Origin of the sequence: Fructilactobacillus hinvesii, assembly GCF_024029435.1 — a bacterium.
GTDB classification, from domain to species: Bacteria; Bacillota; Bacilli; order Lactobacillales; family Lactobacillaceae; genus Fructilactobacillus; species Fructilactobacillus hinvesii.
Window position 1 is genome coordinate 171,802 of record NZ_CP097118.1, and the last position, 115,343, is coordinate 287,144.

103 protein-coding genes, 3 tRNA genes, 3 rRNA genes and 1 riboswitch (1 of these 110 running past the window's edge) are annotated in these 115,343 nt (G+C 44.9%); of the genes, 43 read left to right on the forward strand and 66 right to left on the reverse strand.

Translation table 11 applies throughout. From position 1 onward, the window contains the following. Positions 1 to 143 precede the first annotated feature (143 nt). From M3M39_RS00815 to M3M39_RS00835, 5 genes are all read left to right on the forward strand, one after another. Positions 144 to 842, forward strand: coding sequence for a WxL domain-containing protein (locus tag M3M39_RS00815; protein WP_252797349.1), 699 nt, complete (start codon positions 144 to 146; stop codon positions 840 to 842). Between the two features lie 93 nt (positions 843 to 935). Then, entirely contained in the window at positions 936 to 1,964 is a 1,029-nt protein-coding gene (locus M3M39_RS00820) for a DUF916 domain-containing protein (RefSeq protein WP_252797350.1), read from the forward strand. Positions 1,965 to 1,976: 12 nt separating this feature from the next. Beyond that, entirely contained in the window at positions 1,977 to 2,378 is a 402-nt protein-coding gene (locus tag M3M39_RS00825; protein WP_252797351.1) for a hypothetical protein, read from the forward strand. Further along, complete coding sequence (locus M3M39_RS00830; protein WP_252797352.1) at positions 2,368 to 3,225, forward strand: WxL protein peptidoglycan domain-containing protein; 858 nt, start codon at positions 2,368 to 2,370, stop codon at positions 3,223 to 3,225. Before M3M39_RS00825 ends, M3M39_RS00830 begins: the two co-directional genes overlap by 11 nt. Before the next feature lie 50 nt (positions 3,226 to 3,275). Further along, positions 3,276 to 5,993, forward strand: coding sequence for a lectin-like domain-containing protein (locus M3M39_RS00835; RefSeq protein WP_252797353.1), 2,718 nt, complete (start codon positions 3,276 to 3,278; stop codon positions 5,991 to 5,993). Positions 5,994 to 6,060: 67 nt separating this feature from the next. Here M3M39_RS00835 and M3M39_RS00840 read toward each other — a convergent pair whose 3' ends face one another. Both M3M39_RS00840 and M3M39_RS00845 read right to left on the reverse strand, forming a co-directional pair. Then, positions 6,061 to 6,876 (reverse strand): methylenetetrahydrofolate reductase, encoded by an 816-nt coding sequence (locus tag M3M39_RS00840; protein ID WP_252797354.1) that lies wholly within the window; start codon positions 6,874 to 6,876, stop codon positions 6,061 to 6,063. Between the two features lie 69 nt (positions 6,877 to 6,945). Further along, positions 6,946 to 7,845: a phosphatase PAP2 family protein gene (locus M3M39_RS00845; RefSeq protein ID WP_252797355.1), complete on the reverse strand. Its 900-nt coding sequence runs from the start codon at positions 7,843 to 7,845 to the stop codon at positions 6,946 to 6,948. A gap of 88 nt (positions 7,846 to 7,933) precedes the next feature. Here M3M39_RS00845 and M3M39_RS00850 point away from each other — a divergent pair, with 88 nt between their 5' ends. Continuing rightward, the gene (locus M3M39_RS00850; protein ID WP_252797356.1) at positions 7,934 to 8,767 is read left to right on the forward strand and encodes a glycosyltransferase family 8 protein; all 834 of its coding nucleotides are present in this window, start codon (positions 7,934 to 7,936) and stop codon (positions 8,765 to 8,767) included. Between the two features lie 128 nt (positions 8,768 to 8,895). Then, positions 8,896 to 9,159, forward strand: coding sequence for a hypothetical protein (locus tag M3M39_RS00855; RefSeq protein WP_252797357.1), 264 nt, complete (start codon positions 8,896 to 8,898; stop codon positions 9,157 to 9,159). A 66-nt stretch (positions 9,160 to 9,225) separates the two neighbouring features. Here M3M39_RS00855 and M3M39_RS00860 read toward each other — a convergent pair whose 3' ends face one another. The 5 genes from M3M39_RS00860 to M3M39_RS00880 all read right to left on the reverse strand — a co-directional run bounded on the left by M3M39_RS00860 (position 9,226) and on the right by M3M39_RS00880 (position 15,104). After that, positions 9,226 to 10,641, reverse strand: coding sequence for a glycoside hydrolase family 32 protein (locus M3M39_RS00860; protein ID WP_252797358.1), 1,416 nt, complete (start codon positions 10,639 to 10,641; stop codon positions 9,226 to 9,228). Positions 10,642 to 10,772: 131 nt separating this feature from the next. After that, positions 10,773 to 11,363 carry an N-acetyltransferase gene (locus M3M39_RS00865; protein ID WP_252797359.1) on the reverse strand — a complete coding sequence of 197 codons (591 nt, stop codon included), beginning with the start codon at positions 11,361 to 11,363 and terminating at the stop codon, positions 10,773 to 10,775. Positions 11,364 to 11,365: 2 nt separating this feature from the next. Beyond that, a complete protein-coding gene (locus tag M3M39_RS00870; protein ID WP_252797360.1) occupies positions 11,366 to 11,536 on the reverse strand; it encodes a hypothetical protein in 171 nt (56 codons plus the stop codon). Between the two features lie 74 nt (positions 11,537 to 11,610). After that, entirely contained in the window at positions 11,611 to 13,887 is a 2,277-nt protein-coding gene (locus tag M3M39_RS00875) for an excinuclease ABC subunit UvrA (protein ID WP_252797361.1), read from the reverse strand. Next, positions 13,884 to 15,104, reverse strand: coding sequence for an MDR family MFS transporter (locus M3M39_RS00880; RefSeq protein ID WP_252797362.1), 1,221 nt, complete (start codon positions 15,102 to 15,104; stop codon positions 13,884 to 13,886). Before M3M39_RS00880 ends, M3M39_RS00875 begins: the two co-directional genes overlap by 4 nt. A gap of 134 nt (positions 15,105 to 15,238) precedes the next feature. Here M3M39_RS00880 and M3M39_RS00885 point away from each other — a divergent pair, with 134 nt between their 5' ends. Together M3M39_RS00885 and M3M39_RS00890 are read left to right on the forward strand one after the other, a co-directional pair. Beyond that, on the forward strand, positions 15,239 to 16,078 hold the full coding sequence (locus M3M39_RS00885; protein WP_252797363.1) for a DegV family protein: 840 nt from the start codon (positions 15,239 to 15,241) through the stop codon (positions 16,076 to 16,078). 358 nt (positions 16,079 to 16,436) lie between these two features. After that, a complete protein-coding gene (locus M3M39_RS00890; protein WP_252797364.1) occupies positions 16,437 to 16,967 on the forward strand; it encodes a hypothetical protein in 531 nt (176 codons plus the stop codon). Here M3M39_RS00890 and M3M39_RS00895 read toward each other — a convergent pair. Then, complete coding sequence (locus tag M3M39_RS00895) at positions 16,962 to 19,121, reverse strand: glycoside hydrolase domain-containing protein (protein ID WP_252797365.1); 2,160 nt, start codon at positions 19,119 to 19,121, stop codon at positions 16,962 to 16,964. The two genes, M3M39_RS00890 and M3M39_RS00895, sit on opposite strands and share 6 nt — an antisense overlap. Positions 19,122 to 19,371: 250 nt before the next feature. On the opposite strand from M3M39_RS00895, the gene M3M39_RS00900 reads away from it, so the two are divergent. After that, the gene (locus M3M39_RS00900) at positions 19,372 to 19,689 is read left to right on the forward strand and encodes a helix-turn-helix domain-containing protein (protein WP_252797366.1); all 318 of its coding nucleotides are present in this window, start codon (positions 19,372 to 19,374) and stop codon (positions 19,687 to 19,689) included. Next, positions 19,670 to 20,080 (forward strand): ImmA/IrrE family metallo-endopeptidase, encoded by a 411-nt coding sequence (locus M3M39_RS00905; RefSeq protein ID WP_252797367.1) that lies wholly within the window; start codon positions 19,670 to 19,672, stop codon positions 20,078 to 20,080. Before M3M39_RS00900 ends, M3M39_RS00905 begins: the two co-directional genes overlap by 20 nt. Positions 20,081 to 20,171: 91 nt before the next feature. Here M3M39_RS00905 and M3M39_RS00910 read toward each other — a convergent pair whose 3' ends face one another. Next, the gene (locus M3M39_RS00910; RefSeq protein ID WP_252797368.1) at positions 20,172 to 20,438 is read right to left on the reverse strand and encodes a hypothetical protein; all 267 of its coding nucleotides are present in this window, start codon (positions 20,436 to 20,438) and stop codon (positions 20,172 to 20,174) included. 104 nt (positions 20,439 to 20,542) lie between these two features. Here M3M39_RS00910 and M3M39_RS00915 point away from each other — a divergent pair, with 104 nt between their 5' ends. Further along, positions 20,543 to 21,760, forward strand: a complete 1,218-nt coding sequence (locus tag M3M39_RS00915) for an MFS transporter (RefSeq protein ID WP_252797369.1) — start codon at positions 20,543 to 20,545, stop codon at positions 21,758 to 21,760. Between the two features lie 243 nt (positions 21,761 to 22,003). On the opposite strand, the gene M3M39_RS00920 is transcribed toward M3M39_RS00915, so the two are convergent. From M3M39_RS00920 to M3M39_RS00935, 4 genes are all read right to left on the reverse strand, one after another. After that, on the reverse strand, positions 22,004 to 22,357 hold the full coding sequence (locus M3M39_RS00920; protein ID WP_252797370.1) for a type II toxin-antitoxin system YafQ family toxin: 354 nt from the start codon (positions 22,355 to 22,357) through the stop codon (positions 22,004 to 22,006). 2 nt (positions 22,358 to 22,359) lie between these two features. Further along, positions 22,360 to 22,635, reverse strand: a complete 276-nt coding sequence (locus tag M3M39_RS00925) for a type II toxin-antitoxin system Phd/YefM family antitoxin (RefSeq protein WP_252797371.1) — start codon at positions 22,633 to 22,635, stop codon at positions 22,360 to 22,362. Positions 22,636 to 22,874: 239 nt separating this feature from the next. Continuing rightward, the gene (locus M3M39_RS00930) at positions 22,875 to 23,636 is read right to left on the reverse strand and encodes a LysM peptidoglycan-binding domain-containing protein (protein ID WP_252797372.1); all 762 of its coding nucleotides are present in this window, start codon (positions 23,634 to 23,636) and stop codon (positions 22,875 to 22,877) included. A gap of 271 nt (positions 23,637 to 23,907) precedes the next feature. Continuing rightward, positions 23,908 to 25,602: an alpha-glucosidase gene (locus M3M39_RS00935; protein ID WP_252797373.1), complete on the reverse strand. Its 1,695-nt coding sequence runs from the start codon at positions 25,600 to 25,602 to the stop codon at positions 23,908 to 23,910. Positions 25,603 to 25,839: 237 nt separating this feature from the next. Between M3M39_RS00935 and zwf the strand changes: the two genes are divergently transcribed. Next, positions 25,840 to 27,330 carry a glucose-6-phosphate dehydrogenase gene (gene zwf / locus M3M39_RS00940; protein ID WP_252797374.1) on the forward strand — a complete coding sequence of 497 codons (1,491 nt, stop codon included), beginning with the start codon at positions 25,840 to 25,842 and terminating at the stop codon, positions 27,328 to 27,330. Positions 27,331 to 27,439: 109 nt separating this feature from the next. Then, the gene (gndA, locus tag M3M39_RS00945; protein WP_252797375.1) at positions 27,440 to 28,870 is read left to right on the forward strand and encodes an NADP-dependent phosphogluconate dehydrogenase; all 1,431 of its coding nucleotides are present in this window, start codon (positions 27,440 to 27,442) and stop codon (positions 28,868 to 28,870) included. 63 nt (positions 28,871 to 28,933) lie between these two features. Here the strand turns inward: gndA and M3M39_RS00950 are convergent, their stop codons facing one another. Next, positions 28,934 to 29,212, reverse strand: a complete 279-nt coding sequence (locus tag M3M39_RS00950; RefSeq protein ID WP_252797376.1) for a type II toxin-antitoxin system RelE/ParE family toxin — start codon at positions 29,210 to 29,212, stop codon at positions 28,934 to 28,936. Then, complete coding sequence (locus M3M39_RS00955; RefSeq protein WP_252797377.1) at positions 29,212 to 29,475, reverse strand: type II toxin-antitoxin system RelB/DinJ family antitoxin; 264 nt, start codon at positions 29,473 to 29,475, stop codon at positions 29,212 to 29,214. Before M3M39_RS00955 ends, M3M39_RS00950 begins: the two co-directional genes overlap by 1 nt. A 218-nt stretch (positions 29,476 to 29,693) precedes the next feature. Between M3M39_RS00955 and M3M39_RS00960 the strand changes: the two genes are divergently transcribed. Continuing rightward, on the forward strand, positions 29,694 to 31,067 hold the full coding sequence (locus M3M39_RS00960) for an amino acid permease (RefSeq protein ID WP_252797378.1): 1,374 nt from the start codon (positions 29,694 to 29,696) through the stop codon (positions 31,065 to 31,067). Positions 31,068 to 31,108: 41 nt separating this feature from the next. On the opposite strand, the gene M3M39_RS00965 is transcribed toward M3M39_RS00960, so the two are convergent. From M3M39_RS00965 to lysA, 9 genes are all read right to left on the reverse strand, one after another. After that, positions 31,109 to 31,978, reverse strand: coding sequence for an amino acid ABC transporter substrate-binding protein (locus M3M39_RS00965; protein ID WP_252797379.1), 870 nt, complete (start codon positions 31,976 to 31,978; stop codon positions 31,109 to 31,111). A 13-nt stretch (positions 31,979 to 31,991) separates the two neighbouring features. Further along, positions 31,992 to 32,630, reverse strand: a complete 639-nt coding sequence (locus M3M39_RS00970) for an ATP-binding cassette domain-containing protein (protein WP_252797380.1) — start codon at positions 32,628 to 32,630, stop codon at positions 31,992 to 31,994. Between the two features lie 11 nt (positions 32,631 to 32,641). Beyond that, complete coding sequence (locus M3M39_RS00975; RefSeq protein WP_252797381.1) at positions 32,642 to 33,286, reverse strand: amino acid ABC transporter permease; 645 nt, start codon at positions 33,284 to 33,286, stop codon at positions 32,642 to 32,644. Between the two features lie 391 nt (positions 33,287 to 33,677). Next, positions 33,678 to 34,760, reverse strand: a complete 1,083-nt coding sequence (locus tag M3M39_RS00980) for an aspartate-semialdehyde dehydrogenase (RefSeq protein WP_252797921.1) — start codon at positions 34,758 to 34,760, stop codon at positions 33,678 to 33,680. Between the two features lie 19 nt (positions 34,761 to 34,779). Beyond that, positions 34,780 to 35,562 carry a 4-hydroxy-tetrahydrodipicolinate reductase gene (dapB, locus tag M3M39_RS00985; RefSeq protein ID WP_252797382.1) on the reverse strand — a complete coding sequence of 261 codons (783 nt, stop codon included), beginning with the start codon at positions 35,560 to 35,562 and terminating at the stop codon, positions 34,780 to 34,782. A 3-nt stretch (positions 35,563 to 35,565) separates the two neighbouring features. Beyond that, complete coding sequence (gene dapA / locus M3M39_RS00990) at positions 35,566 to 36,444, reverse strand: 4-hydroxy-tetrahydrodipicolinate synthase (protein ID WP_252797383.1); 879 nt, start codon at positions 36,442 to 36,444, stop codon at positions 35,566 to 35,568. Positions 36,445 to 36,447: 3 nt separating this feature from the next. Further along, entirely contained in the window at positions 36,448 to 37,602 is a 1,155-nt protein-coding gene (locus M3M39_RS00995; RefSeq protein WP_252797384.1) for an N-acetyldiaminopimelate deacetylase, read from the reverse strand. A gap of 3 nt (positions 37,603 to 37,605) precedes the next feature. Next, positions 37,606 to 38,313 (reverse strand): 2,3,4,5-tetrahydropyridine-2,6-dicarboxylate N-acetyltransferase, encoded by a 708-nt coding sequence (gene dapD / locus M3M39_RS01000; protein ID WP_252797385.1) that lies wholly within the window; start codon positions 38,311 to 38,313, stop codon positions 37,606 to 37,608. A gap of 22 nt (positions 38,314 to 38,335) precedes the next feature. Beyond that, positions 38,336 to 39,634 carry a diaminopimelate decarboxylase gene (gene lysA, locus M3M39_RS01005; RefSeq protein WP_252797386.1) on the reverse strand — a complete coding sequence of 433 codons (1,299 nt, stop codon included), beginning with the start codon at positions 39,632 to 39,634 and terminating at the stop codon, positions 38,336 to 38,338. Positions 39,635 to 39,731: 97 nt separating this feature from the next. Continuing rightward, positions 39,732 to 39,908, reverse strand: a riboswitch (Lysine riboswitch). A 179-nt stretch (positions 39,909 to 40,087) separates the two neighbouring features. On the opposite strand from lysA, the gene M3M39_RS01010 reads away from it, so the two are divergent. The 7 genes from M3M39_RS01010 to M3M39_RS01040 all read left to right on the forward strand — a co-directional run bounded on the left by M3M39_RS01010 (position 40,088) and on the right by M3M39_RS01040 (position 45,510). After that, positions 40,088 to 41,461: an aspartate kinase gene (locus M3M39_RS01010; RefSeq protein WP_252797387.1), complete on the forward strand. Its 1,374-nt coding sequence runs from the start codon at positions 40,088 to 40,090 to the stop codon at positions 41,459 to 41,461. 18 nt (positions 41,462 to 41,479) lie between these two features. Next, the gene (gene dapF, locus M3M39_RS01015) at positions 41,480 to 42,460 is read left to right on the forward strand and encodes a diaminopimelate epimerase (protein ID WP_252797388.1); all 981 of its coding nucleotides are present in this window, start codon (positions 41,480 to 41,482) and stop codon (positions 42,458 to 42,460) included. 112 nt (positions 42,461 to 42,572) lie between these two features. Next, a complete protein-coding gene (locus M3M39_RS01020) occupies positions 42,573 to 43,166 on the forward strand; it encodes an NADPH-dependent FMN reductase (protein WP_252797389.1) in 594 nt (197 codons plus the stop codon). Between the two features lie 101 nt (positions 43,167 to 43,267). After that, positions 43,268 to 43,594 carry a PadR family transcriptional regulator gene (locus tag M3M39_RS01025; protein WP_252797923.1) on the forward strand — a complete coding sequence of 109 codons (327 nt, stop codon included), beginning with the start codon at positions 43,268 to 43,270 and terminating at the stop codon, positions 43,592 to 43,594. Next, positions 43,594 to 44,196 (forward strand): DUF1700 domain-containing protein, encoded by a 603-nt coding sequence (locus tag M3M39_RS01030; RefSeq protein ID WP_252797390.1) that lies wholly within the window; start codon positions 43,594 to 43,596, stop codon positions 44,194 to 44,196. The genes M3M39_RS01025 and M3M39_RS01030 overlap by 1 nt, the downstream gene beginning before the upstream one ends. Then, on the forward strand, positions 44,189 to 44,386 hold the full coding sequence (locus M3M39_RS01035; protein ID WP_252797391.1) for a hypothetical protein: 198 nt from the start codon (positions 44,189 to 44,191) through the stop codon (positions 44,384 to 44,386). Before M3M39_RS01030 ends, M3M39_RS01035 begins: the two co-directional genes overlap by 8 nt. Positions 44,387 to 44,553: 167 nt before the next feature. Continuing rightward, a complete protein-coding gene (locus M3M39_RS01040; RefSeq protein WP_252797392.1) occupies positions 44,554 to 45,510 on the forward strand; it encodes a DUF4097 family beta strand repeat-containing protein in 957 nt (318 codons plus the stop codon). A gap of 96 nt (positions 45,511 to 45,606) precedes the next feature. Here the strand turns inward: M3M39_RS01040 and M3M39_RS01045 are convergent, their stop codons facing one another. The 3 genes from M3M39_RS01045 to M3M39_RS01055 form a co-directional block, all read right to left on the reverse strand. Then, complete coding sequence (locus M3M39_RS01045) at positions 45,607 to 46,485, reverse strand: ketose-bisphosphate aldolase (protein WP_252797393.1); 879 nt, start codon at positions 46,483 to 46,485, stop codon at positions 45,607 to 45,609. Between the two features lie 15 nt (positions 46,486 to 46,500). Beyond that, on the reverse strand, positions 46,501 to 47,103 hold the full coding sequence (locus M3M39_RS01050; protein WP_252797394.1) for a 5' nucleotidase, NT5C type: 603 nt from the start codon (positions 47,101 to 47,103) through the stop codon (positions 46,501 to 46,503). Between the two features lie 198 nt (positions 47,104 to 47,301). Further along, positions 47,302 to 48,747 carry a catalase gene (locus M3M39_RS01055; protein WP_252797395.1) on the reverse strand — a complete coding sequence of 482 codons (1,446 nt, stop codon included), beginning with the start codon at positions 48,745 to 48,747 and terminating at the stop codon, positions 47,302 to 47,304. Between the two features lie 146 nt (positions 48,748 to 48,893). Here M3M39_RS01055 and M3M39_RS01060 point away from each other — a divergent pair, with 146 nt between their 5' ends. Continuing rightward, positions 48,894 to 49,493 carry an NADPH-dependent FMN reductase gene (locus tag M3M39_RS01060; protein WP_252797396.1) on the forward strand — a complete coding sequence of 200 codons (600 nt, stop codon included), beginning with the start codon at positions 48,894 to 48,896 and terminating at the stop codon, positions 49,491 to 49,493. 65 nt (positions 49,494 to 49,558) lie between these two features. Here M3M39_RS01060 and M3M39_RS01065 read toward each other — a convergent pair whose 3' ends face one another. The 3 genes from M3M39_RS01065 to M3M39_RS01075 all read right to left on the reverse strand — a co-directional run bounded on the left by M3M39_RS01065 (position 49,559) and on the right by M3M39_RS01075 (position 52,146). Next, on the reverse strand, positions 49,559 to 50,704 hold the full coding sequence (locus M3M39_RS01065; protein ID WP_252797397.1) for a TcaA second domain-containing protein: 1,146 nt from the start codon (positions 50,702 to 50,704) through the stop codon (positions 49,559 to 49,561). Between the two features lie 5 nt (positions 50,705 to 50,709). Beyond that, the gene (locus M3M39_RS01070) at positions 50,710 to 51,444 is read right to left on the reverse strand and encodes a zinc ribbon domain-containing protein (protein ID WP_252797398.1); all 735 of its coding nucleotides are present in this window, start codon (positions 51,442 to 51,444) and stop codon (positions 50,710 to 50,712) included. A 111-nt stretch (positions 51,445 to 51,555) separates the two neighbouring features. Next, positions 51,556 to 52,146 carry a cadmium resistance transporter gene (locus tag M3M39_RS01075; RefSeq protein ID WP_252797399.1) on the reverse strand — a complete coding sequence of 197 codons (591 nt, stop codon included), beginning with the start codon at positions 52,144 to 52,146 and terminating at the stop codon, positions 51,556 to 51,558. A gap of 230 nt (positions 52,147 to 52,376) precedes the next feature. Between M3M39_RS01075 and M3M39_RS01080 the strand changes: the two genes are divergently transcribed. From M3M39_RS01080 to M3M39_RS01090, 3 genes are read left to right on the forward strand one after another with little or no spacing between them, the layout of a single operon-like run. Then, on the forward strand, positions 52,377 to 53,609 hold the full coding sequence (locus M3M39_RS01080) for an MFS transporter (protein WP_252797400.1): 1,233 nt from the start codon (positions 52,377 to 52,379) through the stop codon (positions 53,607 to 53,609). Continuing rightward, complete coding sequence (locus tag M3M39_RS01085) at positions 53,593 to 55,167, forward strand: bifunctional metallophosphatase/5'-nucleotidase (protein ID WP_252797401.1); 1,575 nt, start codon at positions 53,593 to 53,595, stop codon at positions 55,165 to 55,167. The genes M3M39_RS01080 and M3M39_RS01085 overlap by 17 nt, the downstream gene beginning before the upstream one ends. A 13-nt stretch (positions 55,168 to 55,180) precedes the next feature. Next, complete coding sequence (locus tag M3M39_RS01090) at positions 55,181 to 55,780, forward strand: hypothetical protein (protein WP_252797402.1); 600 nt, start codon at positions 55,181 to 55,183, stop codon at positions 55,778 to 55,780. 127 nt (positions 55,781 to 55,907) lie between these two features. Here M3M39_RS01090 and M3M39_RS01095 read toward each other — a convergent pair whose 3' ends face one another. The 10 genes from M3M39_RS01095 to M3M39_RS01140 form a co-directional block, all read right to left on the reverse strand. Continuing rightward, positions 55,908 to 56,528 (reverse strand): hypothetical protein, encoded by a 621-nt coding sequence (locus M3M39_RS01095; protein ID WP_252797403.1) that lies wholly within the window; start codon positions 56,526 to 56,528, stop codon positions 55,908 to 55,910. Between the two features lie 166 nt (positions 56,529 to 56,694). After that, positions 56,695 to 59,868: a carbamoyl-phosphate synthase large subunit gene (carB, locus tag M3M39_RS01100; protein WP_252797404.1), complete on the reverse strand. Its 3,174-nt coding sequence runs from the start codon at positions 59,866 to 59,868 to the stop codon at positions 56,695 to 56,697. A 16-nt stretch (positions 59,869 to 59,884) separates the two neighbouring features. Next, on the reverse strand, positions 59,885 to 60,964 hold the full coding sequence (locus tag M3M39_RS01105; RefSeq protein ID WP_252797405.1) for a carbamoyl phosphate synthase small subunit: 1,080 nt from the start codon (positions 60,962 to 60,964) through the stop codon (positions 59,885 to 59,887). Between the two features lie 261 nt (positions 60,965 to 61,225). After that, positions 61,226 to 62,515 (reverse strand): cation:dicarboxylate symporter family transporter, encoded by a 1,290-nt coding sequence (locus M3M39_RS01110; RefSeq protein WP_252797406.1) that lies wholly within the window; start codon positions 62,513 to 62,515, stop codon positions 61,226 to 61,228. A gap of 114 nt (positions 62,516 to 62,629) precedes the next feature. Continuing rightward, positions 62,630 to 62,746, reverse strand: a 5S ribosomal RNA gene (rrf, locus tag M3M39_RS01115). 70 nt (positions 62,747 to 62,816) lie between these two features. Further along, a 23S ribosomal RNA gene (locus M3M39_RS01120) occupies positions 62,817 to 65,732 on the reverse strand. A 169-nt stretch (positions 65,733 to 65,901) separates the two neighbouring features. Continuing rightward, positions 65,902 to 65,974, reverse strand: a tRNA-Ala gene (locus M3M39_RS01125). A 32-nt stretch (positions 65,975 to 66,006) separates the two neighbouring features. Then, a tRNA-Ile gene (locus M3M39_RS01130) sits at positions 66,007 to 66,081 on the reverse strand. An 87-nt stretch (positions 66,082 to 66,168) separates the two neighbouring features. Next, positions 66,169 to 67,744, reverse strand: a 16S ribosomal RNA gene (locus tag M3M39_RS01135). The 16S, 23S and 5S rRNA genes sit together here with 2 tRNA genes alongside, the layout of an rRNA operon. 364 nt (positions 67,745 to 68,108) lie before the next feature. After that, the gene (locus M3M39_RS01140; protein WP_252797407.1) at positions 68,109 to 70,643 is read right to left on the reverse strand and encodes a M1 family metallopeptidase; all 2,535 of its coding nucleotides are present in this window, start codon (positions 70,641 to 70,643) and stop codon (positions 68,109 to 68,111) included. A gap of 149 nt (positions 70,644 to 70,792) precedes the next feature. On the opposite strand from M3M39_RS01140, the gene M3M39_RS01145 reads away from it, so the two are divergent. Next, positions 70,793 to 71,986 carry an MFS transporter gene (locus M3M39_RS01145; protein WP_252797408.1) on the forward strand — a complete coding sequence of 398 codons (1,194 nt, stop codon included), beginning with the start codon at positions 70,793 to 70,795 and terminating at the stop codon, positions 71,984 to 71,986. A 57-nt stretch (positions 71,987 to 72,043) separates the two neighbouring features. Here the strand turns inward: M3M39_RS01145 and M3M39_RS01150 are convergent, their stop codons facing one another. The 12 genes from M3M39_RS01150 to yycF all read right to left on the reverse strand — a co-directional run bounded on the left by M3M39_RS01150 (position 72,044) and on the right by yycF (position 84,104). Continuing rightward, positions 72,044 to 72,202: a hypothetical protein gene (locus M3M39_RS01150; protein ID WP_252797409.1), complete on the reverse strand. Its 159-nt coding sequence runs from the start codon at positions 72,200 to 72,202 to the stop codon at positions 72,044 to 72,046. Positions 72,203 to 72,250: 48 nt separating this feature from the next. Further along, positions 72,251 to 73,033 (reverse strand): sulfite exporter TauE/SafE family protein, encoded by a 783-nt coding sequence (locus M3M39_RS01155; protein WP_252797410.1) that lies wholly within the window; start codon positions 73,031 to 73,033, stop codon positions 72,251 to 72,253. A 120-nt stretch (positions 73,034 to 73,153) separates the two neighbouring features. Continuing rightward, positions 73,154 to 73,318: a hypothetical protein gene (locus M3M39_RS01160; protein WP_252797411.1), complete on the reverse strand. Its 165-nt coding sequence runs from the start codon at positions 73,316 to 73,318 to the stop codon at positions 73,154 to 73,156. A 393-nt stretch (positions 73,319 to 73,711) separates the two neighbouring features. Further along, on the reverse strand, positions 73,712 to 75,532 hold the full coding sequence (gene spxB, locus M3M39_RS01165; RefSeq protein ID WP_252797412.1) for a pyruvate oxidase: 1,821 nt from the start codon (positions 75,530 to 75,532) through the stop codon (positions 73,712 to 73,714). A 131-nt stretch (positions 75,533 to 75,663) separates the two neighbouring features. Continuing rightward, on the reverse strand, positions 75,664 to 76,425 hold the full coding sequence (locus M3M39_RS01170; protein ID WP_252797413.1) for a YibE/F family protein: 762 nt from the start codon (positions 76,423 to 76,425) through the stop codon (positions 75,664 to 75,666). Next, positions 76,422 to 77,537 (reverse strand): YibE/F family protein, encoded by a 1,116-nt coding sequence (locus M3M39_RS01175; RefSeq protein ID WP_252797414.1) that lies wholly within the window; start codon positions 77,535 to 77,537, stop codon positions 76,422 to 76,424. Before M3M39_RS01175 ends, M3M39_RS01170 begins: the two co-directional genes overlap by 4 nt. A 16-nt stretch (positions 77,538 to 77,553) precedes the next feature. Beyond that, positions 77,554 to 78,033 carry a 23S rRNA (pseudouridine(1915)-N(3))-methyltransferase RlmH gene (gene rlmH, locus M3M39_RS01180; RefSeq protein ID WP_252797415.1) on the reverse strand — a complete coding sequence of 160 codons (480 nt, stop codon included), beginning with the start codon at positions 78,031 to 78,033 and terminating at the stop codon, positions 77,554 to 77,556. Between the two features lie 531 nt (positions 78,034 to 78,564). Beyond that, the gene (locus tag M3M39_RS01185) at positions 78,565 to 79,368 is read right to left on the reverse strand and encodes an MBL fold metallo-hydrolase (protein ID WP_252797416.1); all 804 of its coding nucleotides are present in this window, start codon (positions 79,366 to 79,368) and stop codon (positions 78,565 to 78,567) included. Then, positions 79,368 to 80,207, reverse strand: coding sequence for a two-component system regulatory protein YycI (locus tag M3M39_RS01190; protein WP_252797417.1), 840 nt, complete (start codon positions 80,205 to 80,207; stop codon positions 79,368 to 79,370). Before M3M39_RS01190 ends, M3M39_RS01185 begins: the two co-directional genes overlap by 1 nt. Beyond that, on the reverse strand, positions 80,207 to 81,532 hold the full coding sequence (locus M3M39_RS01195; RefSeq protein ID WP_252797418.1) for a YycH family regulatory protein: 1,326 nt from the start codon (positions 81,530 to 81,532) through the stop codon (positions 80,207 to 80,209). The genes M3M39_RS01190 and M3M39_RS01195 overlap by 1 nt, the downstream gene beginning before the upstream one ends. After that, entirely contained in the window at positions 81,516 to 83,360 is a 1,845-nt protein-coding gene (gene walK, locus M3M39_RS01200; RefSeq protein WP_252797419.1) for a cell wall metabolism sensor histidine kinase WalK, read from the reverse strand. Before walK ends, M3M39_RS01195 begins: the two co-directional genes overlap by 17 nt. 30 nt (positions 83,361 to 83,390) lie before the next feature. Beyond that, entirely contained in the window at positions 83,391 to 84,104 is a 714-nt protein-coding gene (gene yycF, locus M3M39_RS01205; protein ID WP_252797420.1) for a response regulator YycF, read from the reverse strand. A gap of 210 nt (positions 84,105 to 84,314) precedes the next feature. Between yycF and M3M39_RS01210 the strand changes: the two genes are divergently transcribed. Further along, positions 84,315 to 84,387 (forward strand) — tRNA-Lys (locus M3M39_RS01210). Positions 84,388 to 84,508: 121 nt separating this feature from the next. Continuing rightward, positions 84,509 to 85,423: a prenyltransferase gene (locus M3M39_RS01215; protein WP_252797421.1), complete on the forward strand. Its 915-nt coding sequence runs from the start codon at positions 84,509 to 84,511 to the stop codon at positions 85,421 to 85,423. 44 nt (positions 85,424 to 85,467) lie between these two features. On the opposite strand, the gene M3M39_RS01220 is transcribed toward M3M39_RS01215, so the two are convergent. From M3M39_RS01220 to dnaA, 14 genes are all read right to left on the reverse strand, one after another. Further along, entirely contained in the window at positions 85,468 to 86,412 is a 945-nt protein-coding gene (locus M3M39_RS01220; RefSeq protein WP_252797422.1) for a DMT family transporter, read from the reverse strand. A 124-nt stretch (positions 86,413 to 86,536) separates the two neighbouring features. Then, entirely contained in the window at positions 86,537 to 87,508 is a 972-nt protein-coding gene (locus tag M3M39_RS01225) for a GMP reductase (protein WP_252797423.1), read from the reverse strand. 134 nt (positions 87,509 to 87,642) lie between these two features. Further along, entirely contained in the window at positions 87,643 to 89,049 is a 1,407-nt protein-coding gene (dnaB, locus tag M3M39_RS01230; protein WP_252797424.1) for a replicative DNA helicase, read from the reverse strand. A gap of 33 nt (positions 89,050 to 89,082) precedes the next feature. Next, positions 89,083 to 89,535 carry a 50S ribosomal protein L9 gene (gene rplI, locus M3M39_RS01235; protein WP_252797425.1) on the reverse strand — a complete coding sequence of 151 codons (453 nt, stop codon included), beginning with the start codon at positions 89,533 to 89,535 and terminating at the stop codon, positions 89,083 to 89,085. A 48-nt stretch (positions 89,536 to 89,583) separates the two neighbouring features. After that, complete coding sequence (locus tag M3M39_RS01240) at positions 89,584 to 91,608, reverse strand: DHH family phosphoesterase (protein WP_252797426.1); 2,025 nt, start codon at positions 91,606 to 91,608, stop codon at positions 89,584 to 89,586. 151 nt (positions 91,609 to 91,759) lie between these two features. Next, on the reverse strand, positions 91,760 to 92,011 hold the full coding sequence (rpsR, locus tag M3M39_RS01245; RefSeq protein ID WP_252766546.1) for a 30S ribosomal protein S18: 252 nt from the start codon (positions 92,009 to 92,011) through the stop codon (positions 91,760 to 91,762). 41 nt (positions 92,012 to 92,052) lie between these two features. Continuing rightward, positions 92,053 to 92,571 (reverse strand): single-stranded DNA-binding protein, encoded by a 519-nt coding sequence (gene ssb / locus M3M39_RS01250; protein ID WP_252797427.1) that lies wholly within the window; start codon positions 92,569 to 92,571, stop codon positions 92,053 to 92,055. Between the two features lie 29 nt (positions 92,572 to 92,600). Further along, positions 92,601 to 92,894 (reverse strand): 30S ribosomal protein S6, encoded by a 294-nt coding sequence (gene rpsF / locus M3M39_RS01255; RefSeq protein ID WP_252797428.1) that lies wholly within the window; start codon positions 92,892 to 92,894, stop codon positions 92,601 to 92,603. Positions 92,895 to 93,085: 191 nt separating this feature from the next. After that, entirely contained in the window at positions 93,086 to 95,581 is a 2,496-nt protein-coding gene (gyrA, locus tag M3M39_RS01260; protein WP_252797925.1) for a DNA gyrase subunit A, read from the reverse strand. Positions 95,582 to 95,654: 73 nt separating this feature from the next. After that, a complete protein-coding gene (gene gyrB, locus M3M39_RS01265) occupies positions 95,655 to 97,604 on the reverse strand; it encodes a DNA topoisomerase (ATP-hydrolyzing) subunit B (protein ID WP_252797429.1) in 1,950 nt (649 codons plus the stop codon). A gap of 14 nt (positions 97,605 to 97,618) precedes the next feature. Continuing rightward, the gene (recF, locus tag M3M39_RS01270) at positions 97,619 to 98,728 is read right to left on the reverse strand and encodes a DNA replication/repair protein RecF (protein ID WP_252797430.1); all 1,110 of its coding nucleotides are present in this window, start codon (positions 98,726 to 98,728) and stop codon (positions 97,619 to 97,621) included. A 9-nt stretch (positions 98,729 to 98,737) separates the two neighbouring features. After that, the gene (yaaA, locus tag M3M39_RS01275) at positions 98,738 to 98,956 is read right to left on the reverse strand and encodes a S4 domain-containing protein YaaA (RefSeq protein WP_252797431.1); all 219 of its coding nucleotides are present in this window, start codon (positions 98,954 to 98,956) and stop codon (positions 98,738 to 98,740) included. A 169-nt stretch (positions 98,957 to 99,125) separates the two neighbouring features. Continuing rightward, the gene (dnaN, locus tag M3M39_RS01280) at positions 99,126 to 100,265 is read right to left on the reverse strand and encodes a DNA polymerase III subunit beta (RefSeq protein ID WP_252797432.1); all 1,140 of its coding nucleotides are present in this window, start codon (positions 100,263 to 100,265) and stop codon (positions 99,126 to 99,128) included. 218 nt (positions 100,266 to 100,483) lie between these two features. Then, positions 100,484 to 101,827, reverse strand: coding sequence for a chromosomal replication initiator protein DnaA (gene dnaA / locus M3M39_RS01285; RefSeq protein ID WP_252797433.1), 1,344 nt, complete (start codon positions 101,825 to 101,827; stop codon positions 100,484 to 100,486). 487 nt (positions 101,828 to 102,314) lie between these two features. Between dnaA and rpmH the strand changes: the two genes are divergently transcribed. The 14 genes from rpmH to citG all read left to right on the forward strand — a co-directional run. After that, positions 102,315 to 102,449, forward strand: coding sequence for a 50S ribosomal protein L34 (rpmH, locus tag M3M39_RS01290; RefSeq protein WP_252766554.1), 135 nt, complete (start codon positions 102,315 to 102,317; stop codon positions 102,447 to 102,449). A gap of 64 nt (positions 102,450 to 102,513) precedes the next feature. Continuing rightward, complete coding sequence (rnpA, locus tag M3M39_RS01295) at positions 102,514 to 102,876, forward strand: ribonuclease P protein component (RefSeq protein WP_252797434.1); 363 nt, start codon at positions 102,514 to 102,516, stop codon at positions 102,874 to 102,876. Then, positions 102,873 to 103,709, forward strand: coding sequence for a membrane protein insertase YidC (gene yidC, locus M3M39_RS01300; RefSeq protein WP_252797435.1), 837 nt, complete (start codon positions 102,873 to 102,875; stop codon positions 103,707 to 103,709). The genes rnpA and yidC overlap by 4 nt, the downstream gene beginning before the upstream one ends. 184 nt (positions 103,710 to 103,893) lie before the next feature. Further along, positions 103,894 to 104,601, forward strand: a complete 708-nt coding sequence (gene jag, locus M3M39_RS01305) for an RNA-binding cell elongation regulator Jag/EloR (RefSeq protein WP_252797436.1) — start codon at positions 103,894 to 103,896, stop codon at positions 104,599 to 104,601. Positions 104,602 to 104,768: 167 nt separating this feature from the next. After that, on the forward strand, positions 104,769 to 106,163 hold the full coding sequence (mnmE, locus tag M3M39_RS01310; protein ID WP_252797437.1) for a tRNA uridine-5-carboxymethylaminomethyl(34) synthesis GTPase MnmE: 1,395 nt from the start codon (positions 104,769 to 104,771) through the stop codon (positions 106,161 to 106,163). A 47-nt stretch (positions 106,164 to 106,210) separates the two neighbouring features. Next, entirely contained in the window at positions 106,211 to 108,148 is a 1,938-nt protein-coding gene (gene mnmG / locus M3M39_RS01315) for a tRNA uridine-5-carboxymethylaminomethyl(34) synthesis enzyme MnmG (protein ID WP_252797438.1), read from the forward strand. A gap of 81 nt (positions 108,149 to 108,229) precedes the next feature. Then, positions 108,230 to 109,021, forward strand: coding sequence for an alpha/beta fold hydrolase (locus M3M39_RS01320; protein WP_252797439.1), 792 nt, complete (start codon positions 108,230 to 108,232; stop codon positions 109,019 to 109,021). Between the two features lie 86 nt (positions 109,022 to 109,107). Next, positions 109,108 to 110,244 (forward strand): NAD(P)-dependent malic enzyme, encoded by a 1,137-nt coding sequence (locus M3M39_RS01325; RefSeq protein ID WP_252797440.1) that lies wholly within the window; start codon positions 109,108 to 109,110, stop codon positions 110,242 to 110,244. Positions 110,245 to 110,253: 9 nt separating this feature from the next. Further along, complete coding sequence (gene citC, locus M3M39_RS01330) at positions 110,254 to 111,297, forward strand: [citrate (pro-3S)-lyase] ligase (RefSeq protein WP_252797441.1); 1,044 nt, start codon at positions 110,254 to 110,256, stop codon at positions 111,295 to 111,297. Continuing rightward, positions 111,287 to 111,580, forward strand: coding sequence for a citrate lyase acyl carrier protein (gene citD, locus M3M39_RS01335; protein WP_252797442.1), 294 nt, complete (start codon positions 111,287 to 111,289; stop codon positions 111,578 to 111,580). Before citC ends, citD begins: the two co-directional genes overlap by 11 nt. Beyond that, a complete protein-coding gene (gene citE / locus M3M39_RS01340; RefSeq protein ID WP_252766564.1) occupies positions 111,580 to 112,494 on the forward strand; it encodes a citrate (pro-3S)-lyase subunit beta in 915 nt (304 codons plus the stop codon). Before citD ends, citE begins: the two co-directional genes overlap by 1 nt. Further along, positions 112,484 to 114,022, forward strand: coding sequence for a citrate lyase subunit alpha (gene citF / locus M3M39_RS01345; RefSeq protein ID WP_252797443.1), 1,539 nt, complete (start codon positions 112,484 to 112,486; stop codon positions 114,020 to 114,022). The genes citE and citF overlap by 11 nt, the downstream gene beginning before the upstream one ends. 73 nt (positions 114,023 to 114,095) lie before the next feature. Next, positions 114,096 to 114,635: a citrate lyase holo-[acyl-carrier protein] synthase gene (citX, locus tag M3M39_RS01350; RefSeq protein WP_252797444.1), complete on the forward strand. Its 540-nt coding sequence runs from the start codon at positions 114,096 to 114,098 to the stop codon at positions 114,633 to 114,635. Continuing rightward, positions 114,628 to 115,343: the 5' portion of a triphosphoribosyl-dephospho-CoA synthase CitG gene (gene citG, locus M3M39_RS01355; RefSeq protein ID WP_252797445.1), read on the forward strand. It continues 172 nt past the right edge of the window; the window shows 716 of its 888 coding nt (coding positions 1–716); its start codon is at positions 114,628 to 114,630; its stop codon lies beyond the right edge, outside the window. Before citX ends, citG begins: the two co-directional genes overlap by 8 nt.

Sequence of the window (115,343 nt, forward strand, 5' to 3'; positions counted from 1 at the left end):
TAAATTGAAACAAATTATAATTTTTGCTGTACTTTTATTCCCAATGAGTTATAATAATAGTGTACTTTTAAAGTGCGTTATTTCTTGTGTGTCCTAATTTTGGGATATACCAATATTTAAATATTTTAGGAGGTCTTCATATTATGAAGAAAAACAAGCTTGTTCTTGGTGGAATCGCTTCTTTTGCCGCTGTACTTGGCTTAGCTGCTGCAGCACCTGCTGTTAACGCTGACCCAATCAGCAATGCCGATTTGCCAGCTAATACTAGCACTACTATGAACTCTAAGACTGGTAGTGTTGCTGCAACTTCAAACGCCCACGTGGCTGTTCAAACTGGTTACTTGACTTTAAACCAAGTTCCTGACTTGAACTTTACCCCAACTAGTCAATCAACCAAGAACCAAACTCAAGGTTTGATGGACAACAACACTGGTAACCGTAAGAGCCAACTTTCCGTTACTGACAGTCGGAACACTACTGACGCTCAAAACGGTTGGACTCTAAACGCTCAATTAGGTAACTTCACCAACGAAAATGGTGGTGCTGCTACTACTTCACCTTGGGCAGTTAACTTAAAGAACACTGGTTACAAGAACAGTGAAAACACTCGTGTTTCCGTTAACCCTAACGCTAAGATTGTTTCTGGTGGTGACGGTGCTAACGTTATTACCGCTACTGCTAACCAAGGTCTTGGTACTACTGACATTGACTACAGCCAACAAGGTGACCGGGTTGCCAGCTTAGACGTTCCTGCTAACACACCAGCCGGTGCATACGATGCTCCTATCACTTGGACATTAACTGCTGGAACCACTGCTAACCCAACTCCAGATAACAAATAAGCTCGAGTTGCAATAGTTTCAAAAAAAGGGAACCACTTATCAATTATGAGTGTTTCCCTTTTTTACTAATCAATATTAAAGTAGAGGAAGATTATGATTTCTAAACACCATAAGTTAAGTTTACTCCTTGGAGTAGCCAGTTTTGCTTTCCTGCTTGCTTGGTTGGTTCCAACTGCCAATGCCACACCTGGTCCGGGAGTGGCAGTCAAACCCAACTACCCGGCAACTCAAATTGACAAAGGTGGTTCATTCTTCTTCAAAACCAAACCTGGAGAACCACAAACCATTACAATTGATTTGGCTAACCTGGCTAACTATTCTCAAACTTTGACAATCGAACCAACCACCGCTTACACGTCTAAGGAAGGATCAATTACCTACAAACCTGGTAAAGTTCCTTACGATAAAACGTTAAAATATAAAATGCGGGATCTAATTACAGAAAAAAAGCAGAAGGTCACGATTCCTGCTGACCGAACCAAAACGGTTAGTTTTACGGTTAACCCTCCCAAAAAGGATTATAAGGGGGTTATTCTCGGGGCACTGTACGTTAAGACAGAAAATCGGAATGACAATGTCAATGCCAACAACATCAACATCAATAACAAAATGGCTTTGGTAATGCCTGTCATGATCAAGTCCCAGGATAAAAAAGTTAATCCTAAACTGACTGTCCCAAGTATCAAACCGGACAAGAGCGGATCGCAAACAATCATTAATACCAAGTTAGCAAACGAACGTCCAACGACGATTAAAGGACTTGAGATTAAGGACCGCATTTACCGGAAGGGAAATCCCAAGAAAACACTTTCCAAGAATCAGCTATATCAGCTGAGCATGGCTCCTAACTCAAACTTTCAAACCCAAAATGATTTTGGAAAAAATGCTTTGCTACCAGGGACTTATCATTTGAGTCTCCGTGCCCACGATCAAAATGGGAATCACTGGAAAATTGAAAAAGACTTCACGGTTTCAATCAAAGATTCAGTAATTTACAACAATAACAACTGGTGGTGGATTGCTCTTCTGATTGCCCTTCTATTAATCATCTTGCTCTTGTTATACTTGATTTACAGACAGAAAAAGAAACAAAAGGAACTCCTTAAAGACCAAGCTAAATAGGTAGGTGATTAGATGAAGTTTGATAAACAAAAAGCATTCTTATTTGCTGTTTTAGGGCTCGCTTTAATTGCCATTGTCTTTGGAACTAGCAGCATTTATGCTGATAACCAAGCTAGCAATGATTCAGCTAAAAGCACGGCAGCGGTAAGCGTGAGCAAGAAAAATGATCACGAAAAGCCCAAACCCAAGCAAAAGACTGATTCAAAAAAGCCCAAGCAACAACCACAAGATACTTCTGCCCCAATGGCTAGTGTAAAGCCAGCTCCAGTGGCTGAACTTCCCCAAACAGGTCAATTCTTACACATTGGAGTTACGACGACTGGGATTTTAGTCCTTTTCTTAGTTAGTTTAATTGTGCTTAATCGACAATTTCAAACTAAACTTAAGAAATTATCCAATCGTCATGCGGAATAGTCGATTTTTTCGATGGGGATTCTCCCTCGTCGTGGCACTCATGATTGTGAGTCTCCCAACCTTGATTAAAGCGCAGACTGTGCCAAGTAGCTTTTCTGTTACCCCTCAACTAGGCAGACTACCATTGCAAAAAGGAGCTGGCTACTTTGCCATCCGTTCCAAAGCGTATACTAACTATCAGTTACCGTTACTAATCACCAATGATAGTGATCGTGAACTGAAAGTAACCACCCATTTTAACAACGCAGTAACTGCCGCAAACGGGACAATTAATTACGCAAATTCAATGGCTCAACCACGTGGGAAGCAAAGTCTGACTAATAAAGTGATTGGTAGCCGGACTAAACACATCACCCTTGCTCCGCATACGAATCAAATTGTGACCTATCAAATTAATACAGGGCGACAGCATCAAGGAATCACACTTGGTGGTATTACAGCCACCGCCCCTGTTACCAAAGCGAACGGCATTCAAAATGATGTAACCTTCGTAACGGGTGTGTCTTTAAATGGTCAGAAAAATCGCCCTAATCTAAAAAAACTCCGTTTCGATAAAGCAAACGTAGCTTCCGAAGCAACTGCTGCAACAATTATCGCCAGCGTTAATAATGATTATCCCCAATTGTTACAACATCTTCGAGGAAAAGTATTTCTAAAAAAAGGCAAACAGATAATTAGTTCCAAATCATTAACTAACGTTAACATTGCTCCTAATTCTAAGGTTCGCTTTGATTTACCTCCGAAAAAAATTTCTAAGGGGAATTACCAGGTCATTATTAAACTGCAGGGTTATCATCAAAAGTTGAATATTTCACGTCATCTTTCAATTAATCAAACATTAAATTAATTACAAATTTTCCAAGAAAGGAGGTAATTAAGATCAAAAAATTAAAACAATTGTTGGTTAGCGGTGCACTTGCTTTTCTGGCAACTGGTACATTATTATCAGGAGCTTCTTCAATTGCACAAGCCAGTAATGAGCTCAACATTCCAGCTCCACCTGAATCAGGGCCAAGTATGAGCAATTTCACCTATAAAAATAATCCGCCGGCAGCGGTTGATTATCCTAACGTACAAGTTGTTACAGATGATTCCAAAAGTCAATCTCGTGGTTTGTGGTGGAAAAATAAAGTTGATTTGACTAGACCATTTACCTTAAAATTTTACATTTACATTGCTTCCGATAATCCTGCTGAAGCTGCTGATGGTCTTACTTTCACCTTGCAAAATGATCAAGATCAATTGGATACCACCAAGAAGGGGTCGGTGGCCACTGGAACGATTGGTGAATCGCTTGGTGCTTATGGTGATTTTCGACAGTCTATTCCACAATTTGCATTGGATCGGGTTAAATTAAGTCGGGCTAAGGATGCCTATAATGCTTCCCATCACATTAAAAATGCAATGTCATTAGAATTTGACCCGTACTTTAATGGAGACTATACCGATGCTTACCAGATTCCTAGTAATGCTCAAGTGAAATCGCATTTAGCGTTTACAATTCCCGATGCCGATCATATCAACGTGCATAAATATGATGGGGCCTACTACATGGGAATTAATCACTATGGTAGTACAGACTGGGACTGGTTTAAAAACATTCCAGAGGGTGCAGATTCTCTTAATCCGGTCCCTGGAATGACTAAAAATTATGGGGCCGTTCCTGCCCCTAGTTTAGTAGGAAAAACTGATAGTTCTGGACCAGATAAGCCACGCTGGGAACCAGTTATTTATAAGTGGACCCCTTCAGCTGATGGCGAAACTGGAAGTGCCACGGCAACCTTTGGATATTCCGACTCCAGTAAAAACACCAATGGTTTTCAACAAGTTAAATTGAATTCCCCAGAAATTAACATTGCTGATAAATTTGGCCCAGAAAAAACGGCATACTGGGGAATGACGGGTTCCACTGGGAATAATTATATGGTTAGTGCCATTTCTGCCTCTGATATCCCAGGAACTCCTGGAGTTAGTAAAACGGCAGCTGACTTAACTAAACTGGGACAACAAGGCCTTCGGATTAGTAAAGCAGACGGAGGAAAGGTTGTCTCTAAAAATGATCCAGATGCGCTTCTTCCGGATGATCATTCATTAACCACGGAAGAATTAATGCACGCCTTACCATTTGATGCTCAATTTACTGCTGATGATGGCAATAAATATCCGATCTTTAGAAATAAAATTTATGATGCTGATGTGGGAGATATCTTCTTATACAGATCAGATATCTATAATTACTACGATAGTATTTATAATGAAAAAGATCCTAACATTGGAAATCATTGGTACGATGTTCATGTTACTGACGATTTACCAAGCCAACTTCGGTTGTTGAACGGAAGTAAAGACGTAGATTTATTCTATCCAGATATTCCTCCAATCGAAAAAGATACCGAGAGTCCGACGCCACAATCACATGGATTCAAAGCTGCCTTGGTTTCGGATCAACTTAACGATAACCAACAAGCGGTTATCAATACGGTGAAAGCGTCTGGTTCAAACTTTGCCGATAAAACTCCGATTGAATCTAGTGCTGTCCAAGTCATTCCTAGTCATCGTCCCCCTGGTCGTCCTGCATTCTACATTAATAACCAAATGCAGAATGTGACCCAGCAGATGCAAGATTGGTCTGACACCCTGAATAATGTCAGAGATTACGACAACATTAACTATCGGATCCCACTGTACAACTTCAGTCAAGTCCCACTAGTCAATGGACAGTATACCTTCTACTTACCAAGTATAAAGGGAAATAATCCAGCTAATCTAAAATTACAGTTTGAGGGGCAAGATATCCCCTATGATGCTACTGACAAGTCTAGTGGCCTGCACTACACCATAAGTGATGATAACCTCACCCAGAACGACGGTTCTACTTACAAAAACTGTAAAAAAATTGTGATTAAAGGACTCCCCACGTTAGATGCCTACTCAACGAAGAACATCACAGCTAACGTTAATTTGGGTGAAAACGAAGGAAAAAGCTTTGCAAGTACACCAAAATTAACCGGTCAGTCACAAGGAAGCACAATTACTTCTACGTATTATGGACAAACAGAAGTTTATAACCTAAATGCAGGAAGTTTAAAAATTGCGCCAATGAGTTTTGAGTACGGAACACATGCGTTCTTTGCCCCTAACTCATACATGTTACCAATGGATACGTATACCTTTGACGAAGCCGGTAATCCGGTTAAAACAACGCCAACCATTGATCCTCAACGTGGTTATCAAGCCCTTTCCATTAAGGATACACGAAAGGGTAGCGACCGGAAGGAATATTCAATTAGTCTCTCCCAGGCTCAAGACAACAGTGAAAGCGTGGCAGGGCAACTAATTAATTCCGATGTCATTGGAGCCAAGGAATCACCATTCCAGTTAGTTTACTTTGACGGGAAAGGTGATAAACATCCTTTAACGCCAGGCAATAATGACAACGTTAATGTCTACTCCTCTGGAGATGATCTTCCTAACCTCAAGAGTGTAGATTGGAACAATAAATATGGATTAAAATTAAACGTTCGTAAGACCCCTGATGCTCCAAGAACCAAAAATGGAATTCAGGATTACGGCGCAACGCTTAATTGGACCGTTAACTCGACAGAAACTCCTTAGGTTTTCAGGTTACAACGTCAAAAGCGGCTTCAGCGATTAATTCGCTGGGGCCGCTTTTGAGTTTACTTTAATTTAAGGACTGCAAGATGGTTTGGATCAATTCCAAGTCATTAAAGGAATAGAGTTGCACACCTAGTCCAAATTGTTGCAATTTGTGAATTTGTGCTAATGCCAGGTTAATTCCCACCTGCCGGAATTCAGCAGCCGTTTGCGTGGCCTGCAGTTGCTTTTGAATCGCATCCGGGAGAGAATGCCCTAACATTGCCTCTGCCTGGTGGACGCGGGTGGTACTTGTCAACGGTAAGACCCCCACCACTACCGGAACCTGAATCTCAACATCCCGAAGTCGCTCTACTAAGCTGAAGATCTTGTCTAAATCAAAACAAAACTGCGTCATGAAAAATTGGGCGCCAGCTTGAACCTTGGCCCGTAGGTAAAAGAGCTCCGTTCCCCAATCAGAGGATTCAGGATGTCGTTCTGGATAAGCAGCCGCCCCAACTTTCAGCTGACTATGCTGATCGATAAACTGGATGAGATTGGTAGCATGGGGAAAATAGCCCGTCGGCGTTTGCCAATCATTTTGATCCCCTCGTAGTGCCAACACTTTCGTTATCCCGATTCGTTCTAATTCCTGTAGCTCTTGTCGTACGGCCATCGGCGTCTTGTAAAGACCGGTTAGATGGGGAATCACTGATATTTGCTCTCTGACTAACGCTTGAAGTAAGTCCAATGATGCACTGGAGTTTGTTTGTCCTCCAACTCCCCAGGTAACGGAGACAAAGTCAGGGCGCAGCTCCGTTCCTAATCCACTAGCTTCCAAGAAATTTTGGTTGGCAATTGGCGTTGCTAATGGAGACACTTCAATTCCAAACGGTGGTGTCATTACAGCTCCTCCTTTTTCAAATCATCCTTATTTTACGCTGAAATGACCCACGAAAAAAGAGCCTTGGCATTAACCAAAGGCTCCGTTAGAACGTAGACAGTTAATTAAACAGCGCTTCATTACGTAAATAATGGTTGCCGTTAAAAAGAACGAAAAGGTAACGTCAGATAAAAAATGAGCCCCAATGACCAGCCGACTCACAGCAATTAAAATACTATAGCCCAATCCTAACCACCACGCTGTCCGCTGCCATTTGGCGGTAACAAACCACCCTAGTACTAGCGCTAAAGTGGATGCCATCGTATGTCCTGATGGAAAAGAGTAGTGCCCATTAATCCCATTGATCTGATACCAGTTGGTAAAGTGGCTGAGCTGTCCCTGAACTTGATACGGCCGATAACGTCCCCATATGGTCTTAAGGAACCCGTTAGCTCCCAACGCTAACAAAGCCGTTAAACTGGCAAAAATCGCGATAATGAGGAGCTGTTGCAGTCTCTGTGGGGACTGCTGTTTAAGCCACCACTGACTTAAGAGCGTTATTACGAGGTACAAAAATAACCACAAAATGAGTAACAACCAGCCCCAGGCGGATCCTCGTTGCTCTGGAACTGGATTAGGACTACCAACTGGTAAACCATGTTGCAAATTAGCCATGGCTTTTCCAAAATAGTTACTGCTTTCGCGTAAGAAATGCAACAACTGCAAGCTAGATAACGTAACCCCGACAACCAATCCTAGCCCAGCCAACCAAGCATTAGATTGCCGAAAAGCACTCGCAATCATAATTTCTCCACTCAATATAAACACTAAGTATAACGGAAATGATCCTACTGTTTGTCCAATCGTGGCCCAGTTACTGTGATAATTAAGCACTCGCTGACTAAGCGTTAGATCCAGCTTAGTAGCAATTCCCATTAAGACGACAAATAAAACTAGACTGCCAAGCAGCCACTTTCGTTGCTGATTCACGTTTACCCTCCCGATTTTTAGTTAAAGTACATGGTAAAGAACCACAGAAATTAATATAATTAAGTTAATCTAACTAAAGGAGCTCCTCATGACGACCGAACCAATTGAAATTCTAGTAACTAGTAACCAAAACTACCTCCAGCCCTTACAAGTAATGCTGTACTCACTGCGCCTTAACAATCCAACTGTTCCTTTTCGCATCTGGCTGTTACAGTCTGACATTGCCGACGCAACGAAGCAGTCCTTGTTAAAATATGCTGGTCGCCTCAATCTTGATTTGAACGTAATTAAAATGGACGAGCGTTTAAACCTACCGCCGTCCTTTCTCAGTGCCTACGACTACCCACAAGAAATGTATTTCCGCCTGCTCTGCGCCGATGCACTCCCAACGGACCTCCACAAAATTCTCTACCTGGATCCAGATTTAATGGTGGTGAACGACATTACGCCCCTATGGAACACTACTTTAGACGGTAAAATGTTTGCGGCAGCTGTCCATAAAGGATTAACCGACATCATGCAGTCCGTTAACAATTTACGCCTGGGAACCGACGGCGGATACTTTAATTCCGGGGTGATGTTGATGGACTTAGATCAGATGCGCCAAAAGGTTCGGGTCAAAGACCTTGTAGATACCATTGAAAAGTACCACGATTACCTAATTTTACCCGACCAAGACATCCTAAACTATCTTTATAGTGACAATACCAAGGAGATTTCTGAAGACCTATGGAACTTTGACGCACGGAAGTCCCTGCTCTACCTGACTCGGAGTGGCGGAAAGGAAAACATGGCCTGGGTCATGAAGCACACCAGCATCATTCATTTCTGCGGAAAACCAAAACCCTGGCAAGCAGGTAGCAGTTCCCCTTACACATCGCTGTGGTTAAACTACCAACAAATTGTCACCACCCAATTCTAATCAGTAACCGAAACGATCGTCTTAATTTTGACGGTCGTTTTTAGTTCGTTTCATGCTATAATGAGAGCGCCAGAACAAGTGCTTCTGGCCCGTTGTTTGAAAACTGAATCAGAAAGGAGGCTGGCTTGATGCGCAACAATGAACCAGTTTATCGTAGCGTGAGCGTCGGAATGGTGAAAATCGCCATTAAGGACGATGGCAATCAGATTATTGCTAATGTAATTGGTAATAATGTAATTGCGATCGACAATCGGATTAGTCGGGCGACCGTTACGGGTCCAGACCGAGCTGGGTACTACGGCATTGGTGACTACGTTTACTTCACCACTGACAAACGCAAGCACCATACGGCGATTCCCATGGAAATAGTGTCCAACCAGTTAGCCAACTAAAATCCTTCCGGGTGAAAAATCCTTCCGGGTGAAAAACGGCTTAGGCATAATGCCTAAGCCGTTTTTTTAGTAAAGATTATAACCAGTAATTTGCATGGCGAGCGGAAGATCAGTTTGTAAGGTAACTTGAGGTGAAGTGGTAGGATAAAAACGTTCACTAAAAACCGCTTCTCCCTGGTTGGCAAAGATTTCCACCGAGCTGGTATCAGTCCAAATTTGCAGGTCCAATTCCTCCTGCGGTCGTAACTGAGCAAAACGTTGTGCATCACGTCCTGCTCGGGTTACCACCATTTCGTGATCGTCTTTGTGATAGGTAACTTGGAGTTGTTGCTCTCCGGCTTGAAACCGCAGGGTTAGTTGCTGTCCCTGCCAATCCGTCAAGTTCGCGTGCAGTCGTAGTTCTAGGTGTTGTGGATCAGGTACTTGGAGTTCCCGGTTCGTTCCCTGCCAGTTCTCGTTTAAAACCTGTTTGGTTCGTAACTGACGGACTTCTGCGACAGGAAACATGTACAGCTGTTCATGGCGCCAGGTTAACTCACGGGGCAACGTCATGGCACCTGCCCAGCCATCGGCTTGTTCTGGAAACTCAGCTTCCCACATATCCATCCAACCAATTAAAATGCGGCGACCATCGGGAGCTAGCATCGTTTGCGCCGCGTAAAAATCATGCCCGTGGTCTAATTCCTGTAGCTCATCGTGGCGGTAATTAAGCGTTTGAAAATCAAACTGGCCGGCCACATAACTCGTTTGATAGAGGTTCAAGTTCTGCTTGGCCGTAGCTTCAATTCCCTGCGGAGACAGGACCAACAGATCCTGACCGTTCAAGCGGAAGAAATCCGGACACTCCCACATGAAACCCGCGGTGGAACGTTCCGTAGCTTCGGTAATAACCCCTTGATATTCCCAGTCAATTAGGTTTGCAGAACGGTATAAAAGGGCCCGACCCGTTTTCGTAGCTGCCGTTTGACTCCCTAAGGTTAGGTAATACTGCCCGTCGCGTTCAAAAACCTTCGGATCACGAAAGTGTTGACTGTTATCAGTCGGTGGCGTGGAGATCACTGGATTAGTAGCTAATTTATAAAAATGAAGGCCATCGTCACTCACCGCCACGTTTTGCGTCTGCCAAAAATCATCAGGATGAGTTTCATCAGGCACGTGGTGACCCGTATAGATCAAAAAGAGACGATCATCTTTCACGATGGCACTGCCAGAAAAGCATCCCGATTCATCCGCTTCACTATCTGGCGCTAACGCCGGTGGTAGAGTTTCCCAGTGAACGAGATCCCGGCTGCGAGCGTGTCCCCAGTGCATTGGTCCCCATTCCACGCCGTACGGGTGATATTGATAAAACAAGTGATAATAGCCCTGAAAGTAGGTAAAGCCGTTGGGATCGTTCATCCATCCTTGCGGTGGCATCAAGTGATAGTGTAGACGAAACCGCGGGTTGGTAACCTTGGGCATCCGGTGCTGATCAAGTTCCATGTGCGTTTCCTCCATGTTGAATGATTTAAATTATTTTAACAGCCCATCGTTAAATTTCCTATTAAAACAATTAGTTCATTTGTATCATATTCTAAAATAAAAAAGGCTGATTGAATCAAATCAATGAGCCTCTATTTATACTGACTACTAATTATTGAAATAGCTTGTTTTATCATTGGATATGTTTTTCTTGGAATTGAAAAATCATTATCACTGCCACTTAGATAAAAGAAGCGAAATTTATCATAAAATTCGATTGCATCAGGAAAAGCATCAACTTTTATCCCTGCCAAACCAGTTTTATCATTTAAATAAGCATCAGAAAATTTATCAAATAAATAATTAATAATTGCGGTCCCAACGTGTAAATGTTGATATTTTAAGTCAACTCCTAAAAATAATAAATGTAATACTGGTACATTCAAATTTTCACTTAAACCATTTTGTACCGATTCAATATAATCAGAAACAAAGTACTTAATATCATTCATATAGGTAATACTTAAAATATCAATAACTGTACTACAAAAGCCAATCACTTCACCAGTGTCCTTTTCAAAAAACACTTGAGTTACTGATTGAAATTGTTTATCAGATTCAGAAGCATCATTAATTAAAAACTGGTTTATTGCTTGATTACCACAATTAAAATTTTTGAGATCATTCGGTCCATACAAAAAAGAATTTATTTCTGCAACGTCAATATTATCAAATTTATTCAAATTTAAATCCTAAAAGCCGCTTTATTAAGCGCACGTTGAGTAGCTTTAACATCATCTAAAAATTGGGGTGATTGACTATCAAACTTTTGTTCCAATAATTTCTTCTTCAAGTTATCAAAATCTTGTTTAGACTTCATTGATATCACTTTTTCATTTTTATTTGAAACAGCCATTTTAATCCCTCCATTTCAGCATTAATAATTTAACTCCTATCAATTAATTATGAGTAATTAATTTTTAAAGTCAATTAATTTCTTTGCTCGTCACCATTTAAATACTCCCGTAATGCCTGGCCCGTCAACGAAGTTTCCTGCTTCATTGCTCCCTCTGGAACCCCACTGTAGAGCACCTGACCACCGTAAATTCCGGCCCCTGGACCGATATCAATCAACCAGTCTGCCTGGCTAATCACATCCAGATTATGTTCCACCAGAATCAAGCTATTTCCAGCTGCCACGAGCCGATGGAACAGTTGCACCAACTGAGCAGTATCCTTTAGATGCAGTCCCGCCGTCGGTTCGTCTAGGAAGTAAGTTTGACCGTTTTCACCCAGCGTTTGCGCCAACCGCAGTCGCTGGAGTTCTCCACCAGAAACCGTCGTAAGCGATTGATCCAACCCTAGGTATCCTAACCCCACTTCTTGGAGTCGTTGTAAGGGCATTGCTAGATCAGGCTGATCCGCAAAGAAGGTGACTGCTTCATCTACGGACATGGCTAATACCGCTGCGATGTCCTTGCCATTGTATTGATACTGGAGCGCTTCTTGACTATAACGTTTCCCACCACACAGTTCACATACTTGTTTCACGGGATCCATGAACGCCATGTCGGTAATCGTGATTCCCTTTCCCTTACACCGGGGGCAGGCTCCTTTCCCGTTATAACTGAACAACTGGGTGGAAACTCCATTGGTTTTCCCAAAGAGACGCCGAATCGGGTTCAACAAGTTTAAATACGTTACCGGCGTTGAACGAATGCTAACCCCCGCGGCTTGTTGGGTTAAATCGACGTAATTACCGTTCAGCTTTCGTTTTAACGCCAAGGCTAACGAGCTCTTGCCAGAACCAGCCACTCCAGATAGAACGGTCATAATTCCCATTGGCACCCGAACACTCACGTCCTGCAGGTTATGCAACGAAACGTGTTCCAAACTCACAAAATCACGCGGAGCTTGGGGCGTAGCCAACTGATGTGGTTTACGCAGCCATTCTCCGGTAAGCGTCTCTGATGATCGTAACTCCGGATAGGTTCCCGCAAAGGTAATTTCTCCTCCAGCTGCTCCTGCTTGTGGTCCCACTTCGACCACATGATCGGCAATGTCAAAGAGGGCCGGATTGTGATCCACCACAAAAATCGTATTACCCTTCGCTTTCAGCTTTAACAAGGCCTTTTTAATCAGTTGAATGTCGTGCGGATGTAGACCCACGCTTGGTTCGTCAAACACGTACAGTAAGTCTGACAATGAATTCGTCAGGTGCTTAGCAATTTTAATTCGTTGGACTTCTCCTCCGGACAAAGTGCTAGTGGTCCGATCCAACGTAAGATAGCCCAAGCCAATCTCAATCAAGGGTTTAATTTTAGTCGTTAAACTACGAATGATTTCATCACCCAGTTTTGCCTTAATGCCCTGCAAGAACTCTAAAAATTGCACCAGGTTCATCTTAGTGGCAGCGGCAATGTTAACGTCATTAATGGTAACGCTCAGTGCCTGTTGGTTTAACCGGGCTCCCTGACACACCGGGCACTCGCGTTGGGTCACCACCTCGTTAATGGCGGCTTGATGGTGTTTCCCTTCCGAACTGTGCAGAATAGAACGAACAATCCGCGGAACGACTCCTTCGTAATCCGCGCTCTTAAAGGCAGCTGGTGAGTTTGGAAACGGTTGTTTCGGTGCATGCATCAACAATTCGTATTCCGCAGGGGTGTAATCCTTAATCGGTTTATCGTTATCAAATAAGCCAGAATCACCATAACGACGCCAGCGCCAACTACCCGGTCGAAAACTGACGAAGGTAATCGCACCCTCGTTTAGTGATTTTTCTGGATCAATGAGCTTACTTTCGTCCACATCATCGACGTATCCCAATCCCTGACAGTTCGGACACATCCCCTGCGGGAGGTTAAACGAAAAAACTTCCGAATAACCAACAAAGTGATCGCCAATTCGCGAGTAGAGCAGTCGCAATAGGGAATAAATTCCAGTGTAAGTAGCAAGAGTGGAACGGGCGTTTCCCGTTAGTTGCTTTTGTTCAATTGCGATGGCAACGGGCAAGTTTTCAATCTCGCCCACTTCTGGTTGTCCATATTTCGGCAGGTATTGTTGGGTAAAACTAGGAAAGGTTTCATTGAGTTCTCGCCGGGATTGTGCCGCCACGGTGTCAAAGACTAACGACGATTTTCCAGAACCGGATTCTCCCAAAAAAACGGTAATTTCGTGCTTAGGAAGGTTCAAACTAATGTGCTTTAAGTTGTTTTGATGAGCATCTTTGACAACAATTTCAGTTGCCACCTGTTGTTTTTTCATGCTTTCCTCCGTGATGATGTAGAAGCGCGATTCATAATTAAAACCGCGGCTAGGGAGCCCAAAATTGATAGGCCGGCCAGTGTAAAGAGAATGGGATAGTTAAACCATTCCACCATTAGACCACCGAATAAAGGCCCGACGGCACGACCAAACGACATGAAGACGTTAAACATTCCTTGATATTGTCCTTTGGAACGCGGATCGGCAAGGCTATCAATCCAAGCCGGAATGGCTGGGAGCCCGTTCATTTCTCCGAGCGTCAAGATAATCATGATAATGATGAACCAGTGGTATTGCCGGGCCCAAATTAACATGAAAAAGGTCGACGCAAACAAAGTCACGCCAAAGGAAATTTGGGGGACCATCCGAAAATGCATCCCCAGTCGGTTCACAATTGGCTGTCCAACTACAATTAACAACCCGTTAATGGGCCAAATTAAACTGTACTGTTCAAAGGAGATGTGCAGGTCCTGCATGTGAACTGGCATGACACTTTCCCAGAGGGTGTAACTTAAATAAATAAAAAAGACCATGCCACAAATGAGCCAGATTAGCCGTGGATTAGGCTTGGGAGTAAGACCCATGTCAACTCCATCCTCCGAGTGCTGGTGTGCATGAGCTTGCACTGGGGGAAACTTCACGTTAAACTCAAGAATCGTCATAATCAATAAAATGATGTAGAAAAATGAGGCAACTGTAAATACCACCCCAACTCCATATTTCATCAGGTACCCAACGGCAGCCGTTCCGATTACAACTCCGAGGTTCACACCGATGTAAACCGAATTGAAGACCTGGCGGGTACTTTTACTGCGAACCTTAGCTGCATAGGCATTGAGCAGGGTTAAACTCGATCCCTCTCCGAGTCCATACACAAATAACATGATGGCAAACATGGGCCAACCATGGGAGAAGATCAGCACTACCACCGCTGCCAGTGCAATGGAAATACTGATGATGGCAGTTTTATACGGGGACCAGCGGTCAAAAAGCCGGCCACCAAGATAATTCCCTAACACCATGAAACAAGACATGATAAACAGTACCACTCCCGCGACCGTTAAGGACTCGTGGAGTGTGTTATGCATGTAAACGGTGGTTAACGGCCACATTAATGCCGCTCCAGAATTAAGCAGTAATGAATAGATTAAAACTGAAGTTAGCCGAATTTCTGAACGAGGCGTGTCATGCACAATCCCTCCTAAATAATTAGTCATTACTTCTATTCTCGCACAAATTCACGGGTTTCAAAAGAAACGAACCCAACCAAAAGAATGGTAAAATATGGATACTTGAGTTACTGACTAATCTTTACTTTAACTAAAAATTATCTCACGAAAGGAAGCTTACTATGATTCATATCGTCACAGATTCAACCGCGCAACTAACTCCCGAAGAAATTAAGGATAATGACATCCATGTCATCCCGCTTCAAGTTAGCTTTGAAGGTAAAACTTATCAGGATAACGTGGACATTACCCGGCAGCAATTCTCCGAAATGCTACAAGATGACGAAACGGAATTTCCCAAAACTAGCCAGCCATCTTTGGGTCAATTCGTAGAAACCTACGAAAAAATCTTAAAGGATGATCCAAAGGGTAGCATCATTTCAATTCATCTTACCCATGTTATCAGTGGAACGGTTGAAACTGCTCGCTCCGCGGCTCAACAAGTAGAAGGTGACATCCACGTCATTGACAGTCAATCTACTGACCGGGGCATGGCATTTGAAGTACTAAAGGCCGTTGAATTAGCTAAGCAAGGAAACACCGCTGATGAAATTGAAAAAGCTGTCTTGGCAATGATTCCAGAAATCAGTCTGCACGTGTTCGTGAACAGCTTTGATTACCTAGTTAAAGGTGGCCGAGCTAGTCGTGCCGTTGGTTTCATCTCTTCGCTGATTCAACTCAAACCAGTCTTAGAACTAAAGGACGACCAACTAGTAATGGTAGCCAAATGTCGGGGTGCTAAGAAAATGCACAAGGTCCGCGATGAAATCACCGAAACCTTAATTAACGATCCGAAGGTGAAGGAAGTCGGCTTATCCTACGTGGACTCTACGGAAGACGTTGACGCCGTGGCCGCTCGCATTAAGGAAGAACGCCCAGACATTCACGTGTTGGTCCGCCTTACCTGCCCTGTCATTATGACCCACGTCGGTCCTGGTGGATTTGCCATTATTTACAACTAAATTTACGCATAAGAACCAAGCGCTCTCACAAAATTAGATCTATTTCTAATTCCATGAGAGTGCTTTTTCGTTAATTAGCAACCATTTTTAACTATTTACATAAAGGTTAAAATTGTTGGTTATCTAATCCCCACTTAAATTACCCCAAAAAATATTGAACTTTCAGTTGGAATAAACGGACCTGTACCAAGGTTTCTATGTTCAAAGAAAAAAGTGTACCTACATGGGTAATTTAGGTACACTCAAAAGACACAAGTCTCTTATTTTAAAACACTCAAGAACTATACTATAGTTAATGATGAATAGTTAGTTAATTGATAAAAGATCCAGAATCCACTAATAATAACAGGAGAATCTCATGCTTAAAATTTTTAAAGATAATCCACTTAATCTTAAAACCTTAACAAAAATGGTAATCTTCTTTTTAGCCATTTTATCATTATTTATGTCATTAATTTTTATTACTGATTTTGATACAACTAAGGTTGCATTAATATACTTACACCCCAATGAATCCATCATTACTGCTCTTATCCATGACGTAGTATTGGCAGCTATAATCTTGTTTTTGGCACTAATTCCAATTCCCAAATTTTTTATGATTATCCCTTTTCTTGATGCGCTGATTTACGGATTCATATTTCCAATCTTGGTAATAAATCCCAGTACAGCGATTGCAAAGTCATTAATGACCAAAATACCAAATGCAATTTTTGTTCTATTGTCATTTTTAATAGCATGTACTATTGCAAATTTCGTGAATGTATCTGTTTGTAAAAAAATATATAAACACCAATCTATAAAATTAAAAGGAGTAATTAAGCAAGCAGTTAAATTATATTTTCTTTATGCATTTCCAGTGCTGATTATGTCTTTATTATTTCTATAGAAAGTCTGGAAGTGTCTTTAAAAGAAATTCTATAAATTGGGGAGATGTTAGAAAAGCGAGTAGAGCAGCTAAAGCAGCGAGAGCAACTTTTCCTGAACTAACAGACTTAGTAGCAATAAATTGGATAACTACATTAGCAAACGATTCTACATCATAAGCAACGACTCCGTATAATCTACTTACGTCTTTTACTGCTTCAGTACCATACTTCTCAATTTTCTCGATATTAGGGAGTTTCTCTTCCTTGATTTTCATTGTAATCGTGTAAGATAATTCCCCGGATAATTCTTTATTGCCTACTTTAAAAACGTTAACAGTAGTTGAGATCTCGGCTTCTCCAAACTGAATACTGGCTCCAATGGATAAATTACCTAGGTCAACGTTCGCAGTGAACTTGAAGTTATTTACATAATCATCCAACATATTGTATAGATTTTGAGAATCTTTAAATCCATTTTCTGTTAAATATCTAAACAAGCCATCTTTAGTAAATTTACCATTTTGAATATCAATGTAGCCATGTCCTTCTTGTACAGTATATTTTTGATCTACCTTTACAGAAAGTTCGACTGCACCGATATTAATAATGTCATATGTTTTGCCGTAGTCTAATGAAAAGTCACCAAAAATTTTTTTCATGGCTTCGGTTGGACTAATGGTATTTCTAGGAGCTGGCTTAAACTTGTTAGTCCCCTTATCTTTACCAGATGAAGCATCTTGATCAATTGCGATATCTGCAAAGTTATATTCGGTAAATTGATCAATAGACCAACCATCTGGCATTTTGTAGCCTAAGTTACCACTGTATCCAGTAGACATATCGGAAACAAAAGCATTTACTGCATAACCCCGTTTTAGTGTTTTGCTGCATACATTTCTGGTTCCATAAATACCTACTTTAAAACGTTTACTAATAGCATAATTAACAGCTTCCATATATGGAATAACCGTTCCGGCAATATCTCCATCTTGAATGTCAGTATCCACAGCAAAATAAATAGTGGTTCCTTGAGGGAAGCCCAATTCAATTGCTTTAGAAGTTGCAATTCGTGCATCAGAGAATCCTTGAGCTGCGGTGAAGTATGATTGATCGCCATCATTATCCTGGTAAATGGGAAAAATATGCAAACCGGCGTTCACCAAATCTTCAATCTCACTCGGGATTAAATTTTTTTGCCGCCGATTTGAACCAGTACCCACCGTTCCGGTTAAATAACGCCCAATCAAATTAAACCCATAACTTTTGAGTTTTTTAGCTGTTGAACTGGAGACTTGGAATGAGGTATCACAAGCGTCAGAGTCACGGTTAATATCACCATTGGAGGTTAATAATCCTTTAATTACAGCTAAGTTAGCGGAGCCATTGTAAGGCGGAAGCTTCATGAAATTCCGAAAGTTGAATACCGCATTAGCAACATTACTTCCATAAATCCCGTCAAAGGGTCCATCGTAAAATCCGTTTACCATTAAACCATATTGAATCACTTTAACAATCGGACCACTGGTCCCTTGATAAATCGTTGGCGTTAATCTCACTGTACCAGGACCATAAACTCCATTTGCCTGACTAGTTGACATACCTTCGGCTGCTTGTAGAGCATAAATTAAGGCGGTATTGGTGTTTCGTTGATAAAGGCCATCGGTAGGAACTAAGCCTAAATCATCACCAAAGTAACTAAGATAGTTATGATTTAGGTATTGTTGCATTTTTCGGATAGCATTAGTACCCCCACCTAATAATTTAAAGGCACTCATATCAAACAAAGCGGCCATTAAAGGAACCGTTAAATTACCACTGGGTAGCCCTGCATCTTGACGCAATTCGTCTACTGCAGTTTGCGTTCCTTTAGAAAATTTGGTGTTAAAGGCGGCTGGACTATAACCTTTACACCAAAATGCCCCTTGAATTAATTTAGCGATGTTGCCTTTATAACCCACCCGATATTTAGCAACTTGGCCTGCTAAGGCTGACTTAGTATGGTCCCCAAAGCCACTGGACACAGGATTAATGCCTAATTCGTGCTGTAATCCTTCCCGTAAAGCATAAATGGTCTTCCAACCAGTTTGGCCATTTTCATTAACCTTGGTGTAGCCACTTACCTTTCCGTATTCTGAATTTAACCATTTTTGTACTTTTAAAACTTGTTGATCCATGTTAATTTCCTCCATTTATAGAATTGAATTGTGAGTAATTAGTACTAATTAAGCCATATAATCTATAATTACGTTGCTTATTGTAGATGAATAGTCTACAATGGTGACAAATAAAAAGCCAACACGTCTGTTGGAGTTATTTGTTATTCGTAATCAATTAGATTACAAGGAACACTATATATACTCATTTTCTAAATGTCAACCAATAAATAGAAAAATATTCTATACAACTGAAGGGAAAGTGCTGTAAATGTCGATCTATCAACGGATTAAGGAATTAGCCAAAAACAAAAATATTTCCATTCGCGAATTAGAACATCAACTTGGTTTTCCTAATGGAACCTTACAGAAGTGGGTTGATAACGCTAATTCTCAAAAATTAAAGAAAGTAGCCAATTACTTTAACGTTTCCACTGATTATCTCTTGGGGAACGGAGAACGACCTACCGCTGATTTAGACGATTTAGAAACCATTATGATGTTTGGAGGAAAGCCAGTTCCAGAAGAAGATAAGCAAACGGTTCTGGAAATTTTAAGGAGGCTCAGAGATGCAAGAGATCATAAATAGCCTGTTTAACTACGCGTTAAATCATGATATTGGGGTGGTTTACACTGATAAGTTGATGCCAGAAACAAAGTCATTCGCTGACATTCCCACACGATCGATTGTGATTAATGCAAATGAGCCTAATCAGCGGCAATTACCCCTCATTATTGCCCATGAAATTAGTCATGTAGTTCAATGCGATACGAATGACGCTCAGTTAAACTTTTCAACGGTACTTAAACCGCATTATGAGCAAAAAGCTAACATTGGGGCCATTGACTTATTAATCCCATTTTATGTAGAAGATAAAGAACTGGATCAAATTAACGTGGACGAGTTTATGCAGCTATTTGCAATTCCCAGTTCTTTACGAGATATTTGTATTACAGAAATGAAAAAGAACATTAATTAGATAAAAGAAGCCAGCCTTAATAATTATTTTAGTAGGGCTGGCTTCTTTAAATTTTATAAGTAATTAAAAAAATTGACTATCTATTTTACTATCAAGCAATCATTGCTTCAATTTCCGCTACCAATCGCTCATTTTCCAGCAATTTAGCAACTTGAATCACATTCAACAATTCTTGTTTTCCTTCTGCTTGATCAACATACAGAAAATCTAGTTTCGCTTGATAATATTTTTCGGCTGATAATATCCGCTCCCCTTTTTCGAATTTAATCGCATTCGTCTTAGAGCACACGTCAGAGTATACCGATTTTAATGAAAATCCCTTATCTAATCTAATCTTTTTAATGGTTTCTCCATACATAAGTATCATCTCCAATTGCGCTCTACATCATAGTCAACTATAGTTTACCACTAAATCATAAGCCACTCTGATCCTTTTATGATGGTGATAAAGGAGGAAAAGTGATGAACTTTTATCAAAAATACCCTTTATTCACTAAGATAGCCGGCACGGATTTACTTTCTAAAGTGGGCGATCGCTTGTTTTATACCGCATTATTAACCACGGCAACTTCGTTACCACAGGCCAATCTCGCAGTTACGATTGTGTCCATCTCTGAAACTTTGCCAGTTTTATTTAGCTTCTTTTTAGGAAGTCTGGCTGATCAGAAGCAACATAAGAGCAATCTGTTAATTAAGAACTCAATTACCCGGGCCCTTTTGTATCTTGGGATTGGTTTTATTTTTAACTACCCACAAACTTTATTATTACTCATGATTGCGTCAGTTTTAAACTTTCTTTCTGGTTTATCAGGGAACTATTCATCAGCCTTACTGACGCCATTTACAAAAACAATGGTCAATGAATCTGATATGACGCAAGCCCAAGGCCTCATTAGTACGGCCAACCAACTAATGAATGTTTTAGCAACTCTAGCCGGCTCATTATTATTGGCATTTTTTCTCAAAAGCACAGTCGCCTATCTTAACGCTTTGCTTTTCATTCTAATTGGCAGTATCTATTATTTAATCAGACCTCAGTTAACTCACGTTGAAACTAATTTTGTGACAAATAGAGAAGAGAACCTTTTTATAACGACGAAAAATAATTTCAAAAACATTTTTCATAATAAAACTGTCCTAAGTGACCTTTGGCAGTTGGCGTTACTGAACGGCTTTTTTGGTGGTTTAACCCCCATTTTTGCTTTGTTCATAAAAAATAATCATTCCCTAGATTACATTTCAAATCCCGTCAAAATCGCTCTACTTTCGGCAATAATAACACTTGGAATGGTTATCGGAAGTTCCCTCAGCGGCACATTATTAAAAAATTACACTGAAAACCAACTAAACCAAGTTAGTAATCTCTTCATCAGTTTCGTGGGTTTGAGCTTTATAGTAAACAATTTATACCTTATTTTGCTTAATTCTGGGATTATTGCAATTTTACTCGGCATCGTTTCCCCCAGATTTTCTGCTAAAATCATTACTAAATATCCAACTGCAAACTTGGGTGGGATTATCACTACCGTTAATTCTTTATTGGTTCTAGCTCCACCAATCACTAGTGTCATTTTTCCTTTATTACCAAGTATTCACCCTTTAGCTGCTTATATTGGGTTCTTCATTTATAGCATCATTTTAGTTTTGGTTACTTTAAAAATTAAAAGCAGAAATTCATAAAGATTAATCCATTAAAATTTGTTAGATAGAAAATTGTACTATTTCAAACAAAAAATGCTTCCATTTTTAGTAAGTCTTAAACTATCAACTGACTTAAATAGAAGCATTTTATGAACTAAATTTTATTTTTTTAAGAGTGGAATGAGTCATTTAAACCAGTACTAGTCTTTGTCAGAAGTAAGGTAATTGTTACCTCAGTTTTCAAAGTAAATTACTAATACTTTTTCGTGGTCATTTGTTTTTTTAATGCTTTTTACGATATTTTTTTAACTTATTTTCACCAGGAAATAAACGGTTATGTGATCCAACTCGAATACCAATCAATACTAATTCATCTTGATCGATTGTATATACAACTAAAATATCGTTAATTTCAGTTGGCTCTTTTCCATGAGGTGTATCTCGAAGATGAAATTCACGATAACCGGCCATGTGACGATGCAAATTATGGTCATTAAATTCAGCAGGTAATTCATGTTGTTCAAGTAGCATATCAATGGCTGATCTTACCTCATCTACAATTGTTCGATCTTTATTAGCTAATCTTTTTAAATCCGCATTAAAAGTTACTCTGGGTTTGAATCTTAATTTGGCCATAGCTAAAATTGATTCCAGTAATCGTCATCTGATTCAACAATATCATCATCAGGTAAAACATTTCGCTTAATTAATTGATCTCTAGCAACGGCATATTCCAAGGATCCTTCTTTAGCTTTTAAAGCTCTTTCTAACCAATCAAGTTTTTCTTGAGATACGATTGCGACTGATCTACTATTCGAACGAGCAATGTAGACAGTTTCATCATCATCGTTTACTTGGTCTAAGTATTTCTTTAAATGATTGCGGAAATCACTTTGAGTTAATGCTTTGGTCATATTACCATCTCCTTGTACGCTATATTGTACGTTATTTAGTACATTTAGTCCATTTTTAAATAAGCTATTTCATTAAAAATTGAAGACTCTAGCAATATATATAAACATAATCAATCGAGTATATTTTAGATTAGCATTAATACTTCTATTGATTGAGGCATTGGTTGCAAATATTTTAATAATGGACAACAAAAAAACGCCACCGAAGTAGCGTTTTTTTTAGTAATCTAATTTACATTTTACCAGTAGTTGTGTGAGTTCCGGAATGCAACGGCGTTCGCAACTGAACCGTACCGGCTGATAGCGTATTGACGAGCAACCCGTTCTTGATTAGCTGGAGAGTAGTCACCGTTCAAGTATGAAGCAGATAATTGGTATTTACCAATGTATTGACCGTTCCGAGCAGTGTATGAACCACCTGATTCAACGGCAGCGATTGAGTCTAAGGAACCATCGTTGTCAGCAGAAGCGTTGTCGTTTGAAGTAGTTGCAGCTTGCGTGCTAGCTGCTTGGCTAGTTTGTTGTGGTTGTGCTTGAGCTGCTGGTTGGGATGGAGTTTCAGCTTGAGCAGTTGCTTGTGGTTGAGCTTGGGCAGCTGGTTGGGCTGGGGTTTCAGTTTGAGTAGCTTGGCTAGTTTGTTGTGCTTGGGTAGCTGGTTGAGCTGGAGTTTCAGCTTGGGCAGCTGCTTGTTTTACTTCATAGTGTGGTTGAGCTGGAGTAGCAGTTTGAGCTGCTTGACTATTAGCAGTAGTTACTTGCACGTTACCGTCATCACCAACTACGAAAACTTCACCAACATAAATTTTGTTAATGTCTTGAATGTGGTTAGCTTTTTGTAAGCTGTCAACTGAAACTCCGTAAGTTTGAGCTAATTGTGAAAGGGTATCACCAGATTTAACGGTGATCTTAGTAGAAGCGTTAGCACTGTTGGCACCGGCGAATAATACCCCAGCAGATACAGCAGTAATAGCGGCTACAGTTTTAATTCCTTTAAGTTTCATGAAATAATCTCTCCTTTAATAATAGATGGGAAGTTGTTTTCAGTTTCGAATTCTTGAGTTCCGCTAAGTGATTAACTAAATCATTTAACGGTCTCTATACTAAAGGCTGATTGTTACAGCAGGATTACAGCGACTTTAAAAAAAGCGGTTCGCTCTGTAACTATGTAACACTCCTAACATATTTCGTAATTCAAGGAACAGCAAAATAGAGCTAATGCTTACTAGGGCAAGGCTTTTCGAAGATTGCAATTTAATTCGTTCAGACCCACTTTCAGATTGTTTCTTCTATTATAAGGGATTGTTGGGGGGTTAAAGTGGTTATCTGCAAGCTTTCTGCCCCTGAATCGTTGTTTAAATTATCTAAAATCAATCGGCCTTGAACTGCCTTTTGTAACTGAACTGCTTGATTACTTAGGTTCACTAGGATCACAATGCTTCGCTCCGTTGAACGTCGCCGGTAACCAATTATTGTCGCTCCAGTTTGCGTTAGCGGCTCAAACTGACTGGTCCTAAGGAACGCTCGGCTCTCCGAACTGTGGTGCCAGCGTAATAATCGTTGGTAATAGCATAGAACGGAAGCTAAATCTACTTGCTCTGTCTGAACGTCAACTCCGGTTTGCCCCGTAGCCGGCTTTAACCAGGGTGTCCCCGTCGAAAAGCCTCTAAACGGACTTCCATCCCACGGAAATGGGACCCGAGCATTATCCCGCGAGCGCCAGTTCACGATTTCTAAAGCCGTGGTTGGAGTCTCACCATCCTGTAACAATTGCTGATAGTTATTTAAGGAAGAAACATCGTTAAAGTCCGCAATTCGGTCACGCTGAAAATTTTGCATTCCTAGCTCCTGTCCCTGATAGAGAACGGGAACCCCTGGCAAACAGACGGAGAGCGTGGCCAACGCTTTGGCAGCAGCGGGGGTTCGCTCCGCTGGATTTGCAATAAACTTGGTCAAGGCCCGGTTTTGGTCGTGGTTTTCTAAAACATTCGCAAACACCCCCTGTGCTGCTTGGATGGATTGTTGGCTTGCAAAGATGGTGTTCGCTAATTCTGCAATGGACCAGTTTCGTGGTCGCGTCCATCGATTGGCATCTGCCACGTCAATATTAAGGTAGCTAAAGTCAAAAATCATGGAAAAATAACCGTCTGGACCAACGAATTCAGCCAATTGTTCAGGACGGACTCCTGCCGCTTCTCCGATGGTAACCGCATCGTAATGCGCAAAGGTAGCTTCCTTGAGTTCCTGCAAAAAAGCTCCTAGTCCAGGGCGATTCAACCCCTTTTTCGTCACACTAGCTAGTCCATCGCTTCCATCGGCCGGCAGATTCGCCCAATCTTGATCCTTCTTTAAATGGGTAATTGCATCAAGGCGAAACCCGCTAATCCCCTTTTCAAGCCACCAGTTAATGATCCGATACAGTTCCTGGCGCAAAGCTGGATTTTCCCAATTTAAGTCAGGTTGAGCCGATGTAAAGGTATGAAAGTAATCTAGTCCCGGTTCATTGGGAACGTTCGTCCAGGTGGACCCGCCAAAAATGCTCCGCCAGTTCGTGGGTGCCTGTCCTGCTTGCTCGGGCTTAAAGATGTAATAATCGCGGTAAGGACTGCTTGGATTACGTAATGCTTCTTGAAACCACGGGTGCTGGTCTGACGTATGATTCAACACGAGATCCATGATAACCTTTAACCCCCGGTCATGAGCCGCTTGCAGCAACTCTTCCATGTCTTCCATGGTGCCAAAGACCGGATCAATTGCTTGGTAATCAGCAATGTCATAACCCATATCTACCATTGGAGACCGATAAATGGGTGCCAGCCACACCATTGTGATCCCTAGGTCTTTTAAGTAATCCAACTTCTCTGTGATTCCAGGCAAGTCCCCAATTCCGTCCCCGTTACTATCATTAAAAGAGCGTGGATAAATTTCGTAGATAATTTCATCTTGCCACCAGGTTGCTGCTCGTTGCATCGCAAACTCCTTTCGCTCCTGTGATTCATTCCATCGTTGCGTTCTATTTTAGCAAATTCAGCTTCCAATTCTAACCATCAGTGAGTCCCTTATGATCTAACCAACCTTCGGTAATCACACAATTTAAGATAGCGTTTTCATTCCAGCCGTGCCGGGCAAACAAACCTCTTTCATTCTTAGCAAATATGGTTTATCCTTGATGATGTATCTAACCATTTTTTTGAAGGAGTGAATGTTATGGCAACTGAAACACCAACACGAGCATTATTCATGCTTTTCGGTGGAGTTGGTGACTTAGCATTGCGGAAGTTATACCCTGCTATTTTTAACTTATACAAAAAAGGTAGCCTCGATAACGATCATTTCGCTTTGATAGGTCTCTCCCGAAAATCACTAACAGATGAAGAGTTTCGTGCTAAAATCATGGACTCAATTGCCAGTGAAGCTGACAGCCAAGAGCAAGCACAAACCTTTGCTAGTCACTTTTACTGGAAATCACACGACGTAACTAACAAGGATCACTACTCTGACTTAAAGGAGCTTGCTGATCAACTAGAACAAAAATACGAGACAGAAGGCAACCGGGTCTTTTACGTTTCAATGGCCCCACGGTTCTTTGGCATGGTGGCTCAAAGTCTCCACGATCAAGATGTTTTATCAACCAACGGTGGCTTCAACCGGTTGGTAATTGAAAAACCATTTGGTCGTGATTACGAATCCGCTAAGGAACTGAATGACGCTTTAACTAGTGCCTTTCATGAAAATCAAATTTACCGGATTGATCACTACCTTGGCAAGGAAACTACGGAAGCAATTCCAGTGCTCCGATTTGGAAACCCCTTATTAGAATCCGTTTGGAACCATGAATACATTAAAGACGTCCAAATTACTCTAGCTGAAAAGCTCGGAGTTGAAGACCGGGCTGGTTACTATGATACAGCTGGTGCCCTGCGGGATATGATTCAAAACCATACCCTCCAAATCGTGAGCTACTTGGCCATGGATCAACCAAATTCCTTCGTTGATACGGAAATTCGGCGCGAAAAGGTCAAGGCTTTGCAAAGCATGGAAGTTTACGATGCTGAAGGCGTCAAACAAAACTTTGTCCGCGGTCAATACGGATCAGGTCCTGATTCAGTGCCATACCGCGAAGAACCTGGTGTTCCAAGCGATTCCAATAACGACACTTACGCCGCTGGTAAGATTGTCTTTAACAACCACCGGTGGGGAGACACTCCTTTCTACATTCGTTCCGGAAAGAAATTAGCGGACAAACAAGGTCGCATTGACATTGAGTTCAAGAAACCCCTGGTTGATATCTTCGCCAAGGGAACCAAGCAACCACAAGAACTCCAAGGAAACGTGCTATCATTCTACATTGATCCAAAGATTGGGATTACCCTGACCGTTAACACCAAGGATTCCGAACAAGGAATGCACACGGAAACGATTGATCTCGGTTACCTGCAATCTGACCAACGGGCTGCAAAGGTTCCATTGCCATACGAACGGCTTTTCCACGACATCTTAACTGGAGACGGAACGTACTTCGCCAGCTGGCCAGAAGTAGCGGCCGCTTGGAAGTTCGTCGACCCCGTTCAAAAACTATGGGACAGCGAACCCGGTGACTTCCCGAACTACGAATCTGGTTCAATGGGACCAAAAGCGGCCGACGAACTACTCGCTCGCGATGGCAACCAGTGGTACTGGCCTGATAACGTTCGGTAATAAAGCGTTTTCAATTTACAATGAAAACCATTTCACAAATGTAAATTCTAATGATAAACTATGATTGTAGGATTTTACAAAAATAATATCCAAAAAAGGAAGGTATATTATGGCTGACAAGAAAGCAAACATCGGAGTTGTTGGAATGGCCGTTATGGGTAAGAACCTTGCCCTTAACATTGAAAGCCGCGGTTACACCGTTGCAATTTACAACCGTTCCGCTTCTAAGACAGAAAAAGTAATGGAAGATCACGGTGACAAAAACCTGATTCCTTCATACAACGTCGAAGACTTCGTTAAGTCAATTGAAGCTCCTCGGACCATCTTATTAATGGTTAAAGCTGGTGCTGCAACTGACGCTGTCATTAACGAAATTCTCCCATTGTTAGACAAGGGTGACACGTTAATCGATGGTGGTAACACGAACTTCCACGACACGATTGCCCGGAACCAAGAATTAGCTAAATCAGGAATTAACTTCATCGGAATGGGAGTTTCTGGTGGTGAATTAGGTGCCCTCCAAGGTCCTTCTTTGATGCCTGGTGGTCAAAAAGAAGCTTATGACCGGGTTGCTCCAATCTTAGAAAAGATTGCTGCTAAAGCCAAAGATGGCAAACCATGTGTTGCTTACATCGGCCCTGATGGTGCTGGTCACTACGTTAAAATGGTCCACAACGGAATCGAATACGGTGACGAAGAGTTAATTGACGAATCATTTAACATCTTACGGAACGCCGCTGGTTACTCCGTTGACGACTTAGCTAATATTTTCGCCGACTGGAACAAGGGTGAATTGAACAGTTACTTGATTGAAATCACTGCTGACATCTTAACTCGTAAAGATGACTTAGGTGACGACAAGAGCAAGCCAATCGTAGACATGATCTTAGACCGTGGTGCTAACAAAGGTACTGGTAAGTGGTCTTCAGAAGATGCCTTAGATGAAGGTGCTCCTCAATCAGTAATCACGGAAGCTGTTTATGCTCGATTCGTTTCCATGTTGAAGGACGAACGGATGGAAGCAGCCAAGGTCTTAAACGGCCCATCCAAGAAGCCAACTTACAACGGTGATGACATCGTTGAAGACATGCGTCAAGCTCTTTACTTCGGTAAGATCATGAGTTACGCTCAAGGTTTCGAACAAATGCGGATGGCTTCTACCAGCCACAACTGGAACTTGAAGTACGGTGAATTAGCCCAAATTTGGCGTGAAGGTTGTATCATCCGGGCTCAATTCTTAGACGAAATTACAAAAGCCTTTGAAAAGACCCCTGACTTGAACAACTTGTTAATGGATCCATTCTTCGGTGACATCGCTAACAAGTACCAAGATGCCGCTCGTCGGATCTTAGCCTTTGCTACTGAATACGGAATTCCAGTTCCATCATTAGCTGGTGCTGTTTCTTACTTTGACTCATACCGGGCTGAAGTTCTCCCTGCTAACCTGTTACAAGCACAACGTGACTACTTCGGTGCTCACACGTACGAACGGGTTGACCGTCCAGGAAGCTTCCACTACCCATGGTACAAAGAACAATAAAAGGCATTTAATTGCTGAAAAAGAACCGACAATTGTCGGTTCTTTTTTTATTTGTTTATTAAATTAAATACCTAATGTTTCTTTATGAGTCCCTGTTCTAGTTAATACTAAAATAACTCTGTCATTACTTATCCGATAAATGAGCAACCAATTAGATTCAATATGAAGTTCGTAAAGTCCCTGCCAATCACCTTTTAAAGAATGATTTTTTAATTTTTTTAGTTCTCTTTCATCATTTTCAACTATTGATCTAACTGCTTTTTCTAATTTTTCAATGTTCCAATGTTTTTTCTTACATCTCTTCACATCTTTTAAAAACTTTTTAGTCCGATCAATTTCCATCAAACGTTTTCCAACCATTTATCAAAATCATTAATATTACCAATTTTCACTGTATTCCCAGTATATGCATCATTGATAGCGTTAATTGTTTCTTGATCTTTTATTTTAGGTTGAAATGGAATTGATTTAGTTTGAACAGTTTCTGCAAGAAATAATTTAATTGCAGAACTCATAGTTAATCCCAATTCTTCATATATTTTGGTTGCTGCTTCTTTAGTTTTTTCATCAACTTTTACAGTAACTCTAGTATCTGTTTTAGTCATAATCAATCACTCCCTTAAATAAAATAGTAACACATTAATATCACAAAATGTTAACGATGAACACACCATTTAAAATTTATTGCTGGTAAGTTATTAATTGTCAATAATTAACTTCTCTTTTGTGTCACGAAATCTCACATGAAACCTAGCGAAATGATAGAATTAGCACTATAATGTGCATCTGCGCCAAATTATACTAATTCTAAAGGAGTATCACCATGGCAGAACAAAATGATCGTAAACTGAAGCGGGGGCTAAAAAACCGCCACATTCAGCTCATTGCCTTAGGGGGAACGATTGGAACCGGACTCTTTCTGGGTTCTGGGGAATCCATCACACTAACTGGACCCTCCATCCTCTTGGCCTATGCCATTACGGGAGTCATCTGTTTCTTCATCATGAGAGCTCTCGGAACGCTGTTATTGTCCAATTTGGAAGCTAATTCCTTCATCGAACCGATTACCCATTTTCTGGGGGAAACCACCGGTTTTGTAGCCGGCTGGACCTATTGGATGTGTTGGATTATCGGGGCCATTGCGGAAGTCACCGCGGCCGGAATCTACATTAACTTCTGGTTTCCTGGAATTCCCGCGTGGCTAACCGGGCTCGTTATTTTAGGAATTATTTACGCCCTCAATACCATTAACGTGGCTGCGTACGGGGAAACCGAGTTCTGGTTCGCCCTCATTAAGGTAATTGCCATCGTCGCCATCATCGTGGTGGGAATTGTCTTAGTCCTCATTAACTACAAGACGCCCGCTGGTCACGCTTCCTTAACCAATTTGTACTCACATAAATTCTTTGGTCACGGGTGGCAAGGTTTCGCCCTGTCCTTTCAAATGGTCGTCTTTTCTCTAACAGGAGTTGAAATGGTAGGGATGACCGCCGGCGAAACGAAGGATCCCGTCCACGTGATTCCCAAGGCGATCGACGCCGTCCCGTTTCGGATCATCCTCTTTTACATCGGAGCATTAGCTGCCATCATGTGTGTCATTCCATGGCAGACGATTTCCCCAAACCAAAGTCCCTTCGTGGAAGTCTTTAAGAACATTGGGATCAACGGAGCCGCCGGAATTGTCAACTTTGTGGTTCTAACTGCCGCTACGTCCGCCTGCAACTCCTCGATTTACACCACTGGGCGGATGATGTTTAGTTTGACCCACGGAAGTAACGGCAAGGTCGCCCAAAAGCTCGGAACCTTATCTAAACGCCAGATTCCCCAACATGCCATTACCTTCTCGACCCTAATCGTTGCCGCAGCAGTCTTGCTCAACGTCTTCATCCCCAAGGGAGTCTTCGTTTTCATTGCCAGCATCTCAACGACCCTCTTTCTCTTCATGTGGTCGTTAATTATTTTGGCCCAAATGAAATACCGCAAGGAAGTGGATGCAGCCGGTAAGGAAGATCAGTTAATTTTCAAAATGCCCTGGTATCCATTTTCTAGCTACATCGTGTTAATCTTTTTGGCTTTTGTTGCCATCGTGCTGCTCTTCCGGATTAGTTCCCTCCTCGCGCTCATTGGTTCCTTAATTTGGATTGGCGCGTTATATGCGGTCAAAATCCGCCGCAATCGACACATCCCTAAACCCTAACTGAACCACTAAAAAAGACGTCATCTAATTGACGTCTTTCTTTATGGTTTTTTTTGCATTGGTTGTGATTGTGGTTGCTGCGGTTGTTGGGGCGGTTGCTGGGTCCCAAAGTACTTCTGGGCCAGCCGTTGTTCCGTTCCATCGCGGTGCAGCTCCTGAATGGCCCAGTTCAACCGGTGGCGCAACGTCTTATCTTCCTTGCGTACTCCCACTGCCATCTCATCAGGGGGAAAGCTCGTAGGCACAATCTTCAGAGGAATCTTGGGGTGGCTGTGAGCCAGGTAGTAACGTGCATAATCTTCATCAATTAAAACGGCGCCGAGGCGACCCACCTGTACGTCATTAATCGCCTTATCAAAGGTATCATACTGAACGGGGGCGCTCGTTAGATACTGTTTCAGATCCTTCGGATTAGTTTGAAACAACGTAAATCCCGATGATCCAGATTGCACACCCAGTTGCTTGCCGCGCATATCCTGAGGTTGGTTCACTCCCGAATCAGCCCGGGTTAATAAGACCTGCCCCGTCCGGTGGTAGTTATTCGTAAAGGCCACGTGTTGCTTTCGTTCGGGCGTAACCGTGTACCCATTCCAAATCGCATCGATGTGGTGGGTGTTTAGTTCCGTTTCCTTCATGGACCAATCAATCACTTGAAAGTCCGGTTTTAACCCCAGTTTCTTACAAGCAGCCTTGGCCATCTCCACGTCATAACCCACCAGGTGGTTATTTTTATCCCGAAAGCCCATTGGAACAAAGGTATCATCAATTCCAATTTTGAGCGTTTTTTCATTTTGAAGACTCTTCCAACTATCGGTCCGGTGGTTAAAGCGGTAGTACACGGTCCCAAGGACTAATCCTAGTAAGGCCAGGACCACTAAATTGCCGATGAGCAACTTTTGCTTTCTTTTCATCGTGAACTCCTTTCTAACGGTCAACGTCCGTTCCGAAGTCCAAAACCTGACCGTTGAGGCTCTGTGCAAACGGCAAATCGTGAGTAACAACGATCTGAGTTACATCACGCTGTTGCAATTTTTGGATTACTTCCGTCACCCGTTTAGTGGATTCTTCATCTAGTCCAGAAGTAGGTTCATCGTACGCCAACACCCCAGGATTCATGGCTAGGGCCCGGGCAATGGCCACCCGTTGCTTCTGCCCTCCTGACAATTGGAACGGGTAAGCGTCCTGTTTACTACTAAGATCCAGTTCGGACAACAGTTCTTGGCATTGTTGTTGGTACTGTTGCTTCTTTTCTTTTTTCACCACTTTGGGTGCTAACGTGACGTTTTCACTTACTGTATATTGCGGGAATAGGTTAAAGTCTTGAAAAATCACGCCAACGTCGGTCCCTCGGCGGTTGGGACTTAGTTCTAACTGTTTTCCGTTCAACTCAATCGTTCCAGTATCCGCCGCAATTAAGCCCGCTAAAATATTGAGAAAGGTTGTTTTCCCAATTCCGGAGGGTCCGACCACGGTCAGAATTCCACCGTCCGGAACCGTGATGTTTAAGTTCTGAAAGACAACCTGCTCACTATATGATTTCTTTAAATTCTGAATCTTTAGCATGTGCTTTCCTCCTAACGGTAGTAGTTGAGCCGTTTTTCAATGTAACGCATCGCAATGGTTAAGATGATGGTTAAGGCAAGGTACATCGCTCCCACTAAGAGGTATGGCACTAACGTTACATCCCGCGAAACAGCGATATTACCGGCCCGCATTAAGTCCCCTAATCCGATTACGTAAACTAACGACGTGTCCTTAATCAAATTAATCACTTCATTTCCTACCGACGGCATGACTGTTTTGACCACCTGCGGTAAGGTAATGTACCACATGGTTTGCAGGCGGCTAAAGCCAAGTACTTTTGCACCTGCATATTGCCCGGCCGGCACGGCTTGCATTCCCCCGCGAAAGATTTCAGCAAAGTAAGCAGCGTAGTTCAAAATAAAAGTGAAGACCGCGGCTTCAAACCGGGGTAGCGTGATTAGGTTGGCAAGACTTAACCCGTAGTAAACGAACACAATTTGCAGCAATAACGGTGTCCCCCGCATGATCGTAATGTAAGTATCGATAATCCAGCGTAAGACCTTTAATGGGGACTTTTGCAGAATGGCCACGATCACGCCTAACGGTAATGAACCCACTAACGTCAAGACGAAAACGCCCAACGTCATTTTTAACCCTTCCAGTAAACTGGGTAAAACTTGATTGATGTAACTCATAATTCCCTCCTTGACCGTTTTGGTGCGTTCCACCAGTCGAATTTGGCCAAAAAAAAGTCCCCCAAGCTATCAAAAAATTGATAACTTGGAGGACGATTCCGACTCGTGTTCCCACCTCTATTTTGACTAACATTACTGCTAGCCACTCAGGCACCTCACCTAGAATGGTAAGGCACAGCTCGTAACGGAGCAACCCGAGTATTTTCTAGAAAGTACCTGATGATCACGAGTGTGGTTCGCCTAGTTCCAATTGTCGCTTCTCAACTCCAGCGCGATTCTCTGTAAATTGAAAGTTAGGTTACTCTTTCGTTCATATCTTTGTCAGTATCTTAACCCCTGGTTAATCTTCGTGTCAACCATTAACTTTAAGTTTTTTTAAAGTTAACGTTCGTTATTTCTTGCCGTAGTAATCGGCCGGAACGCGAACCAGGTCATGTTCAACTAATTTTTCCGCAATTTCCACGGTGTTCGCAGCGGCACCCTTCAAAAGGTTATCGGCTACGACCCACAGGTTGTAAGCTCCTGGATTTTCGGGATCAGCGCGCACCCGACCAACGTACGTGTCGGTGTGCCCTTCGGCGTTAATTGGTTGCGGGTAAAGTTGTTCAGCAGGATTATCCTCTAGCACTAACCCTTTCCCGTTCTTAATCAATTGTTGGATCTTGTGCGCGTCTAAATTGGAGTTATCTTCCACTTCAAAGTAGACGGATTCTCCGTGCCCAATCACAACGGGAACCCGCACACAGGTAGCGTTGACCTTGATCTTTGGATCATTCATATCCCCGAGCATGATCTTTTTGGTTTCGTGAACCATCTTCCACTCTTCATGCGTTGAGCCATCTGGTTCAAAGACGTCAATTTGGGGCAAAAGGTTGAAAGCCAACGGGTAGTGGTGGGCTTCACTCTTCACTGGGAAAATATCCGCCGTCATTTCTTCCCCGTTTAGGTGTTGTTGGGCTTCGTGGTCCAACTCCTTAATGGCCATTTGTCCGGCCCCAGAACCAGCTTGATAGGTCGACACAATGATTTGTTTTAAGCCGGCCGCATCTAAAATTGGTTTTAAAGCCACCACCATTTGAATCGTCGAACAGTTCGGGTTAGCAATAATCCCCTTGTGCTGTTCAATTGCGGATTCGTTGACTTCTGGAACCACTAGGGGTACCTCTGGATCCATCCGAAAGGCACTGGTGTTGTCAACGGCTACTGCGCCACGCTTAACGGCCTCTGGGAGGAATTGCTTTGAAGCAGCTCCCCCGGCAGAAGCTAACACGATGTCAACGTCGTCGAAGGATTCCGGCGTGGTTGCTTCCACCGTAACGTCCTGTCCCTTAAACTGCAAAACCGTCCCTGCTGAACGGGGAGAGGCCAGTAACTTTACCTGCTTCACTGGAATCGAAGATTGTTCCAATTGTTGAATTAACCGAGTTCCCACGGCCCCGGTGGCCCCTAAAATTGCAACGTTATATTCCTTCATAAGTGTCAAAAATCCTTTCCTATAACACGTTTTCTAATCCCACGGCAAAACCAGTCAGGCGGTGAGCCTGTTTAATCGCAATGTTTAAGCCGTGCATAAATGATTCCCGGTCAAAGGAATCCTGCCGAATCGTCAGTGCTTCACCAGGACCACCAAAGAGGACCTGTTCGTGCGCCACGTACCCTGGTAACCGAACGGCGTGAATCGGAACATCTTCGTAATTAGCTCCTCGCGCTCCCGGAATTGTTTCCACGGGATTTTCCACCGTTTCTGGTTTTTGGTTCCGACCAGCGGCAATCATCTTCGCCGTGTTAATCGCGGTTCCAGATGGTGAATCTTTCTTATCGCCGTGGTGCATTTCAATGATTTCAGCATCCGGGAAGTACTGGGCGGCCTGCTTAGCAAACTGCATTAGTAACACCGCAGATAACCCAAAGTTTGGAACTAATAAGCCAGCTTGTTGTTGTTCATCCGCCAGTTTGGTTAACTGCGCCACCTGGTCGTCACTCAGACCACTGGTTCCAATGATCGGTGTCATCCCGTGTTCTAATGCAAACTGGGCGTTGGCAAAGGCGCCTGCCGGAGTCGAAAAGTCGACCCAAATTTGCGCCGTCGTTGAAATGGCGTCTAACTGGTTGAAGACCTGCGTCGTTTCCGGCAAATCGTAAGCAGCTGGATCCAAAGTCGTCACGTGGGGACTGTACACCGCCGCTAACTCTAACTCCGGATCTCGGTTAATCATTGCAGTGGCCTTTTGGCCCATTGAGCCCCGAAAGCCCGCTACTAAAACTGTAATTGGCATAAACTACTCCTTTTCTCCCAATGCTTGTAAGACGTAGGATTGCTCAACCGCCGTTAAATCGGTGATGGGTAAGCGGCATCCACCGACATCAAGGCCGTTTTTAGTCAACATGAACTTCACCGCAGATGGCGATGGGTACAAGAATAAGCCCTGCATCTTCGGCGTAAGCTCACGTTGTAACTTCCCAGCTTGCGCTAAATCAGAATTCAACAAATCATACATTTGCCGCATTTTTGGCAGGTAGAGATGGGAAGCCACAGAAACCACACCGTTGCCCCCAACGCTCTTAGCAAACAAACTCTGAGGGTCCTCGCCGGTGTAGACCAAGAAGTCATCGGGGGTTTGGTCCACAATTGCCTCAAATTCTTCCATCGAACCACACTGTTTAATCCCAATGATATTTGGTTCGTGGCTTAGTTCAACGATCGTATCAACATCCATCTTAACACCGGTTCGACCGGGAATGTTATAGATGATGATTGGGAAGTTGGTGGCTTGGGCAACGGCTCGGAAGTGCGCTTTCATTCCGACCTGGTTGGGTTTGTTGTAGTACGGTACCACTACCAAGGCAGCATCAATCCCAGGAATCTGGCTAACCTCCGTTGTAAAGTCAATCGTGGCCTGGGTGTTGTTACTCCCGGTTCCAGCAATCACTGGCACCCGGCCGTCAATAAATTGTGCAAAATTCGTGTACAAACTAATTTTTTCGTCGTGAGTTAACGTCGGGGTTTCTCCCGTCGTGCCCCCAATTAAGAAGCCGTTGCCACCTTCATTAAGGAGACGATCCGTCAGGGTTTCTAACGCTGGATAGTTAATTTCTTGGTCTGCAGTAAAGGGCGTAATCAGCGCCGTAATAATATCAGTTTTTGTAAAATCAGCCATTGTTTACTCCTTTTCTGTCATTCGTTGTTGTAACCAACCGGTAATCGCACTAATCCCGGGTTCAATTGCCGCTTCGTTGGGAACTAGTTCGCTGGAGTGCAGTTGGTGCTTTGGGTCTCCAATCCCCAACCAAAACATGGTTCCGGGAAACTTGGAAAGCAAGTACCCAAAGTCTTCCCCGGTCATTGCCGGTTCTGTTTCAATGTAGTTCACGTCCGGATTTTGTTGCATGTACTGAATGAAACGCTCCGTCAGATGCGGATTATTTTCCACTGGCAGATAGCCCCCCTGGTTCAAATGGAGGTCTACCTGGCAGTTATAGCTGGCAGCAATTCCGTTCGCCACCGCCTGCAGCCGCTCATCAATGTGTTCAATCATCTTCTGGGTTAGTCCCCGAATCGTTCCGTGGAGCTCGGCCTCTCCGGCAATCACGTTCCGGATGGTTCCCGCGTTAAATTGACCAAAGGTAATCACGCCCCCTTCGATCGGATCAACGCTCCGCGATACAATCGTCTGAACTTGACCGATAAACTGACTCGCTGCGACCACCATATCGTTCGCAAACTGCGGATAAGCCGCGTGTCCCTGGGTTCCCGTAAAGTGGACGTCTACTTCCGTAGTTCCCGCAAACAGAGTCCCCATCCGGCACCCAATTGCTCCTGCCGGTAGTTGCGGATTATCGTGGAGTCCGTAGAATTCATCGGGGCGCCATTGGCCGGTAAAGACATCATCTTCATAGGCCAACTTCCCACCGTTTTCACTTTCTTCGGCTGGTTGAAAGAAAAAAAGCAGGTTATCCGTTGGTTGTGCTTTAATGAACTTCGCCAACACCCCCATGGCAACGGTCATGTGAATGTCGTGCCCACAGGCATGCATCCGCCCCTGGTGCTGCGAGGCAAACGGTAACCCGGTATCTTCTGTAACCGGTAATGCATCAATATCAGTCCGGTATCCAATTGTCCGACGCGGCTTTGTTCCATGTAAAAGTACCAAAATCGCGGTTGGTAATTGGTCCGGAACCTTAATTTCAACAAAATCTACGTCACTAGCAAGGGCGTTGATTTGTTTCATTAAAAGAGCGTGCGTTTTAAATTCATGCAGCGCTAGTTCGGGAATCTGGTGTAACTGACGGTACAGTTCGTGTAAATCAAGTGTCATGGATTAACCCCGCAAATCGTCTTCCAACTTGGTTTTGTCCAACGTTTGTTGGTTGACGTCTTTTACCTTTTGGGCCGGCATTCCAGCTACCACCGTGTATGGAGCAACGTCTTCGGTAACGACCGCACCGGCAGCCACGACGGCGCCCTTGCCGACGTGTACCCCCTCAATCACAACGGCATTAGCTCCCACTAATACGTCATCGTCAATTTGCACGGGTTTGGCGCTCGCTGGTTCAATCACTCCCGCTAACACGGCCCCAGCCCCAATGTGGGAGTGCTTTCCAACGATGGCCCGGCCCCCGAGCACGGCGCCCATGTCGATCATGGAATCTTCCCCGACTTCGGCCCCAATGTTAATCAAGGCGCCCATCATAATTACAGCATCTTTACCAATCTTAACTTGATCCCGAATGATGGCACCTGGTTCAATCCGGGCGTCAATGTTTTTCGTGTCTAACAATGGTACCGCAGAGTTACGCCCGTCGTTTTCAATTTCGTAATCAGTTAACTTAGCTTGGTTAGCAGTTAAGAACGGTTGCACGTCCTTCCAGTCTCCAAAGATTACGCCAGTTTGCTCATTTACAAACGGACGAATGGTAGCTGGAAAGTCAATCGAACTTAAGTCTCCCTTCAGGTAAACCTTCACGTTTGTCTTCTTTTCGGCATTGCCGATGAATTGAATAATTTCTTGTGCGTTCATTTCAGCCATGGTAATTCTCCTTTATTTACGTTTAATCGCTTAATTTGACGTCTAAATGGGTTAAATCGGCGAGGCTTTCGCGCTTAATGACAACCTGCGCGTGTCCGTTCTCAACGAACACCACCGCCGGTCGGGGATTACGGTTGTAATTTGAAGCCATCGAGTACCCATAAGCTCCGGTTGCTAAGACCGCAATGACATCCCCAGCGTGAACTTCCGGTAACTGAGCATCTTTCACCAAGATGTCTCCCGATTCACAGTATTTCCCGGCCACCGTGACCGTTTCCGTTGTGTCCGGGTGCACGTTATTAGCAGAAATAGCCTCGTACTCAGCTCCATACAGGGCCGGGCGAATGTTATCACCCATTCCCCCGTCAACCGCCACGTACTTACGAACAGCCGGAATCGTCTTTTGCGAACCCACCCGGTACAGACTAACCCCGGCGGGTCCAGCAATCGAGCGCCCTGGTTCAATCCAAACCGCCGGCACTGGTAAGTCGTTCGCTTTCGTTTCTTCCTTCAAAGTGGTCAAAATTTGTTCCACGAATTCTTCCGGACGAAGCGGGTGATCAGCATCCGTATACTGAATCCCAAAACCACCACCGACGTTCACAACCTGCGGCGTGTAGTTAAACTCATCCCGCCAGCGGCGCATCAAGCGCACTAACTTCTGGGTTTCAATTTTAAACCCATCGGTAGCAAAAATTTGGGAACCAATGTGGGAGTGAACCCCACGTAACCGCATCCGGGGTTGATCCAATACTAATTGCAAGGCCTGGTCTGCTTGCCCCGTCAACATGTCAAAGCCAAACTTACTGTCCTGTTGTCCGGTTTGAATGAATTCGTGGGTGTGAGCGGAAACGGCTGGAGAAACCCGGAGCATCACGTCGATTTTGGCATCTTCTTCCTCAAGAACCTGAGCTAACAGGTCAATTTCGTAGAAGTTATCGAGGATGATGGTCCCCACGTGGTGGCGCACTGCCATTTGCAATTCCTCATAAGATTTATTGTTTCCATGAAAGCTTACCCGCTCCATTGGAAAATCGGCTTGAATGGCCGTAGCTAGTTCACCGGCAGAAACCACGTCGATATGAGCGTGTTCCTGGTTAACCACCTGGTACATCGCTACGCAAGCAAAGGCCTTGCTGGCATAACTAACTGCGTAGTCTACGTGTTGTTCTTCAAACACGCGGGCAAAGGCCCGAATCTGATTCCGAATCTTAGCTACATCGTAGACCTGTAATGGCGTCCCAAACTCATCAGCCAGTTCGGTGGCAGGAATGCCCCCAATCAAAAGCTGATTATCCTGAATTTCATCACTACTTAACATTATTTTCCTCCTCAATCGCTTTCAAACCAAAGAAAAAGGGCCTTTCGGTACGGAAGCTCCGTCCAAAAGACCCTACTGTGGTAAATTAGAATCGATTTTTATGAATAGCTCCCCGAGAATGAACGTCCCGACAGTCCGTAGCCTCTTAAGCTACGTCCCAGTTATCTAAGGCCCATCTCCCCTTAGCACTTCGGCAAACAATCCTTTCTCGTGGTTCCTAGCTGGATGGCAGCTCCCCGCGGTACTCTTATTCCTTGCGACCTCTATTTGATTTGCTTTAAGCATAACGAAAAAGCCCCGGGTCGTCAACCAATTGCCGTGGTTATCAACTAATTTTCTTTATTTCTATATAGAGTTTGCCAAACGGGTTCAGATTTGCGCATAATGAAGTTGCGTAATTAAACAAATGATGATAGTTTCACTATTAATCAAACCAACGAGGTCAGACAATTTATGAAAGTAGTTAAATTTGGGGGCAGTTCGCTTGCAGATGCCACCCAGTTCGAAAAAATCATCAAGATTATTAAACAGGATCCAGAGCGGCGGGCCATTGTCGTTTCCGCTCCAGGGACCCGCTTTAAAGGTGATATCAAGGTCACAGACCTTCTAATTCAGTACGCTTACGCCACCAGAGATCACAATGCGGTCGCTGACTTACAAACAGAAATCATTGCTCGGTATCAAAACATTGCCGAGCATTTTAACGTGCCGGATGCCGTCATGGAGCACATCAGCACGCTGATCAAGGACTTAGCAAAGCAGTCCTATCACGATTTTGCCCACCAACTGGCCACCTTTAAGGCTCACGGTGAATACTTAAACGCTTATCTTTTGAGTCAAATTCTTACGAAAATGGGACTCTCAACCACCTTTATGGACCCCCACCAGGTTGGCTTCGATTTGGCTGGTCCCGTTAACGATGCCCACGTCACCCAAGCTACTTATGATCACCTGGCTCATTACCGGGACTGTAAGGACTACCTAGTTTTTCCGGGCTTCTTTGGAATTAACGAGGCCGATGGAACGATTGCCACCTTCTCACGGGGCGGTTCAGACATCACTGGTTCCATCGTCGCCAAGGGACTCAACGCTGAGGTCTACGAAAACTTTACGGACGTTAATGCCATTTACTCGGTAGACCCGCACATTGTTTCCAAACCCAAGAGCATTCAAACAATGACTTATCGGGAAATGCGGGAACTTTCCTATGCTGGTTTTTCGGTCTTTCACGATGAGGCCCTCTTACCCGCCATCGAGGCGCAGATTCCAATTAACGTTAAAAACACTAACCACCCCGAACTGCCGGGCACGTTGATCGTTCCCGAAAAGGGATTTCAACCGAAAGGCTTCATCACCGGAGTGGCTAGTTCCAAGGGCTTTTCGGCCCTCTACTTGCACCGTTACCTCCTCAACAAGGAAGTCGGCTTTACTCTGAAACTGCTCCAAATTTTGTATAAATATGGCATTTCTTACGAACACATGCCATCTGGGATTGATGATCTGACCATCATTTTTGATAACCAGCAACTAACCCCGCAAAAGGTCAAGGCGATGTGTCAAGACATTCGCAACGAGCTCCATCCAGACCAGTTGGAATGGATTGACCACTATGCCATCATCATGATTGTGGGGGAAGGAATGCAACTTAGTCCCAATACGATTGAAAAGATCATTCGTCCTTTAGCAGACCATGACATCAACATCCACATGATTAACCAAGGGGCCTCTAAAATCTCAATCATGCTTGGAACTGACGAAGCTGATGCAGAAAAATCGGTCCGGTTAATTTATCAGCACTTCTTTGATAACAATCGGATTTTTAATTAATAACAGGAGATCTTAATTATGCCAACTTTACGTAAAGTGCACGGCTCTGAAAACCGTTTTTTCATTCTGGATCGCACCCAGTTTGATCCGCAACCCAGCTTAGACCAAATCTCACAATTAGCCGTTCAACTGAAACAGAGTGACGACGAACGGTTTAACGATATCGATGGAATCCTCGTGGTCGACCAGTCTACCCATCCTGACTGTGCTGGTAAAATGACGGTGGTCAACGCTGACGGAAGCATTGCTTCAATGTGTGGAAACGGGCTAAGAACGGTGGCTCGCTACCTCGCCGAACAAACCGGCCAAACCAAGTTTTTGGTGGAAACGCAGGATGCTGATTTACACGTAGAACAAGCCGCAACGCTCGCTCCAGCAGTTCCCGCCTTTGGAGTCGAAATTGCACCGGTCCGGTTTCACGCGGCTGATTTTCCATTCGCTGAGCTGGGCGGTGACACGGTTCTCAACCGTCCACTCCCACAGCTCGCTCCCGATCTTGATTTTACGGCGATTGCAGTACCAAACCCCCATTTGATCAGTTTCATGGATCACACCACCTTAACCGGGGAATTACAGGCCAAATTAGGACCCTACCTGAACGGGGAAAACCCCTACTTTCCTGATGGGGTGAACCTTAACTTCGCCGAAATCTTGGGCCCTGATCAACTTTTCGTCAAGACCTATGAACGCGGGGTCGGATTTACCAACGCCTGTGGAACCGGAATGACAGCCACCAGCCTGGCCTACGTCTTAAATCATGACCAAGGTGACTTTGACCACGTCGTGACCGTTTACAATCCCGGTGGAATGGTAAAAGTTCACGTCGCCCGGACCGGGCAGGACTACTCGTTGCGTTTAATTGCCAACGCCACGACTTTGGGGAATTGGACCATTCACGACACAGACCTCTTAGAAGGTCATTTTGACCAGGGCAACTATCAAGCCACCACGGAAGAGGCTGCTTACCAAGCGTGGGTCAAATCGTTACAAACTAAATAATCAATAACTCGTCTTTTTGCTAAAGGCGAGTTTTTTGCTGGAGTCGTTTCATTTTACTTACTAAAAATAAGTAGTTATAATAGGTTTACTAAAACTAAAGGAGATTAATATTATGACTACTGTAAACGTAATTTTAGGAAGTGTCCGCGAACCGTCCATGGGGAAACGTCTCTTTCAATACCTCAAACGCAACCAAGCTGAATTGGAACAAGCTGCAAACGTCAACCTGAAATTTCTCAAGGTAAGTGACTATCAGCTAGCACCATACACAGAGGCATTACCACCAATGGGAACCCCGGACTATCCAAATGGCTTAAAAGAAAACGCCCAACGCTGGGTTAAAGACGTTGCCGCGGGAGACGGAATCCTCCTGTTAACCCCCGAATACGACTACTCCGTTCCGGGTGCCTTAAAGAATGCCTTTGACTACTTAGGAACGGGGGTCAGTGATACGCCAATTCAAACAATTAGCTATTCAATGGGGTCGTTTGGAGGAATTCTCGCTTCCATGGCTTGGTTACCCGTTTTCCAAGTTCTCAGCTTAGTTAGTGTTCCGCGCAACCTGAACCTCCGTTTCATTCAAAACATCTTTACAGAAGATGGGGAACTAAACCCCGACTTAGAGGCGAGCGAACGGCAATATTACGCCGAAAAAATTACGGCAACCGTTAAAAATATCGCTCACTACGCTACTAAACTTAAATAAAATTCCACTCAAAGACCATGAAAAAATCATGGTCTTTTTTTGTGCTTGCCTTTTATATTATACGATGTATAATATTACTGAAAGTAAAGGAGCTGATGACCATCGCCATTCAAATTAGTTCAGAAGTGTTGGAAGGAATCGTGCTGGCCCTCCTCGCTCAGGAGGATTACTACGGTTACGCCCTGACGCAAGGAGTGAAAAAATTCATCCCGATTTCAAACTCTACGCTCTACCCAATTTTACGCCGGCTTAAAAAGGAAGAATGGGTAACGACGTATGATCAGCCGTTTGACGGCCGTAACCGCCGTTACTACCAAATTACTGCTGCTGGTCTCACCCAACTCGAAAAAGTTAAACGCGATTGGAACCACCATAAAAAAATTGTCGATCAGGTCTTTAATAATCAAATGCCAAGGGAGGATGAATAATGCCAACGGACCAAGAACAATACATTACAGAACTTAAATACTACTTAAAAACCATGCCCACTAAGGAACGTGATGACGCCATTTCGTACTACACGGAGTATCTCAAGGATGGCGACTTAGAGGACTATAAAGACATCGTGGAAAATCTGGGAACCCCCCGGCAGTTAGCCCGTCAAATCACTGCCAACTACACAATTACTGAAGACGAAAAACAACCGAAAAAGGGTAGCGTAAACCATAACGTGAAGTTGATTGTGACGATTCTAGCAGCCATCGCGTCCCCGGTATTGCTAGGAATTGCCGGCTTTATCCTATTAATGCTGTTTATCTTCGTCTTTACCGTCGGAGCCCTGCTCTTTGCAGCCCTCTTTGTGGCAGGATTATTCATCTGGTTGGGAATTACAACAATCTTCAGTAAGGGTGTGGTTGCCTTGAGTATCCTAGGAGCAGGATTGTTAATCCTAGGCGTCTTACTCATGATCCCGCCCATTGTCTACTTCGTGGTCCGCTTTATCATTCAAATTGGTGCTGACTGGACCAAGAAGATTTATCGTTACTCGCAGGCAAAACTAAGTCCGAGAAAGGATGATTCTCATGGTTAAATTTATGAAACGAACCCTCATGGCTGGGATCATTTTAGCCGTTACCGGTTTAATTCTAGGGGTCATCGGCTTTTATGCCGGTGGCAAGGTCCACGGTTTTGAAAAAGCCTACTCCCACCATAGCAAGCACATTGAACTCAACGTCGGTAATGATTCCGACGATGATGATGATTTTGACGATGATTTCTAAAGGAGTTTTACTAAATGAAAGTCGCAATTATCGGGATTCCCGTTTGCCTTAGCCTGTTATTAGCCCTCGGAATTGTTAGTCTGGTGTTAATGCTCGCATTCGGCTAAAAATAGAATGAAAAAGACTCAAATTAAAATTTAAAGCAAACAGAAGAAAGGTTATTTAACATGAACAAAAAATTCATTGGATTAAACATACTTGGACTGGCATTGGCAATCGTTCCCACCGTGCTGTTACCCAAATCATCACAGGCAGCAACAAGCACCCAAACCATCAAAAATACCGCTCAACTGAATACCTTAAAAATAAACGTTCCCGCCGTGCTGACCGTGAAGTCTGGTAATGAATTTACCGTTCAATCAAACTTTTCAAGCCAACAAAAACCCCACGTAGACAAAAAAGGAAATCAGATTGAGGTAACCGTGAAAGACCAAAAACTCTGGGATGAAGTCAACCACAGTCACCATGGCAAACTCAAGCACAAGGTCGTCATTACCCTGCCACAGGTTGCCAATCCGCAGACCGTCAAAATTAATTCCGGTACCTTAAACTTCAAAACTCCCACCACCGTTCAGAACTTCCAGGCTACCAGTAACATATGGGACATAACGCTAACCCAGGCTAACTTCAAGCAAACCACCCTAAAAAGCGATGGTGGAGATGTAAATAGTAATAACAGTCACATCGGGAAGACCACTATCAACTCTGCCAGTGGAGATGTTCATTTGAAAAACACCAAGACCCAGGCGGCCCAAATTGAATCAGAGGGTGGAGACGTTTTGTTGAAAAACGTCAATTCTGCTCAACCGGTTAAAATCAACAGTGGCTCAGGAGACATCTTGCTAGAAAATAACACCTTCACCAAGACCGACCTTAAATCAGATGGTGGTGATATTAAAATCCGTGATCTGATTGCCAAGGATCTCACTTTTAACAGTGGTTCAGGGGATGTAATGATGGTAAACCAAAAAATCGCCAACTATGACCGCCTGAAGATTGACAGTGAAAGTGGCGACGTCCAAATTAAAAATGCTAAGATTAACTCCAGTAAAATTAACACTGATGACGGTGATTTAAAGCTCAAGAACGTTAAAATCAAGCATAAGGATAATCAAGAGGATTAATTGTGCTCCCTAAATTTTTTTAGTGATTAACCTTTAAAAATACAAAAATAGCTGGACTCTGAATTAAATTTAGAGTCCAGCTATTTTTATTTCTAATTAAGCTTTGTTTTCTGAACCAAAGACCCGAATCCGGTCTAAGCACATATCAACCAGTTTATCGGTCCCAGCGGTCAAAAGAATCCGGGGATCATAGTTCTTGCCCTTTAAGTCTTCATCACTCAGGATGTAATCCCGCAATCCTTGGTGGAAGGCCAGTTGTCCTTCGGTGTTGACGTTTACTTTGGCAATCCCTAATTGAATGGCCTTGCGAATTTGGTCATCCGGAATTCCGGAACCACCGTGTAACACAAGTGGAATCCGCTTGCCAAGTGCCGCAAAGATTGCATCGTCAATCTTTTGCAAGTGCTCAAAGTTTAAGCCCTTCCAGTCCTTCGGATATTTACCGTGGATGTTTCCAATTCCCACGGCCAACATGTCAACTCCGGCTTTGGCCATTGCAACTGCTGAATCAACTGGGGCAATTTCACCATCAGCGATCACACCGTCTTCTTCGCCTCCGATGGTTCCTACTTCCGTTTCTAAACTAACGGATTGCGCGGTTGTTAAGTCCCGTAAGGTAGCGGTTTTGGCTAAGTTATCGTCTAAGGACAGGCTGGAGCCATCAAACATAACAGAAGTGTAGCTAATTCCCAACGTTTTTAAAGCATCAAAGTAGGTTCCGTGATCCAAGTGAATTGAAATTGGAACGGTAATGTGTAAAGCGTTGTACATGTCAACAATCAAATCATAAGCTAACCGAAAACTGCCCATGTACTTAGCAGCACCACTTGTAACCTGTAAAATCAACGGAGATTGGGCCTTTTCTCCAGCCAGTAAGATGGCTTTGGCCCATTCCAAGTTATTCACGTTAAATGCTGGAACCGCATAGTGTTCTGCCCGTGCTTTTTGTAACATTGCTGTACTGTTTGTAATCATTAGTTTTCTCCTTTGCTATTCCCAATTGGCTGCTTCAAAGTTTTGTAAATCACCATGAACTAAGTAGGGATTCTGACCCGCATTAGCAGCGGCAATCGCTGCCGGCAAATCTTTCCCTTGTTCCTGTTCAGTGGCAATCGCCAGTAAGAAACTGGTTAACTCATCCTTCCACTGCAACCGTTCGTCCGCACCGTATTGAATCCAGGCACTTGGAACCGCCGGATCCACCCAGGCACTGGCCCCGTGGTAAGGGCGATCGTCAACGAGTAAGCCTCCGTTTTGATGAACAAGTCCCTTGTCATGGGTAATAATTACCCGTTTATAGAAGGGATTATCGGCTCCCGTGCCAAAGTACTGTTGTAACCAGGCCAGCTTATCCTGCCAGGCGCTGGGATTATCCCAAGGGGCCGTCGAAAGCACATACATTTCGTAGTGCTTAGCCAACTCAGGGACGCTTGCTAAAATCCCGGGAATCGGCGCTAAGTCGCGAAAAATTCCGGTGAGCTGATCTGGCTTGGGTTTGGTAAACGGTAACTTGGCAAGTTCGTTCAGAACCGGCAGGGTGTTCACCATCACGTTATCCATGTCTAAAAATAATTTTGGTTTAGTGCTTGTCATCCTTGGACCTCACTTTGACCGGGCCTCTGATTGATTTAGATGACCCTCCACTACTGATGATAAAAGAAGCGGGTGTAAATGCAACCGAAATGCCCTTGAATTAGTTTTCCTTCCCTTATTTTACCATCAATTCCGTTCATTTCGCGAGTAGACCAAAAAAGAGCGTCATCAAGTTCTGATGACACTCTTAAAGGTCCGTTAATCTTTGATTTCTGCTAAATCAAGCCCAAGGGCTTCTGCAACCCGGGTTCCGTATTCTGGGTCAGCCTTGTAAAACTGCTTGGTTTCTAAGACTTGAATTTCGTGATTGTCAAAGGAACCTAACCCATTTTTAATCGTTTCAATTAAACGATCCTTTTCAGCGGGACTCATCAAGCGGTACAAAGCGCCCGCCTGTGAGTAATAATCCTGGTCGTACGGCCGATAAGCGCCCGTTGCTCCTGATAGTTGTTCTGGTGTAATCGAAGCGTGCGGATCTTCCACCGGCCCGTTCTTACTGTTTGGTTCGTAGTTGACGTCACTACCTTGATTATCAGCCATGAAGCCATCTCGTTCGTAGTTGTGGACCTCGTTAACCGGCCGGTTAATCTTTAATTGTTCATAGTTAGCTCCTAAGCGGTACCGTTCGGCATCCTTGTAAGCAAAGAGCCGCCCTTGCAGTAACTTGTCTGGTGAAGCTTCGATTCCAGGAACCAAGTTGGCTGGTGAAAAGGCTAATTCTTCCACATCATCAAAGTAGTTCGTAGGATTTTCGTTTAACGTGAATTCTCCCACTTCTTGTAATGGATAGTCATGGTGCGAAACGACTTTAGTCACGTCAAAGATGTCAGCTGGATAGTCGATTCCTTCCTGGTAAGGCAGGATTTGCACGTAGACCTTCCAAGATGGGTAATCCTTTTGTTCAATGGCATCATAAAGATCATGCATCAAGTAGTCCGTATCCTCAGAAGCAGCCTTTGCGGCCGTTTCATCGGTCATGTTTTGAACTCCTTGCTGGCTAATAAAGTGGTATTTAACCCAGTAAACTTCTCCGTCCTTATTAACCCACTTATAAGTGTGACTACCATACCCGTTCATGGTCCGGTAACTTGCCGGGTTGCCCCGGTCTCCCATCAGATATGTTACCTGGTGGACTGATTCAGGAGAATGCGACCAGAAGTCCCACTGCATTTCGTTGCTACGCAAGTGGGTTTTAGGATCTCGTTTTTGAGAATGAATGAAATCTGGAAACTTCAACGGGTCGTTGACAAAGAAAATCGGGGTATTGTTCCCCACAATGTCGTAGTTCCCGTCCTGGGTGTAGAACTTAATTGCAAAGCCCCGCACGTCCCGAATCGTGTCTGGATAACCGGATTCACCGGCTACTTGGGAGAACCGAATTGCTAACGGGGTTTCTTTTCCTTCCCCATTGAACAAATCAGCCTTGGTGTACTTACTCATGTCGTGAGTCAGTTTAAAAACGCCCTTGGCCCCAGCACCCTTAGCATGGACCACTCGTTCCGGAATTCGTTCCCGGTTAAAGTGAGCCAACTTTTCCAAAAGTTGGTAATCCTGCATTAAAACGGGTCCCCGAACGCCCGCTGTTTGTGAGTGTTCGTTATTGGCCCACGGTTGACCGGCTTCGGTCGTTAATTTATCTGCCATAATATGAATCTCCTTTGAAACTAAAATATGTATGTAATGTGGATTAAATACCATCCAACCATTAGTACATACTAAAACTGTGCCATTGTCAATTTAAAAGCCTTATAATAAAGTTGGTTTATGTGGACGCAAAAAAGGAGAAAATCATGACCACCATCGACATTATTCTCGGGAGCTCCCGCACCAACGCGGAGGGTCGCAAACTATTTCAATATCTCCAAAAACATGCTTCAGACTGGATTGACCCCACCAAAGTCATCCTTCACTTCATGGACATTGCTGCTTACCAGTTACCCCTATTTGATGAGGACGAAGCCCCGATGGACAACCCTCACCGACAACTAACGGAAAATGAGCAACGCTGGATTGCTGATTTACAACAGGCAGACGGCTACGTGCTGTTAACGCCTGAATACAATCATTCTCTCCCGGCTGCTTTAAAAAACGGTCTCGACTACGTCGCTTACGAAATGCAGGGTAAGCCGGTCCGAATCTTAACGTATGCACCTAGTGCGCGAGGCGGCCAGTTTGCTTTCCTAGCGTTGTTACCTACGTTAAATCAACTAGGTTGCTTCGTGTTGCCCAAGCCAACCATCATTGGCCGGATTACGCAGAATTTCACCCGCAACGGTGAGATGCCGGCTGACGCTCCGGCAATAGCTCGCTATCCGGATCGCTTGCAACGGATGGTGCGAGAGATTGCGTTTTATGGACAGTTGTTTGTGAAAAATCCGTTTGAAGGATAAAATTCAACCCCAATTAAAATAGACCCGCTCCGAGTAAAATGGGAACGGGTCTGTTTAGTTTAATTCTAGTTACCAGCAATCAGCTTGCTTGGTACAAATTCATCTTTAATCAAATAATTTTTAAAATACCGACTAGATTGATCTGGGAGCACATCAAAAAAGTATCTCATCGTTTGCGTTTTGCTAGTGCCATCTTTTTGTTGAAGTCGATATTGAACATCAAAGACGACCTTAGTCAAATTATCTTTACCGGGTTTAGTAGAAAGGACATTAATTTTATCTGCTGAAAATGACGCAATGTTAGGATCATTACTCCAAGAATCATCCATTCGCACAATTTCCTTATAAACTGGATTCTGTTCTTCGCCAACAAAACCAGAGCTACTGTCCTTAATCGTTCCGGTCCCGACCGCTACAAACGTGAGGTGTAGGGCATCTCGTGCGTCGGTCTTTGAAGCAACTTTACTCTCAAGCTCAACCGGCAGGTAATTATCTTCTCCGCTAAGCCAATCAAGGTTTTTCTCTGCATTACTTTCTTTCCCATCAACTATTCCGGTAACATTCAGCACGTGATTTCCTGGTGTTAAAGGTCCAATGCGGTCTCTGGTCCGCTTGGTGCTTTCCGAAGTCTGCACCGGAGACAATTTTTCTTTTTGTCCATCGACTAGGACCTGTAATTTTTCCCCATTGCTGGTAAGTTGCCCGTAGACGGGGGTAATCTCCAGTTGATACCGGGGGAAAACCAAGAAAGCTCTTCCGGTTTGTTGCAACCTAAAACTCCCTAATATCTTTTGACCGTTATTTTTTGGTAGTTCTTTTTGAAAGATTGTAAATTGCTGATGATTGGCTTTAAAATGCTTAATTAATCCAGTTAAATTTAGGGGAGTAATTTTATAACTAGGGTCAGAGGTGGTGGATTCCTGATCTAATTGTTCCCGATTATCATTGGCAATGCTTTGCACAATTCGATTCGCCGTAGCTGACTTGGAATAGTAGTGGCTTCCAAACGCATATCCACAAACTAAAAGCACAATTACAATCGCTAAAATTGTGTAGCTAAGTCTCTTACTGGGTCTCTTTTTTGTTTGAGAAATTTCCTGATGCTGTTGTGGTACAGTCTCACCTAATTGCTGACCGCAATTGGGGCAAAAAAGCATGGCTGAAGTTACTGGATGTCCGCAATTCGAACAAAATTGTTGGTCTTTTGGCATTTTAATTATCCTTGTATAAATTGAGCTAAATTAGTTAGGTTAGAAATGATATGCCCCACAACGGCTCGAATGGTAAATAATCCGATGATTAATACCAATACATATACCAGAATCAGAATGTAAAATGAATCTAAACTTCCCTGATTATCAGCTGTTAAAATAACATCCGCCAGGGCAAAGGTACTCACAACGCAAGCAATGCTAAACGTAGCCAGACCGATGTACATAACGTTTAAGGGACAGATAAACGTTAGGATAATGCTGAGCAGGAATAAACAACTGCCTACGTTTAAAAACCGACCATACTGAATAGTGTAAGCACCCAATTTAACCCGATGATTCATCATCACGTTAATGGCTGCCCACCCTAAGAGCCAATCGGAAATTAAGATTACCAACACGAAAATGGAAATCCCAATTATAAATTGACCGATGAGGGGACTCATAGTTGCAGTCGTACCAAAAGCACTTTTAAAGTTTTCAAAGACATACGTTATTTTTTTTCCAAATGATGCAACGGTAAGACTGGCCATCACGAGATAGATTAGTAAAGAAACGTAACCAAATTTTGGCTGCGTGGGTAATTTCATTGCTATTGGGTGTAACAAGGCCTGTTTAAAAAAACCGACAAAGGCTTCTGCTTCAGAAACAGAAGCATTTTTAAGGGGTAATTTAGTGCCACATTTAATGCAAAACTTGTTACCAGATTGATTTTTAAAATGACAGTGGGGACATTCCATGTGAACTACTCCTTTACTTCCCAAAATGACTAATGAACGGATTATAACATCATCGACCTACCTTTTAAAAGCAGTGCCCCGGTAATTAGTTTTGCTGAAGCACTATCTGTTTTATTTCCAAAAATGTTGAATCGTTCCACTTCCAATCAGCACCGAAAGCCCCAGGTAAATGTAAATAATTCCCGACAGAAACCGACCATAACGATTCAAGATGGCTTCCAAGTGCCGATCCTTACTGATGACCAACGCAATGAAGAAAAACAGAATCGCCATTAAAATCATCACCACGTAGATGGTGATTAAGTGACTTACCGATTGGTGGACAAACAACGGAATGTAAACCGCAATGTTATCGGCACCACAGGCAGTCACGGTGATGACAGCCGTATGCAGTGCCGACTTCCACTTAGAATCATGATCAGACTCGTTCATCTGGTTTCCTGAACTCGGAAAGAAGAGCGCCTGCAGTCCAAAGTACAACGGAAATAACCCCAACAGTCCAATTATCCAAGTTTGTGTAATGGCTCCCACCAGCATCGCTAGCAGCATTGGGATCAAAATTAACACGTTGGTTCCCATGATATCGCCAGCAAGGACCGGACCATCCTCGTGGTTTGCGTGAATCAAAAGTACTAACACCAGAATATAGTCCATGTTAGTCGAAACGTAGTAAGCAATCGCGTTTAAAATCGTAGCAAGCATTAGCTAACCCCTTTAATTGTTTTAAATTTAATTATACCCGTTTTTTCTGTTCCATTTGCGCAATTTCCTAAAAGTGCTATCCTTAGAAAAAAGACATGGGCTTTAAGTTGGTTCAGAGAAACCACAAGCACGGTTATTTAACTGAAGACGAATTCCATAACCAAGGTGATTTTGTGTGCTCTGAACCCTCAGACCCTGCCAAAATCACTTTTTTATTTGGAGGAAGTTTTATGCACTTTAAGCAATTTACGAAGTACCAGAAACGGGTCTCTTTATCCACGGGAATTGGATTCGTCTTAGAACGAATGGATGCCGCCTTTATTGGCTTAGCACTGGCATCCATCATTGCCACCCTACATATTACCAAGGCCGAAGGGGGATTAATTCCATCCATTACCGCCATTGGATCCCTCTTTGGTGGCATTGGCTTTGGCATTCTGGCCGATAAATTTGGCCGGGTTAAAACGTTAAGTTGGTCGATTTTCATCTATGCCCTCGGAACCGCCGGCATGGGATTAACTAACTCCTTCTTCATGCTGTGCTTGTTTCGGATCATCATCGGAATTGGAACCAGTGGTGAATATGGAATCGCCCTGACCATGCTCAGTGAAGCCTTTGAAAAGAAGTACATGGGTCGGATTTCCTCCGCAGCTGGAGTGGCCGGGCAACTTGGAGCAGTCCTGGCTTCGTTGCTTGCCGCCTTCATCATTCCAAACTACGGTTGGCACTTACTCTTCTTCATTGGAATTTTACCCGTCATCTTAGCGTGGTTCATTCGCTTCCATCTGCCAGAAAGTGATGCTTTCAACCACAATCAAGCATTAGCCAAAAAGAGTGAAAAGATTCACCTCGGTGACGTCTGGTCCCTCTTTTCGACCCCCACGGAAGCCTTGCTCTCCCTTCGAATTATCATCATGTTCTTAATTCACATTGCCGGTTACACGACCGTCATGAATTGGTTACCCACGATTGCCCAGGAACGAATGCACGTTAACGTGGCTAGTTCATCGTTATGGATGGTCTTTACCATTATCGGGATGGCCGCCGGCATTGGAGTCTTTGGCTACATGCAAGACCGTTTTGGCAGTCGGCTGGCCTTTGGAATCTACCTCTTAGGCTCCGCTGCTTCCGTTTACCTCCTGATTATGGCGCAAACTAAAGTCGAATTTGTGGCCGCCGGAACCATCGTTGGTTTTCTGACCGACGGGATGTATAGTGGTTATGGAGCCGTGGTTAGCAGCCTCTACCCCAGCAAAAATCGTGCCAAAGCCAACAACACCATCATGTCGATTGCCAAGACAATTGGGACGTTTACACCGGTATTAATCGGCTTCATCATGGACGTTTCTACCATCACGATGGTCGTGATCTTCATGAGCTGTTGCTACGTAGTCAGTTTCATTGTCATGATGTCAATCAAACAACTAAAGAAGGGTCATCCACGTTATGCCAAAAACAATTAAACTTCTTTCCACCAGTGACGTGCATGGGTACGTCTACCCCACGAACTACAGCACCAAGGATAACTATACAGGCATCGGCCTCTTAAAAGCCGGAACCATCATCAAGCAAGCCCGAAAACAAGCGCAACCAGACGAAATCGTGTTGGCCGTTGAAAATGGGGACCTGATTCAGGGATCCCCGCTCACTAGTTACCTAGCCGAGCAACCAAACACGCCCAAAGACTATCTAACCGACATCACTAGTCAGATTGGTTATGATGCCGGAGTGCTCGGGAACCACGAATTTAACTACGGGTTAGACTACATTCGCGCTGCGGAAGCCAAGCGCAACTATCCGATTATAAGTGCCAATATTACCGGTGCTGAATCCGAACACATCGCAGATGCCCCCTACCAAATAATTGAAAAACAAGGCGTTAAAATTGCCGTGCTGGGACTCACTACGGCTTTTGTGCCTAACTGGGAAATGGCTAAAAACATTCAAGGACTAACCTTTAACTCCATTTTAAAGACCGCGCAAGAGTTAGTGCCTAAACTCCGCAAACAGGCGGACGTCGTTATCGTGGCCTACCACGGTGGGTTAGAAGCTGATCCAGAAACTGGAGCACCAACCGAAAAATTAACGGTCGAAAACGAAGGCTACCGGCTCCTCACGACCGTCCCCGGCATTGATGCGTTGATTACGGGACACCAACACCGAGAATTAGCCGGCACAATTAACCACGTTCCGTTCACCCAACCAGGGGTACGTGGGAGCAACGTGGGACAGATTACTCTGATCCTGGATGATGATAATCACGTGGTTAACGGCATCAGTGAACTATTGTCCACCAAAGACGTTACCATTGATCAATCATTACTCCCCGATTCCCAACTCGAAAATCAGGTGCAGGCGTGGTTGGAAGAACCGGTTGGTCACGTTACCGGAGCAGATCTGCAGGTTCACGATCACCTGCAAGCACGGTTCCACGGTCATCCGTACCTAGATTTAATTAATCAAGTCCAAATGAAAGCCCTGGGTACTGACATCTCCGGGACGGCCCTCTTCAATGACGAAATTACCGGCCTCAGCCCAACCGTTTCCATGCGGGAAATCATCAGTAACTATTCCTACCCGAACACCGCCTTTTCCGAACGAATTACCGGCAAAGAACTGCGGGAAGCTTTGGAACAAAACGCCAAATTCTTTACCGTAAAAGACGGTCAGATTGTGATTAGCGCTGAATTTGTCAAACCCAAGTTACAACTGTACAACTATGACGTTTACAGTGGGATTGACTACGAGTTCGACATCTCCCAACCCGTGGGCTATCGGGTCACCAAGCTGACGTATCACGATCAACCGGTCACCGATGACCAGGAATTAACGGTGGCCATGAACAATTACCGGGCCATCGGGGGTGGAGACTACCAGATGTTTTCCATTGATAAGGTGGTGAACCAAACCAGTGAAACCATTCCAAACTTGATGATTAAATATCTCCAAGAGCATGATCCTTACCACGCGACGGAACCGAATAATTTCCGGGTCCGGGCGAGCGAATTAGAAAAGAACTAAGGAGAACTTTTACATGAAAAAAGGCTTAATAACCGTGGGAGCTTGCCTAACGTTAGCACTTACATTGGCCGCCTGTGGCTCACAATCCTCTGAGTCAAAGTCTGACCAAAACACCAAGAGTAGCAAGCAAGAGAAGCAGAAAAAAGCTGAAAATAAAAAGTACAAGCAAGCAAAGAACGCTCAGCAAAAAGGACAAAAAGACCAACCTACTGACAAAAGTAAGAATGATACCAGCGCTGAGCAAAATCAGTCGGAGCAACCAACAGCAGGTAACAACCAAACGAACGAGCAAAATGACTCCACTGCTGGTCAACAATCAACGAAGCAAACCCAATCTAATGACTCAGCTAGTCAAGCGAACGTCTATTATGAGGGCAGTAAGGAAACTAATTTGCCCACCACAAACGGGGTTGATAATGTAACTAGATACTGGCCCTCTACCATCACCATCAACGGAACGAAGCAACCGGTTATTGCTAGTTACACTCGGATGGGCTATTTCCAAATCTATACGAAACAGCCAACTGATCAAGATTACAGCTTTACTTATGATGGAATGGATTATATGAAATACATTGGAGCTAGTGATTTAGACTCCATTCGAAATAACTAAGCAACTTAAAAAGGACTGCAACGTAGCTGTTGCAGTCCTTTTTGCTAACTAAATATCTTGGGCATTCACAATTCGCTTAATTACGTGAAATTCTATATCAAGCCCATTTGTCTGCAGATTGTTGTCCTTATTGCTTCAATTGCGTTTGGGTTTTGGAAACTAAGCGATCAGCGCTAAAAACAAAGGTTTGGGCTTTCCCGTTTTTATCAGCCAGGTAACTAATCGTTTTGCTGGTCGCAGCTCCCAGCGTGGAAATTGATTCTGCGTCTGGTTCTCGCCCGATGCGCTGGATCACTTCGTCATACGAAGCTCCAGAATTAATTTCAGCATAGGTGGCTTGGCTCACTGGTTGGGGCTTCTTGCTAGCTAAGTTTAAATAACCCTTCCCGTCCACCTTTCCATCAACAAACGTAACGGTAATTGCTCCAGCTTTAAAATTTCGATCTAGCTTACTCCACGTCCAAACAACTGCTTTTTGTCCGTTCACGTCTGTTTCAGAGGTAGCATCTGCTTTCCCCAGTGCTTTTTTAACAGTGGCCTGGTCTTGCCCCATCGCAATCTGGTTGTATTGAGCACGCGTAATTCCAGTGGCGCTTTCATGCATTTTTGGGGTTCTTGCTGGCATCCCAACAGTTTGTGGGGTTCCTTCCTGGTGGTAATTGGCCATAATTCCGATAAATACTAAAAAGACGATGAGCCAGAACCACCACCGTCGGTAAAAGGGATGCTGTGTCCTCGTCTGTGCCATAAAAATTCCTCCCGCCATTAACAAACAATTGATAGTTTAATTATACCTAACTTTACGGCGTCATAATTATGCCGGTTGCCATTCACGCTCAACTAAAATTAGGCACCTAGCCCAATATGCTAGGTGCCTAATTAATGATTGTCTTTTTGTTTCACATGAAACATGATTACAGACTCTGAGTCGTAAACGATTGATCTTCCAGCATTTGTAAGATAGCCGAAACGGTATCCAACGAAGTGAACAACGGTACTCCATCCGCAATGGCGGCACTTCGAATCATGGCTCCATCCCGTTCGCTTCCCTGCGTGTTCGAAACCGTATTTACTACCATCTGGATTTGTTTATCCAAGAGCATTTCTAGCAGGTCATGGTCTTCTCCAACTTTTCCCACTTCTTGAACCGGAATCTGGTGTTCCGCAAATGATTTTGCAGTTCCAGGCGTTGCCAGGATTTGGTAACCAAGGTCCGCAAACCGTTTTGCCAGTTGCGCCGTTTCTTCCTTGTCGTCATCCTTGACGGTCAATAACACCCGACCGTGATTGGGAACGTGGAGTTTGGCAGCTTCAAAGGCTTTGTAGAGCGCCTTTGGAAAGGTTCGGTCAGAGCCCATTACCTCTCCGGTTGACTTCATTTCGGGTCCAAGCAACGTATCTACGTCGTTAAGCTTCGAAAAGGAGAAGACCGGGGCCTTAACGTGCACCAGCTGTCCTTCAGGAGCCAATCCAGACTGATACCCTTGGCTTGCTAAACTCTCGCCGAGAATAGCTCTGGTGGCCACCTGGGCCATCGGAATTCCCGTTACCTTGCTCAAGAACGGAACCGTCCGACTGGCCCGGGGGTTCACTTCAATTACATAGGCCTGGTCGTTGTGAACCACAAACTGGATGTTCATGAGTCCAACACAGTTTAACTCCAGCGCTAACTGTTCTGTGTACTGAACAATTTGATTTTTAACATGCGCCGATAGGGTTTGCGACGGATAAACGGCCATTGAATCCCCAGAGTGAACCCCAGCCCGTTCAATGTGTTCCATGATGCCTGGAATTAGTACCGTTTCCCCATCACTGATGGCATCCACTTCACATTCTTTTCCAGTTAAGTATTGGTCAATTAATACGGGATGGTCATGTGACACTCGAACCGCATTCTTCATGTAATTTTCGAGGTCTTCACGGCGACGAACAATTTCCATGGCTCGTCCACCCAGCACGTAGCTCGGCCGCACTAACACGGGATACCCGATTTGATCAGCAATTTGGAGGGCTGCTTCTGGATCAGTAGCAGTGCCCCCCACGGGTTGTGGAATCCCAAGCTTTTTAATGACTTGATCAAATTCATCCCGATCTTCGGCTCGGTTAACATCGGAGACACTCGTTCCCAAGACCTTAACCCCGTGTTCTGCCAGCGGTTCTGCGAGATTAATGGCCGTTTGGCCTCCGAATTGAACCACCACTCCAAGGGGTTGTTCCAAGTCAATCACGTTTAGCACTTCTTCCACCGTCAGCGGTTCAAAGTACAACTTGTCAGAAATGGAAGCATCCGTCGAAACGGTCTCCGGATTGTTATTCATAATAATGGCTTCATAGCCCGCCTTCTTGATGGCTTCAACGGAATGCACCGTGGCATAGTCAAATTCAACCCCCTGACCAATCCGAATGGGACCAGAACCAAGCACGAGTACGGATGGCTTAGCACTAACCTGGCTTTCATTTTCCCATTCATAGGTACTGTAAAAGTACGGGGTTTGCGATTCAAACTCACCGGCACAGGTATCGACCATCTTGTAAACCGGAACCAAGCCGTTTTCTAAGCGTTGAGCACGAATCGAATCCGCATCACTCTTCCACAGCTTAGCAATCGTTTCGTCGGAAAAACCGTAACGTTTAGCCATCTTTAACGTCGCCACGTCGCCAGAATGTGCAGCCAGTTCCTGACTAATTTCAAAGATGTGCAGTAATTTATCTAGGAAGAAGATGTGAATCTTCGTTAAGTCAGCCAGTTGCTCAATCGTGTAACCCCGGCGGAATGCTTCGTAAAGGTAGAAAAGGCGATCGTCATGGGCGTTCACTAACCCTTCCTCTAATTCTACCTGGCTTAACTGTTCTAACTCTGGATTAGCTAAATCCTTTTGATCAATGTCTAAGGAGCGCACGGCCTTCAAAATCGAACCCTCCACCGTCCGGTCAATTGCCATCACTTCTCCAGTGGCTTTCATCTGGGTCCCAAGGTGGCGATCAGCCTGGGTGAACTTATCAAACGGCCAACGAGGAATCTTGCAAACCACGTAGTCTAAGGCTGGTTCAAACTCGGCATAGGTGGTCCCCGTAACTGGGTTCATGATTTCGTCGAGATTCAATCCAACCGCAATCTTAGCGGCGATTCGGGCGATTGGGTAACCAGTTGCTTTGGAGGCCAAGGCACTGGACCGGCTCACCCGGGGATTCACTTCAATCACGTAGTAGTGCATGCTATTGGGATCCAAAGCCAACTGAACGTTACAACCCCCTTCAATTTTTAGGGCGCGAATGATTCGTAAAGCGGCATCCCGTAGCATTTGCACTTCATCATCAGACAGAGTTTGGGTCGGGGCAAAAACAATTGAGTCTCCCGTATGAATCCCCACGGGGTCAAAGTTTTCCATGTTGCAGACCACCATCGCATTATCGGCATGGTCCCGCATCACTTCAAATTCAATTTCCTTGTAACCGGCGATGCTTTGTTCAATCAAAACCTGGGTAACCGGGGAGAGATCTAGTCCGTTAGCAGCAATTTCTTGAAGTTGCTCCTCATTGTGGGCAATTCCACCCCCAGTTCCCCCCATCGTAAAGGCGGGACGAACAATTACCGGATAACCGTGTTGGTCAGCAAAGGCTAAGGCTTGTTCCGTGGTCGTGGCAATTGTTGATTCTGGAACGGGTTCTCCTAATTGCTGCATTAAATCACGAAATTGTTCCCGGTCTTCGGCTTCGTTAATCGCCGCTAAATCCGTTCCCAACAGTTGAACTTGGAGTTCATCCAGAATGCCAGCATCAGAGAGTTCCTTGGCCATGTTTAACCCTTGTTGCCCCCCTAAGGTTGGTAAAATGGCGTCAGGTCGTTCCTTCCGCAGCACCCGAGCCACAAATTCGAGGGTTAATGGTTCAATGTAAACTTCATCAGCAACTTCCCGGTCAGTCATGATGGTTGCCGGGTTGGAGTTCACCAGCACCACTTCATAGCCAAGTTCTTTTAAAGCTAAACAAGCCTGCGTCCCGGAGTAGTCAAATTCAGCGGCCTGTCCAATGATAATTGGGCCAGAGCCAATTACCATGATTTTTTTTACGTCAGTTCTTTGTGGCATGTTGTTCAACCTTTCTCTATTTTTGCACCTGATTTTGATCAATTAGGTTCATAAATTCATCAAACAAGTAGTCAGCATCGTGAGGACCAGGCGCAGCATCCGGGTGAAATTGAGCGGAAAAGGCTGGTAACGTCTTGTGCCGCAAGCCTTCCACACAATGATCATTAATTTCTTCTAAGAGCACCTGCAAATCCGTTTGCGCAACTGAATCCCGTTCTACCATGTATCCATGATTTTGCGATGTGAAGTCAATCCGACCAGTTTCTAGGTTTTTCACGGGATGATTGAAACCTCGGTGACCAAATTTCATTTTCGTAGTGGTAGCTCCGTTTGCTAGGGCAAACAGTTGGTGGCCCATGCAAATTCCTAATAAAGGATACTTTTGTTCCACGGTTCTAATCATTGCCAGGGTTTCTTCGGGCAATGCCGTTGGATCCCCTGGTCCGTTCGTTAGTAAAACTCCATCTGGATAAACGTCTTCCACGTCTTGCACCGTTGCCGTCGGTGGTAAGACAACCACGTCACAGTCTCGTTTGGACAGTTCTCGTAAAATGGAATACTTCAAACCAAAGTCAATCACCGCAATCCGCCGTCCTGTAGCTGGAGCAGAGTAAGCGTTGTGTGTTGCACTTTCTTCAATCGCATGAGGATTTCTCGACCATTGCTGGAGCTTAGCCATCGTTTGTTCGGTAACTTCGTTTACCAAGGCCACTTTCATTGCCCCTTGTTCCCGAATGTGTCGGGTCACAGCCCGCGTGTCAATGTCGCTAATTCCGGGAATGTCGTGCTGTGCTAAATAATCAGATAGAGACATCGTCATGCGCCAGTTAGTCGTCCGACGGGCAATTTCTCGCACCACGACACCTTTACAGGTCGGGACCTGCGATTCTAAGTTATCCCGGTTAACCCCGTAGTTACCGATTAACGGGTTCGTAAACATCAAAATTTCATCATTATAAGACTGGTCTGTAATGGATTGCTGATAACCAGACATTCCGGTACTAAAGACCAATTCCCCAACGCTATCACGACTGCCCCCAAAAGCCGTCCCGGTGTAAATCGTGCCGTCTTCTAAAACTAAATACCGTGCTGTCACAAGAAGTCCTCCCTTGTCATTTTGCAATAAAAAAAGCCACTCACCGTTCACCGGGAGTAGCTAAATTGAAGTCAAAATGATGTTAAACGTCAATTGGTTTCTCTCCGGAAACGATTAATTGATTGGAACCGTTCGCTAGTACTCGTTGCCTGATTAGTTTCACGGAACTAACTTACAAACAACTAATTACGTACTAGCTTATTTGATTATTTAATTTCTCTAAGCATATCATCACAGCTTAAAATGTCAAACATTGTTTTACTAAGAGGCCTGTTTGGTTTTGATCTTTTGGTAGTAGGTGGCCGCTTTGTGGGCATCAAATTCGTGTTCCGAACTGCCAATCACAACCGTTGCTAACGAATTGCCGACCACGTTCACGGCCGTCCGCCCCATGTCCACAAAACGGTCGATTCCAGCAATAAAGGTTAACCCTGACATGGGCACCCCAATGGTTGAAACGGTGGCTAATAATACCACGAATGATGCTCCGGGAACTCCAGCCATTCCCTTTGATGTAATCATCAACACAATCATCAGGGTAATTTGTTGCCCTAACGACAGGTGAATGTTGTAAGCCTGGGCTAAGAAAAGCGCCGCAATTGATTGGTAAATTGCAGAACCATCCAAGTTAAACGTGTACCCCGTGGGAATTACAAACGAGACAATCGAAGGACTCACCCCAAAGTGATCCATTTTTTCAATCATCTTGGGCATAACGGCTTCGGAACTAGCGGTAGAAAAGGCCAAGACAATCTCATTTTTAATGACAACCAATAATTCGTGCAGCTTAAAGTGACACAGGCGCGCCACAATTCCCATCACGATTAAGACAAAGAAAATCATGGTAAGGTATACCAATAACACAAAGTACCCCAACGGGAGTAAGGCTCCAATTCCAAGTTCTGCTAACGTAACTCCAATTAAGGCACAAACTCCAATGGGCGCTAAATGCATAACCCAGTTTGTAATTTTAAACATAACTTGGGAAACGGCGTTCATAAAGTCAACGATGACCTGCCCCCGTTCTCCAATGGCTGCCGTTCCTAATCCAAAGAAGACCGAGAAGACAATCACCGGCATCATGTCTCCCTTACTCAACGAGCCAAAGATATTAGTCGGAATTAAGCCAATTAACATTGACCAAAGGCCTTCGTTTTTAGAATGTTGGGCAGTAGATACATACTTACTAATGTCTACGGAAGAGTGCATAGCGTGAACGTTAATAAAAGAGCCCGGATGCGCTAGATTAGCCACCACTAATCCAATGATAATGGCAACGGTGGTCATTAATTCAAAGTAAATTAGAGTTTTGCCCCCAATTCGCCCCACCTTCTTAATGTCACCCATACTAGCAATCCCGACGGTTAAACACGAGACCACAATTGGCATAACAATCATTTGAATCAGGCTGATAAACATGGTTCCGATGCTCTGCATTGCGGTAATGGCCGTTTGGTTCTTATAAAACACGACCCCTAGGACAATCCCGAGCAATAGGCCTAACATAATTTGCCAGCCTAATGTAATCCGAAAAAAACGTTTCTCTTTCATCATTTGAGCTCCTTTATTCTGAACAATCATTTCGATTATACAACAGTTAGTTAGCTTTTCCAAAAGAGCATAAAAAAAGCACTTTCGAATTGCTTCGAAAGTGCCTTCCGGTTTGCGTGGCAACGTCCTATCCTCGCAGGGGGCGATCCCCCAACTACTTTTGGCGTGCTAAAGCTTAACTACTGTGTTCGGCATGGGAACAGGTGTATCCTTTAGGCTATCGCCACCACACTCTGAGTGAACTTCGTTCCCTCAAAACTAGCTAATATTATTTTCTTCCGATTTTACCACTGCTCTTTACTTGGTTAAGTCCTCGACTGATTAGTATTAGTCCGCTTCACGTATCGCTACGCTTCCACTTCTAACCTATCGACCTGATCATCTTTCAGGAGTCTTACTTCCATAAAGGAATGGGAAATCTCATCTTGAGGCGAGTTTCACACTTAGATGCTTTCAGCGTTTATCTCATCCATACATAGCTACTCAGCAGTGCGCCTGGCGGCGCAACTGATACACCAGCGGTATGTCCATCCCGGTCCTCTCGTACTAGGGACAGCTCCTCTCAAATTTCCTGCGCCCGCGACGGATAGGGACCGAACTGTCTCACGACGTTCTGAACCCAGCTCGCGTACCGCTTTAATGGGCGAACAGCCCAACCCTTGGGACCAACTACAGCCCCAGGATGCGATGAGCCGACATCGAGGTGCCAAACCTCCCCGTCGATGTGAACTCTTGGGGGAGATAAGCCTGTTATCCCCAGGGTAGCTTTTATCCGTTGAGCGATGGCCCTTCCATACGGTACCACCGGATCACTAAGTCCGACTTTCGTCCCTGCTCGACTAGTCAGTCTCGCAGTCAAGCTTGCTTCTGCCTTTACACTTACAGAATGATTTCCAACCATTCTAAGCAAACCTTTGAGCGCCTCCGTTACTATTTAGGAGGCGACCGCCCCAGTCAAACTGCCAACCAGACACTGTCTCCGAGCACGATTAGTGCTCAGGGTTAGAGTGTTCACATAGCAAGGGTAGTATCCCACGGGTGCCTCCACCGAGACTAGCGTCCCGGTTTCAATGGCTCCTACCTATCCTGTACAAGCTATGTAAACACCCAATATCAAGCTACAGTAAAGCTCCATGGGGTCTTTCCGTCCTGTCGCGGGTAACCTGCTTCTTCACAGGTATCTTAATTTCACCGAGTCTCTCGTTGAGACAGTACTCAAATCGTTACGCCTTTCGTGCGGGTCGGAACTTACCCGACAAGGAATTTCGCTACCTTAGGACCGTTATAGTTACGGCCGCCGTTTACTGGGGCTTCATTTCGAGGCGTCGCCGAAGCTAACCTTTCCACTTAACCTTCCAGCACCGGGCAGGCGTCAGCCCATATACTTCATCTTACGATTTTGCATAAACCTGTGTTTTTGATAAACAGTCGTTTGAGTCTCTTCACTGCGGCTGACCTGACGGTCAGCACCCCTTCTTCCGAAGTTACGGGGTCATTTTGCCGAGTTCCTTAACGAGAGTTCTCTCGCTCACCTGAGGATCCTCTCCTCGACTACCTGTGTCGGTTTGCGGTACGGGTAGTTAATTACTAACTAGAAGCTTTTCTCGGCAGCGTGACATCAGTTGCTTCTCTACTTTAATTTCGATCCTCATCAGCGCTTGTCAACCCGGTCAGAAGCATTTCACTCCTGACCTGACTTACGCTTTAAACATCCCTTTCCAACCGGATGCTCAACTTAGCCTTCTGCGTCCCTCCATCGTTCAAACATAATTAACTAGTACAGGAATCTCAACCTGTTATCCATCGCCTACGCTTCTCAGCCTCGGCTTAGGTCCCGACTAACCCTGGGTGGACGAGCCTTCCCCAGGAAACCTTAGTCATTCGGTGGACCAGATTCTCACTGGCCTTTCGCTACTCATACCGGCATTCTCACTTCTAAGCGCTCCAACAGTCCTTGCGGTCTGCCTTCATTGCCCTTAGAACGCTCTCCTATCACGCAACGTAGTTGCGTCCGCAGTCTCGGTAATATGCTTAGCCCCGGTAAATTTTCGGCGCAGAATCACTCGACTAGTGAGCTATTACGCACTCTTTAAATGGTGGCTGCTTCTGAGCCAACATCCTAGTTGTCTAAGCAACTCCACTTCCTTTTCCACTTAGCATATATTTAGGGACCTTAACTGGCGGTCTGGGCTGTTCCCCTTTCGACGATGGATCTTATCACTCATCGTCTGACTCCCGGACATAAATCAATGGTATTCGGAGTTTATCTGAACTCAGTAATCCAAGACGGACCCCTTGCTCAAACAGTGGCTCTACCTCCATGATTCTAATTCCGAGGCTAGCCCTAAAGCTATTTCGGAGAGAACCAGCTATCTCCAAGTTCGTTTGGAATTTCACCGCTATCCACACCTCATCCCAGCACTTTTCAACGTACACGGGTTCGGACCTCCGGTGCGTATTACCGCACTTTCATCCTGGACATGGATAGATCACCTGGTTTCGGGTCTACGGCAACATACTAATTCGCCCTCTTAAGACTCGCTTTCGCTGCGGCTCCGCTTTTTCGGCTTAACCTTGCATGCAACTGTAACTCGCCGGTTCATTCTACAAGAGGCACGCCATCACCCCTTAACGGGCTCTGACTGCTTGTAGGCACATGGTTGCAGGAACTATTTCACTCCCCTTCCGGGGTGCTTTTCACCTTTCCCTCACGGTACTGGTTCACTATCGGTCACTAGGGAGTATTTAGCCTTGGGAGATGGTCCTCCCGGATTCCGACGCCGTTTCACGTGTGGCGCCGTACTCAGGATCCTGAACTGAGGGAATTCAATTTCGCTTACGAGACTATCACTCTCTTTGGTGCAGCTTCCCAACTGCTTCAGCTATCGAATTCTTTTGTAACTCAAATGTTCAGTCCTACAACCCCGAACCACGAAGGTTCGGTTTGGGCTATTCCCAGTTCGCTCGCCGCTACTTTGGGAATCGAAATTTCTTTATCTTCCTGTGGGTACTTAGATGTTTCAGTTCCCCACGTTTACCTCTACGTAGCTATGAATTCACTACGCAGTGATTAGTCATCACACTAATCGAGTTTCCTCATTCGGAAATCTCCGGATCACAGCTTACTTACAGCTCCCCGAAGCATATCGGTGTTAGTTCCGTCCTTCATCGGCTCCTAGTACCAAGGCATTCACCATGCGCCCTTTCTAACTTAACCTATAATCCTACGGATTATAAATTATTGAGTTTAGCGATTAAACACATTAAAAAACTCAAATTACACAATGGTTTTCTCGGTTAAAATTATATCAATCAATATAATTCTTACAGAAAATAATATTATCTAGTTTTCAAAGAACCAAGTGGTACTAACTAATTAGTACCAATGGAGAATAGCGGGATCGAACCGCTGACCTCCTGCTTGCAAAGCAGGTGCTCTCCCAGCTGAGCTAATTCCCCAAAATTCAATTATCATGCCGAAACGTCGGCGATGGGCCTAAGTGGACTCGAACCACCGACCTCACGCTTATCAGGCGTGCGCTCTAAACCAGCTGAGCTATAGGCCCAAAAAGCGCAGATAGTAACTTATGAGAGCAGTTCTCTCAAAACTAAACAAGACTTTGATCGGTGTAAGGTTCCGTATTATTCCTTAGAAAGGAGGTGATCCAGCCGCAGGTTCTCCTACGGCTACCTTGTTACGACTTCACCCTAATCATCTGTCCCACCTTAGGCGGCGGACTCCAAAAGGTTATCCAACCGACTTTGGGTGTTACAAACTCTCATGGTGTGACGGGCGGTGTGTACAAGACCCGGGAACGTATTCACCGTGGCATGCTGATCCACGATTACTAGCGATTCCAACTTCATGCAGGCGAGTTGCAGCCTGCAATCCGAACTGAGAACGGCTTTAAGAGATTAGCTTGACCTCGCGGTTTCGCAACTCGTTGTACCGTCCATTGTAGCACGTGTGTAGCCCAGGTCATAAGGGGCATGATGATTTGACGTCATCCCCACCTTCCTCCGGTTTATCACCGGCAGTCTCTCTAGAGTGCCCAACTGAATGCTGGCAACTAAAGACAAGGGTTGCGCTCGTTGCGGGACTTAACCCAACATCTCACGACACGAGCTGACGACAACCATGCACCACCTGTCATTCTGCCCCCGAAGGGGACACCTAATCTCTTAGGCTAACAGAAGATGTCAAGACCTGGTAAGGTTCTTCGCGTAGCATCGAATTAAACCACATGCTCCACCGCTTGTGCGGGTCCCCGTCAATTCCTTTGAGTTTCAACCTTGCGGTCGTACTCCCCAGGCGGAATGCTTAATGCGTTAGCTTCGGCACTGGGAGGCGGAAACCTCTCAACACCTAGCATTCATCGTTTACGGCATGGACTACCAGGGTATCTAATCCTGTTTGCTACCCATGCTTTCGAGCCTCAGCGTCAGATACAGACTAGACAGCCGCCTTCGCCACTGGTGTTCCTTCATATATCTACGCATTTCACCGCTACACATGAAGTTCCACTGTCCTCTCCTGCACTCAAGTTTCCCAGTTTCCGATGCACTTCTTCGGTTAAGCCGAAGGCTTTCACATCAGACTTAAAAAACCGCCTGCGCTCGCTTTACGCCCAATAAATCCGGACAACGTTTGCCACCTACGTATTACCGCGGCTGCTGGCACGTAGTTAGCCGTGACTTTCTGGTTAGATACCGTCACGCCGTGAGCAGTTACTCTCACAGTCGTTCTTCTCTAACAACAGAGTTTTACGAGCCGAAACCCTTCTTCACTCACGCGGCGTTGCTCCATCAGACTTGCGTCCATTGTGGAAGATTCCCTACTGCTGCCTCCCGTAGGAGTATGGGCCGTGTCTCAGTCCCATTGTGGCAGATTACCCTCTCAGGTCTGCTACGTATCATCGCCTTGGTGAGCTATTATCTCACCAACTAGCTAATACGCCGCGGGTCCATCCAAAAGCACTAGCACCAAGGCCAGCTTTCAAACTAAAACCAGGCGGTTTTAGTTGTTATACGGTATTAGCATCTGTTTCCAGGTGTTATCCCCTACTTCTGGGCAGGTTACCCACGTGTTACTCACCAGTTCGCCACTCGGTCCGATCTAAAGTCAACTCAGTGCAAGCACGTCATATCATTTAGGAGACCTCGTTCGACTTGCATGTATTAGGCACGCCGCCAACGTTCGTCCTGAGCCAGGATCAAACTCTCATTTTAAATGAGAACTTTACTAGCTCTACTTTATTTGTTAATTAAGCGAATTGACTTCGCAAATGTTTAATTTTTAAACACTAGTTTAAAAATTCCTTACACTTTTTGTAATCAAAATCTTGTTCAGTTTTCAAAGAACTACTTCAGCACTCTTCAGCGCACAAATAATAATATCTCGTTTGAGCAATCATGTCAAGCACTTATTTAAATTTAAATCAAATAAATGAAACTCAAATTGCATCGCTCGTAACGAACATGTTTAACTATACTGTCTCTATTTATGAATGTCAATACTTTTAGTCAAAAAAAGTCAAAAAAAGAGCGACCGAATCCAATTCCAGGTTTGGTCGCTCTTACAATGATTTAATTTTTAAACGTTGGCACTTAATGCTTGTAAGACATCAGCTTGTTCTGACATCACTAAGTCTACTTTACCGGCAATGGTCCGCACGTCCATCTTAATTTCTCGTGCTAATCCAGGCGTCCCTAATTTTGGTTCAAAGAACGCTTTAAATTCTGCTAATCGTTCCGGAGTATGGAAGATGTTAGCAGTAACCGTAATAAAGGTAGCAAATTCCATGTCACCACCAACGGTTGCTTCCAACCAATCCCATTCCTTGCGAATCCAATCCCAAGCAACTTGTTGGTTTAACTCATTAGCTAATAATCCCCGGTACCAAGCACGCAGGTCCTGTGGCTTAATCACATCAGCATTTTCAAATTGACCGACTAACCGTTCTGCTAACTGTGGATCCGTTACCTGTGGAAGGGCAACCGCTAAGTCGTCTCGGTAGTTAACTTCACTAGTCGTAGCATAATCGTGTAACAACTGGTCAAAGAGTTCTGAGCTGCCATAATTTTGTACTTCATTTTTCAAAATCAAAGCCCGTACATCAGCCGGCAGTTTTACTAAGCGATCTTGGTACTCAGTAAATAATGCATGCGCTTTTTCAATCACAGCTGGAGTTTGTGCATACAGAGCAGCATTAAAGACGATTGGACGAATCTTTTGGTCGTCGTTCGTTTCTCCAGCTCGTGGAACTAATCCCAAGCGTTCAATGTTGGCGCTCACGAGTTCCCCAAAGAATTCACGCAGTTCTTGCTCTGCTGGCGTTCCCGGCGTCACAAACATCTTCAGTGAGTTCGCAATCGTGTATAGTTCCGCATTGACAATGGAAGACTGGCTTGCAGCAAATTGCCGTAACAATGGCAGTAAGCGCGCATAAGAAACTCGTTGTGCACTGGCCAATAACCGTAAGTCTTGTAACAATTGGCGTTGATCAATGACCGATAAAGCGGAAACATGATCTAAAATATCATCTAATAAGGCTTGATCATATTGAACTACCACGTGGGAGTTGTTCCCCACGTTAACTCGGAACGGTTCTCCGGCTTCCTTGCGTAATGTTTGATAATCACCCAGCTTAATTTCCTTGTCCGCCATAATTTGTGGAGCAGCTTGGTAGTTTGCATCTAACGGAATCTGCCATTCGCGTCCTTGATCTTCACCGCCACCGATAAAGAATTGTTGTTGCTTCAAAGTCAATTGACCATCGTCAGCAACGGAAACAGAAATAACTGGGTACCCAGGTTGATCCAACCAGGAACTCATAATCTTGCCGATGTCTAAACCAGAGACATCACCAAGGGCCTTCCAGAGGTCTTTTCCTTCGGCGTTCCCATACTGGTGGTCAATAAAGTACTGCCGTAATCCCTGCCGCAGGGCATCGTCTCCTAAGAGAGCCCGTACCATCACAAGCATCCGCGCTCCCTTGGCGTAAACGATGGCACCATCAAAGAGAGCGTCAATTTCAGCCGGATCGTGAACTTCCACGTGGACTGATTGCACCCCATCCGTTGCATCACGCGAGAGCGCCATTGGAACTTCTGAAGTTTGGAACATTTCCCAAACCTTCCAGTCTGGTTGTAACGCGTCGATCGCCACGTATTCCATCATGTTAGCGAAACTCTCGTTTAACCACAAATCGTCCCACCACTTCATTGTTACTAAGTCACCGAACCATTGGTGAGCTAGTTCGTGGGCAATCACTGTAGCCACTAGTTCCTTCGTTTCCAGCGGAGTGTTATCGGGATCTAGCAGTAAATAAGCTTCCCGATAAGTAATCAGACCCCAGTTTTCCATGGCTCCCGCAGAAAAATCAGGTAAGGCTAACTGCCAGGAATGCGGAAGTGGGTAGGGAGTTTGGTAGAAGTCTTCGTAAAATTCAATGGAGCGTTTGGCAATGTCTAAAGCAAAGTCCAATTCCTTTGGTTGATGCGCTTTCGTTGCAAAAACCCCCACTTGAACCCCACTCTTAGTCGTCGTTAACTTGCTTTGCAAGTCACCAAAGGCAAAGGCCACTAGATACGTTGACATCTTCACCGTGGGTTTAAAGTAGTGCACTCCGTCTTCTACGTGATCCTCTGGCATGTTGGCCAAAACCGTTTCTCCAGCGTGTTCGTCAAACTTCAGTGCCAGAGTAAAAGTGGCCTTGGCTTCTGGTTCATCAATACCAGGAAAGGCCTGGCGGGCAAAGGTCGTTTCGAACTGAGTTCCCACCACCTGCTTCTTTTCGCCGTCAACTTCGTAATAAGATGGATAAATGCCCATCATGGTGTCTGTCAAAGGAGCTCTGTACTTAATTTCTAAGTCAACGTCTCCCGCTTCTGGCAAATCAATCCGAATTGCTTCGGCCTCGTTATCAGTGGTAAACGGAACTGCTGCTCCATTTGCCAACACTTGACTGACCTGTAAATCCTTTTGATTTACAGCCATGTGGGCTTGGCTGGCATGTCCATGAATTTTCGTTGTTCCTGTAATAGTCTTTTGTTCCCGGTTAACATCAATGAATAAATCATAGTGTTCTGGTTGGAACAAAGAATAAAACCGTTCAATTCCTGCCATTTCTTTTTCTCCTTTAAGATTTTAGTAAAATCATCTCCCTTAATTGTACACAATTTTCGGATTATTCGTAACCATTTTGTTTCTCAACACGACAAAAGTGCCGTATAATGATACTTTAGTAACTATTTTTATGTAAGTGAGGATTCATCATGAGCAAAGAAACCAGACGAGCCATCTATATTATCATTGCTGCCAACTTCATCATCTGTTTAGGCTGGAGCCTCGTCATTCCCGTCGAACCATTCATCAAGACAGAGTATCATCTAACGGCTGGGGAAATGGGAATGATGACCTCTCTGTTCGCCTTTACCCAGTTTCTTTTTTCGCCTGTGATTGGTCGAGTTTCCGATCGAATCGGTCGGGTTCCCATTTTAACCGCCGGACTATTACTGTATGCCCTCTCTGAGTTCATCTTCGCCCTTGCCGGCTCACTTTTGTGGTTTGATCTCTCCCGGCTCATTGGAGGAATTTCGGCTGCCATGGTGGGAACCACTTCAATGGCACTGGCAGCCGATCTCTCTAGTGAGCGCGAACGGGCCCGAGTCATCGGCTGGATTTCTGCAGCCTTTAGTGGGGGGCTCATCATCGGACCCGGAATTGGTGGAGTTCTTGCGAACCTTAGCTACAAAACCCCGTTCTGGTTCGCCGGTGTTTCTGGAATCATAGCCGCGCTAGTCTTTGTCCTCGGGATGCCTAGTCATGTCAAAGAGCGCAGTCACGGAAACGTTGTCGATGGCGTTTCTTTAACGGACAAGGGGCTCAAACGACTATTAAATAAATCCATCTTAACCCTCTTTTTCATGATTCTCGTCTCATCCTTTGGTCTCGCTGGATTTGAAAGCATCTACACCCTGTACGTCCACCAGGTCTTCCGCTTCTCCCTTAATCAAATCGCACTCGTACTAATTTTGAACGGCATTGGATCCCTCTTCTTACAGGTGGTGCTCTTCGACCGCTTGGTCAGTTGGGTCGGAGAAATTGGACTAACTCGGATCTGCTTTTTAATTAGTATGGCAGGAATCCTCTGGATGCTCTTTGCCCACACGGCCGTGGAAGTCATCGTGGCTACTTTATTAATCTTTTGCGCCTTCGACGTGCTCCGACCAGCGATTACCACCTTGTTAACCCGATTTGGCAAAAACAACCAAGGACTCATCAACGGAGTTAACATGTCGCTCACTAGCATTGGTAACATTGCTGGCCCCATTTTTGCCGGAACTTTAATGGATAAAAATCCCAGTCTGCCGTACTTAATCGTTGCCATTATCATGTTCTGCTCTGCCCTCATTACTTGGGTCGTCAGCCACGAAATGAAAACGGATAAAAACGTGCGCAGTAATTAATTTCAACTAAAAAAGCTTTTCTATGTAGAATAGAAAAGCTTTTTTAGTTACTCTCATTTATTTCCGATGCTCTAACGCACAAGCAATGCTGTGAGCTAACATCCCAAAGATCATCATGTACATGGATACCATCATACCCATGCCTTCTGGCATCATCACAAAAACAAAGAATGTAATGACCCAGTACAGGGATAATAACCAGTAAAATAACTTCATCAAGAATCCTCCTCGCGCAGATTATTTATATTCTAACATAGGTGCATTTTAAAAGTAAGCCTTGACAAATAAATCTGCAGCGAGTAAGAAAGCCGCAATCGCAATTAAAATCCGTAGCAACTTGATGTTAACGTGACGGACAATCTTTGGACCACAGTAACCCCCAATTAACAAACCAATGCCCAGCGGCAGCACTGCATGCCAGGCCACGGTCGTCGTCATGATAAAGTAAGCTGACGAACAAATGTTACATGCAAAGGTCATCACGTTTTTAACGGCGTTGTACTTAGCAAAACTTTCCCGGGTAATCACCGCTAAAATCGCTAAGAGTACCACTCCACCGGCGGCCCCAAAGTACCCAAGGTAACCACCCACTAATACAATTCCAAGGTAACTAGCCAAGGTTAGAACCTTGTGCCGCGTGGGATGCATTTCCGCACGCCGTAAGCGTTCTTCCTCTTTAAGCTCCTTCCCTCGTCCTGAAAGCAGGAGCATTACTCCAGCTACTAAGATAAAGAATGGCACGATCTTTTCAAAGGTCGAAGCAGGTGCCACTAATAAGAGGGCACTCCCGCTCACACTCCCAATGACAGCCAAAATGGTGTAACCTAAAGCCCGATGCCATTGACCGTGCAGTTCCTTCAGTGAAGCTGGAATGGCTCCTAAACCCGTGAAGATCAAGGAAACCGTGTTCGTGACGTTTGCAATTACCGGTGGAATCCCCACCATGAGGAGCGCTGGGTAGGAGGCAATTGATGCCAATCCGGCAATCGTCGCCATTAACCCCGCCACGATTCCAGCTGCTAGTAAAAAAATAAACTGTAAAACCATCTCAATTTCGACCCTTCTGTCCGATGTTCATGAACGTTTTCTAACTGCCATTATAGTATAAGTTCGTCCCCAGCCAAAGTGCCGTAAAAAAAGACCTCCCAGAATGGAGGTCTTTTTCCCTTAATTGCTCTCTGCATTAATCTCAATCACGTTGGTCAGCTGTTCCCTAATCTTTTGTTGCAAGTGGTGGGTCACCATCAATAATGTGATTGCTGGTTGGTGCACAAGTGTCGTTTCAATTTCTGTGGCCGTCTGCTCGTCTAAGGCCGCCGTACTTTCATCCATTAAAAAGATCTCTTTGCCAGTAATCAATCAAGCTAATCAAAATTGTAATATCCTTTGAAATTTATTATTTTAAAGATATTTATAAGTCACTCAAATAATGAAACAATGAAAATTATTTAAATTTATAAATGATATATAATGCAATAATTTTTTTAAATCTTCATTGTTGCTTTTAATTATTATAAACGAAATTAGCGATGTAATAATAAAACTAATTATAAACAACATAAAAAATTTTATTTCCTTTCTGAGATATTTGTATAATTTCTTATACAAATATTTTCTAATGCAAAAATAAAATTTTTATATTAATTATTTTTTATACAACCAACAAAAAACGCTCCCCAAATAATTTGGGGAGCGTTTTTATGGTTTTAGGAGGTCACTAGTTAATTAAAGTTGAACTCCGAATTCGTCAAAGTAGTGTTGTAACGGTAAGAGTTCTTCTCCATCGTAGATGGCAAATAATTCTTCAATCGTCTTTGCTTGTTGATCTGCTTTATCAATCCGGTAGTTTGGACTAACCGTTTCCGAAACCTTGCCGTCTTCAATCTTAACAACTAAGTCTTCTACTGGTAAGGCCCGTTTGTCGTTAATGATAATGTCGATCAAGAACGGACGACCTGCTTTAACGGCTTCGTTAGCTTGATCAAAGGCAGCTGGTAATTCAGCGTAGTTTGAAACCCGAACGGCGTCTAAGCCCATTGCTTTTGCAATTCCAGCAAAGTCTTGGGTCTGCAAGTCTAAGCCAAAGTATTGCATGGCGATGTCTTCTTGTTCACCCTTAATGAAGCTTAGGTCGCCATTTTGAGTCACGATGTTAATGATTGGTAACTTGTACTTAACTTCCGTAACTAAGTCCTGCATTACCATTGATAAAGCACCGTCACCAGCGATGTTAAAGACTTGCTTGTCAGGTTCGTCTAATTTAGCAGCAATTGCACCTGGAACTCCAGAGCCCATCGTTGCAAATAAGGCGGAAATAACCCACTTCATTTGGTCATTGAAGTTCAAGTATCTAAAGGTACTGATGATGTTGTCACCAACGTCAACTGAGTACACAGCATCTGGTTCAGAAATCCGGTTAATTTGTTTGTAAACTTGAGCCGGACTCAAGCTGTCAGCTTCACTGTCCATAATCTTCTTGATGTATTCTTTCCAGTTTTGCATGTCAGCGACAGCAGCTTTGAAGAATGGGCTTTCTGGAGCTGGTTCTGATTGATCCAAAGCCTTTTCCACAAACTTAGTGGCATCTGACCAGATGGCCAAGTCAGGAGCGTGGTGCCGACCTAATTGAATCGTGTTGTTATCAACTTGAATGTACTTAAAGTCATGGCTAGCGTAAACGCTGTTAGCAAAGGCAAAGTCTCCACCAATGGCAATTACTAAGTCAGAAGTAGCCAAAATTTCATCTGCCGGTTTAGAAGCAGCCCGGTTGGCAGTGCCAATGTTTCCTTCGTAACCTTTGTCAACGTAACCCTGAGCCAATCCATCCATGATTAACGGAATTTGGAGTTTCTTTGATAATTCGATTAACTTATCACCACCAGCTTTAATTCCACGACCAACGTGGATAACTGGACGTTTAGCATCCTTAACCATTGCTAAGAATTCGTTAACTTCTTCGTCAGTAGCAACTGGTTCTGGAGCTGGTTTAGCGTAAGTTGGAGCAGCTGAATCGTAACGAACGTCTGGAATTTCTGCAAATCCAAAGTCGTTTGGAATCACAACCACAGCCACACCCTTGTTAGCATATGCAGCGTGGATGGCTTGATCAACTACGTGTGGCAAGCTTTCCGGAGTCATTACTACTCGATCGTAAACAGAAACGTCTTCAAACATTGGTACTTCTGGGAATTCCTGGAAGTAGTCATAGTTCATGTTATTGTGGGCAACTTGACCAACTAATGCCAAAACGGGAACTTTATCTTCCTTAGCATCGTATAAACCGTTTAACAGGTTCACGGCACCAGGACCAGCAGACCCAAAGGCCACTCCAATGTGTCCGGTCAATTTAGCGTGCGCAGCGGCAGCTAAAGCACCAACTTGTTCGTGGCGAATTTGAATGTAGTTAATGTTGTCCTTTTCAACGTCCAAAGCGTGCAGAGTTGAGTTAATGGAACCACCTGGGTAACCAAAAACATCCTTAACTCCGTAGGCTTCGAGAACTTTCACCATGGCAACTGCAGCAGGAATCTTGTTTACATCTTTCATAATCCTTACCTCCATTTCATAACTTAAGTTTAGCACCGCTTGAAACCGCTTTCAAGGCTTAAACTCATTCTTTTACTTTTAATCAGTTCTAATGTAATCCCTTACTCAGTTTAATTGCAAAGAATTCGCTTTTAATTTTCTGCCACTTTTTTGTGCTTGCGGCGTAGCACCAGTCCAATGGTAACCGGAATCGTGAGAATCACGCCGATTGCCGAGATAATCGTCATTATGAACTCTGCTACAAAAATTTTATCGTTCAAAACCATCCCCAAGGTATAGTGCAAGCGAGCAAACCAGATGAAAAGCCCTAACAATCCGCCGTAAAATCCAAAGAATAACGTGTTAAAGGCCGTCCCCACAATTTCTTGTCCGACCCGCATTCCAGTGCTTTTTAATTGTTGATCACTAATCTTTTCATCATGATCTTCTAGTTCCACTAATCCGGTCGCAACGGCAACAGCCGCCTCAGCGATTGCCCCCAGACAGCTTAAAATGGTCATCGCGCAGGAAACGTCTAAAAAACGCACCCCCAACTGAAGCGACATCCCCTCTAAATCTTCCGTATTTTCCGGACCAAAGCCTTGAACCTGAGCCCAGTGTTCAACGGGAATAATTAATAAAATGACTAATCCGACTACAATCAGGGAGGTCACAAAGGCAATGTCAGCGTTACGACCCTGTTGATTCCCAAAGTAAATCGAAACCACCAGAATAATGACTGCGTTACACAACGTGACCACTAAGTATGGTATTCCCCACGAAATTAAGACTACGGAGAGAAACACCACGGCAAAGTTAAATAAAAGTCCTAGAAACGAAACAAACCCCTGTCGCCCACCAGCAAGCAGCATGGCAGCTAACAACACCAGCACTAAGGCACTAATCGTACTCATTTAATCACCTTCATTTCACAAATTCCGCCGGCTAACAATCCGGTAATGGGAACCGTTAACGCAATGCCAATCCCACTAATCAAACTCTGCACAATTCCCAACGACATAATCATAGAGTAAGAATAACCCCAGCTATTACCGTTCTTTAAGAACAACACCATCATTGGGAAGGTACTGGCCACAAAGATTAAAAACAACACGTTAATTAACGGACCCATAATGGAACGACCGATTTTACGGGCGTTGCCAAATAATTCTCCAAAGCGCATCATAGGCTTTTCTCGGTAAACGGCAAAGACACTCGAGGTAATGTCAGCAGAAAGATCCATAATCGCTCCTAGTGAACCGATCATGCTTCCCGCAAAGAACAACGGAAGGCGTTGTTGGGTCACATAATCCATCATTTCAAATTTCATTCCCCGTTGGTGGGTCAAATTAAGCACTATCCAAGCAATCAAAATAGCTGCCGCGGTTCCTAGAATCGTGGCAATAATTGCCACAACCGTTTCTTTCGAGCGACCAAAGATCAAGAGGGCCGTAACCACCGTGAAGACCACGGCTAAGCCAGAAAAGAGCAGGAACGGATTCCAGTTGGTCCGTACGTCTAATTCCACCACCACAAAAAAGAGTAAGGCATTCACGACCAAACTAAGTAACGCCATTGATCCGCGCACCTTCAAAATCAATAACAGCAAGCTGATGGTCAACCACAGCAAAAAGACCACCACGGTATCCCGCTTAAAACCATTAATGAGGCTAGCACTATGCTGTTTGGTCTTTCCACTTAGATGTAAAAAGACCTGTTGGCCTGGATGGTATTCCTGATCCGTGGCGTTCGATTCCGAAAACTGATTTTGGATTCGCAGGGTTTGCCCCCGTTTTCGCCCGTTTAAGATTTTGAGGGTCACCGTTTGATTTTGCTGGTAGTCCTCGTTTTTAAATTCATCGGTCGTTTTACTCCGCGGACCATTTTTCACTTGCTGCACCTCAGCCACCGTCTGACTATACAAAGGGGCATCATAGTGGGTTAGTAAAACGGCTACCATCCCGACGACTAAAACTACCAAGAGCCACCACCATTTAATCGTAATTTGGGGCTTAATTCTGCGCATGTTCCTTCCTTCTTTCTTACTTATGGTATGGACTGTTGCTATTAATCATAAAGGCGCGGTAAATCTGCTCACAAAGAACCACCCGCATTAATTGATGAGGCAACGTAAATTTTCCAAAGGATAACGAAAAGTCAGCTCGCTGCAAAACGGCTGGGGCTAACCCGAGTGACCCACCGATAATAAACGTGAGATCCGAATGACCATAAGTCGTTAAATCTTTGATTTGGGCCGCAAATGCTTCGGAAGTTAATTCCTTTCCTTTAATCGCGAGTGCAAACACAAACTCCCGATCACTAACCTTGGCCAGAATTCGGTCCCCCTCCTTCTCCATCACTTGTTCCATTTCAGCGGAACTTAAAGATTCCGGCGCTTTTTCGTCCCGAACCTCCACCAGCGAAAATTTACAAAAGCGCGAGAGGCGTTTTTCGTATTCTTTAATTGCAGCTGTAAAGTATTTTTCCTTGATTTTACCTACAACCACTACTTTGATGTTCATAACTCTCATCCTTTCAACAGGTTATCCCCAAAGTTATCCACAGAAAACCACAAATATTTTCCTTTCCTCACTTTTTTATCCATCTGTGATTAACTCCAATTTGTCAATAGCCTTTTTAGTTATCCACAATTCACACAGCAACATCTGTTCGTTAACCCAAGAAAAAAGGCTGTGAAACGTTGATATAGCAACCTTTTTAAAAAAGTAAAAAATGTTACCCAAACTTATCAACAACACCTGTGGATAACTGCAAACAATTTATCAACCAGCTTTCTCCCCCATCATTCTGGGATTTTCTCATCAGGCTTAACTTTATCCACAAAGTTATCCACCGAAAAATTTCCTTTGTAGTTTCTCTTAGGATTTTTCCCAAACTTTTCGGTCGTGAAACTTTTTTTGTTCGTAATTATTGCCAGTAACCGCTACGAGAAACTCCCTTCTACCATATCATTTTTAACAGTTTGGCCGTGCTTTAATGGCATCACGAAAAAAAGACGGAGCAACCACGTGCTCCGTTTTTTTTCTAACTGACTATAAGGTAATTAAGGGAGATGGTTTTTCGACGTCAGTATCAAACAACTGAAAGTCCCGACCAACCCCTAGCCCATTATTTTGCATGATTGAAGCCACCGTTAAACGAGCTAGTGCCTTCGTGTTATTGTGATGACTTCGGTGGGCCAAAAAGATCCGTTTGGTGTTTAGCCCCATTACGTCCATTAAAATTTCCGTACTGTCCTGGTTCGAAAGGTGTCCGGTGGAGCTATTAATCCGCAGTTTCGTCGAATACGAATAGTCCCCATTCATCAACATTTCTGGGTCATAATTACACTCAAATAAGTACGCATCGGCATTCCGAATTAGCCCGGCTACATGATCAGAAACTGAGCCAGTATCCGTAATAATCACAAAACTTTTACCGTTGTGGTGATAATTATAAAACTGAGCGTGCGCCGCATCGTGGGCCACCGTGAAACTTTCAACATCCAAATCACCCCAGAGTTCTGTTGTATCCGGATCAAAAATGTATTTTTGCTCCACTGGGATGGGACCGATTTTACCGTCCATGGCCCGCCACGTTTCTTCATTGGCGTAAACATTCATCCCGTACTTACGAGCGAGAATCCCGACTCCCTTGGCGTGATCTGTATGTTCGTGAGTCACGAGCATCGTATCAACATCGTTCAGATCCTTTCCGATTCCTTCCATCAAGCGCTTGATCCGAATCCCAGATAAACCAGCGTCTTGAATCACTTTATGTTGTGGCGTTTCGATATAGGTACAGTTTCCACCACTACCACTTGACAACACGCTAATTTTAAAATCGTCCGCACTCATTAATTCCCCACGCTTTCTACTTTTGCTTTTCCATTTTGTTGCTCCTGGACCTTTTCCGTGCTAACTGAGGCTCCGTTAAAGGCATTGATTCGTTTAATCTGGACCTGCGAGTTGGTCTTATTGTTGATTGCAATTACCCAGGTTGGAATATAAACTTCCTTCCCACTAAGCTCCAAAAAGCGCGTATACGCCAGTTTTTTCCATAAAATTTTAGTGTTGTTTGGCAATTCATTGTATTGGTACAGACTAATTACCGCCCGTTCCTCCGTGATCAAATCGTTCTTTTCGTGCAAAATCTTAACGTCTGCTAATTTTCGCTGGTTATAACCCACCACGTGTTGATCTGAGACGCTAAAGGTGATGCGCGCATTCGGCGAGAAAAAGGGGCCTTCCTTGCCTTGCTGGGCATACACCACCTTAGTTGCACTCGAAAGGTCCGGATCGTAACGGTACTCGTCGGCATCCAGAACAAAGCCCTGCTGTTTCATCAAGCGATTTAACGTCCGTTCTGGATGCCGAGTATCCACCTTCACTGGATTTTTAAAATCACTGATGATGGCTCCGTCTTCATTGCGCGCACTTTGATTTTTCAACGTATTTAACCGGTCACCAAACTGAGTTTGCGGTTCTGCGGACAAATAGTAGCCGGTTTGCTTGGTTGTACTCAAGCGTCCAACCTTAATGTTATCACGCTTCATGTCCCGGACAATCGCACTGTTAACGCTCCCTGCATTTTCGCTGTCATCTTGAACCTTGCTGTTCTTGGTCATCATGAACAAGAACACGTCAATCACGATAAAAGCAATCAAGAAGATTCCCTGAATTCGTTTAAAATTCATTAGAAGTTCTCCTTTCGGACTTTCTCAAAGTTGCCCTGCTCCAAATCCAAGTAATTAATCCACTGGTTGTCATACTTCACAAACCAGCTTGGTCGCAAGAGAATCAGTAGTTTATGATCATCGTTTGGAACAATTTGATACCCCAGCTGAACGTTACTAATCCGCTTGATATCAACGTTAGCGTTCATTAACTGACTCAAAAGCTCCTTACTACTTGGCAGGGTCGTTTGTTGTTCTTCAGTCGGAACTGGAATTTGAAAATCGCGGAGGGAGAATTGGTACCGTTCGGTTGTGCCGTTCACAAATTGATACGAGTAGTTGCCCAGTTGTTCGTTTCCAAAAATCGGGAATCCATCAATAAAGGACCGGTAAACCACCGTTTTATCCTTGTTTTGGTAGGTATCAAATTGAGAAGACGCTAAAGGAACTCCCAGTTGGACCGCATTGTGATAAGCAACTTGAAGAGCATCCGCTTCCGTCTTGACGGATTTTTGCGGCCGAAAGTTGTTATAAATCACATCATCATTAGCAGTAAAAGTCAGATCCTGGTTCGCTGACGAATAAATCGTGTCCCCCTGGTGGTGCTTAACGGTTGTATCCGTGCTGTTCCCGATGATTCGGCTTAGATACGTTGACTGCGACTGTTCTTGTAACATATAACCGTAATCTTTAAGTTTAATTTCGTGTGGAAAGTAGAGAAACGGCTTGTTGTTCAAAGCACGAATCTCCACGCGATTGCTCACCACATCATGGGTAATGGTGCGCTGCAGTTGCTTGAGATTCAAGTCCCGAATGTTCGCTGCGTACACCTGGTAATGATTATCGTTAAAAAAGTAAATCTTGCCCTGCTCATGCAATGAAATCACAATTCGTTCAAACCGCTGTTGCTTAGAGAAGAGGCCTGCTTGGTTTAACACCCGTCCCAGTACTGGGCCGGCCAAAACATCGTTATAGTTCAACATCAACGAATCTGGCTGGTTTAACAGGTCAAAGTACCGTTGCTTCTTATGATTACTAACCCGCTTGAGGTTGCTCATCTCGGAACCTCGCAACTGTTTAACCAACGCTGCCACAATGTTGGTAGTGGGAGACGTCAGCATCCGTTGGTGCTCATGATCATCCGTCTTCACCACCCGTAACGGGGAATAAACGTCCTGAAACGGCCGGGAATTCATGTCGTTGTGTAGCGCAACCGAACGGTTCTGGTGCGTCTTACTGCTAAACCGGGCGGGATTCGTCAGCAACGAAACCGATAAAACCACGCTGATTAGGACGGCCAGCGTAAGCGACAGTGGTAATAAATAGCGTTTAAGCTTCTCCATCATCCCAAAGGTCCTCCTCAATTGATTCGTACGGAAGTGAGATATAGAAGGTCGAACCGCGGCCTTCCGTACTTTCTACCCGAATGGAACCACCAAATGATTCAATGATTTCCTTCGAAATGGCAAGCCCGAGCCCACTTCCTCCTTGCGCCCGTGACCGTGCCTTATCAACCCGATAGAACCGGTCAAAGATGTGTTTTAAGGCACTCTGTGGCATTCCCAGTCCTTGATCACTAATGCTCAGGATAATCCGGTTATGGTCTTCATACAGGCGACAGGTAATTACCCCGCCATCGGGTGAGTACTTCACGGCATTGTTCATAATGTTATCAATCACCTGGGTAAAGCGATCGGGATCGATTTCTGCCCATAAGTCCTGCTTAGTAAATTCCCGCTTAATCTGATAATGCTTTTTATCATCGTTTTTTACGATCATGTCAAACCGATCAAGAATGTAGTTAAAAATTTTATTGATATTAACCAGTTCGCTATCGTACTTCTGGGTTCCAGAATCCATCCGCGACAGGGTCAAGAGGTCGTTAATCATCCGAATCATCCGATCAGTTTCGTCCTGGGTCACTTGCAAGAATTTCGGTGCTAATTCCGGATCCTTCCAAGCACCGTCAGCAAGCGCTTCTAGGTAAGAATGCACACTGGTCAACGGGGTTCTTAGTTCGTGTGAAACATTTGAAACAAACTGCCGCCGATCCTCATCAATCTTTTGTTGCGCAGTAACGTCATGAAAGACACACACCAGTCCGTTGATAAAGCCGGACTTGCGTTGAATCAACGAAAAATGGGCAGACAAAATCAACCGCCGATCCGCCGTCGAAAAGTCCAAGTAAACCTGACCCGGGTCTTCAATTAAATCCCGCAGATTATACTGATCCTCTAACTTTAAGACCTGCAAAATGGGTTGCCCGACCACGGCCTGTTTCGTGGTGTTTAGCAGTTCAATTGCTTCGTCATTTACGATTGTGACCAGCCCCCGCCGGTCGGTAGCCACCACGCCGTCCGTCATGTTATCCAACACCGAATCGAGTCGGCGTCGCTCGGATTCCGTTGATTCCTGGGATTCTTCCACCTGCACGGAGAGGTTATTAACGGCGTGCGCTAGTTGACCCAGCTCATCATTTCCATAAACCTGCACGTGCCCAGAGTAATCCCCCCGGGCAATTTGTTCGGTTTGCCGCTTTAGTTCATCAATTGGTTTGGTAATTGCACGCGAAATAATCAACGTTAGCAGGAGTCCCAAGATGATCGACAGCACCGCCGCAAACAGGTAAATGATCGTAATGTTATTAATATTTCTGTAAACCTGGCTTAAATTAGCCCGGATGTACACGACCCCTTCGATGTTATTTTGGTTCTTAGAGCTGTTAATCAGCGGGTTTACCTGAATGTAGTACCGATTATTGTTACTAGAGGTCGTTTTTTCAATCGTTTTACTACTATAGAGGGCAGTTTTGATGTCCCCGTCGGTATTCTTTTGTCCGACTAACGACTGTTCGTTATTTTGATTGGTCCCCCGGATGTTACCGCGGGCATCGACAACCGTCACTTCAGCATTGTTACTAACATCAGCATCCTGTAGAATCGTTTGAATCTGCTTGTTAGCTTTAATCTGATTTCGGCTGGCCAATTGTTTTTTAAGTGACGTATTAATGTACGGCTTCAGTTGAATTGATTCCTTAAACGTGTTGAGGTTTTGGTATTCAAGTTGGCGCACAAAGACCGCTCCCACGGTTTCCAGCGTGAGCAGCATCATTAACACGAAGACCAGCGCAATTTTAAAGTGAATGGATTTAAAGAACTTCCATTTTTGGGCCATCATGTTACTCCTTTAGCATCATTCACCCGGTTACTTTCCTTCCGGTGTGTCTCTGACGTAGTAACCCACGCCCCGTCTCGTCACTAACCACTGCGGGTGACTCGGATCATCTTCAATCTTTTCGCGTAACCGACGCACCGTAACGTCCACGGTTCGCACGTCTCCGAAGTAGTCGTAACCCCACACCGTCTGCAACAAATGTTCCCGCGTCATCACTTGCCCACTGTGTTGGGCCAGGTAATGAATTAACTCAAATTCCCGGTGGGTCAAGTCAACGGGAGCTCCGTCTTTTGTGACCGAGTAGGAATCAGGATGAATGGTTAGGTTCCCAATCGTAATGTCATGTTGTTCGTTATCGTCTGGTCCCGTAGCCTCATTAGCAACGGATTGTCGCCGTAAATTAGCTTTCACCCGGGCCACTAACTCCCGGTTCGAAAACGGTTTGGTGACGTAGTCATCCGCCCCAATTTCCAGACCGAGTACCTTATCAAGTTCAGAATCCTTAGCGGTGACCATGATAATCGGCATGTCATGGGTTTTGCGAATTTCCTTAGCGACCTCTAATCCGTCCATCTTGGGTAACATCAGGTCCAAGATCACTAGGTCGGGATGATCGTCTTCCACCTTGGCGAGGGCTTCTTCTCCGTCATAGGCAACGATCACGTCGTAACCTTCTTTTTCTAAACTAAATTTTTCAATATCTGTAATGGGTTTTTCGTCATCAACGACTAGTATTTTTGCCATTTTGTTAATGCTCCTATCGTTAATTTTGCGATTTTAAAACAGGAATTGATTAAGACTTACACAATTGCTCAATCATGATTAGTATATCACATCTGCTGGAGGGTCCCGGATTCGCTCCCCTGCCTCGCAGGGAAAATGGGGTAATTTTTTCGAAAAAAAGGTTGCACGTTTAAAGAGTCCATGCTAATATAATACATGTACTTTTGATTCGGGCAGTTAGCTCAGCTGGCAGAGCAACGGACTCTTAATCCGTGGGTCCAGGGTTCGATCCCCTGACTGCCCATCTTACAGAACGACTATCATAGTCGTTCTTTTTTTATGCTCATTTTTCGTAGCACTAGTGATGGGTTACAATGAAAGAAACCAGTGATTATTAACTTAGTTTTTCAAAGGAGATTTTACTAATGAAAAAGTGGCAGCAAATTGCCAAAATCACACGCTTGCACTCGCTAATTGCGTCCGTTCTACCGTTTTGCTTGGGGCTGTTATTCGCCCTCTTTCGCTATCAGGAACTGAACGTCTTAAATAGTGTGATTTTCTTTTTAATTACCTGCCTGATGCAGATCATCGTAAACCTGTTTGACACCTATAAGGACTACAAAAAGGCAGTCAAGTATCACCTCAACCAAAAGGCGGATGGAATCTTCACGAAGGTTCAGGATGAAAACGCTGCCCGGCACTTAAAATGGGCAATCTATGTATTGACTGCCCTGGGCGCCCTGTTAGCTCTGTGGTTGGTGCTACGGACGAGTCCCGTCATTTTAATCCTTGGCTTAACCGGAGCTGCCGTCGGCTACCTGTACAGCGGAGGTCCGCATCCGATTCAAAACGGTCCGCTGGGCGACGTTGCCTCTGGCATTATCATGGGCTACATCATCTCGCTGGCAGCCGTCTTAATCAACATCTCCTCTGGCCAGTACAGCTGGAGCATCGCCGGGGAAATGATCCTCGTGGCTGGAATTGCAGTCTGTGCCATTACCAATATCAGTCTCGCAAACAACCTCTGTGACTACGACGAGGACATGAAGTTTCATCGCTTCACGAGCGTCAGTTACCTTGGTAAAGAAGGAACGTTACGCTTCTACGCTCTTAACTACCTCATTGGTTACATTTGTGTAGTAGCCTCCATTTGCCTCAACTGGCTGCCGTTTTCTACAATCTTAGTCGTAGTTACGATCCCACTAGTGATTAAAAACACCCGGCGTTTCTTCGAAGTTCAGAGTAAAGAGAAAACCTTTGTCCTCACCATCCGCAATGACATTGCCATCACCTTGATGGTCGTACTTGCAGCCATCATCTATTTCTTTTTCCAAGTCTAAACTAAAAAAGTGGAGCTCCAGGGTTAACCTGGAACTCCACTTTTTTATTGATTAGCTTTAGCATCAAGGCGATACCCGTACAACGTGATTAACGAACTAATGATGATAATGGTAACCCCAATGATTGTAGGTAAATTAATGTTTTCCCCGATCAGGAAGAAGGCAAAGATGGGTGACAAAACCGGTTTAAAGAAAAAGACCAATGAGGCCATCGTAACTCCACCTTCCTGGAGGGCCAGGAAGTAAAAGGCAAAGCCACCTCCGGTCACGGCCACCCCGACGAATAAAATAATCCAGAGGTTCGGGAGGTTAACGTTCGTGAAAATCGGAATATCAGCAAACGACTTTAACCAGCTGACGGATCGCATGCCCGCTGCAATCGGAGGAATCTTCGTAATCAAAATTAACACTAACAATTCCAAAGCCCCAGCAATAAAGGTAAAACTCGTCATTACCACTCCGTCTAGTTGCACGCGCAGAGACGAAGCCTGGGACATGATACTGTAAAAACCAAACGTGGCGGCTGCCAGAATGGCAAAGAAAATTCCCAGTGGATCCGTCAGTTTAAAGGGATCAACGATGACCAGTAATCCAATCACCGATAGAATCAGTGAGATGATGTCTGATCGTGAGAAATTTTCATGCAAAATCAGATAAGCAAAGATCAATGCAAACACTGGATTACAGCTAAACAGGACGGCCACAATTGCCGGTTCTCCGTACTCAATCGCCAGCTGATAGAGCGTCATTGAGATGACCACGCATAAGAAGCCGGTTAGAGAGAACACCTTCCAATCCGACCAATGAATCTGGCGGTGTTGCTTTTTTAAATGCGAAAGCGCAAACGGGAGAATTACCAGTCCCCCGAGGGTAAACCGAATCAAATTTAACTGAATCGGATTAAACTGATTCCCGGCGGACTTTAACGCAATTTCCATTAAACTAAATAGAACGGTTGAAAATAAAACATAAATTAATGATTTTTTCATTTGTCTGAATTCCCCTCTTCCTTTCCAAAATACAAAAAAAGCGGAGAAATTGCAAATTCAGCTCAAAAAAGCAGGATTACCGTATTGGTAATCCTGCTTTTTGTTTCATGTGAAACAAGGACAATTAGTCCCCGTTATAAATGGTATCCTTAACAATCACGTAATCAACCGTGCGCAGGGCTTTTAAATCACGGCCTCCTGCGTAGGAAATCGACGACTGTAAGTCTTCTTTCATTTCTTGTAACGTATCGTAGATGCTGCCCTTGTAAGGCACCAGCAACTTCTTACCTTCCACGTTGTGGTAAGCACCCTTTTGGTATTCAGAGGCCGAACCAAAGTATTCTTTGTACTTATGACCGTCTTCTTCTACTTCTTTTCCAGGTGATTCTAAGTGCCCGGCAAACATCGAACCAATCATGCACATCGTAGCGCCAAACCGAATGGACTTAGCGATATCACCGTCCGTCCGAATCCCACCGTCGGCAACAATTGGTTTTTGGGCTGCTTTAGCGCAGTACCGAATGGCAGCTAATTGCCAACCACCCGTTCCAAATCCGGTCTTCACCTTCGTAATGCAGGCTTTTCCGGGACCAACCCCTACTTTAGTGGCATCCGCTCCGGCATTTTCTAACGCCCGCACCCCTTCAGGAGTTCCTACGTTTCCGGCAATTACAAAGGAATTGGGTAATTGTTCCTTGATGTACTTAATCATTTTAATCACTGAATCCGAGTAACCATGGGCAATATCAATTGTAATGTACTCTGGTTCCAGCTGGTCGGCAGCCAAACTAGCGATAAAGTCATATTCACCCGGTTTTACTCCCACACTAATGGAGGCAAATAAATCCTGGTCATGCATTCGTTTGACAAAGTCATGCCTGGCTTCCGGTTGAAAGCGGTGCATAACGTAGAAATACCCGTTTTGTGCTAACGAAACGGCAAGATCTTCGTTAATGACGGTTTGCATGTTAGCGGGGACCACTGGCAATTTAAACTGCCGGCCTCCAAATTCAACCGTCGTATCGCATTCACTCCGAGAGTTCACGATACACTTGTTAGGAATCAATTGAATGTCATTATAATCAAATACTTCCATGGTTCACTCTCCTAATCACGAACATTAATGATTTTAAATTTTCTTTCATTCGCGGACCTTTAATATCATACCGAAGCCACTCCTAATAGTCAATGAAACGAGCCCACAAAAAAACGAAGCCCCACTAGGCTTCGTTATTCTTGTGCGTTTGAAAGCGACGCAAACTTATTAAATGATTTAATGAACATTAATTTAACCGTTCCTCGAGGACCAGACCGGTTCTTTTCAATAATTACTTCAACTTCTCCGTAATTATCGTTATCAGCTTCTCGTGGATCCTGGTTTTCGTCATCTTCATTACCACCATCCTCACGATCATAGTAATCATCCCGATACAAGAAAGCCACGATGTCTGCATCCTGTTCAATCGAACCCGATTCCCGGATATCAGACAATACCGGCCGTTTATCCTGCCGTTGTTCCACTCCCCGCGAAAGCTGGGAAAGTGCAATGATCGGAACCTGCAACTCATTCGCAAGTTTTTTTAACTGCCGCGAGATTTCTGACACCTCTTGTTGCCGACTTTCCCGGGTGCTCCCTTCAATTAACTGCAGGTAGTCAATTACAATCAGGCCTAAGCCCCCATCAGGATCGCGGTCCGCCTCTCTTTTTAGGCGGCGACAGTTCGCTCGAATCGAAGCAATCCGAGCTCCCGGAGTATCGTCGATAAAAATATTGGCCGTTGCTAACGTCCCAATGGCAATCGTTAGGTTATTCCACTCGTCAGAACTCAATTCTCCAGTCCGCAGGTGGTTTGCATCAATGCTTCCTTCAGCACAAAGCATCCGGTTCACTAACGATTCCGCACTCATTTCCAAACTAAAGAGGGCGACCGTTTTATTGGTCTTCACCCCCACGTTTTGGGCGATGTTAAGCGCAAAGGCCGTTTTCCCGACGGCCGGCCGGGCCGCCAGAATCACCAATTCTCCCGGGTGTAGTCCGGTGGTCATCTGGTCCAACGCCTTGTAGCCGGTCGGCAAGCCCGTCACATCATCCCCGCCGTTTTCGGCCAGTTCATTGATATTTTCAAAGGCTTGGTCTAACACATCGCGGATCGGCTGAAAGCCACTCTGATTCCGATCCTCAGACACATCCATGATTTCTCGTTCCGCGTTATCAAGGAGGGTGTCTAAGTCTTCATCCTCATCGTAACCATCCGTTGCGATTTTCGTGGCCGTTTGAATCAAGCGCCGCAGGGTCGCCTTCTTTTTGACAATCTTTGCGTAATACGTCAGGTTAGCAGCGGTTGGAACCGATTCTGCTAGCTCGACAATGGCAGACACGCCCCCAACGTCTTCCAGTTGGTTCTGACTCTTTAAGCGGTCGGTGACGGTCACCGCATCAATTCCTTGGTCTTGATCCGCAAGGTCCATCATTGCCTGAAAAATCAGTTGGTGCGCTCGTTTATAAAAATCATCCGGCTGCAACAGTTCCATTGCATCGGGCAGGGTGGTCGGGGCCAAGAAAAGCGAACCAAGCACGGCCTTTTCCGCTTCAATGCTATGCGGTGGCGTGTGGTCCGTTAACACATCGTTATTCATACTCCAACCCTTTTCTCCATGCTACTAGTCAGCCTATTTTTCGGCAATGTGAACCCGGATTCTTCCCGTTACCTCGGGGTGTAACTTGACGGGAACGTTACTGTAACCCATTGCTTTAATTGGTTCGGCTAGTTCAATCTTACGTTTGTCAATTTTAACTTGGTATTGCGCAGCGAGAGCTTGAGCAATTTGCTTGCTGGTAATGGAACCAAACAGCCGTCCTTCCTTACCGGACTTCGCTTTCAATTCCACTATCGTGTCATCCTTTTCTAAAAAGGCTTTGAGTTGCTTAGCTTCGGCTAACTCTTCTTCCGCATTTTCAGCGGCATGTTTTTGTTGGGCCTTCACCCGGCTCACCGCTGACTTAGTTGCTGGTTCGGCGAGGCCGTTCTTAATCAAGTAGTTTTGGGCGTAGCCCGCTGGAACCTGCTTGATTTCTCCTCGTTTTCCTTTACCACGAACGTCTTCTAAAAAAATCACTTGCATAATGATCCACTCCTTTGGTTTTAATGTAACAAATTTACTGTAATTCTGCTATCCTGCTGACGCTTCATTTTCGGTTAAACTTTCCTGAATCGTCGTTTTCAAAAGCTCACTGGCTTCTGCCACCGTCTGATCTTTAATCTGAGTGGCTCCAGCCCCCAGGTGGCCACCTCCACCCAGCTTTTCCATAATGATTTGAACGTTAATCTGCCCGTTACTACGTGCGGAAATTCCCACGTTACCATCGTAACGGCGAAAGACAACAAACGACGCCTCAACCCCGTCAACGGACAGTAAGGAATCAACGGATTTCGCCGCCGTCACGGAATCATACTGCACCTCATCTTCCGCCGTAATAATTGCGATCTGATGGTTATTTTCAAACTGGACCAGCGAAATCAGATGGTTCTCATCCATGTAATTTTTGACGTTTTCTTTCATGAACGACGAAATCTCATCCACGTTGGCACCAGCTGACCGTAAGTAACTGGCCGCGTCAAACGTCCGGGTTCCGGTCTTAACCGTAAAGGACTGCGTATCTACCACAATCCCAGTTAACATGGCCGTAGCCTCCAGTTCGTTCATTGGATCAGCTGACTGAGACTGATATTCAAACATTTCGGTGATCAGTTCACAGGCCGAAGAGGCGTACGGTTCCACGTAAGCTAGTAATGGATTAGCCGGAAATTCCTCGCCCCGACGGTGGTGATCAATGATAATCACCCGGTTCTCTAACTTTTGATACAAGTCCTGCGCAATCCCAATCTTGGGATTTGAGTGATCCACCATAATCAGCAAACTATCATCCGTTGCTTGCTTAGCCGCCTCATCGGGGGTAATCATGGCATTTTGAATGTCTGGATACGCTTGAATCATGTCTAACAAACGACGGATGTCCGTGTGAACGTCCTGATCGTCAAAGACGATGTAACATTCCTTCCCGTTCATCTGAGCAATCCGCCGAATCCCCATGGCAGCCCCTAAAGAATCCATATCCGGTTGCTGGTGACCGTCAACAAAGATTTGATCAGCAGTGCCCATTAACTGGACGAGTGCGTGGGTAATCATCCGCGCCCGCACTCTGGTTCGCTTTTCCATCGGGTTGGTCTTTCCCCCAAAGAAGATGGCCTTGCCATCCTTTGATTTAATGACGGCTTGGTCCCCACCCCGACCCAGCGCAAGATCTAAGTTACTCTGCGCTAAATCAGCAAGTTGATTCAGGTCGGTATCTCCATAGGCAATTCCAATGCTCAGGGTAATCGGGAAGTTTTGTTGAACGGTACCCTTGCGAATCGTATCTAACACGTTGAACTTGTCATTTTCAACGTCTTGTAACGACTGCATGTACATCATGATGGAGTAGTGTTCAGCATCAATCCGTTTAAGGTAAATCCCATATTCTTGCGCCCACTCCGTTAACTTATTGGTAACGTAGTTTCGTAAGTTCGAAATTTCTTGGTCTGACATCGATTGGCTGACCTCATCAAAGTTATCAAGGTAGATTTCCCCAATGGCAACCTTCTCATTTTCATACTTTACCTCTAAGTCTGCGTAGTGGGTAATGTCCATTAGGTAAATGGTGCGATACTGGTGCTGGATCAAAAAGTTAAAGTAGTGCCCGTTCCAAGCTGCTTCAAACGATTGGTTTTGGTCCCAGTTCTTTTTAATCAATTCGGCCAACTGTGGTGCCACCTGTTGAATCTTTTTCCCCACCACGCGCTCCGTTTGAAAGTAAGGCTGAAGGTAGGGATTAATCCAGCTAATTAGGTTGGAGGAATCTAAAATTAGTACTCCCAGTGGCATTTCTAAAAGCGACTCCTGTTCGCCCCGGTTAATTAAATACGAAAGGCGATCCATATAATTACTAGCCACTTGTTCCACGATGTTAAGCTCTTTAATAATAAAGAAGAGCCCTACACAGGCTAAGATGAGGAGGAATAATCCCACCCAAATATTGTACAAGAATGCGATTACAAGCCCCAATACCAAATTCAAGGTAATGAAAATGGCAATATTACGCAAATGTTGATTATGCATAAACGGGGGCAACGCTAAGGTTGTTTTTTCCTTTTTCATCATTTTCTCCTTTGCAAATTGTGGCATTGTTAAGCTATATTTTATCACAATCTTGCCGTTAAACTGGCCTTAATCCCAAACAAGCTCACTTTCCCGGCTTCAAAACCATAAAAAAAGAGCCACTCTCAAGTGAGCAGCTCTAATTTAACCATTAGTCTTCAACTACAAATGGTAACAAGCCCATAATCCGAGCTCGTTTAATCGCAATGGTTAATTTCCGTTGGTTCTTAGCGCTAGTTCCCGTTACTCGACGAGGTAAAATCTTACCCCGTTCGGAGATGAACCGCTTTAATAAATCAACGTCTTTGTAATCAATGTATTCAATGTGGTTAGCAGCGATGAAATCAACCTTACGACGGCGACGTCCACCTCTTCTACCTCTTGAGTGTCTTTGTTCAGGCATGTCTTTTCCCTCCTCGTTCGTTAATCGAATTTTACCATTCCTTAGAACGGCAAATCGTCATCGGAAATATCAATTTGGTCTCCTGAACCCGCAAACGGATCAGCGGAATTATCGTTGCCATTCTGGTTATTATTAGCCGGATTAGCATCGGATTGCCCACCGAAGTTATTGGATTGGGGAGTTCCAAATGGATTTTGTTGTGGAGCCTGGTTGCCCATGTTGTTCCCTTGTTGCCCCCCATTACGGGGTTCTAACAGGGTAAAGTTTTCAACAACAACTTCCGTTACATAAACTCGTTGACCCTGCTTATTTTCGTAGTTACGGGTCTGTAATCGACCTTCTACTCCCAGCAGGGAACCCTTATGAACGAAGTTAGCAAGGTTTTCAGCTGATTTCCGCCAAATAACACAGTTAACGAAGTCAGCTTCCCGATCACCATTTTGGTTGGTGAAGCGACGGTCAACCGCGAGGGTAAAGGACCCAACGGCTGCGCCACTTTGGGTGTATCGCAAATCAACATCACGTGTTAAACGTCCGGTTAGGACAACGGTATTAATCATACTGAAACGCTCCTCTCGTTTTAAAACAACTATTTATCACGTTTAACAGTCATTTGCCGTAAAATATTGTCGCTAAACTTAGCTAACCGGTCGAACTCGTCGATGGCTTTGCTGTCTTCAGCGGTCAAGTTAACAACGTGGTAAATTCCTTCGTTGAAACCATCAATTTCGTAAGCAAAACGCCGCTTTGACCAATCCTTTGAATCGATCAACTTGGCACCATTGTCAGTCAAAATCTTGTCGAACCGTTCTACTAAAGCAGTTTTAGCAGCATCGTCAAGATCAGGACGGATGATGTAAGTAATTTCGTATTTGTTTTCCATGAATCTGCACCTCCTTATGGACTTTCGGCCCTCCAACAATTTGAAGAGCAAGGGTTGTAGCCTAACCCAAGGTTAACCTACAGATTAACATTATAGCATTGGTTCTGGTTCTTGACAATCCCACGAATGTGATTTAGCGATACTCCTTAAGATACGCAAAAAGGATCCCAAATTGGCATCCTTTTTTTTAATTATTCAAGTTCAGAAGAATCTACGGGAGCTGGTTTGGTTGCATCAGCTTCATCCTCATCGTCATCTGCTTTAGCAACCAGAGCCATCGTGGCTACCTTTGCGTTTTCGTCAATCCGAATCAGGTGAACGCCCAGCGTTACCCGTCCCGTTTGCGAAACGTCATTGGTGGCAAAGCGAATCATGACCCCTTGGTCGGTAATCAGCATAATGTCTTCGTCCCCCATTACCACTCCTAATCCTACGATTGGACCGTTTTTAGCGGTAACGTTGGCCGTCTTGATTCCTTTGCCGCCCCGCCCCTTAATTGGGTAATCGCTCACCGGGGTGCGCTTTCCGTATCCTTTTTCAGAAATGACAAAGACATCACCATCCGGAACTAAAACATCGGCCCCAATCACAAAGTCCTGGTCGCGCAGTTTAATTCCGCGGACTCCAGTGGCAGATCGACCCATGGACCGCACTGCATCCGCCTTAAAGCTGACGGCGTACCCAAGGTGAGTTCCAATGATAACGTTATCGGTTGCACTAACTAGTGACACCTTGATTACTTCGTCGTCATCGCGCAGATTAAGGGCCTTAAGTCCGTTGTTTCTGATGTTCACAAATTCTGCAAGGGGCGTCCGTTTAACCGTCCCCTGCTTCGTCGTAAAGAACAGATCCTTATCGGCCACTTCATCCGTATCACTAATGTCTAATACGGTTTGAATTTTTTCATGCTCGCCAAGTTGCAATAGGTTCACAATCGGAATTCCCTTAGCAGAGCGCCCGTATTCTGGAACCTCATAGGCCTTCATACTGTAAACCTTGCCGGCCGTCGTAAAGAACAACAACAAGTCATGGGTTGACCCAACTAACAGATGCTCAATGAAGTCATCCTGGTTCACACCCATCCCTTTAATCCCGCGTCCTCCTCGGTTTTGGGTCTTAAAGTCATCCGTTGGAATCCGTTTGATATAGCCGTTGTGAGTCAACGTCATCGTCACGTTTTTGGCTTCAATCAGGTCTTCGTCTTCGATGTTAGTGATTTCTCCCACCATCAATTCGGTCCGTCGTTCATCCCCAAATTTCTTTTGGATTTCTAACAGTTCGTTGTAAATGATGGAATTAACCCGTTCGTGATTGTTTAAAATATCTTCGTAGTCTTTAATTTGTTCTAGCAGTTTCTGGTGTTCGTCGGTGATCTTGCCTCGTTCCAGACCGGTTAACCGCACCAGCCGCATGTCCAAAATGGCCTGGGCCTGTTTGTCATCTAAGTCAAAATTATCAATTAACTGTTGCTTGGCAATTTCACCGGTCTTGGAACTCCGAATAATCTGAATCACATGGTCAATGTGGTCTAAAGCAACTAACAAACCGGCCAAAATGTGAGCACGTGCCTGGGCTTTTTTCAGGTTAAACCGGGTTCTTCTGGTAATTACGTCTACCTGATAATCCAGGTAGTTATTCAGAATCTCCTTTAAACTGAGAACCTTTGGCGCTCCGTCACTAATGGCTAACATGTTGAAGCTATAAGAAGTCTGCATCAAGGTCATTTTGTAGAGGTTATTCAGTACCACTTCAGCACTAGCATCCCGACGAATTTCAATGACAATCCGCATTCCTTCTCGGTCGGACTCGTCGTTAATTGCCGTAATGCCACTAATCCGCTTATCGCGAACTAAATCTGCAATCCGCTCGATTAGCTTAGCCTTATTAACCATGTAGGGTAATTCGGTGGCAATGATGGTTTGCTTGCCGTGCCGATCTTCTTCAATATCGACCTTGGCCCGGACCACAATGTTCCCACGGCCTGTTTCGTAGGCATGCCGAATCCCGGACTTACCCATTACAATTCCACCGGTGGGGAAATCAGGTCCTGGCAGAGCTTCCATCAATTTGTTCACACTGGCATCCGGATTCTTCATCAGGATGTGAATGGCCGAGATGACCTCACTCAAATTGTGGGGCGGTATATTCGTAGCCATCCCGACGGCAATTCCCGTCGCCCCGTTTAAAAGCAGGTTTGGAATCCGAGATGGCAACACCACCGGTTCCCGTTCCGTTCCGTCGTAGTTTGGTGAAAAATCAACCGTATCTTTGTTGATATCGCGCAACATTTCTAGTGCGATTTTACTAAGCCGGGCTTCAGTATACCGCATGGCTGCTGCACCATCACCGTCGACAGAACCAAAGTTTCCGTGTCCATCAACTAACAGATACCGATAGCTGAAGTCCTGTGCCATCCGTACCATTGCTTCGTAAATGGAGGCGTCTCCGTGGGGGTGATATTTCCCCATGACGTCCCCTACAATCCGGGCCGATTTTTTATACGGCTTATCGGGAGTAACCCCCAATTGGTCCATTCCGTATAAAATCCGCCGGTTAACCGGCTTTAAACCGTCTCGCACGTCTGGAAGCGCCCGCGCCACAATGACGCTCATTGCATAGTCTAAAAACGAGGATTTCATCTTTTGGGACAATTCCACATTTGTAATTCTCGTTTCTGGTGTTTCCATCTCGTTTGCCAAGTAACTTGCCTCCGTTCCCCATTAGGTAACCCTGTTTCTCGTTTGTTTCACATGAAACAATTTAAACATCGAGGTTTTCTACGAACTTCGCGTTTTCTTCAATGAATTGTCGCCGGGGGCCCACTTTTTCACCCATCAGCATTTGAAAGGCCGCAGCGGCTGCAGCCGCATCATCAGAGGTAACCCGTAGTAAACGGCGATTAGCCGGATTCATCGTGGTTTCCCATAATTGTTCGGCATCCATTTCTCCCAGCCCCTTGTACCGTTGAATCTGAGCCTTGGGTGAGGCTGGCAGTTCAGCTAACAACTGTTGTAATTCTTCGTCAGAATCCACGTAACGCTGAAATTTATTTCCCTGTCGAACCCGGTACAAAGGTGGCTGCGCAATGTAAACGTAGCCCTTTTCAATCATAGGCCGCATGAAGTTATAAATTAACGTCAATAGTAACGTTTGGATGTGTGCCCCGTCGACATCGGCATCCGTCATGATGATCAGTTTGTGATAATTGACCTTTTCAATGTCAAATTCATCGCCAAAGCCGGTCCCCATAGCCGTAAATAACGAGCGAATTTCCTCGTTGGCTAAAATTCGATCCATCGTGGCTTTTTCCACGTTCAAAATCTTTCCTCGAATTGGCAAAATAGCCTGTGTTAAGCGGGACCGTCCCTGCTTAGCAGAACCACCGGCAGAGTCTCCTTCGACAATGAAGAGTTCGGAAACGTCTGGATCCTTACTGGTGTTGTTGGCTAACTTACCCGGAAGACTATTAATTTCTAACCCGCTCTTTTTCCGGGTTACCTCGCGAGCTCGTTTAGCAGCGGATCGTGCCTTGGCTGCCAGCAATCCCTTTTGTACGATTTCCTTAGCAACCTGGGGATGTTCATCCATAAACTTTGAAAATTCCTGGCTAAAAACGTGGTTTGTCGCGGTCCGCGCGTCAGAATTTCCTAATTTAGTCTTCGTTTGCCCTTCAAACTGAGGATCTGGGTGCTTAACGCTGACAACGGCCGTCAACCCTTCGCGAACGTCTGGACCCGTAAGGTTATCCTCGTTATCCTTTAACAAATTATTATTACGAGCGTACACGTTAATAATCCGGGTCAACGCCTGCTTGAACCCCTCTTCGTGGGTTCCCCCTTCGTAGGTGTTGATGTTATTGGTGAAGGTTTTCAGCGTACTGTGATAATCATCAGTGTATTGTAACGACACCTCAACTGTAATGTCGTTTTCCATTCCTTCCACGTAAATCGGATCTTTAAATAACGGTGAACGATCGCGATCGAGGTAGTCCACGTAATGCCGAATTCCACCCTCGTAGTGAAAATCGTGTTCAATCGGTTCCTCTGGCCGCTTATCTGTAATCGTAATCCGGAGCCCCTTGTTTAAAAAGGCGAGTTCTCGAACCCGAGTGGTCAAAGTTTCCATGTCATAAATAGTGGTTTCGGTAAAGATGTCTGGATCAGGCAGAAAATGTACCTTCGTTCCGTGTTCATCCGTTGGTGCTTCCCCCAACACCTTTAAGGGTGTGTGGACGTGACCGCGGACAAAGTCCATGTAGTAGCGTTTTCCGTTTCTCGTGACCTCTACGGAGAGGCTCTCAGACAGAGCATTCACAACCGAAGCTCCCACTCCGTGCAAACCACCAGAAACCTTGTAACCGCCACCGCCAAACTTTCCCCCGGCGTGCAAAATCGTGTAGACCGTTTCTAAGGCTGATTTTCCGGTTTCTTTTTGGGTATCGACGGGGATTCCCCGCCCGTTATCGCTCACGGTGATGCTGTTGTCTTTTTCAATGACAACGTCAATCTGGTCCGCAAATCCGGCTAACGCTTCGTCAATTCCGTTATCGACAATTTCCCATACTAAGTGGTGAAGTCCCTGAGAATTGGTTGCCCCGATGTACATTCCAGGCCGTTTACGAACGGCTTCTAGTCCCTTTAAAACCTGAATTTGACTCGCATTATAATCGTTAGCTCGTTCTGCCTTAGTCTCTTCTGGTCGCTCTGCCATGTCCATCCTCCTACTTAAATAATCGTGCCAGCTTGGATTTGAAACAAGCGGGGGTCTTTGATTAATTCCGAAGACACTCCACTTAAACTGGTCGTAGTTAAAAACGTCTGTACTTTATTTTGAATCGCCGTTAACAGATGCGTCTGGCGGATTTCATCTAGTTCTGATAAAACGTCATCAAGCAAGAGCACCGGGTACTCCCCGGTTTCAGCTTTCATTAAATCAATTTCTGCTAGTTTTGTAGCTAACGCCGCCGTCCGTTGCTGCCCTTGGGAACCAAAGGTTGCAACGTCTTTGCCGTTTACCAAAAACCGTAAATCATCGCGTTGGGGTCCATATAAAGTGGTCCCCTGTTGAATTTCTTTAGTCTGATTATCAGTAAATTTCTGTAAAAGCGCCGCATAAATTGTTTCGACACTGGTCAACTGGTCCTTTGGTAATGCGGTTGAATAGCGAAAGCGCAGTTCCTCACGTTGCTGTGAAATTTCAGCATGAATGTCCTGTGACCACTTTTGCAGGCGCCCTAACAATTCCACCCGCTGAAAAATAATCTCTGCTGCGTACGCCGCCAACTGGTCTGATAGTACGGTTAGGTAGACCTGATCCTGCGCCTGCTTAAAGTGCAGTTGTCGTAAATAAGCGTTGCGCTGCTTCAAAATGTGACGGTACTGGCTAACGTTATACAAGTAACGGTTGCTCATCTGGCCAAATTCAATGTCCATAAAGCGACGCCGCACCTGCGGGGACCCCTTCACCAACTTTAAATCTTCTGGCGCAAATAAAATCACGTTGAGTTCCCCCACATAGGTTGACAGTTTGGCCTGTTCGATGTGATTAACCTTGGCCTGTTTGCCGTTGGAACTCAACCGTAATTCAAGCTGGGTCTGTCCCGTTTGTCTGGTAATTTTACCCCAAAGTGACGCCGTCTTATGGTCCCACTGCACCAGATTACGATTATTACTAGTGCGATGACTTCTGGCCAGGGCCAGCACGTAAATTGCCTCTAGTAAATTAGTCTTTCCTTGAGCATTTTCACCAATTAAAACGTTGACTCCTGGTGCAAAGTGCACATCTAACTGGTCATAATTACGAAAATTACGCAGCTTTAGTTCGTCAATCCGCATGCGGTTTCCTTACTGAGCCTTAATAAAAAACAAACCAACCTCTGGGACCCGGACGACGTCTCCGTCGTACAGTTTTTTCCCCCGTCGATTTTCTGGTTCGTCGTTTAGATATACGGTTTTTTCGCGTAAAAACCACTTGGCTTGTCCTCCAGAAGCAATTACGTTTTCCATTTTCAGCAATTGGCCTAACGTCACGTAGGGCGTTGTAATCAAAACTTCTTTTTTCATGTTGCCACCTGCTTTCGTTATTGCTAATTATACCCTTTCCTAATTAAAAAGTACACCCAGCTCGCGTTTATGAGCCGTTTCAGCCATTTTAAGCATTTGAGGGAGATTGTCCTGAGAGCAAACAAAAAAGCCCATAACTTAAATTATGGGCTTAGAACGTTTTTTCGGGTTAAAACGTCCGGACGGGCGTAATTAACTGAATAAAGTTTTCTTGGTTTTCAACCGGGGTAATCGTAAAGGGTCGCAGCGCCGAAGTAAAGGCAACTTCTACGTCAATGGGACCAAAGACCCGAAGGGCATCCTTTAAGTAATCAGGATTAAAGGAAATCTCTAAATCTTCGCCACTAATAGTTGCCGGATTGAGATCTTCTTCCACCTTCCCGACGTCTGGAGAATTTCCGGTAATTGTCACAACCTGATCGTTTGGTTTTAACGTTAGTTTAATCACGTTATTGCGAGATTCATGAGACAGCAAGGAAGCCCGTTCTACCGCTGCTAATAATTCGGGCGCAGCGAATTGAACCGTCGTTTCGGAACTGGTTGGAATCAAACGAGAGGTATCCGGATAATTTCCCTCTAACAAGCGGGAGTAAAACTTGGTTTTGCCAAAGGTGAACAAGACCTGGTTTTCAGAAAGATGCATTTCGATAGCATCCTTTTCCCCATCAATCATCCGGGAAAGTTCCTTCAAGCTATCGCCCGGAATAACCACGTTATAATCACCTTCTGCCGGCGTAGGGAGTTCCACTTTCCGTTGGCTCAACCGGTGACTATCCGTTGAGACGGCCAATAGCTGATTTTGATCTAACGTAAAGTGGACTCCAGTTAAAATGGGCCGACTTTCTTGTTTTGATACCGCAATGACGGTCTGGCCAATGACTTCTCGAAAGATTTCTGCTGGTAACTGGATGGGATGATCACCATCGACTTCCGGAAGATGCGGGTACCCGTTGGCATCTAATCCGTTAATCGTAAATTCCGAATTCCCCGATTTAATCGTGGTTTGGAAATTGTCTCCGACTTCAATCATTAATTCCCGAGCAGGAAGTTTTTTCACAATCTCACTAAAGAACCGCGCGGGTAATACGATTTTTCCAGTAGAACTAATCGTGAGTTCGTAATCAGGGTTATCACCACTAATTAACGTTTGAATTGAAATATCTGCATTGCTACCCGTTAGTTGAATGTTACTAGCAGAAACATCAATCATTAGTCCCGTTAAAATGGGAATGGTGGTCTTGGCTGAAATTGCTCGTTGCACAATTCCAAGGGCTTTAATAAAGGCGAGCCGATTAATTGAAAATTTCATGGGAGAATTCCTCCTTTTGGGAATGGCAGTTAATTTAATTAATAAAAGATAAAATCGTAGTAGTAGTAGGGCCTGTGATTTCTGTGGATAACTTTACAGACCGAGAAAGTTGGTTAGTTATCCCCTGTGGATAACTTTGTACATAACTAGAACCTTTTTTCAAAACTTATCCACAGTGAGGATTATACCATTTTTCCGCTCCTGGCTGAGGAGCAGCTTTAGTGTCTGATTTCAGTTTTGAGATCGGCAATTTGTTTTTGTAACTCTGCATCAGAAGCAGCCATTTTGGTAATTTTTTCGTGGGCGTGGATGACCGTAGTGTGATCCTTACCCCCAAACGCTTCTCCAATCTTGGGGAGGGAATTATCGGTTAACTCCCGGCACAGATACATAGCGACTTGGCGGGGAATCACGATCGCTTTGACTCGTTTTTTTCCCTTAATCTCTTTAACGGTAACGTGGTAGTAAGAAGCAGTAATCTTAATGATTGATTCGGGGGTAATTGCACTTTTTTCCTTATTGAGTTTGAGCGGAGCTAGCGCCTCAGAAACAAGATCCATGGTGACTGGCTCCTGTTTTAGTTCAGCAAAAGCCTTAATTCGTGACAGAGCCCCCTCTAATTCGCGGACGTTTGAATCAATTTGGCTAGCAATGTAACTCATGATGTTATCGTCGACCTTTAGACCTTCTGACTGGGCCTTAGCGCGTAATATGGCGGCCCGAGTTTCGAGATCCGGTGCGGTAATGTCAACGGATAACCCCCATTTAAAGCGGGAAACCAAGCGATCCGTAAGCGAATTGATTTCATTGGGCAACCGGTCGGCCGTCATCACAATTTGCTTATTTTCCTCGTACAGAGCGTTAAAAGTGTTGAAGAATTCGTCCTGCGTTCCCTCTTTATTGGCTAAAAACTGGATGTCATCAACTAAGAGCAGATCGACGTTACGATAAACCCGCCGAAATTCCTGCATCTTATTGTTTTGCAGAGCATCGATAAAGTCATTGGTAAACTTTTCGGTCGTTACGTATTTAACGTTTGCTTCCGGATGATTTTTTAAGACCTTATTTCCAATTGCTTGCATTAAGTGGGTTTTTCCCAGTCCGACGCCCCCGTAGAAGAACAAAGGATTGTAGACCTTCCCCGGATCCTCTGAGACGGCTAAAGCAGCCGCGTGAGCCATCTGATTTCCCTGACCAATGACGAAGGTGTCAAAGGTGTAATTCGGATTTAAGTGAGGATCAATGTGGGGAATTTCTGGTTGGTCGTGAGTCTGGTTAAAATTCGCTAAGTTTTCGGTATTAGGTCCGGTTTTACCTTTAATTACGAGGTTAGGACGGACGTCTGTCTGGGTAACCGCATAAGCATATTCAATGAAAGTCGATTTTAACTGACGGTCCCAATAATCTTTGTGTAAAGGAGTCGGAAGTTCAAGGGTTAAAACGTGGCCGTCGTAATCAAGCGGGGTCGCAGAGTCAATCCAAGTATCATACGTATTTTCGTCAAATTTAGGATTTTCCTTAAATTTGGCTTTGATTTGATTCCATAGTTCAGTCTGATTCATGGAATATGAACCTCCTCCGTTATAAACATAGCCGTATTTTAGCACTGGGATAAAAAGTTTTCCACAAGGTTATTAAACCTGTGTATAAATGTTTCACAGGTAGTTAATAACTTTTCCACAGCACTGTTAATAACTTGGTGGATAACTAAAAATAAGCAGAATTTAACAGGAAGCTGTGGATAATAAAATGCTTTCACTACAAGGGTTTGAGATAGTTATTTAGATTTATCAACAGTTTGTGGATATCTTTTTTAACAGGGTGTTTTTCTGTGTAATTCTCGGGGAAAAAGTTGTGATTGAGTTTAATAGTTATCCACAGCAATCCACAGGGGAACTTTATGAAACTTTTTCAAAAAACCACGGAGCGTGCTGTTACCTGGATAAATTTATTATTTGCGCTGAGCGTCTTTTGTGTTATCATTGGAAAGAAATACGATTTAGGATTACCTAAAGTGAATTAGTTAATTAAGAGTAAGGAGGGTTCGTAGTGAAAAGAACTTACCAACCTAAAAAGCGTCACAGAAATCGCGTTCATGGTTTCCGTGCCCGCATGAGTACTAAGAACGGCCGTAAAGTTTTAGCGCGTCGTCGTCAAAAGGGTAGAAAAGTATTATCTGCATAGACCACTGACCAGTCGGTGGCCTTTTTTATTATGTAAAATATGATTAATGGAGAAGAACGAACGCATGAGAAAATCATATCGAGTAAAAAAGGAAGCAGAATTTCAAGAGGTCTTTGACGCGCATCAGTCGGTGGCCAACCGTCAATTTGTGATTTATCAACTCGAAAAACCAGATCAGCCTCATTTTCGGGTCGGTATTTCCGTCGGCAAGAAAATTGGGAATGCGGTTCATCGCAACTGGGTCAAACGAAGAATTCGTCAGGCCCTGACGGAATTAAAACCGCACTTACGCCAGGACGTAGACTTCTTGGTGATTGCACGTCCCCGGGCGGATGGATTATCGATGGCAGAAGTAAAGGCTAGTTTGATTCACGTTTTAAAGTTAGCCAAGTTGTTGAATCCTGATGATTGTGAGGAAGAAAAGTGAAAAAATGGAAAAAAATGGCGGCAATGCTGTTAGTGGCAAGTCTTGGCTTGGTCCTAACTGCTTGTAGTAACGCTCCCGTAAACAGCCATAGTACTGGAATCTGGGACGGGTTAATCGTTTATAATTTCTCAAGGGCAATTATCTGGCTCTCAAAGGCCTTTAATGATAGTTATGGAATTGGGATTATCATCTTTACCATTATCGTGCGGATTTTAATTTTGCCGTTGATGGTTTACCAAACGAAGAATATGAAAGAAATGAACGAATTGCAGCCGCAGTTAAAAGCGCTGCAAAAGAAGTATTCTTCGCGTGATACGGAAACGATGATGAAGCTGCAAGAAGCGCAAAAAGCGCTTTACAAGGAAAACGGGGTTCATCCGTTTGCTAGTATGATTCCATTGATCGTACAGCTTCCGATCATCTTTGCCTTGTACCAGGCCATCTGGCGGACGCCGGCTTTAAAAACCGGTCAGTTCCTCTGGTTACAACTGGGGAGTCGGGATCCGTACTTCGTCTTACCAATTCTAGCTGCCATTTTTACGTTCTTGAGTTCCTGGTTATCAATGAAGTCGCAACCAGAAACGAACGCGATGGCATTTACGATGACGCTGATCATGCCCGTTATTATTTTCTTTACCGCTTTAAACGTTCCATCCGCCTTGTCACTGTACTGGGTGGTTACGAATGCCTTTCAAGTGGGACAAACGTTGCTCTTGCAAAATCCATGGAAGCTTCAACGGGAACGAGAAGAAAAGCAACGGGAAAAACGGCAACACGAGCGTGAGGTGCAAAAAGCCATTAAACGGGCTAAAAAGAGTCACCGCAAACGTTAATTTCCTTAATTTAAAGTAAATGGCCATCGGACCGCTGACGCTTTTATTCGTCAGTGGTCCTTTTTTTATGGGAGTAAAATTAATTGCCTAACATTTAATTGACAAAATTCCGGAAAATGATTACTCTCGCACGGGGTTTGTGCTATGCTAGCAAGGGTCAATTTTTAACTAGGAGATAATCAACATGCCAAAATACGAAGGACCCACTCTCGAAACAGCCGTTAACAATGGTTTAGCGGCACTCAACCTCACTAAAAACGAAGTTAACATTGAAATTTTGCAACAACCATCCGCGGGCTTTCTCGGTTTCTTTAAGCGTCCAGCCCGGGTTTTAATTACGAAAAAACCAGAACCCCAAAAATCTCAGAAACGGGCACAACGAGATAGCGATCCGGACAAACAACCAGCAAAGCAGCCTAGTCCCGATCGCTTTGAGCGTAACTTTGCCGTGGTCAAACAACTGGGGCAGTATTTACAAAATGTTTTAAGTGAAATGGACATTAATGCCACTTTAGAAGTGGAAATGCCGAACAGTAAGCACGTGTACATTAACTGTGAAACGGAAAAAGAAGGACTGTTGATTGGAAAGCACGGGCGCACCATCAATGCTCTGCAACAACTGTGTGAATTTTATTTGAACAACCACGGAGTGAATTACGTGGAGGTTTTATTGGATACGGCCAATTACCGGGAACGGCGCGAACAGATCCTGACCGATTTGGCTCACAAAACGGCGCGCACGGTCCGTTCTACTGGACAACCAGTGCACTTGGATGCGATGCCGGCCTTTGAAAGAAAACAAATTCACGTTGCCTTGGAAGGATTTGATGATTTAATTACCTACTCAGTGGGAAATGAACCGAATCGAGAAGTAGTGATTGCGCCCAAGTAGCTCTAAATTGACAAACGCGGGCGAGTCGCTATAAGATAAACTCAAATAACTAAATGTCGATAAAGTAGTGAAAGTACTTTATCCTAATTCGCTGTGCGGTTGGGGTGGGTACTTTTTTTGTGTTCAGCTAGCCGCGAGTCAGCACTAGCGGGGAAAGGAGTCAGAGCATGGCACTAATGACCACTGATTACGATACGATTGCAGCGATTTCGACGCCACCAGGTGTGGGGGGAATCGCGATTGTCCGCTTAAGCGGAAGCGATGCATTAACCATTGCGAAGAAAATTTACCGGGGCAAGCAGCTTGACCAGGTTGCTTCCGATACGATTAATTACGGGCACATTGTTGATCCGCAAGCGCAGCAAAAAGAGATCGATGAGGTGATGGTTTCGGTCATGCGCGCTCCCAAAACCTACACCTGTGAAGACGTAGTTGAAATTAACTGTCACGGGGGACTTCAGGTCACAAACCAAATTTTGCAACTGGTTTTACGGAACGGAGCGCGCATGGCAGAGCCCGGTGAATTCACCAAGCGGGCCTTTTTAAACGGGCGGATTGACCTATCCCAGTCAGAAGCCGTAATGGATTTGATTGAAGCTAAGACGGATGCCGCCCGCAAGGCTGCCCTGAATCAGCTGGACGGAAACCTGTCAGCGGTGATCAAAAAGCTCCGACAGGAAATTGTGGATGTTCTAGCAAACGTCGAAGTTAACATTGACTACCCCGAATACGATGGGGCCGAAGAGATGACCACCCAGTTGATGTTAGAAAAGGCTCACCAAATTAAGGCAAAGATTCAAGATTTGTTAAACACGGCGCAGCAGGGGAAGGTCCTGCGCGACGGCTTAAATACCGCCATCGTGGGCCGGCCCAACGTCGGCAAATCAAGTTTACTAAACCGGTTGCTTCACGAAGAAAAGGCCATTGTGACGGATGTGCCAGGAACAACGCGGGATACGTTGGATGAGTACGTGAACGTTGCGGGAGTGCCGCTGCACTTAATTGATACGGCAGGGATTCATGCAACGATGGATAAAGTGGAAAAAATTGGGGTTGACCGCTCGCGCGCGGCCATTCAGCAGGCGGATTTGGTTTTACTGGTTTTAAATGCCAGTGAACCCCTGACGGATGCCGATCAAGAACTCTTGGACGCGACGGCGAATACCAAACGAATTATTTTGCTTAATAAAACCGATTTGCCCCAGCAATTGGACGTTGCCGATCTGCCTGCTGATGAGCAAACGGCTGTGATTAAAACTTCGACCGTGACAGAAGACGGGACCAAGGCGTTAGAAGCAGTTATTGCAAAGATGTTCTTTACTGATGGAATCAACCGAAACCAGGGAGATGTCATGGTAACTAACGCCCGCCACATCAGCTTGTTACAGCAGGCGTTTGACTCTTTAACCACCGTGGTTGATGGGTTAGAAGCAGGGCTTCCAGTCGACATTGCCCAAATTGACCTGCAAAACGCGTGGGAACAACTGGGCGAAATTACTGGTGATAACTACGATGAAGAACTAATGGATCAACTCTTTCAGCAATTTTGCATTGGAAAATAAAGTGTTTCATGTGAAACAAGAACGAATTTGACGTTAAGGAGGAAGTCATGCCGAAGAAACCGGTAATTAAAGAAACGGCCGTGCAACGAACCTACCAAGCGGGAAGCTATGACGTAGTAGTGGTAGGAGCCGGGCACGCTGGCTGTGAAGCAGCTCTGGCGGCCGCCCGCATGGGACAAAAAACGTTGCTACTAACGATTAGCTTAGAAATGGTGGCGTTCATGCCATGTAACCCATCGGTCGGTGGACCAGCAAAGGGAACCGTGGTCCGCGAAATTGATGCCCTCGGGGGCGAGATGGGGAAAAATATCGACAAAACGTACATTCAGATGCGGTTGTTGAATACCCGGAAGGGCCCAGCGGTTCAAGCACTGCGCGCCCAGGCCGACAAGCATGCTTATCACGAAGAAATGAAGCGGACGATTGAAAACGAACCAAACCTCACGCTACGGCAGGCCATCGTGGATGACCTTTTGATTGAAGATGGAACGGTGACCGGCGTAGTGACCAACACGGGAGCCGTTTATCAAGCTCAGGCGGTCGTAATGGCGACCGGAACTTCGGCGCGGGGCCAAATTTACATTGGAGAACTGCGCTACTCTTCTGGACCAAACAACACGATTCCATCTTTGAAATTGTCGGAAAATTTGGAAAAAAAGGGCTTTCGCTTTGAACGGTTTAAGACGGGAACGCCGCCACGGGTGAACGGAAATACGATTGACTACTCCGAGTTAGAGGAACAGCCAGGCGACAAGCAGCCCCACCACTTTAGTTTTTTAACCTCGGATCAGGATTACCTACCGCTGTCACAACAAATTTCGTGCTGGTTAACCTATACGAACCCCCAAACGCATCAAATTGTGCGTGATAACCTGGATCGGGCTCCGATGTTTAACGGAGTGATTGATTCAGTGGGGCCACGGTACTGCCCATCGATTGAGGATAAAGTGGTGCGGTTTGCTGATAAGGACCGCCACCAGGTCTTTTTGGAACCGGAAGGACGGCGGACCGAGGAGTGGTATGTAGATGGAATGTCGACGTCGATTCCAGAAGAAGTCCAACAGGAAATGCTTCACACCATCAAGGGATTGGAAAACGTGCGGATGATGCGGCCGGGTTATGCGATTGAATACGATGTGATTCCACCGCAACAGATGAAGCCCAGCATGGAAAGCAAACGGGTGAACGGACTCTTTACTGCCGGACAGACCAACGGAACCTCCGGCTACGAAGAAGCGGCTGCCCAGGGACTGATGGCCGGAATTAACGCCGCCAGAAAGTTACAGGGAAAAGAACCGGTGATCTTGAAACGGTCCGATGCCTATATTGGCGTAATGCTTGATGACTTGGTAACCAAGGGCACGAAGGAACCGTACCGGTTGTTAACCAGCCGGGCGGAATACCGGTTGTTACTGCGTAACGATAATGCTGATATGCGCCTGACACCGATTGGGCACGAGATTGGTTTGATTGATGATGAGCGGTACGCCGAGTTTGTGGCTAAACGTGAGGCGGTGGAAGCCGAAATTAAACGTCTGGAACAAATCCGAATTAAGCCTAATCAGGCAATTAATGAATTCGTAGAATCTCAAGGGGATAAACCGTTGCAAGATGGGATTGGCGCTGCCCAGTTCCTCCGGCGCCCCTACGTGAACTACCAGAAACTATTGGAATTTATCCCGGCGGCCCCAACCCATTTAAGTGCGGATGTGATTGAACAAGTTTCCATTCGACTAAAGTACGCCGGTTACATTAAAAAAGAAGAAGACCGGGTAGCTAAGTTGAAACGGATGGAAGCCAAAAAGATTCCCGCACACATTGATTACGATGCGATTGATGGGATTGCGACTGAAGGAAAGCAAAAGTTGAAGGAAATTCAACCAGAAACGATTGCGCAAGCAGCCCGAATTAGTGGGGTCAATCCATCTGACATTGCAATTTTAGGGGTTTACATCCAGCAAGGCCGGATTGCCAAAACAAAATAACGATTAGTCTCAGCGCACGCTGGGACTTTTTTGTTACCATTAGGGAAGCAACATGGACCGCCACAGCGGGGAGGAAAAAAGATGAAATTTTATACCAATGATAACGTTGAGTTAGTTTATGACGATCAGGGGGAACCCACTGATCAACCGGTGGTGATTCTATCGGGAATTGGAGCGTACAAGGAGTATTGGGAAGCGACGATTGAAACGTTAGTCAACCAGCACTACCGGGTCATTAACGTGGATGCCAGAAACCAGGGACAGTCCGAACACACCAGCAAGGGACTACGGATTAGTCGGCACGCGGCGGACTTATTCGAATTAGTGGAAAAACTGCAACTACAACAGCCTGTGTTAATGGGAAATTCAATGGGAGCGGCAACCATGTTTGCCTACCTGTCTTTATATGGAGCCCAAAACGTGAAAGCAGTCGTGGACGTGGACCAAAGTCCCAAGATGATTAACGACCAGCAGTGGCAGCTGGGATTTAAGGACATTACCTGGGATGATTTTCACGAAGTCTTAAAACAACCACTGGGTAAAACGACTTACACTAATTTTGCGGATCGTTTGTTTAGTAAGTTACAAACGTTAAAAAAACAGTATCCGTACGACCCCGATTTGAACTATCCGTTGTTAATTGACCACGCGACCCAGGATTGGCGGGACGTAATTGCCAACTTGCAGTGTCCTTTACTAATTGTCTGTGGCCAAGCATCACCCTTCTTTAATCCAGAATTTGGCGTGGTGGCCCAGCGGATGTCTGAGCAGGTGACCCACGTGGTGATTCCTAGAGCAGGGCACCTGGTAATGGCTGAACAGCCCACTCGGTTTAACGAGGAGTTAGTGAAATTTTTGACAAAACTAGCCTAATAATCCCATTTGGAAAATTGCTCACAAAGTGGGTATAATAACAAATGAATTGATAACCATAAACTACGAAAGAATGGAGGTCTTCCATGGCAGAAGACGTATTTCAAATCCATAAGGATCACACCGGAGTGTTAGGCATCGAAGGTGAATTCCCCGTTGATAACAAAGAGGAATTAGCAATGGCCTACACTCCTGGAGTTGCCAAGGTTTCTAAGGCAATTGAACAGGATCCAGAACTTAAAGATGTTTACACTATGAGTGGGAAATTGGTAGCCGTAGTGACCGATGGTTCCGCCGTCCTGGGACTGGGAAACATTGGGGCTGGGGCTGGACTCCCCGTTGTTGAAGGGAAAGCCCTTTTATACAAGGATTTAGCAAATGTGAATGCACTGCCAATTGCGGTCGACCAAGATAGTGCCGCAGAAATTGCGGGGCACATCAAAGCCATTTCACAATCATTTGCTGGGATTCACTTGGAAGACATCGCTGCTCCCAAGTGTTTTGAACTAGAAGAACGGTTGAGTCAGGAACTGGACATTCCGGTTTACCATGATGATCAGGAAGGAACTGCAATTGTCATTTTAGCGGGATTAATTAATGCTGCGAAGGTGGTCAACAAGCAGCTTACTGACCTGAAGATTGTGGTTAATGGAGCCGGAGCTTCTGGCATTGCAACGGCTAAATTACTGAACGCCGTGGGTATTAAGCACGTCACACTCGTTGATATTGACGGGGTCGTGCACCCTGACAGTCAAAACTACAACGCTTACCAAACCGGGTTAGCCCAAGAACTTGATGGTGCTGACGGGCAGGTTTTAGATGACGTGATTGACGATCAAGATGTCTTCATCGGGTTATCCGTTGCCAACGTTTTGAGTGCCGACCAGGTGCGGCGGATGGCTCAGGATCCAATTATCTTTGCCCTCGCCAACCCCGTACCAGAAATTGATCCGGCGGTCGCTAAAGACGCTGGGGCAGCTGTCATTGCTACGGGATCAAGTAAGTACCCGAACCAGGTAAATAACATTTTGGTCTTTCCTGGTTTATTCAAAGGGCTGTTAGCAAGCGGCATTAAGAAAGTGACGTTCCAAATCGAAGCCACCGTTGCCAAAGCAATTGCAGCGATGATTCCAGAACCAACGGCAGAACAAATTGTTCCCGGGGTCTTTGATCAGGGCGTGGTGCAGACGGTTTCTCAAGCACTCGAAAACTTAAAAAAATAGGAGTAACGGATGGACGCAGAGATCAGGGAGATGAACCTCCACAATCCGGATGAATTTGAGCAATGGCGCTCGTTCCTTTCGGGATTAGGGATTGCAAACTTTACTGCCGATGAGGTGGATCCGTTAGATGGAACGATCGGGCTGTTTGAAGGTGACCGCTTGATGGGAACCGGCTCGTATTCAGAAAACGTGCTGAAGTACATTGGGGTGTGCCACAAAACTAGTGAAAATGGGGCCTACTTTAACAAAATTGTGTCAACGTTACTGACCCAGTTAGGGCAGCAGGGCATTTTTCACGTGTTTGTGTTTACCAAACCACAGTATTCGGATAGTTTTCAGCACGTCGGGTTTCAAGAAATCGTGCACAGTGAAAGTGCCGCGTTTTTAGAAACGGGTCCCACGTCCATTACTGATTATCTGGCGCAAATTCCCAAGTTTGCTGGTGAAAGTGCCGCCATTGTGATGAACGCTAACCCGTTTACGTTAGGGCATCGCTATTTGGTAGAAGCAGCCGCCCAGCAGAGTGCCCACGTCTACGTGTTTGTGGTTAGTACCGATAAATCCCTGTTTAATTCGCAGGAACGGTTTGAAATGGTTCAGGCGGGCACGGCTGATTTAAAGAATGTCGATGTGGTCAGTGGCTCGGATTACCTCGTGAGTTATGCGACCTTCCCCGCCTACTTTTTAAAGAGTGATAAGAGTCGGGTGCGCTATCAAACCACGATTGATGCCTTAATCTTTAAGGAACGGATTGCCCCAGCGCTTAACATCACGACTCGCTACTTAGGCACAGAACCGCATTCTGAGACGACGAACGTTTATAATGAGGTCTTAGAAAGCGTCTTGCCACCTACGGTCCGGGTTAAGATCATTCCCAGAAAGGAAACTGCTGGGAAGATTATTTCTGCTCGGGACGTGCGGCTGGCAATTAAAGACAACCGGTTGGAGTCCTTAGACACATTGGTGCCAAAGACAACGGCCACTTTCATTACGGAGCACCGAGCAGAATTGCAGGAACGGATTAGGAAAGGAATGAAGATTGATGGAAATTAAAAAAACAGCCATGGATGGCACTCTAGAGTCATCTGACATCCAAATCACCGTTAGTAAGGGAACGGATGGGGTGCAAATTGATTTGACCTCTGACGTGCAAGAACGGTTTGGAGCACAAATTAAACAGACCATTGCTGCCGTCGTGGCCGCTTTTGACGTGGACAACGTGAACGTCAAGGCCGTGGACCAAGGGGCCTTGGACTGTGTAATTAAAGCGCGGACCATTACGGCCTTACAACGGGCCCTTGGCACCAGTGCAGAACCAGCATGGGAGGTACTCTAATGACATTTAAAAAAGATCGTTTACGCCGGACAATGATGTTCGTACCCGGTAATAACGCCGGAATGTTAAAGGACGCCGGGATTTATGGGGCGGACTCCATCATGTTTGACCTAGAAGATGCCGTTTCGTTGGCTGAAAAGGATTCGGCGCGGATTTTAGTGTATGAAGCCTTACAAACGGTTGACTACGGTGACACTGAATTGGTGGTTCGGATTAACGGACTCGATACGGACTTTTTCCAAGCTGACATTCAAGCCATGGTAAAAGCCGGGATTGATGTAATTCGGATTCCAAAGGTGGAAAATGCTGACATGATTCGGGAAACCGAAAACTTGGTAGCTGCCGCCGAAGAAAAATTTGGCATTCCAGTGGGCACCACGCACTTGATGGCTGCGATTGAAAGTGCCGAAGGGGTCTTGAACGTGAAGGAAATCGCCAAGGCTTCGGACCGGATGATCGGAATTGCACTGTCAGCCGAAGATTACACGACCGACTTGCAAACCCACCGGTACCCAGGTGGAAAAGAACTTGAATTTGCGCGGAACATGATTATTAACGCTGCTCGGGCTGCTAAGATTTCAGCCTTTGATACGGTTTACACTAACGTGGATAACGTGGATGGCTTGATTGAAGAAACTGAATTCATTCACCAATTAGGTTACGACGGTAAATCAGTCATTAATCCACGGCAAATCCCAGTGATTAACAAGGTCTTTGAACCAAGTGAAGCGGAAGTTAAGAACGCGCAAAACGTGATTGCGGCCATTGAACGAGCTCACCAAGCTGGTTCTGGAGTAATTGCCATGAACGGTCAAATGGTTGACCGGCCGGTTGTAATGCGGGCTGAACGGGTGATGAAACTGGCTAAGGCTTCTGGAATCGTCGACAAGGAGGGTCACTACATTGGAGAATAAATTAGGACGAGAATTACCTAGCACTTTACTAGAAAAATTAGACTTTAAACCGTTTACGACCACGGAAATTGGTCACCCGATTGTGCAACGGACTGCTCCTAAGGTTCGTTTGTCCACGGGGGACGATAAGGTGACAAACGACTTAAAGCAAATCGTGAAGGATAACGTGAAAGACGGAATGACGATTTCTTTTCACCACCACTTCCGGAATGGAGACTTTGTCTTTAACCAAGTGATGAAGGAAATCATGGCCCAGGGAATTAAAGACCTGACGTTAGCTCCATCTTCCTTGACCGGTGCGATGAACGACGTAGCCATCGAAGCCATTAAAAACGGAACGGTCACAAACATTACGACTTCCGGAATGCGGGGCTCACTAGGAGACGAAGTGTCACATGGTTTACTCCCTAACCCAGTGATCTTCCGGTCCCACGGTGGTCGGGCTCGGGCCATTGAAAACGGCGACATTAAAATTGACGTAGCCTTTTTAGGGGTTCCTAACTCAGACCGGTGCGGAAACGCAAACGGAATGTACGGAGACGAAGCCTTTGGTTCCCTTGGTTACGCCCTCATGGACGCTAACTACGCCGACAAGGTGGTCTTATTAACTGACAACCTGGTTGACTACCCCAACACGCCGGCTTCCATTAAGCAAACCCAAGTGGACTACGTGGTGGAAGTGGACCAAGTGGGAGATCCAGATAAGATTGGTTCTGGAGCTACTCGGTTTACGAAGGATCCAAAAAACTTGAAAATTGCGAACCTGGTTAGTGACGTAATCACCAAATCGTCATACTTTAAGGATGGCTTCTCCTTCCAAACTGGTTCTGGTGGAGCTGCCTTAGCTGTAACGCGTTACTTACGGACGGCCATGGTCAACAAAAACATTCATGCTTCCTTTGGACTCGGGGGAATTACGAAGCCAATGGTCGACCTCTTAGAAGAAGGCCTGATTGGCAAGTTAATGGACGTGCAAGACTTTGATAAGACGGCCGCCCAATCCATGAAGAATAACCTGGATCAACAAGAAATTGATGCTTCTTGGTACGCTGACCCTGACAACAAGGGAGCTATGGTGGACCAGTTGGACGTTTCCATCTTGAGTGCCTTAGAAATTGATACGGACTTTAACGTTAACGTGTTAACTGGTTCTGATGGAGTAATCCGGGGCGCCGTTGGTGGTCACCAAGATGCTGCCACTGCTAAGTTAACGATTATCTGTGCTCCGTTAGTACGGGGTCGGATTCCTTCCGTCGTGAAGAGCGTTGGTACGGCCGTTACACCAGGAAGTTCAATTGACGTACTGGTTACGGAACGGGGAATTGCAGTGAACACGAACCGTCCCGAACTGAAGGAAGAATTATCCAACGTTCCTGGTTTAAACGTTTACACCATTGATGAATTAGCTGACATGGCTCAACAAATTGTGGGTCAAGAAGCAGATTTGCAGTTCACCGATCGCACCGTCGGATTGGTTGAATACCGGGATGGTTCCATCATTGATGCAATTAAAGAAGTAAAAGACTAGTTATACCAAAAAAGCGGGGCCTGCTTTTCAGACGCCCGCTTTTTTGCTTGACAAAGCACAGTGGAGGAAACGGATGAGAGACCTATTTACGGCGGGAACGCCCCAGACCATCGCCGATGTTTTGCACAGTAAGGACGAACGGGTGTGGCAACAACAACAATTGTTGAACCAGTTTCCGCAAGGAACGGTGGTTGCTTTGAAAATGAATGTCCCCGGTCCGATTAAGACCAATGCACAGTTACAGGACCTGTTTGCGGTGGGAAAACAGCAGTTAGAAGCTAAGTTTCAGGACGTTACACAGTTACAGGCCCCGGTAGTGACAACAACGAATGCCGGGACGGAAGTGTTCTACGTTTTTGCCGAAGCTGGGTTAGCCGCAAAGCGGCGGGCGATTGCCTTTGAAGACCAGGAACCAGTGGGACGGCTGTTTGATGCGGACGTCTTAATGCGAGACCACCAACATTATTCTCGTAGTGAACTCGGGGATTCCGTCCGGCGGTGTTTCTTGTGTGAAAGACCAGCTAAGGAATGCGGGAGAAACCGGACCCACTCAGTTGCGGAACTGCAAGCCTACTTTAACCGGATAGCAACGGAGGTTTTGGGCGATGACTGAGGCACAGTTTGACTTGACCTTGCCACCGTTAGCTGCCACTACTACTAGCCAAGCGGCACTTGGAGCGTTGTTGGACGAGGTGGTGACCCACCCCAAACCCGGACTGGTAGACCCCGTCGATAATCGGGGCCACGAGGACATGGACGTCTACTTGTTCATTGAGAGTGCCTTAAGCATGCCACCGTACTTAGAGCAGTGTTTTCAGGCGGGGGCAGCTTTTACTGGAGCTCAGTTGCCGAAGTTAATGGCCCAATTGCGGCCACTCGGAATTGCAGCGGAACAACGAATGTTTGCCGTTACCCAGAACGTAAACACTCATAAAGGGGCCATTTTTGTCTTAGGGATTATGGTGGCTGCTTGTGGCCGTGCGCAGGCCCAGGCGCAAACGGCTCCGGTGACCTTGGCTGATCTTTTAGCGATTGAGCGAGGGATGACCGCTGGGTTAGTGAGCATGGACTTTGCCGACTTAGAGCACAAGCACCACCTAACGGCAGGAGAACGGCAGTACCTGCAGTATGGAACGACGGGAATTCGGGGCGAAGCGGAAGCCGGTTTTCCGACCGTATTTCAACACGGATTGCCGGCTTTACTAACTAGCCAAGGTAGTCAGCGGGAACGCATCTTAACCGCATTATTGGCGATTGTCGCTAACAGTCGGGACAGCAACTTGATTAAACGAGCGGGAACCACTGAAATTGTGGCCCAGGT

Coding starts and splice junctions, on each gene's coding strand:
- M3M39_RS01070 (WP_252797398.1), bottom strand. CDS start 51,444: ATGGAATGTCCCCACTGTCATTTTAAAAATCAATCTGGTAACAAGTTT.
- M3M39_RS00850 (WP_252797356.1), top strand. CDS start 7,934: ATGACGACCGAACCAATTGAAATTCTAGTAACTAGTAACCAAAACTAC.
- M3M39_RS01045 (WP_252797393.1), bottom strand. CDS start 46,485: ATGATTACAAACAGTACAGCAATGTTACAAAAAGCACGGGCAGAACAC.
- M3M39_RS00880 (WP_252797362.1), bottom strand. CDS start 15,104: ATGACTAATTATTTAGGAGGGATTGTGCATGACACGCCTCGTTCAGAA.
- dnaA (WP_252797433.1), bottom strand. CDS start 101,827: ATGAATCAGACTGAACTATGGAATCAAATCAAAGCCAAATTTAAGGAA.
- M3M39_RS00955 (WP_252797377.1), bottom strand. CDS start 29,475: ATGACTAAAACAGATACTAGAGTTACTGTAAAAGTTGATGAAAAAACT.
- dapD (WP_252797385.1), bottom strand. CDS start 38,313: ATGGCTGAAATGAACGCACAAGAAATTATTCAATTCATCGGCAATGCC.
- M3M39_RS00975 (WP_252797381.1), bottom strand. CDS start 33,286: ATGAGTTACATCAATCAAGTTTTACCCAGTTTACTGGAAGGGTTAAAA.
- M3M39_RS00970 (WP_252797380.1), bottom strand. CDS start 32,630: ATGCTAAAGATTCAGAATTTAAAGAAATCATATAGTGAGCAGGTTGTC.
- M3M39_RS01215 (WP_252797421.1), top strand. CDS start 84,509: ATGAAAAAGTGGCAGCAAATTGCCAAAATCACACGCTTGCACTCGCTA.
- M3M39_RS00820 (WP_252797350.1), top strand. CDS start 936: ATGATTTCTAAACACCATAAGTTAAGTTTACTCCTTGGAGTAGCCAGT.
- M3M39_RS00965 (WP_252797379.1), bottom strand. CDS start 31,978: ATGAAAAGAAAGCAAAAGTTGCTCATCGGCAATTTAGTGGTCCTGGCC.
- M3M39_RS01140 (WP_252797407.1), bottom strand. CDS start 70,643: ATGGCAGGAATTGAACGGTTTTATTCTTTGTTCCAACCAGAACACTAT.
- M3M39_RS01195 (WP_252797418.1), bottom strand. CDS start 81,532: ATGATGGAGAAGCTTAAACGCTATTTATTACCACTGTCGCTTACGCTG.
- M3M39_RS00960 (WP_252797378.1), top strand. CDS start 29,694: ATGGCAGAACAAAATGATCGTAAACTGAAGCGGGGGCTAAAAAACCGC.
- zwf (WP_252797374.1), top strand. CDS start 25,840: ATGGCAACTGAAACACCAACACGAGCATTATTCATGCTTTTCGGTGGA.
- M3M39_RS00905 (WP_252797367.1), top strand. CDS start 19,670: ATGCAAGAGATCATAAATAGCCTGTTTAACTACGCGTTAAATCATGAT.
- rplI (WP_252797425.1), bottom strand. CDS start 89,535: ATGCAAGTGATTTTTTTAGAAGACGTTCGTGGTAAAGGAAAACGAGGA.
- M3M39_RS01150 (WP_252797409.1), bottom strand. CDS start 72,202: ATGAAGTTATTTTACTGGTTATTATCCCTGTACTGGGTCATTACATTC.
- spxB (WP_252797412.1), bottom strand. CDS start 75,532: ATGAAAGATGTAAACAAGATTCCTGCTGCAGTTGCCATGGTGAAAGTT.
- M3M39_RS00910 (WP_252797368.1), bottom strand. CDS start 20,438: ATGTATGGAGAAACCATTAAAAAGATTAGATTAGATAAGGGATTTTCA.
- M3M39_RS01060 (WP_252797396.1), top strand. CDS start 48,894: ATGACCACCATCGACATTATTCTCGGGAGCTCCCGCACCAACGCGGAG.
- M3M39_RS01030 (WP_252797390.1), top strand. CDS start 43,594: ATGCCAACGGACCAAGAACAATACATTACAGAACTTAAATACTACTTA.
- gyrA (WP_252797925.1), bottom strand. CDS start 95,581: ATGGAAACACCAGAAACGAGAATTACAAATGTGGAATTGTCCCAAAAG.
- M3M39_RS01075 (WP_252797399.1), bottom strand. CDS start 52,146: ATGCTTGCTACGATTTTAAACGCGATTGCTTACTACGTTTCGACTAAC.
- M3M39_RS00900 (WP_252797366.1), top strand. CDS start 19,372: ATGTCGATCTATCAACGGATTAAGGAATTAGCCAAAAACAAAAATATT.
- M3M39_RS01095 (WP_252797403.1), bottom strand. CDS start 56,528: ATGGCACAGACGAGGACACAGCATCCCTTTTACCGACGGTGGTGGTTC.
- gyrB (WP_252797429.1), bottom strand. CDS start 97,604: ATGGCAGAGCGACCAGAAGAGACTAAGGCAGAACGAGCTAACGATTAT.
- M3M39_RS01190 (WP_252797417.1), bottom strand. CDS start 80,207: ATGAATTTTAAACGAATTCAGGGAATCTTCTTGATTGCTTTTATCGTG.
- M3M39_RS00925 (WP_252797371.1), bottom strand. CDS start 22,635: ATGACCAAAGCATTAACTCAAAGTGATTTCCGCAATCATTTAAAGAAA.
- M3M39_RS01145 (WP_252797408.1), top strand. CDS start 70,793: ATGAGCAAAGAAACCAGACGAGCCATCTATATTATCATTGCTGCCAAC.
- ssb (WP_252797427.1), bottom strand. CDS start 92,571: ATGATTAATACCGTTGTCCTAACCGGACGTTTAACACGTGATGTTGAT.
- M3M39_RS01160 (WP_252797411.1), bottom strand. CDS start 73,318: ATGGATGAAAGTACGGCGGCCTTAGACGAGCAGACGGCCACAGAAATT.
- M3M39_RS01175 (WP_252797414.1), bottom strand. CDS start 77,537: ATGCGCAGAATTAAGCCCCAAATTACGATTAAATGGTGGTGGCTCTTG.
- M3M39_RS01225 (WP_252797423.1), bottom strand. CDS start 87,508: ATGGAAGTATTTGATTATAATGACATTCAATTGATTCCTAACAAGTGT.
- carB (WP_252797404.1), bottom strand. CDS start 59,868: ATGCCACAAAGAACTGACGTAAAAAAAATCATGGTAATTGGCTCTGGC.
- M3M39_RS01090 (WP_252797402.1), top strand. CDS start 55,181: ATGAAAAAAGGCTTAATAACCGTGGGAGCTTGCCTAACGTTAGCACTT.
- M3M39_RS01220 (WP_252797422.1), bottom strand. CDS start 86,412: ATGAAAAAATCATTAATTTATGTTTTATTTTCAACCGTTCTATTTAGT.
- mnmG (WP_252797438.1), top strand. CDS start 106,211: ATGCCGAAGAAACCGGTAATTAAAGAAACGGCCGTGCAACGAACCTAC.
- jag (WP_252797436.1), top strand. CDS start 103,894: ATGCCAAAATACGAAGGACCCACTCTCGAAACAGCCGTTAACAATGGT.
- M3M39_RS00815 (WP_252797349.1), top strand. CDS start 144: ATGAAGAAAAACAAGCTTGTTCTTGGTGGAATCGCTTCTTTTGCCGCT.
- citE (WP_252766564.1), top strand. CDS start 111,580: ATGACATTTAAAAAAGATCGTTTACGCCGGACAATGATGTTCGTACCC.
- rnpA (WP_252797434.1), top strand. CDS start 102,514: ATGAGAAAATCATATCGAGTAAAAAAGGAAGCAGAATTTCAAGAGGTC.
- M3M39_RS00825 (WP_252797351.1), top strand. CDS start 1,977: ATGAAGTTTGATAAACAAAAAGCATTCTTATTTGCTGTTTTAGGGCTC.
- dapF (WP_252797388.1), top strand. CDS start 41,480: ATGCCAACTTTACGTAAAGTGCACGGCTCTGAAAACCGTTTTTTCATT.
- M3M39_RS00860 (WP_252797358.1), bottom strand. CDS start 10,641: ATGGAACTTGATCAGCACCGGATGCCCAAGGTTACCAACCCGCGGTTT.
- rpsF (WP_252797428.1), bottom strand. CDS start 92,894: ATGGAAAACAAATACGAAATTACTTACATCATCCGTCCTGATCTTGAC.
- M3M39_RS01320 (WP_252797439.1), top strand. CDS start 108,230: ATGAAATTTTATACCAATGATAACGTTGAGTTAGTTTATGACGATCAG.
- lysA (WP_252797386.1), bottom strand. CDS start 39,634: ATGTTAAGTAGTGATGAAATTCAGGATAATCAGCTTTTGATTGGGGGC.
- M3M39_RS01020 (WP_252797389.1), top strand. CDS start 42,573: ATGACTACTGTAAACGTAATTTTAGGAAGTGTCCGCGAACCGTCCATG.
- dapA (WP_252797383.1), bottom strand. CDS start 36,444: ATGGCTGATTTTACAAAAACTGATATTATTACGGCGCTGATTACGCCC.
- M3M39_RS00855 (WP_252797357.1), top strand. CDS start 8,896: ATGCGCAACAATGAACCAGTTTATCGTAGCGTGAGCGTCGGAATGGTG.
- gndA (WP_252797375.1), top strand. CDS start 27,440: ATGGCTGACAAGAAAGCAAACATCGGAGTTGTTGGAATGGCCGTTATG.
- dnaN (WP_252797432.1), bottom strand. CDS start 100,265: ATGAAATTTTCAATTAATCGGCTCGCCTTTATTAAAGCCCTTGGAATT.
- M3M39_RS01155 (WP_252797410.1), bottom strand. CDS start 73,033: ATGGTTTTACAGTTTATTTTTTTACTAGCAGCTGGAATCGTGGCGGGG.
- M3M39_RS00885 (WP_252797363.1), top strand. CDS start 15,239: ATGATTCATATCGTCACAGATTCAACCGCGCAACTAACTCCCGAAGAA.
- walK (WP_252797419.1), bottom strand. CDS start 83,360: ATGGCCCAAAAATGGAAGTTCTTTAAATCCATTCACTTTAAAATTGCG.
- M3M39_RS01240 (WP_252797426.1), bottom strand. CDS start 91,608: ATGAAAAAGGAAAAAACAACCTTAGCGTTGCCCCCGTTTATGCATAAT.
- M3M39_RS00895 (WP_252797365.1), bottom strand. CDS start 19,121: ATGGATCAACAAGTTTTAAAAGTACAAAAATGGTTAAATTCAGAATAC.
- M3M39_RS00995 (WP_252797384.1), bottom strand. CDS start 37,602: ATGACACTTGATTTACACGAACTGTACCGTCAGTTACACCAGATTCCC.
- M3M39_RS00980 (WP_252797921.1), bottom strand. CDS start 34,760: ATGAAGGAATATAACGTTGCAATTTTAGGGGCCACCGGGGCCGTGGGA.
- citD (WP_252797442.1), top strand. CDS start 111,287: ATGGAAATTAAAAAAACAGCCATGGATGGCACTCTAGAGTCATCTGAC.
- M3M39_RS00890 (WP_252797364.1), top strand. CDS start 16,437: ATGCTTAAAATTTTTAAAGATAATCCACTTAATCTTAAAACCTTAACA.
- M3M39_RS00840 (WP_252797354.1), bottom strand. CDS start 6,876: ATGACACCACCGTTTGGAATTGAAGTGTCTCCATTAGCAACGCCAATT.
- M3M39_RS01040 (WP_252797392.1), top strand. CDS start 44,554: ATGAACAAAAAATTCATTGGATTAAACATACTTGGACTGGCATTGGCA.
- mnmE (WP_252797437.1), top strand. CDS start 104,769: ATGGCACTAATGACCACTGATTACGATACGATTGCAGCGATTTCGACG.
- M3M39_RS01080 (WP_252797400.1), top strand. CDS start 52,377: ATGCACTTTAAGCAATTTACGAAGTACCAGAAACGGGTCTCTTTATCC.
- M3M39_RS00920 (WP_252797370.1), bottom strand. CDS start 22,357: ATGGCCAAATTAAGATTCAAACCCAGAGTAACTTTTAATGCGGATTTA.
- rpsR (WP_252766546.1), bottom strand. CDS start 92,011: ATGCCTGAACAAAGACACTCAAGAGGTAGAAGAGGTGGACGTCGCCGT.
- citX (WP_252797444.1), top strand. CDS start 114,096: ATGAGAGACCTATTTACGGCGGGAACGCCCCAGACCATCGCCGATGTT.
- M3M39_RS00950 (WP_252797376.1), bottom strand. CDS start 29,212: ATGGAAATTGATCGGACTAAAAAGTTTTTAAAAGATGTGAAGAGATGT.
- yaaA (WP_252797431.1), bottom strand. CDS start 98,956: ATGAAAAAAGAAGTTTTGATTACAACGCCCTACGTGACGTTAGGCCAA.
- M3M39_RS01325 (WP_252797440.1), top strand. CDS start 109,108: ATGGCAGAAGACGTATTTCAAATCCATAAGGATCACACCGGAGTGTTA.
- M3M39_RS00915 (WP_252797369.1), top strand. CDS start 20,543: ATGAACTTTTATCAAAAATACCCTTTATTCACTAAGATAGCCGGCACG.
- M3M39_RS01055 (WP_252797395.1), bottom strand. CDS start 48,747: ATGGCAGATAAATTAACGACCGAAGCCGGTCAACCGTGGGCCAATAAC.
- M3M39_RS00830 (WP_252797352.1), top strand. CDS start 2,368: ATGCGGAATAGTCGATTTTTTCGATGGGGATTCTCCCTCGTCGTGGCA.
- M3M39_RS01065 (WP_252797397.1), bottom strand. CDS start 50,704: ATGCCAAAAGACCAACAATTTTGTTCGAATTGCGGACATCCAGTAACT.
- M3M39_RS01185 (WP_252797416.1), bottom strand. CDS start 79,368: ATGAGTGCGGACGATTTTAAAATTAGCGTGTTGTCAAGTGGTAGTGGT.
- M3M39_RS01050 (WP_252797394.1), bottom strand. CDS start 47,103: ATGACAAGCACTAAACCAAAATTATTTTTAGACATGGATAACGTGATG.
- recF (WP_252797430.1), bottom strand. CDS start 98,728: ATGCGGATTGACGAACTAAAGCTGCGTAATTTTCGTAATTATGACCAG.
- M3M39_RS01010 (WP_252797387.1), top strand. CDS start 40,088: ATGAAAGTAGTTAAATTTGGGGGCAGTTCGCTTGCAGATGCCACCCAG.
- M3M39_RS00935 (WP_252797373.1), bottom strand. CDS start 25,602: ATGCAACGAGCAGCAACCTGGTGGCAAGATGAAATTATCTACGAAATT.
- M3M39_RS00870 (WP_252797360.1), bottom strand. CDS start 11,536: ATGGCTGTTTCAAATAAAAATGAAAAAGTGATATCAATGAAGTCTAAA.
- dnaB (WP_252797424.1), bottom strand. CDS start 89,049: ATGAATAACGATGTGTTAACGGACCACACGCCACCGCATAGCATTGAA.
- M3M39_RS01085 (WP_252797401.1), top strand. CDS start 53,593: ATGCCAAAAACAATTAAACTTCTTTCCACCAGTGACGTGCATGGGTAC.
- M3M39_RS01035 (WP_252797391.1), top strand. CDS start 44,189: ATGGTTAAATTTATGAAACGAACCCTCATGGCTGGGATCATTTTAGCC.
- M3M39_RS01170 (WP_252797413.1), bottom strand. CDS start 76,425: ATGAGTACGATTAGTGCCTTAGTGCTGGTGTTGTTAGCTGCCATGCTG.
- M3M39_RS00875 (WP_252797361.1), bottom strand. CDS start 13,887: ATGAAAAAACAACAGGTGGCAACTGAAATTGTTGTCAAAGATGCTCAT.
- rlmH (WP_252797415.1), bottom strand. CDS start 78,033: ATGAACATCAAAGTAGTGGTTGTAGGTAAAATCAAGGAAAAATACTTT.
- yycF (WP_252797420.1), bottom strand. CDS start 84,104: ATGGCAAAAATACTAGTCGTTGATGACGAAAAACCCATTACAGATATT.
- M3M39_RS01110 (WP_252797406.1), bottom strand. CDS start 62,515: ATGAAAGAGAAACGTTTTTTTCGGATTACATTAGGCTGGCAAATTATG.
- M3M39_RS00930 (WP_252797372.1), bottom strand. CDS start 23,636: ATGAAACTTAAAGGAATTAAAACTGTAGCCGCTATTACTGCTGTATCT.
- dapB (WP_252797382.1), bottom strand. CDS start 35,562: ATGCCAATTACAGTTTTAGTAGCGGGCTTTCGGGGCTCAATGGGCCAA.
- citC (WP_252797441.1), top strand. CDS start 110,254: ATGGACGCAGAGATCAGGGAGATGAACCTCCACAATCCGGATGAATTT.